We start from the raw sequence: 97,985 nt of genomic DNA on the forward strand, positions 1-97,985 counted from the left end.
CGCCGTCCTGATGCTGCCCAAGGACGTGCTCGAGCAACTCGCTCCCCCGCCGCCTGCGGGCCACGTTCCGAGCACCACCGCCTTCCCGCTCGATCGGATCCGGCCGCCCGAGGCCGAGATTCGCGCCGCAGCGGAGGCGCTCGCCAAGGCCGAACGCCCGCTGGTCATCGCGGGTGGCGGCGCCATCTCTTCCGATGCGGGCGCCGCGCTGGCCAGGCTGAGCGACCTGGCGTCACTGCCGGTCGCGACGACGCCGATGGGCAAGGGCGCGGTCCCGGAGACGAACGACCTGAGCGTCGGAGTCATCGGCAACTACATGGGCGACCACGGCGTCACGCACGGCATGCGCGAATGGATCGCCGGCGTGGACACCATCCTGCTCGCCGGGTCGCGCACCAACGAAAACGGCACCGACGGCTGGACTCTTTACCCGCAGGACGCCACCGTCATCCACCTCGACATCGATCCGACCGAGATCGGCCGCAACTACCCAGCGCTTCGCCTGGTCGGCGACGTCAGGACCGGCATCGACGACCTCGCGACCGCACTGCGCGGACTCGACCTCAGCAAGCGCAGCGCCGACCGGCCCGCGATCATCGAACAGATCGCCGGGTCCCGCGCCGCCTTCGAGACCAGCACGGCCGCCGTCCGCACCTCGACGCGACAGCCGTTGCGTCCGGAGCGGGTGGCCGACGAAATCAGCACGCTGCTGCCCGACGACGCGATCGTCGTCGCGGACGCCAGCTACTCCTCGATCTGGGTGGCCAACTACATCCGGGCCACCACCGGAAGCCAGCGTTTCCTGCTGCCGCGCGGCATGGCCGGGCTCGGGTGGGGACTCCCGCTCGCGCTCGGCGCCAAGGCGGCACGACCTGGCTCACCGGTCATCTGCGTTGTCGGAGACGGCGGATTCGCCCACTGCTGGGCCGAAATCGAGACCGCCGTCCGCGAACACCTCGCCGTCGTGGTGGTCGTGCTGAACAACTCCATCCTCGGCTTCCAGAAACACGCCGAAATCGTCCAGTTCGGCCGACCGACCTCGGCCGTCGAACTAGGGCACGTCGACCATGCGCAGATCGCTACCGCGTGCGGAGCACACGGCCGCACCATCCACAGCGACGTGGAACTGCGTGACGCACTGGTGAAGGCGATCGTCGAACCGACGACGACCGTCTTGGACGTCATCACCGACCCCGACGCCTATCCACCGGTCACGGGCTGGGACACCAACCACGCCTTGATCGATCACCTTGCCCACCAACAGCTCAACTGATTCCACCGCATCCACTCGACATCGGAGATTCCCATGGCTTTCGACTACACGGCCTTTTTCGAGAGAAAGATCGACGACATTCAGGCGTCGGGTCAGTACCGCACGTTCGTGGAGATCGAGCGGCTCGCCGGCCGCTTTCCGCAAGCGGTACACCATCATCGGGACGGACTACGCGAGATCACCGTGTGGTGCAGCAACGATCACCTAGGCATGGGACAGTTCCCCAAGGTCGTCGAGGCGATGCACCGGTCGATCAACCGCTCGGGCGTCGCGGCCGGTGGCTCGCGCAATATCTCGGGCAACAACCACACCCACATCCTGCTGGAACGCGAAGTGGCGCAACTGCATCGCAAGGAAGCAGGCCTGACATTCATCACCGGGTACGCGGTGAACGATGCCGTGCTCGGCGTGCTCGGCAAGCATCTGCCCGGCGCCATCTTCTTCTCCGACGAGCAGAACCACGCGTCGATGATCCTCGGCATGCGCGCCTCGGGTGCGGACCGAGTCATCTTCCGGCACAACGATGCCGCCCATCTCGATGAGCTGCTCGCGGCCACCGATCCCGACCGCCCCAAGATCGTGGCGTTCGAATCGATCTACTCGATGGACGGCGATATCGCGCCGATGCCCGAACTGTGTGCTGTCGCAAAGAAACACGGCGCCCTCGTCTACGTCGACGAGGCGCACTCGGTGGGCATGTACGGTCCGGAGGGATCCGGCATGGCGGCGCAGTTGGGTTGTGCCGACCAGGTCGATCTGCTGATGGGCACCTTCGCCAAGGGCTACGGCACCCTCGGCGGCTACCTGACCGGTCCCGCGCCGATCCTCGACGCTGTGCGGAGTTTCGCGCCCGCGTTCATCTTCACCCTCGCGATGCCGCCCGCGCTCGCGGCGGCCGCGCTGGCGAGCGTGCGGCATCTGCGGGAGTCCGACAACGAGCGAATCCTGTTGCACCACCGCGCCGGACTGCTGCAGGACCTGCTCACCGATGCCGAGATCCCGTTGGTGTCCACCGAAAGTCACATCGTTCCGGTCCTCGTAGGTGACCCGCACAAATGCAAACAACTCGCCGACATCCTGCTCGAGGAGTACCACCAGTACGCCCAGCCGATCAACTTCCCGTCCGTGCCGAGGGGCACCGAACGCCTACGGATCAACCCCTCTCCGGTACACAGTCCCGCGGCTGTCCACAAGTTCGCCGAGATCGTCGACACCGTCTGGTCCCGGCTGAACCTGCCCCGCCGTGCGGCGTTCCCGCTGACCACGCACGAGACGCTGGAGAAGGTCTCGGTATGAGTGTCGAGACGCGGCCCCTCGAACCACACCGGAGCCTGCATCCGGTGGTGGAGGCTGAGCCCACAACGCCGTGGGCTCAGCACATACTTCTCTACGCCGCGTTCTTCCTGATGGGCGCCGAGATGTACCTGGTCGCGCCGATGCTGCCCGGTATCGCCGATTCGCTGCACGCGTCGGTCGCGGCGTCGGCGACCATCGTCACCGCGTACGTGCTCGTCTATGCGATCGCGGGCCCGCCGTTCGGCATCATCGCCGATCGGTACCCGCGGCGCTGGTCGATTCTGTTGGGCTGCATCGTGTTCCTGCTCGGGAACCTGGCCTGTGCGGCAGCGGGCACGCTGGCACTGCTGGTCGCGGCGCGCGGGCTCACCGGGCTCGGCGCCGCGATCGCGGCGCCCGCGATCTGGGCGTATCTCGCCGAGCGCACGCCTGCGCACCAACGCGGCCGGGTGATCTCGACCGGCGCGAGCGTGTACTCGCTCGGGCAGGTGCTCGGCGTGCCGCTCGGCGCGGCCCTCGCCTCGCTCACCAGTTGGCGCTGGCCGTTCCTGGCCGTCGGCGTGCTGATGGTCGCGACATCGGCGGTGCTGTACGCACGGCTCGATCACCTGCCGGTGACCGGGACGGCACGCGGCTTCTCGGCACTGCTCGCGCCGTGGTCACAGCCGCGAATCAGCCTCGGGCTCATCGCAACACTGTTGCTGCAGGCGGCCAGGCTCGGTGCGTACACGTTCATCGGGGTGCTCTTCGCCCAGCGATTCGGCTTCAGCCTCACCACCCTCGGGCTCGTCGGGCTCCTGGTCGGCGCCGGATCGCTGATCGGATCGCTGAGCACCGGCGCCGTCCTGGATCGGCTGCACAAGCACAACGTGAGCGGCGTGTGGGTCTCGGTCGTCGCCGCGGCGGCGTTCGCCCCCTGTGCCGCAGTCGCTTTGAGCACCGGGCACCTGCTCGTTGCGCTGGCGGCGCTGTTTCTGTGGTGTGTCTTCGGCGGCTCGTTCTACTCCAGCCAGCAGGCCTACCTCTCCTGCGCCGACCCCACCCAGCGTGCGTCGGTCGTCGCATGGAACAACTCGATGATGAACGCGGGCATCGCCATCGGCACCACCCTGCTCGGCACGCTTGCCGTCGGCGGCGCCGCCTTCGCCGGGGTGACCTGCGCCCTCGGCATCGCCGCGGCGCTGGTATCGGCCGCCCTGCTCGTCCTCCTCAGAAAGGACCGTCAGCCAGCATGAATTCCGCATCGAGCACCGTGCTGCCCAATCGGACCGCGCTCCCCGTCGCCACCAGAGCCCTCGGCGCCTACATCTACGACGCGGACGGCAACGACTATCTCGACGGCTCCTCCGGCGTCCTCAACGTCAACGTCGGCCACGCGCATCCCCGCGTGGTGCAGGCCATCGAAACTCAGCTCAGGCAGCTGTCTTTCGTGCACCGCACCCAGTTCCACAACGAGCAGGCGCACGAGCTCACCGAGCGGCTGCTCGCGATCGCGCCCGACGGCACCACCGCCGTCGAGTACAGCAACTCCGGATCCGAAGCCAACGAGTGCGCGCTGCGGCTGGCCTTCGCGGCCCAGCACCGGCGCGGCAAAACCAAGCGCACCGTCATCCTGTCCGAGGAACCCAGCTATCACGGGATGACGGCGGCGGCGCTGTCGATCACCGGTAGTCCCGGCAAACGCGATCCCTCCGTCGAGCCGCTGCTCGGGCCTGCGGACGGTACCCGAATTCTGGTGCGTCCCAAGCCAGGTCGGCGGCGCGCCACGCACGAGGAATGGGCACAGGCCCTGCTCAATGTCGGCCCGTCCCGGGTCGCGGCGATCGTCATCGAGCCGCTCGGTGGTGCGTCCTCGGGTGCCTCCCCGATCGACATCGCCACCATGCACTGGCTGCGGCGGGAAACGAAGAACAACGGAATCGTGCTGATCGCCGACGAAGTCATGTCCGGGTTCGGGCGGACCGGCAAGTGGTGGGCCTGCGACCACTCGTCGATCGCACCCGACATCCTCACTTCAGGCAAAGGCGTGACCGGCGGCTACACCAGCCTCGCGGTCACGCTGGTCGGTGCGACGGTCACGTCGGCGATCGCCGAACCGCTCGGCCCGATCGCGTTGGGCCACACCATGTCCGCGAATCCGCTCGCCTGCGCCGCCGCCAATGCCGTGCTGAGCGTCATCGAGGACGAAGGGCTGGTGCAGAACGCCGCCGCGGCCGGGACGTTCCTCGCCGACGCGCTGACCGCCCTGTGCGAGCGGTATCCGGGGTTGCTCTCCGACCAGTCGGGCATCGGGTTGATGCGCGCACTGCACATCGACCCGGCGCAGCCCGCGGACACCAACAAGCGAATCATCGCTGCCGCCAAGGCGAACGGGCTCGTGCTCTGCCCGGCGGGCATCGGCGCGACCACGCATTCCGTGCTGGTGGCGCCGCCGCTGACCAGCACGCCGGACGAGGTCGACGAGCTCATCGTTCGACTCGACAAGGCGCTGGAAGCGGTAGCGGGAGTCGACAATGCGTGAGGTGGCCGAGCTGCTCGACACCGTGCCGACCGAGCTGTGGATCGGCGGGAAGCAGACGCCGCCCGCGAGCGGACTGGTGTTCCCCGTGGACAATCCGGCGACGGGCGAGGTCCTGATCGAAGTGGCCGACGCCTCGGCCATCGACGGCGCCCGCGCACTCGAGGTCGCGGCCGAGACCCAAACGGGGTGGGCCGCGACGCCGGCCCGCTGGCGCGCCGAAATCCTGCGCCGCGCTTGGGAACTGGTGCTGGCCCGGCGCGACGACTTCGCGCTGCTGATGACGCTGGAGATGGGCAAGCCGCTGCAGGAGAGCTACGGCGAGGTCATCTACGGCGCGGAATTCCTGCGCTGGTTCGCCGAAGAAGCGGTGCGCGTGCATGGCCGCTACACGCACTCACCGTCCGGCGGCGGGCGGATCCTCGTCACCAAACAGCCGGTCGGCCCGACACTGGCGATCACCCCGTGGAACTTCCCGCTCGCCATGGGCACCCGCAAGATCGCGCCCGCCCTGGCGGCGGGCTGCACGATGGTGCTCAAACCCGCCGCCGAGACACCGCTCACCATGCTGCTGCTCGGCCAGGTGTTAGCCGACGCCGGACTACCACCCGGCGTGCTGTCGATCCTGCCGACCTCGCAGGCGGCGGCACTCACCGATCCGCTGTTCGCCGACGACCGGCTGCGCAAGGTGACCTTCACCGGGTCCACCGCCGTCGGCAAACAGCTACTGGCGCAGTCGGCTTCGCGCGTGCTGCGCACCTCGATGGAACTCGGCGGCAACGCACCGTTCCTCGTGTTCGCCGACGCCGACCTCGATGCGGCGGTCGACGGCGCGATGGCGGCCAAGATGCGCAACACCGGCGAAGCCTGTACGGCCGCCAACCGTTTCCACGTCGACAACGCGGTGCGCGAGGGGTTCACCGCGGCGTTGACCGACCGGATGCGGGCACTGAAGATCGGCGCGGGCCACCTGGACGGCGTCCAGGTGGGCCCGCTGATCAGCGAGAAACAACGCGCAACGGTCGCCGAACTGGTGCACGACGCCCTAGCAAAGGGCGCCGTTCTCACCACCGGCGGCGCAAGTGTGCCCGGCGCCGGATACTTTTTCGAGCCGACGGTCCTGACCGACGTCCCCGCCGACGCCCGCATCCTGCGCGAGGAAGTATTCGGGCCGGTCGCCGCGATCACCGGCTTCGACGGCGAGGAGGCCGGTGTCGCGGCTGCCAACAACACCGAATTCGGCCTCGCCGCATACCTTTACACCACCGACCTCAACCGTGCGCTGCGCGTCGCCGACGCACTCGAATCCGGCATGGTAGGCGTGAACCGCGGCGTGATCTCCGATGTCGCAGCACCATTCGGCGGCATCAAGGAATCCGGCCTCGGCCGCGAAGCAGGCACCGAAGGTATCGAGGAATACCTCGAAACCAAGTACATCGCCCTGACCTGAGCTACTCAGCGCCCTTCCCGGTCGCGCAGCCACTTGCCGATGTCGTCCAGTGGCTGCCTGCCGATCGGGCCGATCGGGTCGTGCAGCAGATCCGTTGCCGCGCCGAGGGAATGGCCGAGGCCGGGATAGGTGATCAGTGTGTGATCCCGACTCCCGACCTCGGCCAAGGCGCGATCGACGCGCTGGGCCGCTGCCACCGACACGTTGCTGTCGTTGTCGCCGTGCACGGTGAGGACGGGAACGTGCCGGAGCGTGGGAGCTTGTGCCGCGACATCGGCGAGCGTCGACGGTGCGCCGTAGAGGCGGAAGGCACCGCCGGCCAGCTGCGTATCGGTGAATTGCACTGCCGCCGTGCGTAGTTCTGCGTCGAGATCGATACGCCCGTTCCCATCCACATCGAACGCCGGGTTGAGCACCGGCTGCACGGAGTCGAGTCCGTCCGCAAGCACGCCGACGAGTTCGTGCGGCACCACACCACCGTCACCACGCCACGCGCGCCCCAAATCGGCGATACCCACCGACCCTTCGCGCGCGAACCCGCGCAGATACGGAATCACCACCCGCTCCCACTGCGCGATCAGCCCCTCCCGCCAAGGAATCCCCACCACACCCTGCAGGATGACCCCGCGCAGGTTCGGCATGTTGTCCGCAGCCGCCGCGGCAACAGTCGTCCCCTCGCTCCACCCGTAGAGATACACCCGCTGCGCATCGATCCTCGGGTCACGAACCCCCGCCTGCACCGCAGTGCGCACATCTGCAACCAACTGCGTCATGGTGAGGTCGGTGCCGAACCGAGGATCGATGTCGCCGATCCCCGCCACGTAGTGCTTGTTGTACCGCAACGTGGCGAACCCTTGCTCGGCAAGCGACCGAGCAACATCGGCGAACAGATGACCCCGCGAGGTCCCACCCACGCTGGCATCGTCACCATTCAAATCCTCCGGCCCCGACCCACTCACCAGAACAACGAGCGGCGCAGGCCGATCACTCGCCGGATACGTCATCTCCCCGTGAGACACGAAGTCACCGAACGAAATCGACAACCCAGCCGACCTCACTGCGGCGTTCGATTCGCCGCCCCCCGTGCATGCCGTAGCCACAGCAAGAACACCCGCCACGAGTGCCACCATCCGAAGTGTGCGCATAAGCGCGACGCTAACCCCGCCGATCTCAACCGTCCTCCCCCCACAGTACGAGGTTGTGGTTAACGGTAGTAAACCTCCAGTTCGGCGATCGAGGTGAAATAGGCTGTGCCGCCTGGCTTTCCGATGATGCGGACGCCGTCGCCGGATGTGGTGGCGAAATTGAAGGTGTAGGTGGTGAAGGGCCCTGCGGCGGGGGTGTAGGGGTAGCGCGGGTCGGTTTTTGTGTTTCGGACGTCGATCCATTGGAAGTTTTGGCGTACCTGGACGCGCAGGCCTGCGGCGAACCAGCCGCCGTCGTCGAAGACTTCGCCGGTGGTGTAGACGACCTGGTTCATCAGGTAGGGCTGGGACCAGGTGAAGCCCCAGAAGTCGATGTCCTTGTTCTCCTGGTCGAAGCTGTTCTCGCTCTTGGTGAAATCACCGTCGTTGTAGTACTCGCTGTGCCCGTAGTGCGCGGACTTCTCGATCGGCGTCACGGACGTGCCGGTGTAGGCGAGATTGTCGCGTGGGTCTGGTTGGTTCGCAGGCGATTTCGCGGTGTACGGCAGCAGCGTCAGCTTGCGCAGGTTGAACGAGTAGGCGGTGTCGCCGCCCGCGCTGCCCACCCACCAGTTCGATTGCACCCACATCGAGGTGCCGTCGGGCTCGATGAACTTCGACGGGATGGTGGTGGCATAGCCGCCGTTCTTCGGGCCTGGGCAGCCAGGTCCACGACCGAACCACGGATAGCCGCCGAAGTCCTTGGTCAAGAACAGCTTCCACGGCCCCCACGGGTTCGGCGCCTCGTAGAACTCGTAGGTGTATTCGGTCCAGGACGTGTACAGGTACCGTTTCAGCGCGCTGACGTAGACGACGCCGCCCTGGGAGATCACCGACAGGTTGTGCGGGTATTCCCGGAAGTTCCGCAGCGTGGGGTATTGCCGCCTGGTGTCGCGCAGCACCGGCCGTCGTTCTTCCACGTGCTTGGTCCACCGGGGCTTGTCACCGTCGAGTCCGGCGAAGAATTCCCAGCGGTTCCGGTGCTCGACCGCGCCCTTCGGCACGCGAGCGAGGAAGAGGTCGAACGGGTCGGCGACCGTGGCGGTGAAGGATCCGCGCCAGTTGCCGTCCAAGCCGTACGCGTAGACGTAGCGCGCCGCGTCCGCACCCAATGCGGCCGCCGTGTCGCGGGAGTCACGCCCGAAGTCGAGGAAGAAGATGGTGGTGAAGACGCCCTCGGTGAACATCGGTTGCTGGGTTTTGTGCCAGGTGCGCCCGTGGTCGTCGGACCACGAAACGCTGGCGTTGGGCGCGTCGTTGAACGCGATATCGCCCGGTCCGAGGCGCAGGTCCTGGATGGCGAGGTAGAGGCGCCCGTCGGCGCAGACGATGCCGGTCGGCTTCCTGTTGTACTTGTCCGGGTCGCCCCAGATCGCGCCGACCTCGTCGGCCACCGCAAGCACTTCGCCCGTCAGACCCGACTTGGGGTCACCCGTGATCCGGTTGACGACGATATCGTGCCTCGGGCCGTCGCTGAAGCCGCTGCCGTCGCCGTTCACCGAATACAGATTGTCGTCGTCGGCCCAGCAGGTCACCCACAGGTCGCCGTCGCTTTCGCTGTCGACGGCGAGCGCGTTGCCGACGAACGCCGTGGCAAAGAACGTGCTCAGCTCTCCGGCAACGCTACCGGCGACGGCGGGTTCGACGGATCCGGTGGGTTCGTCGGCCCCGCTGTCGGGAGCCGGCTCGGGCGACCGCGACACGGCGACCCCGGCACCCGCCAAACCCGCCAGCACACCGGCTGCTCCGGAGAGGCCGAATACGAAGTGCCGCCGACCCATTGGGCTCATCGCCGTGCTCCCCGGCGGCGATCTGAGCACTCGGCACGACCCGACCTGCCCGCATTGGACCCAGGCAGGCTGGAACTGCAGTTCACACTGACCATCTTTCGAACAGAACGGTTTTCCGCTCCGACAGTAGCTGCCGCGGGCGGTTCAGGGCGGCGGAGGGCTGCCACCAAAACCATTGGCTCGGCCGCAGTCAGGTGGTGCCGGAGGAACTCGGTGTCGACTGTCCGACGGTTCCCGGCACGGCAGGCTCGGATCCTCGGTCCCCTGTCGGCACCCGTCTGAGCACGGCAGCGATGATCACCGCCGCGACCAGCAGGATGACGACGCAGATCGCGGCCACGACATTCATTCCCGCGGTGAAGGATTCCCGTGCGGCAGCGGCCAGCAGCGCGCTGAGATCCGCGGGGAGATCCGCCGCGAGCGCTGCGGCCAGGTTGTCGCGCGCGGCATCGGGCACCTCGAGTCCGGCCGGCACGGCACCGACAATCCGATCCCGGTAGACCGCGGCGCCGATACTGCCCATGACCGCGACGCCCAACGCGGCGCCTGCTTCGTTGGCCACCTGTGTCAGCGATGCTGCGGAACCGGCCTGCTCCGGTGCCGCCGAGCTGATCACCAGGTTCGTCCCCACCGCGAGCAGCGGTCCTTCGCCGAGTCCCATGATGGCGAAGCCGATGATCACCAGCATCGGACTCGACTCGGCGTCCAGCTGCGTGAACAGTGCGAAGGCGACGGCAACGCCGACGATGCCACCCGAAATGAGGTACGCGGGCCGAATTCGCCTGCCTATCAAGGGCGCAACGATTCCGCTGATCGTCGCCACCACCATGCCGGGTAGGAGACACAGTGCGGCGGCGAACGGCGTCAGGCCGAGCACGGACTGGAGATACTGGATCAGATAGAACATGCTCGATGTCCCGATCAGCGCGTACAGCACGAGGCCGACGAGCATGGTGCTGAACGATCGATTCTCGAACAACCGCAGGTCCATGAACGGCTTGTCGCGGCGGCGTTGGCGGCGGACGAAGGCGACACCGCAGCCGATTCCGCAGAGGCCGACCAGTATCGGCGTCGCCTGCGCGCCGTGGCGGGTGATCTCCTTGAGGCCGTAGCTGACCGCGACCATGGCGCCCACCGAGAGCAGCGCGCTGACGATATCGATGGCGCCACCGTCGGGGTTTCGATACTCGTCGATCGTCAGCGGGCACAGCACGAGCAGCAGCACCATCACGGGCACCGCGAGCAGAAAGGCTGAGCCCCACCAGAAATGCGCAAGCACTACCCCACCGACCACCGATCCGAGGATGGCGCCGAGCGGAAAGCTGGCGGCCCACACACCGATAGCGAGCCCACGCTGATTCGGTTCGCGGAACATATTCCTGATCAACGCCAATGTCGATGGTGCGAGCGTGGATCCGGCAATGCCGAGTAATGCCCGGCCCGCGATCAACGTGGTGGCATCGGTGGCGAACGCGGACACCAGGCAGGCCGCCGCGAAGCAGGCCGCCCCGATCATCAGCAGTTTCCGGCGACCGATCCGGTCGCCGAGCGTGCCCATCGTGATGAGTAGCCCGCCGACCATGAAGCCGTAGCTGTCGAGAATCCACAGCTGCTGCACCGCGTTCGGCCGCAGATCCGCCGTGATCAGCGGTAGCGCGAACAACAGAACGAACATCTCGAAGGTGATCACGATGGTCGCGAGCGTCAGGATCGTCAAGCCGATCCATTCTCTGCGCCCGGCCGCAGGAGCGAAGTTGTTGACAGGCACGGTGTTCCGCCTTCCGTTCGACACACACTCGGTCTGTGTGCATGCATCGAACGGGCGCTGGTCGTTTCGACATCGGCCGATTCGGTGTCGATCTCGTACATGGCCGTTCGATGCATTCAGGAGGCAAAGACCTCGCACGAGACGACCGAGGAACGAGGAGTCGAGGATGCGCGAACTGATTGTTTCGGAGTTCATCACGATCGACGGCGTGGTGGAGGCGCCGGGTGGCGAGCCGGGGCACCGGCACAGCGGCTGGGTGTTCGACTATGCCGCGCCGCCGATCGAGAACTACAAGCTGGACGAACTGAACGGGGTCGAGGCCATGTTGTTCGGACGAAGCAACTACGAGCAGTTCGCGCAAGCGTGGACGCCGCGTACCGGCACTATCGCGGATCGACTGAACACGATGCCGAAGTATGTCGTGGGTACCAAGGTGGAGCAGCCGCCCGCATGGTCGAACACCACCGCCCTCGGCGGCGAATTGGTGAGCGCCGTAACCACCTTGAAGGCGGGCGACGGCGGTCCGATCCTTGTCCACGGCAGCGCGACGCTGGTGCAGGGTCTGCTGACCGCCGACCTCGTCGACGAACTGCGGTTGCAGCTCTTCCCGGTCGTCGTCGGTGGTGGGCGGAGTATCTTTCCTACCGGATTCCAGAAGACGACTTTCGCACTCACGTCCGTGGTGCGGATTCTGCCGGAGGTGATCGCACTCCACTACCGCAGGCAGGCGATAGCCGCCGCTGGACCGCCGCAAGGCCACTGACCGACACCTGTCCAGAAGAATTTCACGCGAGGTGTCGATTCGGTGGGTGGCCGTTCGATGCAGTGGGGTGAGGGTCGGACGATCCTGACGACGACGAGCAAAGGACGCGATATGCGCTACATGATGCTGATCCACGTCGACCCGGTCACCGCGCCGGAGCCGGACGAGGCGTTGATGGAGCAGGTGGGCAAGGTGATCGAGGAGATGACCAAGGCGGGCGTGCTGCTGGACACCAACGGCCTGCACCCGGTCACCGAGGCCACCAGGATCACCCAGTCGAACGGCAAGCAGACGGTCGTCGACGGGCCGTTCACCGAGTCCAAAGAGGTGGTCGGCGGGTACTGCATCCTGCAGACCAAATCGCAGGACGAGGCGGTCGAATGGACCAAGCGTTTTCTCGGCGCACACGGGCCGGAGTGGGATATCGAGGTCGAGATCCGGCAGCTCGCCGTGCAGGCCTGACCGGGCCGCGGATGACCCCCGACGACCGGTCGCCGGAACGCGCCCGCCGCGCCGTGGAGACGGTGTGGCGGATGGAATGGCCACGGCTGGTCGCGGGGCTCACCCGCGTGGTCGGCGATATCGATGCCGCCGAGGAACTGGCACAGGACGCGTTGGTCGCGGCGTTGGAGCAGTGGCCGCGGGACGGGGTGCCGCCGAATCCGGGTGGTTGGCTGATGCTGACCGCCAAGCATCGCGCCATCGATCGGATCCGGCGCAACCAGACGTTCGCGCGCAAGCTGACCCAGCTCGGGCACGCGTTGCGTACCGAACCCGAGCCCGAGCCTGCGGTCGAGGCGGTTGAAGACGACCTGCTGCGGATGATGTTCACCGCCTGTCATCCGGCGCTGCCAGAGCAGGCGAGGGTTGCGCTGACGTTGCGGATGCTGGGCGGGTTGACCACCGAGGAGATCGCGCGCGCTTTCGTCGCGACGGAATCGGCAGTGGCGCAACGCATTGTCCGCGCCAAACGCACCATCTCCGCGAAGCAGCTGCCCTATCAGGTGCCCGCCGCGGACGAGCTTGCCGAGCGCTTGGACTCGGTGCTCTCGGTGGTCTATCTGATCTTCAACGAGGGGTATGCGGCGACGTCGGGCGACGACTGGGTGCGCGTCGAATTGTGTGAGGACGCACTGCGGTTGGCGCGCATGCTCGCCGAACTGCTGCCCGGCGAACCCGAGACGCACGGGCTGCTCGCGCTGCTGGAATTGCAGGCATCGCGGCTGCCTGCGCGCACCGGACGAACGAAAGACATTGTCCTCCTTGCCGATCAGGACAGATCCCGGTGGGATCGACTGCTCGTCCGGCGCGGGTACGCTGCGCTCGGCCGAGCCAATGCGGTGGCACGGGAGCGCGGACTCCCGCCAGGCTGTTACGCGCTGCAGGCGGCGATCGCCGCCGTGCATGCCATGGCACCCACCGCCGAAGACACCGATTGGCGCCGCATCGCCGGACTGTATGCCGTACTGGCCCAACGCTTCCCGTCACCGATCATCGAGCTGAACCGCGCGGTGGCGGTCGGCAGGGCGCACGGCCCCGCCGCAGGCCTCGAACTCGTCGATGCGCTCGTCGCGTCGGGCGCGTTGGACACCTATCACCTGCGCCACGCGGTCCGCGGCGATCTGCTCACACAGCTGGGCCGGCACGCGGAGGCCCGCACCGAGTTCACCCGCGCGGCCGAGCTGACCAGCAACCAAGCCGAACAAACACTGCTCCTCAACCGCGCCGCCGACCTCGACCGCTAGTCCCGCAGCACTCAACATCCGCACCCTTTCTCGAAATCCGCACTAGTTCCGTTGATCCACAACCGTTCTGGGCGGCCAGAACGGGTGCGGATTGCTGGAAGGGGTGCGGATTCTGCGGGACGGTCACTCCGGAGAGGTCTCCGGCGGCATGGCGGCGAGCTCGGTGAGGACGGTTTGGGCGTGGGTGAAGGCGGCGTTCGCGGCGGGGACGCCCGCGTAGGCACCGGTGTGGAGGAGGACCTCGCTGATTTCGTCGGGGGTGAGGCCGTTGGTGAGTGCGGCGCGCACGTGCATGGCCAGTTCTTCGTGCCTGCCGAGGGCGGTGAGGATCGCGAGGGTGATGCAGCTGCGGGTGCGGCGGTCCAGACCGGGGCGGGTCCAGATGGCGCCCCACACCGATTCGGTGATGTATTCCTGGAAGGGGCGGGTGAATTCGGTGGTGCTGGCGGCGGCGCGGTCGACGTGTGCGTCGCCGAGCACTTCGCGCCGGACCTGCGCCCCCTGGATGGCACGGTCGTTCACGAGTTCTCCTTCAGGTGCGTGAGGATGAGGTCGTTGACGGTGTCCGGGCGTTCGGCGGAGGCCAGATGCGCGCCGGGATGGACGATGCGCAGGCGTGCCAAGGGAATCGTCGCGGCGATACGCTCGCCGTGCGCCGGTGGAGTCGCCGGGTCGTCCGCGCCGACGATCACCACGGTCGGGGCGCTGATGCGCGCCAAACGCGCTGCGATGTCCATGGTTTCGATGGCGGCACAGCAGGAGGCGTAGCCCTCGGCAGGCGTTGCGGCGATCATCTGCTGGTAGTCGCGCGTCCGGTCCGGGTTGGCGGCGCGCCATTCCGGCGTGAACCACCGCTGCACCGCCGCTTCGGCGATCGCGCCCGTGCCTTCGGCGCGCACCGTCGCGGCGCGCTCGGACCAGGCCGTCGCCGGACCGAGCTCGGCCGATGTGCAGCACAGGGCCAGGGTTCGTAGCCTGCTCGGCGCGAATTGGGCGATCCACATGCCGACCATCCCGCCGAGCGACACCCCGACGAAATGCGCGCGACGGATTGCCAACTGGTCGAGCAACGCGATCACATCACCGCCGAGGTCGACCAACGAGTACGGTCCCACCGGCACCGGCGAGCCGCCGTGGCCGCGATGGTCGTAGCGCACCACCCGATATCCGGCAGCGGCCAGCGCGGCAACCTGCGGTTCCCACATCCGTAAGTCACTGCCGAGCGATCCGCTCAACACTATCGGTGGGCCGTCGACCGGTCCGTCGACAACGTGATTCACCGGTACCGCATTCATCGGGATCTCCAATCAACCTGCACCACAGGACAGCCGAGCAATCCGAGCGTTACCACTATCGCCCGAACCGGCTGCCTGCGCGCACTACCAGGCGGCCCGCAGACCGAGCGCGCCTCGCACAGCGCACGAGTGGCACATGGCTGCGGCGTTCGTCGAGAAGACCTCTCCACCATGTGCCACTCGCACCTCATCGGTATCCAGCCGAGCGTGATCGCCAGTCTTGCGCAGCCCGGCGGATGAATTCGGCGGTGCTGCCCAAATAGCCGGTGGGGTCGAGGAGTTCGTCGATGCGACTGCGGTCGAGGTACTTTCCGATCACCTCGTCGGCGGCCAGCAGTTCCGCCAGGTCGTCGGGACCCGCACGCAGGCAGCATGCCGCGACCAGGTCGGTCGCTTCCTGTCTGCCGACCGCGCCCTGCGCCGCCGTGACCACACCGATGGCGACCTGTTCGGCGAGCAGAAGTCCCCCGGACGCATCGAGATTCGCCCGCATACGAGCCGGGTCGACGCGAAGGCGGTCGAGGGCGATGCAGAGCCACTCGACGGCTGATCCTGTGCTGCGCAGCAATTCGGTCAGCGGCCGCCATTCCGCGTGCCAGGATCCTGCCGCCCGCTGATGTTCGTGGGCGGCTGCGCTCAACAGGGTGGCGACCAATCCCGGTGCCTGAGCCGCGGATCCGGCCGCGAGGACGGCGGCGACCGGGTTGCGTTTGTGCGGCATGGTCGAGGAGCCGCCGCTGCCAGGCGGACCGTCCTCGAATACCTCGCCGAGCTCGGTTTGCGCGAGCAGGGTGATATCGCGGGCGATCTTCGCCACCGCACCGCAGGCCTGACCGAGCGCGCCCGCGATCTCGGCGATGCGGCTGCGCTCGGTGTGCCACGGCAGCACCGGTTCGGCGAGGCCGAGCCGATAGGCGATGCCGCGCAGGACGGGAATACCGTTGTCGCCCAACGCCGCCAGCGTGCCGACCGCGCCGCCGAACTGCACCGCGAGCCGCTCGCCGCGAAGCACGTCGATGCGATCGAGCGCCGCGACCACGCCGCCGAGCCAGCCCGCCGCGGTGAGCCCGAACGTCACCGGGGGCGCCTGCTGGAGCAGGCTGCGCCCGGCCTGCACAGTGTCCGCGTGCTCCTCGGCGAGCCGGGCGAGTCGATCCGCGCAGGCGTGCAGGCCAGCGCGCAGTGCGACCAGCGCCCTGGCGGTCACCAGCATCGCGGCGGTGTCGAGCACGTCTTGGCTGGTCGCGCCCAAGTGCACGTAGGCCGCCGCCTCGGGGGTGACGCTCGCGGTCAGCTCACGCACCAGCGGCCCTGCCGGATTGCCGATCCGCACCGCGGCCGCGCCGAGCGCGCTGATGTCGTAATACTCTGCCCGGCACCTTCTTTCGATGTCGACGGCGGCGGCCTCCGGAATGACCCCTGCCGCGGCCGAGGCCCATGCCAGCGCCGCTTCGAAGTCGAGCATCGCCTGCACCCAGGCCCGGTCGCACACCGAATCGGCGACCGGGCCCGCCGCGAGCACGCCGCTGAAGAGCCCGCCGGTGTCAGACATCGAAGAACACCGTCTCATGCGCTCCTTGCAGGTGCACATCGAACTCGTAACCGTCGCCTGCCCGCGCCGCGATCAGGGTGCCGCGCCGCGCGGGCGGGACCGTCGCCAGCACCGGATCGGCCTGATGCCGGTCGGCGTGCTCCGGAAAGTAGACCCGGGTGACCACCCGATGCAGCAGCCCGCGCGCGAACACCGACATGTCGAGGTGCGGCGCCTCGTCGTCGCCCGCTCCGTCCGATACCGGCTGCGGCAGCACGGTATACAGGGCGAACTGCCCACGCCTCGTGTCGCTGCGGGCGAATCCTCTTCGGCCGCAGCAGTCCTCGGGATCGACCTGCCAGGTCTCGACCATCGCGTCGTCGATCGCCGTGCCTGCACCGTCGAACACCCGGCCGGTAATCCACACCGCGCCAGGCGTGCCCAAGGGCACCGCGAACGGACCGTCGTCCCAGGTGAGTCCGATGTGCAGGTACGGACCGACGGTCTGCGACGGCGTGCTCCGCAGGCTAGTCATCGTGGTCAGCCCCCTCGAACGGTGTCGCGTCCGGCCCGCGCAGCACGATGTCGAAGGCGAAGGCCAGTGCGCGTTCCGGCTCGCTCCGCTCGTAATCGAAACGGCTGACCAGCAATTCGCGGGCAGGCTCCGGCACCGAGTTGTAGACCGGATCCTGGAAGAACAGCGGATCGTCGGGGAAGTACATCTGCGTCACCAGCCGCTGCGCGAAAGCCGTTCCGAACAACGAGAAATGGATGTGCGCAGGACGCCAGGCGTTGTGGTGATTGCGCCACGGGTACGCACCCGGCTTGACGGTGGTGAATTCGTAGCGCCCCGCGCTGTCGGTCAGCGTGCGGCCGACGCCGTCGAAGTGGGGATCCAGCGCCGAATCCCAGCGGTCCCTGTCGTGCCGGTAGCGGCCGCCGGAGTTGGCCTGCCAGATCTCGATCAGCGAGCTCGGGATCGGCTTGCCGTCGCCGTCGAGCAGTCTGCCGTGCACGATGATGCGCTGGCCGATCGGCTGCTGCGCGTGCTGTGCGGTCAGGTCGTTGTCGGTGGGGCCGACCCGGTCGGTGCCGAGTACCGGGCCGGTGCGCTCGGTCAGCCGCTGCGGCAACAGGATCAGCGGTTCGCGCGGATGACGCAGCGTGGTCGACGCGTACTCGGGGTAGTCCAGCGGCGGGTGGATGCCATCGGGGTCGCGGCGGTAGCCGACCGGGAGCGGTCGAGTCTTCATGATGTTGCCTCCAAAACGACGGCCAGCCCTTGACCGACGCCGATGCACAGCGCCGCAAGCCCCCAGCGGCTGCCGCGACGGCGCATCTCGCGGGCGAGCTGGTTGACCAGCCTGGCCCCGGATGCGCCGAGCGGGTGGCCGAGTGCGAGCGCGCCGCCGTTGACATTCACTATCCCCGCGTCCAGCTCCGGCCACCCGGCCAGGCAGGCGAGCGACTGGGCGGCGAACGCCTCGTTGAGTTCGACTACGCCGAGGTCGTCCCACCCGATCCCGGCCCTGCGCAAGGCAATTCGCGCCGCTTGCACCGGTCCGATGCCGAATTCATCGGGGTCGACACCCGCCGCACCGCGGCCTGCGATCCGCGCCAGCGGCGCCCTGCCGATCCGGTCGGCGAGTCCTTCGTCGCCGAGCAGCAGCGCGCAAGCGCCGTCGCTCAGCGGCGAGGCGTTGCCCGCGGTGACGGTGCCCGTCTCGCGGAACGAGGGCCGCAGGCCTGCCAGCTTCGCCGGCGTGGTGTCCGGTCGCAGCGGTTCGTCACGGACCAGGTCGGTGCCTGGCACCTGGACCACGTGGTCGTCGTAAAACCCCTTGTCCCAGGCCGTCGCCGCCAGGTGGTGGCTGCGTGCCGCGAACTCGTCCTGCTCGGCGCGGTCGATGCCGAAGCGCTCGGCGAGCAACTCGGTGCTCTCGCCGAGCGACACCGTCCACGGCGCGGGCATGACCGGGTTGACCATGCGCCAGCCGAGCGTGGTCGAGTGCAGCGTCGCATCGGCAGCCGGAAAACCCTTGGGCGGCTTGGTCATCACCCACGGCGCACGGCTCATCGATTCGACGCCGCCCGCCACCACGATCTCGGCATCGCCCGTCTCGATCGTCCTGGAAGCCTGCAGCACCGCATCCAGACTCGACCCGCACAGCCGGTTCACGGTGCTGCCCGGCACCGAGGTCGGCCAGCCCGCGAGCAGCGCCGCCATCCGGCCGACGTTGCGATTGTCCTCGCCCGCCTGGTTGGCGGCGCCGAACAGCACGTCGTCGACCGTCGCCGGATCCAACTCCGCATGCTCGGCCAGCGCCTGCAGGACGTGGGCGGCCAGGTCGTCCGGGCGCACGCCTGCCAGCGCGCCGCCGTAGCGGCCGAAGGGCGTCCGCACGCCGTCGTAGAGGAACGCGCCGGTCATGCCGTCACCTCTGCCTTACTGCGTCGGCGAACCGCCATTTCCACTGTGCGCCAACTCATGACGCCGCCTGTAGTGCGCGTAGCGCCGCGAGCTCGGCATCGCTCGGCGGCTCGGTGACGGCCAGGTCGGCGGCGACCTTCAGCTCCCATCCGGTCGCGGCGCGCACCTGCTCGACGGTCACCCCCGGGTGCACGGCGGTGAGCACCAGCTCACCGCCGTCGTCGGGCTGCATGATGCCGAGATCGGTGATGATCCTGGTCGGCCCGGTCCCCCACATCCCGAGCCGCTCGCGCTCGCCGCCACCGCGCCCGTGCCCGAACGAGGTGATGAAATCGACCTGCTCGACAAAGGATTTGCGGGATTGGCGCACGACGACGAACACCTCACCGCAGGACGCGGCGATCTCCGGCGCGCCACCCGCACCGGGCAGCCGCACCGTCGGATGGTGGTAGTCCCCGATGACGGTGGTGTTGATATTGCCGAACCGATCCAGTTGCGCGGCACCGAGAAAGCCGACATCGATGCGGCCGGGCTGCAGCCAATAGTTGAACACCTCGGGCACGCTGATCACCGCGTCGGCGGTCTCGGCGAGGATGCCGTCACCGATCGAGGCGGGCAGCCTGCTCGGCTTGGACCCGAGCGTGCCCGACTCGTAGATGAGGACCAGGTCGGGCGCGTGCGTCGTCCTGGCCAGGTTCGCGGCGGTGGACGGCAGGCCGATGCCGACGAAACACCGTGTGCCGTTGGCCAATGCGCGCGCGGCCGCGATGGTCATCGTCTCGTCGGCGGTGTATCGCGTCGTGTCCACCGCGCCGACCTGACTTGTTGTCATGCCAAACTCCCTGTGGTTGAGGCAAATACGTGCTCGGCGAGCCAGTCGGTGAACCGAGCCCGGTCCCGGCTGATCGCATCCCATGCCGCGTAATAGGCGTTGTCACGCTCGGAATAGCCCTGCGCATAGGACGGATGCGCGCCCCCTGGCACCACGGCGACCGCGCTGATCGCCCACGCGGGCAACACGATCGCGCCAGGCACCGGGGTGAGCTCGTCGACGATCTCCTCGACGGTGACCAGGCTCCGGCCCGCCGCGAGCACCGCTTCCTTCTGCACCCCGAGCAACCCCCACAGCTGCACGTTCCCCGCCCGGTCCGCGCGCTGGGCGTGGATCACCGTCACATCGGGATTGAGCGCGGGCACCGCGGTCAACTGCTCACCGGTGAACGGGCAGCTGATCGGCTTGATCGTCTCGGTCACCGTCGGCAGATCGGTGCCGACATAACCGCGCAGCACCGCGAACGGCAGACCGGAAGCGCCCGCCACATAGCGGTTGGCCATGCCCGCGTGGCTGTGCTCTTCTATCGCCAGCGCCCGCGGCCACCCGTGCTCGACCGCGTCCCGAAACCGGTGCAGCGAGCCGACTCCGGGATTGCCGCCCCAGGAGAAGATCAGCTTCGTCGCGCAACCAGCGCCGATCAACTGGTCGTACACGATGTCCGGGGTCATCCGGACCAGGGTCAGCTCACCGATACCCTGCCGGATGATCTCGTGCCCGGCGGCCACCGGGATCAGGTGGGTGAAACCCTCTAGGGCGACCGTGTCGCCGTCTTGGACAAGCTCGGCCACCGCGTCGGCCAGGGTGGATATCCGCGCCACCGTCACTCCTTACTTTTCGTCGGGACTATTCACTGTTTCGGTTGCTGCCATCCGGTGTACGCCTCGGCGAAATACGTGGAGCCGTGTCGTGATCCGGTGATCAACGCCAGCTCGCCGCGTTGGCGCTGGATATCGAAGGGCGTCGCGCCGGGGACCATGTGCAGCATGGTGGTCGCCCAGTACGAGAAATGCTGTGCCCGCCATACCCGTTCGAGCGCGCGTTCGGTGTACCGATCGAGCACATCCGCATCCCCTGCAGCATAGAAATCGGCGATCACCTCGGCGAGGATCGCGACGTCGGCGAGCGCCAGGTTCAGGCCCTTGGCACCGGTCGGCGGCACAGTGTGCGCGGCGTCGCCGGCGAGCAGCAGCCGGTCGTGCCGCAGCGGGGCGGTGACAAAGGATCGGAAGGGCAGCACCATCTTCGCGGTGATCGGCCCTTCCTCCACCTCGAATCCGTTGCCGTTGACGCGGCGGCGCATCTCGGTCCAGATCCGGTCGTCGTCCCACTCCTGCGGCCGCTCGTCCGGCGCGCACTGGAAATACATCCGCTGCACCGTCGGCGTGCGCTGGCTGACCAGCGCGAAGCCGTAATCGGAACGGGTGTAGACCAATTCATCGTGCGAGGGCGCAGCCTCGGCCAGAAAGCCGAACCAGGCGAACGGATACTCGCGGAACCATTCACCACGGCCGCCGTCGGGAAAGGCATGGCGGCAGATCGATCGGGAACCGTCGGCGCCGATGAGCAGGTCCGCCTCGAGGCGCGTCACGCTGCCGTCCGGCTCGGTGTAGGTCACCGTCGGGCGGGCACCGGAAATGTCGACGGCGGTATCGGACACCCCGTAGCGCACATCACCACCGTCGGACCTGCGCCGTGCGGCCAGGTCGATGAACACGTCGGTCTGCGGGTACAGCCACACGGATTCGCCGACCAGCCCCTGGAAGTCGATCCGGTGGTTCTCCCCGTCGAACCGGAGCACCACGCCGTCGTGCCGGTGGCCTTCGGTGAGTACCCGCGTGGATGCTCCCGAATCCACCAGCAGCCGAACGGATCCCGCCTCCAGGATGCCTGCGCGGATGGTGCCTGCGATCTCGTCGTAGGTGCGGTGATCGACGGTCACCGTCTCGATGCCGCTGCGGCCGAGCAGATGTGACAGCAGCAGACCGGCCGGGCCTGCACCGACAATCGCGACCTGGGTGCGCAGCGTCTTCACGCCTGATGTCCTCCCGTCGCCGCCGGGACGACCGGCTCGACCGGTGCGAGCCCGTCGATGGTTGTCCTCGGCACCGCGGCCATGGCGAGCAGCCCGATGCCCGCGACCGCGGCGAACAGATAGAAGCCCCAGGGATTGGCGGACCCGATCACGATGAGCCAGCCGGTCACCGTCGGGCCGAAGATCGCGCCGAGGCGGCCGACGCCCGCCGCGAATCCCATTGCGGTTGACCGGATTTCGGCCGGATAGGCCTGGGCCACATAAGCGTAGATGAGGACCTGCGCGGAGAAGACGAAGATGCCGGTGATCAGCACCAGCGCATTGAGCACCAGATTGCTCGTCATCTTGATGCTCAGCAACGCCAGGAACACCGCGGCCGCACCGAACCACATCAGCACCGTCGGCTTGATGCCTCGCCGATCGGCAAGCGTACCCGCCGTCAACAGGCCGATCACCGCCCCGACGTTCAACATCAACAGCACCGTCAGCGAGGTGGACATGTTGTATCCGGCGTCCCGCATCAGCTTGGGCAGCCAGGTGTTCAAGCCGTACACGAGCAGCAGACCCATGAACGATCCGACCCAAACCCCCAGCGTCGCACGCAGATACAGCGGACGAAGCAAGACCTTGGGCGAGACCCTGGTCGGCGCCGACTTGGCGGCGAGGTAGGCCTCGGATTCGGGCAGTTTCGCCCAGATCACCGGCAGCAGAACGAGTCCGGCGATGCCGCCCCCGTAGAACAGCGGCTGCCAGTGCGGGACGACGCGCAGGGCGAGCAGCGCGGTGAGCACCGCGCCGGTGTGATAGCCGGTCATGGTGATCGTGCTGGCGAAGGCGCGGCGTTCCGGCGGCATGTGTTCGGCCATGAAGGTCAGCGCCGTCGGCAGGCCTGCGCCGAGGCCGATGCCCGCGATCAGCCGGAACGCGCCGAACACCGTAACGGACCCCGCGAACGGGACGATGGCGGTGAACAACGAGAACAGGGCGATCGAGCCGAGCAGCATCCGGCGGCGACCGTAGCGGTCGGCGATCGGCCCGGACGCCGTCGCACCGATGGCGACGCCGACCAGCGAGATGGTCGCGGCGAAAGTCGCACTGGCGGCGGTGAAGCCGAGATAGTGCTGGTCGATGAGGGTGGGGATGACGGCGCCGAGCACGACGAGGTCGTAGCCCTCCAGCAAGACGATGAGCCAGCAAAGTACGGCTGACCACGACATCAACTTCTTCATGGTGGTGTTCATTTCCTGGTGTGCAGTTGTGATGGCCCTCACGCTACGATCGGCAGCATCAGAAATCCAATAGATGTTTTTCGAGATCTATATAGAGGAGATCTATGGGTGCCGAGTTCGATCTCAACCTGATCAGGACCTTCGTCCTGCTCTACGAGACGCGCAGCGTGACGGCCGCCGCGGACGTGCTCGGCGTCACCCAACCCACGGTCAGCTACGGCCTCGGCAAGCTGCGCCGCAAGCTCGGCGACGAACTGTTCGTGCGCGGCCCCGGCGGGCTGCTCCCGAGCTCGGAGGCCGAGCGGCTCTATCCGCCGCTGCGTACCGCCATCGAGCAGCTCGACGTAACCATCGGCGCGGCAAAGGATTTCGATGCGTCCGGGCCGATCAGCTTCGCGCTCGGACTGTCCGACCTCGGCGAGGTCAACGTGCTGCCGCTGGTGATCGCCGAGCTGGAGGCGCGCGCACCGGCGGCCACCCTGCAGGTGCACGCCTTCGATGTCGACACCGCCGTCGATCAGCTGACCCGCGGCCAGGTGGATGCGATCGTGGCCAGCCCGCTGCTGGATTCGACACGGGTCAACCGGGTTCCGCTGTTCACCGAGGGCTACATCGGCATGGTCTCGAATGATCACCCGCGCCTGCGCAAAGGTACCCCGACCGACGCCGAGCTCCGGGACGAACGCCACATCGTCGTCGACGGAACCACCGGGCACACCGCCCCACGCCAAGCCTTGCGTACCCACGGCCTCGAGGGACGAATCGCGGTGCGCGTCACCCGCTTTGCCACCCTCCCCTACGTCGTGCAGGACAGCGAGCTCGTCGCCATCGTGCCGCAACGCATCGGCCGCGCCCTGTCCCGAACCCACCCGGTCCGCACCTTCGAGCTGCCGTGGCCCATCGAGCCCGCCGAGGTCGCCGCCTACACCCGCCGGACCCCGGGCCGCAGCCCTGCGCAGCATTGGTTTCTCGCCGTGATCCGCGCCGCACTCCAGGACCTGCCCTGACCTCAGCTGCAGGCCCCTTGCCGACCGAGGCCGCAGCCGATAGCATCGAGACAATCGAACGTTATTTGTCTCGACTATCTCATTGGAGGGGCCGTGCCGGCACCAGCCGATCCGAAGCAAAGGTTCATGGCCGTGATCCAACGCAATGTCGTGAACCCGGTCGCACGGCGCTTCACCAGTCATGCGCTTCTGGAGACCATCGGACGCAAGAGCGGACTGGCGCGAATCACCCCGATCGGCGGTCGGCGCACCGGCGCGCAGTTCTGGTTCGTCTCCGAATACGGCGAGCGGTCTCAGTACGTCCAAAACATCAAGGCGAACCCGGCCGTCCGCGTCCGGCTCGGCGGGCAGTGGTACCCCGGCACCGCGCACCTGATGCCCGAGGACGACGCCCGTCGCCGCCTATTGAGCCTGCCGCGCATCAACAGCGCCGGGGTATGGGCTGTCGGAAACAACCTCCTGACCATCCGCGTCGATCTGGACTGACGGCGGGACCGCCCTGTAGCGCCCAGTCGATCGCCGCGAGCAGCGCGGCAACCGCCAGCGAGGTATACGAGTCGCCCAACAGGAATTAGCAGAGCTCCCAGCGGAATTCGCCCCGACGGAGCCAGCATGGGCAAACGCGCGACCAGGCCGACCAGTCCACATATCGGCGGCTGGAAGATAGCTGCGCACAAGCGATCTGTCTGTATTTACGCGATTCGAATCGGAACGTTATCCACCGTTGATCCGATCGGCTACATGTCGTAACCATCCGAACAGAACGCATGGATATTCGAGTTTTCACTGCGGGCGGCCGGTGCCGCGGCCTACCATTAGCAGCGTCTTAAACCCCCTGTCGTGTAACAAAATTCGCTCGAGCGCACAGCGCCTGTCGACTACCCGCCGCCTACTGTCTTGTCGTCGACAAAGCCGTCGAATCTGAAAAATCACCGACTCTAATTTCCGCTTCGGCTGTCCCGGTGATCATTTCGAGGTGAGGATAAAACATGACAATCGAAATGTCTGTCAGTACCACCAATCACGTCCGCAAGAGTCTGAGTACCGAGGCCGCCCACAAGTTGGCGACCACCACCAAGTCCGAGCCACAGATGCAGGGCATCAGCTCGCGCTGGCTGACGAGAATGCTGCCGTGGACGCAGGTCAGCGGCGGTATCTACCGGGTGAACCGCCGCCTCACCCATACCGTCGGCAACGGTGAAGTCGAATACATCGTCGAGGGCTCGCAGGCCAGGGTGATCCCCCAGGAACTGCGCGAACTGCCGCAGCTGCACGACCTGGAGGACGAGGAAGTACTTGCCGCATTGGCCCAGCGGTTCGAACAGCGCGATCTGGAACCGGGCACCGTCGTCGCCGAATTCGGTAACCCGATGAATCAGGTCATGCTGATCGTGCACGGGAAATTGAACAAGATCGGCACCGGTGAATACGGTGAGCAGACGATGGTCGGAATCCTGGCGGGCGGCAACTACTTCGGCGACCAATGCCTCACCGACAACTCGGCCATTTGGCCGGTCACCGTCAAGGCGGTCACCAGGACGACCATGCTGGTGCTTCCCAGGCAGTCACTCGACGAATTCCTCGACAACACGCCTGCACTTCGCGAGCAACTCTCGCGCGTGGCGGACGCCGCTACCAAGCCGCAGAACAAACAGGGCGAGGCGGCGATCCAGATCACCTCGGGCCACGCAGGCGAGCCCGAACTGGACGGTACCTTCGTCGACTACGACGCCAGCCCAAGGGAATACGAACTCAGCCTGGCCCAGAGCGTGCTTCGGGTGCACACCCGCGTCGCTGATCTGTTCAACGATCCGATGAATCAGACCGAGCAGCAGTTGCGACTCACCATCGAAGCGCTCTACGAACGCCGCGAACACGACCTCGTCAACAACAGCGACTTCGGGCTGCTGCACAACTGCGATCTCAAGCAGCGCATCTACACGGAGTCAGGTCCGCCGACTCCGGACGATATGGACGAGCTGCTCAGCATGCGGCGCAGCACGAAACTCTTTATCGCACACCCGAAAGCGATCGCCGCATTCGGGCGCGAGTGCAGCAAACGCGGCCTGTATCCCGACCCGGTCGACGTCGACGGCCATCGCGTACCCGCATGGCGCGGCGTACCGATCTTCCCCTGCGGCAAGATCCCCGTCAGCGACACCCAAACCACCTCGATTCTGGCGATGCGCACCGGCGAAAAGGACCAGGGCGTCATCGGATTGCATCAAGTCGGGCTCCCCGATGAATACGAGCCGAGCCTCAACGTCCGGTTCAAGGGCATCGACGACCAGTCGATCATCTCCTACCTCGTGAGTTGCTATTACTCGGCCGCAGTGCTCGTGCCGGACGCACTCGGCATCCTCGACAACGTCTCGGTCGCCAGGCAGGCAGGCTGACCCGTCACGGAACAGCGGTCGCCGCGGTGCGGCGCCCGCAGCGGCTTTCCGATCCGATCACCATGGTGCGCGCCGTCGGCGGACATCCGACCGACGGCGAGATCGGCACGCCCGCAAGCGATTCCGTTCTTCCAGTGACAAGGGAAGGTATGTGCGTGGCGATGGTCGAGAGTACCTCCACGGCAGCAGCCCGGCAGGCCGCGGAGATCCTGGCACGGGTCAGGCGGATGTGTGATCCCCTACTACGCGAGGCGGTTTCGTCACTGCCCGAACCTCTCGGGCTGATGGGCCGCTATCACTTCGGCTGGTGCGATGCCGAAGGCACCCCGGTGCACGAACCCGCTGGCAAGGCGTTGCGGCCCGCGCTGACCGTCAGCGCGGCAGTGGCCTGCGGCGCAGGCCCGCGCTCCGCGCTGTCCGCGGCCGTCGCCGTGGAGCTGGTGCACAATTTCACGCTGTTGCACGACGACATCATGGACGGCGATCGGATCAGACGCGGGCGGCCCGCGGTCTGGACCGTGTGGGGTATCGCCGATGCGATGCTGCTCGGCGACGCGCTGCACGCCCTGGCGGCGCGGGTTCTGGTGACCGGGCTGCCTGGACCCACCGCCATGACCGCGGTCGCCACCCTCGAGCAGGCGATCATCGAGATGTGCCGCGGCCAGCACGAGGACTGCCGCTTCGGGTCGGGCAGGCGGGTCGATATCGACGAATACGCACGCATGGCCATGGGCAAGACCGGCGCGCTGATGGGGTGCGCCTGCGCACTCGGCGCCCTGTGTGCGAAGGCGGATCGAACGACGGTGTCGGCGATGGACACGTTCGGGCGCGAGCTCGGCATGGCCTTCCAGTTCGTCGACGACTTCATCGGCATCTGGGGTGACCCCGCCGTCACCGGCAAGCCGGCGAACGACCTTGCACGGCAGTCCATGTCGCTACCGGTGGTGGCGGCGCTCGATTCCGGAACGGCGGCGGCGACCGAGCTGGCGACCATGTACGCCGACGAGTCCGCCACCGGCGGCATGGATGTCGCCCGCGCGGCGGCCCTGGTCGAGTCGGCAGGCGGGCGGCAAGGCACCCTGCGGCACGCCGAACGCCGGGTGCGTGCGGCGATCGCCGCACTGGCCAACCCCGCCGCGGCCGCGGATCTGGTGGTGCTCGCGCACATGGTGTCCCGCCGGAACCGCTGATGCCGACCGTGAGGAGATGACATGCAGCCCTTCGAACTTCCCGATTTCTACATGCCGTATCCGGCGCGCCTCAATCCACACGTCGACATCGCCCGCGCGCACACCAGGATCTGGGCCGCCACCATGGGCTTCTTCGAACCGCAAGAGGGCCACCACATCTGGGACGCCGCCGACCTCGAGCAGCACGACTACGGCCTGCTGTGCGCCTACACCCACCCCGAATGCGACAGCACGGAGCTGGATCTCATCACCGACTGGTACGTGTGGGTGTTCTACTTCGACGACCACTTCCTCGAATTGTTCAAGCGCACCAAGGACACCGAGGGCGCCAAGAAGTACCTGGCCAGGCTGCAGGACTTCATGCCACTCGACGGCGGCCCGATGCCGGAGCCGACCAACCCGGTCGAGCGCGGCCTCGCCGATCTGTGGACGAGGACCGTGCCCGCGATGTCGATGGACTGGCGGCAGCGGTTCGCCGCGACCACCACCGCGCTGCTGGACGAATCGCTGTGGGAGCTGGCCAATATCACCGAGGGCCGGATCGCCAACCCGATCGAATATATCGAGATGCGCCGCAAGGTCGGCGGCGCGCCGTGGTCGGCCAACCTGGTCGAACACGCGGTCGGTGCGGAGGTGCCTGCCCGCCTCGCCGCGACCAGGCCGCTCGAGGTGCTGCGCGATACCTTCGCCGACGCGGTGCACCTGCGCAACGACATCTTCTCCTACGAGCGCGAGGTGCAGAAGGAGGGCGAGAACGCCAACGGAATCCTCGTGGTCGAACAGTTTTTCGGCTACGAGACCCAGCACGCAGCCGATGTCGTCAACGATCTGCTGACCTCACGGTTGCAGCAGTTCGAGCACACCACCTTCACCGAATTGCCGATGCTGTTCGCCGAACACACGGTGGGCCCGGCGGATCAGGCTGCGGTGGTGACCTATGCAAAAGGGTTGCAGGACTGGCAATCCGGTGGGCACGAGTGGCACATGCGGTCCAGCCGCTACATGAACAAGGGACGCACCGCCGACAGCAATCCGGTGCTGCTCGGCAAGCCGGTCGGCCTCGGCACCGCCGCGGCCTATGCGTTCTCCGTCGTCAGCGCCACGCTCAGCCCGACCCGAATAAAGAGTTTCGTGCGTCCCCGGTTCGAGCAAGTCGGCCCGACCGCACTGCCGGAGATCTATATGCCCTACGAGTTACGGCTGAATCCACTCCTCGACACCGCACGCGAGAACCTGCTCAGCTGGGGTGCACGGATCGGTCTGCACGAGCCGATACCCCAGCTCGGTGGCCGACCACTGTGGCGGCCAAAGGATTTGGTCGAATGCGACTTGGCTCTGTGCGCGGCGGGCATCGATCCCGACGCCACCATCGCCGAGCTCGACCTCGCGACGAATTGGCTGGCTTGGGGCACCTATGTCGACGACTACTACCCGCAGGTGTTCGGCAGCCACAAGGACATGATCGGAGCAAAACAGCAGAGCCAACGATTCGCCGCCTGCATGCCGCTCGACGCCGACCCGGCACCGCCCGCCACCAACGCCATGGAACGCGCGCTCACGGAACTCTGGAGTCGGACGACCGCGGTACTCGACGGCGCCGAGAAACAGGAATTCCGCCGTGTCGTCGAGGTTTTCCTCGCCGCCTCGGAATGGGAGGTGGCCAACGACATCACCAATCGCATTCCCGATCCGGTGGACTACGTGGAAATGCGAAGGCGCACTTTCGGTTCGGATCTCACGATGGCGTTGTCCAGGTTCTCGCACGGCCAACTCGTCCCGCCGAAGGTCTATCGCACCCAGACGATCGCCGACCTGGAGCACACCGCGAGCGACTACGCCACCCTGCTGAACGACCTGTTCTCGTATCAGAAGGAGACGCAGTACGAGGGCGACTTCCACAACGCGGTCACCGTGCTGCGGAACTTCTTGGAGTGCGGCAAGGACGAGGCGGTCGGCATGGTCAACGATCTGATGACCGCCCGCATGCACCAATTCGAACGCATCGTCACCAGCGAATTGCCCACTCTCTATGAGGAATACGACCTCACCCCGGAGGCACGCGCCGCACTGGACCGACGAGCCGAGGAACTGCAGGACTGGATGGCCGCGATCCTGAACTGGCATCGGCACAGCGGCCGTTACCCGGAGGCACAGCTCGAAGAACGCTATCGGCCCGCGGCTGCGCCGAAGCCGAGCTACGACTTCCGCCACCCCACCGGCATCGGCACCAGCGCCGTCCGGATCGACGGACTCCAGCGATCGCTCGACCGGATGCCTGCGGAGCAGGGAGTTGCACCATGACAAGGCTCGAATTCTTCCGCGCGAGAACGGTATTACTCGCCTCGCCGCGCTCCTTCTGCGCCGGGGTGGAGCGCGCCATCGACACCGTGGAACGGCTGCTCGCCGCGCCGGATCGACAAGACCCGGTCTACGTGCGCAAGCAGATCGTGCACAACACCCACGTGGTCGCCGATCTGGCCGCCCGCGGCGCGGTGTTCGTCGAGGAACTCGACGAGGTGCCGCCGGGTGCGACGGTCGTGTTCTCCGCGCACGGCGTCTCCCCCGCCGTGCGCGAACAGGCCAGACAGCGCGAACTCACCGTGGTCGACGCCACCTGTCCGCTCGTCACGAAAGTCCATGCGGAGGCACGGCGTTTCGCCGCGCGGGGCGACACCGTCGTGCTGGTCGGGCATGCGGGCCACGAGGAGGTCGAGGGCACCGCGGGCGAGGCTCCCGAGGTGACGGTCGTAATCGACACACCCGCCGAGGCCGCCGCGCTCCAGGTCCCCGACGAGCGCCGGGTCGCCATCCTGACCCAGACCACCCTGTCGATCGAGGAGACCGACCAGACGATTCGGGCACTGCGCCAACGCTTTCCCGACCTGCACGAGCCGGCCAGCTCCGACATCTGCTACGCGAGCACCAACCGCCAGCGCGCGATCGAGGCCATTGCCGACCGCAGCGATCTGGTGCTGGTGCTCGGCTCCGCCAATTCGTCCAACTCCCAGCGCATGGTCGAAGTCGCCCGACGCCACAACATCCCGGCCTATCTCATCGATGACGCAACGGAGATCGCGCCCGAGTGGCTCGCCGCCGCGACGACCATCGGCTTGTCCGCGGGCGCGTCCGCACCGGCGGCGCTGGTCGATGGCGTCATCGAAGCACTGCGCACCTGGGGGCCGGTCACCGTCCGTGAACACGTCACGGCCGTCGAAGACATCGCTTTCGCCGCACCGACGGCCGTCAGGCGCCTGCCATGAACGCTCCACTACCGACCACTCAGGCAGCGCCCGCCGTTGCTGCCGTGCGCTTGTCGGCAATCGCCAACCCCGAGCACCTGCGGGCCGTGCCGCTCGCGCTGCTGCCTGCGCTCGCCGCACAGATCCGCACGATGATCATCGAGACGGTCACCGTCGTCAGCGGTCATCTCGGCCCGAATCTCGGTGTCGTCGAACTGACCATCGCACTGCACCGCGTCTTCGAATCACCGCGCGACACACTGCTGTTCGACACCGGCCACCAGGCGTACGTGCACAAGATCCTGACCGGACGACAGCGCGCGTTCGCCGAGACGCTGCGCCAACCCGGTGGGCTGTCCGGTTATCCGCTCCGCGAAGAGTCCGTCCACGACGTGATCGAGAACAGCCACGCCTCCACCGCGCTCGGCTACGCCGACGGAATCGCCAAGGCGCGCGCCATCATCGGGGACGGCGATCGTGCCGTCGTCGCCGTCGTCGGCGACGGCGCGCTCACCGGCGGGATGGCGTACGAGGCGCTCAACAACATCGGCGCGGCCAAGGATCGGCCGGTCATCGTGGTGCTCAACGACAATGGGCATTCCTATTCGCCCACCGTCGGCGCTGTCGCCGCCCATCTCGGCGAGTTACCCGGTCGCGCGGATGCGCCGAATCTGTTCGAGCACCTCGGTTTCGCGTACCTCGGCCCGGTCGACGGTCACGATGTCGCCGCGTTGGAACCCGTGTTGCATCAGGCGCGCGGACTCGGCTGTCCGGTGGTCGTGCACGTGCGCACCGTCAAAGGCAAGGGCTACGCCCCGGCCTGCGCACATCCGGAGAAGTTGCACACCGCAGGCCCCGCCGCGAAGCCAGGCGCCAGGCCGACACCGACGTGGACGGCGGTCTTCGCCGCCGAACTCGCCGAGATCGGCGCGCGCCGCAGCGATGTCGTCGCCGTCACCGCCGCCATGCCGGGGCCGACCGGCCTCGCCACCTTCGCCGCACGCTTTCCGGAGCGCTGCTTCGACGTCGGCATCGCCGAGCAACACGCGGTGACCAGTGCGGCAGGTCTGGCCGCGGCGGGCATGCATCCGGTGGTCGCCATCTACGCGACCTTCCTGAACCGCGCCTACGACCTGCTCCTGATGGATGTCGCCCTGCATCGGCTTCCGGTCACCTTCGTCCTGGATCGCGCGGGCATCACCGGCCCGGATGGTCCGAGCCACCACGGCATGTGGGACCTCAGCCTGCTCGGCACGGTCCCAGGGCTCCGCGTCGCGGCGCCACGAGATGCCGAGCGATTGCGCGAATTGCTCAGTGAGGCAGTCGATTACCACGACGGGCCGACCGCATTGCGATTTCCCAAGGCGAGCATCGGCCATGCCGTCCCTGCAATCGAACGCATTGCGGCCCTGGACATTCTGCTGCGCGCTCCGGCCGCCGAGGTCTTGCTGGTGGCCGTCGGGCCCACCGCCACCGAGTGCGTCGCCGCCTGGCAGCTGCTCGCCGACCGCGGGATCGCCGCGACCGTCACCGATCCGCGCTGGGTGCTGCCGATCGCCGACGAACTGATCGCCCTCGCGACCGCGCATCGGGTGGTCGTCACCGTCGAGGACAACATCGGCGCGGGCGGCGTCGGCGCTGCGCTCGCGCACGCCCTCACGGCGGCGGGCGCCATGGTGCCCGTGCACCCGGTTGCGCTGCCACGCCGCTTCCTCGCGCACGGCCATCGTCGCGACATTCTCGTCGAATCCGGGCTCTGCGCAACAGGCATCGTCGACACCGTGGTCCGGGCCAGGCAGTTGCCGACACCGATCGAGAGAGGCACCCAGTGACCACCGACGATCTCATCCTGTCGACCGCACCGCCGCGCCATCACACCCGCCGATTGAATATCGGCGGAGTGCCGGTCGGCGGCGGCGCGCCGATCTCCGTGCAGACCATGACCACCACCCGCACCGCCGACATCGACGCCACGTTGCAACAGATCGCGGCGGTGACCGCGGCGGGCTGCGATATCGTCCGGATCGCGGTGCCGACCCCGGACGACGCGGCCGCGCTGCCCGCCATCGTGGCCCGCTCGCCGCTGCCCGTCATCGCCGATATCCACTTCCAGCCCCGCTATGTCTTCGCCGCGATCGATGCGGGCTGTGCCGCGGTGCGAGTGAATCCTGGCAACATCAAGGAGTTCGACGATCGCGTCGGCGATATCGCGAAAGCCGCTGGGGCAGCGGGGGTTCCCATCCGAGTCGGGGTCAATGCCGGCTCGCTCGATCGACGGGTGCTCGCCAGGCACGGCGCGGCGACCGCCGAGGCGCTGGTGGAATCCGCGCTCTGGGAGGCGACGCTGTTCGAGGAGCACGGGTTCACCGACCTCAAGATCGCGGTCAAGCATCACGACCCGCGCACCATGATCGAGGCGAATCGCCTACTCGCGCAACGCTGTGACTACCCGCTCCACCTCGGGGTGACCGAAGCAGGGCCGCTGTTCCAGGGCACCATCAAATCGGCCGTCGCCTTCGCGATCCTGCTCGGCGAGGGCATCGGCGACACCATCCGGGTGTCGATCTCCGCGCCGCCGGTGGACCAGGTGAAGGCGGGCTGTCACATCCTGCAGTCGCTCGGATTACGGCCGAGGAAGCTGGAAATCGTGTCCTGCCCAGGCTGTGGGCGGCTCCAGGTCGACATCCATCGGCTGGCCAGCCAGGTGGAGGCGGCGTTCGAGGGCTTTCCGTACCCGCTGCGCGTCGCCGTCATGGGCTGCGTCGTCAACGGACCCGGCGAGGCGCGCGAGGCGGATCTCGGTGTCTCCTCCGGCAACGGTAAGGGGCAGATCTTCGTCCGCGGCAAGGTGATTCGCACCGTCCCCGAGCACCTCATCGTGGAAACCCTGCTAGCCGAGGCCATGACGCTCACCGAGGACATCGATCAGGCACAGGAGGGGATCTCATGACCGGCGCACGTGTCGAACCGATAGCACCGGCGTCGCTCGGCATGGACGAGATCCGCACCAGGATCGATGCCACGCTCGACGATTTCCTGCGCGCCAAGGCGGGCCCCGACGCCGAACCGGCACTGCCCGACGAAGTCACCGGGACCCTGCACGGCTTTGTCACCGGAGGCGGCAAGCGGTTTCGGCCGCTGCTCTGCGTCCTCGGCTGGCATGCCGCCGGTGGCGACGGGTACGTGCCCGCGTCGGTCGTGCAGGCCGCCGCGTCCCTCGAACTGTTCCACGCCGCCGTGCTGATCCACGACGACATCATCGACAACAGCGATACCCGCCGCGACCAGCTCACCGTGCACCGGGTGTTGGCCGCGAGGCATCAGAATCGCCGTGACCCAAGGCAATTCGGTGCGCACGCCGCGATCGTGCTCGGCGACCTGGCCATGGTGTGGTCGGCCGAGTTGCTGCACACCGCCGGGCTGACCGCAGGCCAGCTCGCGGCCGCGCTCACGGTGCTCGACGGCATGCGCGCCGAGGTGATGTACGGCCAGTACCTCGACCTGCTCACCACCGCGTGCCCGTCCAGCGATCTCAGCAGTGCGATGGAGATCATCCGGTACAAGACGGTGGCCTACACCTGCGAACGCCCGCTGCAACTCGGCGCCGTGCTCGCCGGTTCCGATCCCGAAGTCCTTGCGGCACTCTCGGCCTATGCCCGACCGCTCGGCGAGGCGTTCCAGCTGCAGGACGACCTGCTCGGCGTCTACGGCGATCCGTCGATCACCGGCAAATCCAACCTCGACGACCTGCGCGACGGAAAGCACACCGCCCTGGTGGCTTTGGCGCTGGAACACGCGGATCCGGCGCAGGCCGACCAGCTGCACGCCGCACTCGGCGATCCGGAGCTGGACGAGCAGCGGGCCGCCACGTGCCGCGACGTCCTCGCCGCCGCGGGCCGCCCGCACGTCGAGGCGATGATCCGGACCCGATGGGCGCAAGCCCAGCACGCACTGAACGACGCACCGCTACCCGCAGCGGTGATCCAGGCGCTGCGCTACGTCGCCGATGTCGCCGTTGCCCGCACCGCCTAGGCAGGCACCGCTCTCCGTTCCAGCTCGTCGCTCGTCTCGAAAGGTGGTGTCGCTCCGTGGTTTTACAACTAGCCGTGCCCATCGCGGCCGCAGTCCTCGCGGTCATCGTTTTCGTAGTCGGCGACCGGCTGCGACCGCCTGCGTGGCGGCAGACCGAGGACGATTCGCCAGGCGCTCTGGTGGTGGACCTGATCAATACGCTCTTCATGGCCGTCGCCGCGTTCGTCGTGGTGATCTGCTGGCAGCAGTACGACAACGCACACAACCACACCGTCGCCGAGTCCAAGGCCCTCGTCGACGTCTACTGGGCTGCGCACGGCATGCCTGAGCCCGACCACAGCCGGATTCAGGGCCTGGTCAAGGATTACACCGAGAGCGTCGTCACCGAGGAGTGGACGACGATGGACCGCGACCACAAGCTCAGTCAGTCCACCCAGGACATCCTCGACACCCTGCGCGACACCGTGGCTGCGGTCCAATCACCGGAGTCCGACGTCACCGATCTGCGGGCGACGGCACTGGCAGGCCTGGACGCGGTGGCGCAGGCCCGCCAGGACCGTGCATTGGATACCAACCTCGGCATGCCCGGATTCCTGTACACCGCACTGTGGTTCAGCACCGTGCTGCTGCTGTTCAGCGGGGTGCTGTCCGGCGTCAAAGTCACCCTTCGCAGCGTGGTGATGACGGGGTTGCTCGGTGTCGTGGTCGGTACCGCGGTGATGGCCGTCTACAACCTCGATCGGCCCTTCTCCGGCGGAAACATCGTCTCCAAGGACGCTTTCGAACTGGCGCTGTCGCGCTATCAGCACATCACCTAGCCGAACTCTTCCGGCAGATACGACAACGGACGGGACGGCAGCAGATGGCGTCAGGCAGCCATGACAGGCGAACACGAAGGCTAGCAAGAACTTTGGCCGCGACAACGGCAGTGCCGTTGGCCGCGGTTCTGCTCGCGGGCCGGCCGCCCGTCTCGGCAGCCGACCCGCCATTTCCGGCGCTGCCACCGATCGGCGAGATCGTCAGCGGCAGTGCGTCGCCGAGCTCCAACGAGACCGGCTCTGCGAGCGGCGGTTTGGGTCTCGGACTGGCGCCGGGAACCGGTAGCGGGGACTTCGGCAGCGCCGAAGGAACCACGGCGGCGGGCGATTTGAGCCTGGGTCTGGCACCCAGAACCGGCAGCGGAGACCTCGGCAGCACCACCACGAGTGGTGCCTACACCGACCCGCAACCACTCGCATTGGCACCCGCCGCGGAAGACCCGCTCCCCACACCGGAAATCACCACCGGCAGCGTCGAGACCGCGTGCGCGGGCAGCGCCGTCGCAGGCAGCGCGATGATCATGCTCGGCATCGTGACCGGCAGTGGCCGCGGGTCGAGCGGTTCCGCGCTCGGCAGCGCGGCCGTCGGCAGCGCACTGTCCGGCAGCGCACTGCTGACCTGTCTGCTGCTCCTGCCACCGATCCAGATCCCGCCGCCGGGCCTGCCGCTCCTGCTCGAACCGCCGCAGGCGCCGGTCATCCCCGCCGTCGAGCCCCCTGACGAACCCGTCGACGCGATCGCACCGACCGCACCACGCGTCCCATCCGCCGTGCCCATTGCCCCGATCACCCGCCGCGAGGCCGCCGAACCCACCGTCGATCCCGTCGCGTGGAACATGCTGCAACTCGTGACAATCATGCTGATCGCGGTGCTGACCACGGTCCGAACGGGCGCGACGATCGTTCGGCGCCACAACCGCTCAGAATAAACCACCCAACTTCTGCGGGCATGACGAATAGCGTTTCTCCGCATAACATCCGCTCAGGCAGACTGCTCGTCAGCGACTCATACAACTGAACATTGCGATCCACTGACGAACGCTCCGCCTTCGATGGCGACCACGGGAGGAATCGTCAGTGATTGATGATCGGGTGGGGGAAACCGAACAACTGGACCACGAGGCCAGCGAGCCGGGATGACGTCGACGGCGCCGTCATTGCTGACGCGAGCGACGTCCTTCCGGCCGAACCACTGGCTGCAGGGCTCGACCGCGCTGCGCGCCGCCGCCGAATGCGTCGATCGCATGCTCGCGTTCGCGCTCGGCCTCGGCACCTGGATCTTCGGCGCAGGCAACGCCGCGGAGATCGCCAGGCAGTCGCACCACTTCGCGGCCTGGTGGACAATGCTCACCCTCGCCGGGGTTTTCGGCACCGCGCTGCTGCTGGCCACGACCGCGCTGCAGGTCACGCTGCCGACGGTGCGGAAGATCGCGACCGCGCACGCCGCGGTATTCGCGATTGCCATCGCGCTTTCCGGCTTCGCGGTCGCGCCTGGGCAGATCACCGACGACGTGGCGTGGGTCTATCGACTGGTTCCGCTCGCCGGTGTCGCGGCGACGCTGGTCTGGCGGACGCCTGCCATGTCGAGCTACCTCGTCGGCGTCGGCCTGCTCGCGGCGGCGTCCACCGGGCAGGCGACCGGCGACACCAGCTGGACCGAGTTCGCGCTCACCGCGGTGCGCATCCTCGGCACCTCCGCGGCGTTCGTCTACCTCACGGAGCTGACGCAGCGGGCGGCCCGCCTGCTCGACGCGGAACGCGCACGCGCACACCCCCAGGACGAGCTGGCCGCCGAAGCGCGCGCCAGCGAGCGAGCCCGATTCGCGGGCATGATCCATGACAAGGTGCTCGCCACGCTCCTCGACGCCGCACGCGGCGGCGACGCGACGATGCTGGCCAGGCAGGCCGAGACGGCGCTCGGTCAATTCGCCGTGCTCGGGCGGGTCAGCGAACTGTGCACCGATGTCGAGGCGATCGAGGCGATCACGCGCGAGGTGGCCGGCGCCACCGAAACCGAACTGCGCGTGCGGGTTCGGCGCGACTATCGCTCCGACGACCTGTGTATCGATTCCCTCGCGGTCGCCGCGCTCGCGCAGGCCGCGGCCGAAGCCGTCCGCAACAGCGTGCGCCATGCCGCGGTGCCCGGCCGGGTGGTCGCGCGCGAAGTGACGATCGTGGCGCGGGCTCGCGGCATCACCGTCGTCGTCCGCGACGACGGTGCAGGCTTCGACCCGGGTCGGGCGGCGGGCGACCGGCTCGGTCTCACCGTCAGCATCCGGCAGCGGATGCGCGAAGCAGGCGGCCGCGCGATCATCGACTCCCGTCCTGGCGCCGGAACCCGCGTCACCCTGGAATGGACTGTCCCGGATGACAGTTGACGGCGACCTCGGCAGGGTACTCAGCGGTCGGCGCTCCACCATGGCGACGGTCATCCTCTTCATGCTCGCCACCGACGCGGCGGTCATGATCCGCTCGGTGCGGCGCGCCGAGCTTCCGCTGTCGACGTCCATGTACCTCGCCGCCGCGCTCATCGTCGCCGCCACGCTCGTCGTCATCCTCGACACGGCGGCGCCGATCCACACGTCGTCGGCGATCTTCGTCGCCGCAGCGGGCCCGATCGCCACCCTCATCGTCCACGACCAGGTGAGCGCGCAGCTGTACGCACACACCAACGTGTGGAGCGCCTACACCGCTGGCATCGCACTCGCGATTCTGGTGGTGCGCGGCCGAAACCTGGTGGCCTGGTGCGGAACTGCGGCCACCTGGCTCGCCATCGTGCTCGCCGCGGGCGGTGGAGCGGCCGCCTACGTGCAGGCGGTCGTGCCTCTGGTCATCGTTGCCGTCGCGGCCACCTTCGCGGCGATCATGCGACCGACCCTGCGGTCGCTGCACGAACTCGAGCTCGAGGCGGCTGCCCGCGCTGCGAAGCAGGCCAGACTCGATGCCCAGAATGCCGAACGCAGACGCCAACTCGACCGCCTCGACCGCCAGGCCCGCCCCGTGCTCGAGCGTATTGCCACCGCTGTCCCGTGCACCCTCGAAGAACGCGAAGAGTGCCGGCTGCTCGAGGCCGAACTCCGCGACGAACTCCGCGCGCCACAGCTGTCCACCGCGGACCTGCTCGCCGCCGCGCGCACCGCCCGCAAGCGCGGCATCGAAGTGATACTCCTCGACGACGGCGGCCTGGCCCTCGCCGCACCCCGCATCGCCACCCTGGTCCGCGACGTCGTCATCCGCGAACTGAACGGCACCGACCGCGGCCGGGTCACCGTCCGCGTCCTCCCGCCGGGCCGCCGGAACCTGACCACCGTCCTGGTAGCCGACAACACCCGCAATCGCCGCACCGAAATCGACCACGACGGCACGGTGACCGTCACCCTCGACCGCACCGCCACAGACGAACAACCAAGCGTCCCTGTCACTCCCCGCTGAACCACGTCCGGCCTAGTTCAGAGACGCTGCCGCACAATCGCTCTCACTCATCGAGAGCTGGGACCCTAGGAAAACCGTAATATTCGAATCGCAGGAATATCAACAGCAGGATCACCACGACGAACAGCGCGACGAAGACCCAGCGCCATGCTATGAGCGCCCCTAGCGGTCCTTTCGAGTTGCCCCACAACTGGTTTGTGACCACCGCCAGCAGCGGCGTGATGATCGCCCACACCACCATGCAATACGGGCACAGCGCGTTGATTCGATAGATGCTCTGGAAGATCAGCCAGCCGATGAAGCCGACACCGGCCACGGTGCCGAGCCACAGCCCGACCCAGATCCAGCGCGGGAAGCCGACACCAGCGACACTGAGCACCGCGAGCGTCACCACCACGGAAAAGCCGACGATGCCGATGATCGGATTGGGAAACCCGAACACGGCCGCCTGTTCGGCCTCCATCACCGAGCCGCAGGACAGGATCGGGTTGATGCTGCACGACGGCACGTGCTTCGGATCGGTGAACAGAGCGAATCGCTCGATGGTCAGCACGACCGCGGCCAGCCAACCGGCTAGACCGCCGATCAGCAGCACCCAAGCGCCCCTGGCCGACGCGGTGATCACTGGGCCGCCGCGATCGACACGGTTGCCACCGTGACCCGGAGGAGGATCGTGCGGTTGTGTTCGGCGTTCTGCATCCTGAATCGGCCTCTCCTCGAAGGATTTCGGCCCGAATACCACGGACCACCCGTCTCATCGACGCCGGGCGAGCAGCCGTTCCCGCACGCACATCATTTCTCGATCATTGCGCTGCGCACCGAGCAGCCGAAACGACCGAACCGGTTCAGACCGTCAAGGGTTGACGGCCTGGCTTCGTCCGTCGCCAGGCGACCCCGAGGAAGACGATGAGGCCGATCAACGGGAGGGAGCCGATGGTCCAGCTGAGCGCAAGTGGCGGTCCTGGTTGGTCGAGGATGTGGACGCCGGACAGGGTGCCTTCGCCGTGGCCGAGGGGGCCGTCGATGGCGAAGGTGAAGCTGTAGTCGCCCGGGTCGTCGAAGGCTCGGACGTCGAGACCCCAGTTGTCACGCTTGCGTGGGTGGCGGACGAGCGGTGCGGGGCGCCTGCCCTGCCGCAGTCCTGGACCCTCGATCTTCAAGGTTCCGGATTTGTCGGCGATGCCGCCGTCCGGCACGAAGGTGAAGTCCAGGGACTTCATGGCGCGAATCGGCCAGGTGGAGAAGCCGACGGTGAGGGCATAGGGGCCCACTTGCACGCGCTCGGTGTGCACGATATCGACGGGAGCGTAGGCCGATGCGGGCGCGATCGCGACCAATGCCATTGTCACCGTGACTAATACGGTGACGGCGACCTTACGGAGGGCGGTCATCGGAGTGTCTCCATCGCAGGCGCGGGCAGCATGCGGGTGAAGCGGCCGCCGAAGAAGCCGGCAAGCAAGCCGAGCGGAATGCCGAGCAGCCCCATCGTCACCAGGATCTCGAGCGAGAGGTGCGAAGCCATGTTGGTGAGTTTCAATTGCAGCGGGAACGTCACGCCCACAACGACACCGGTGACCGCGCCCGCGGCCAGCACGATCTTGTTGGCGTCGTACCCGCGCGTGCGGGCCAGCCAGAACAGACCTTCGACGGCTATGGCCGCGACGATGAGGAACATCGGCATGAGGGCAGGAAGGGCAGGCGCGCGGTCGGTGAGACCGTCGCGCAGCGGCAAACCGATGGCCGAGGCGTAGGTTTCGGCGGCCCACGGCGAGAACCACCACAGCAGCACCTGCATGATGCCGAGCGCCACCGCGATGGCGATCGCGGCACCGGCGCGGGCCAGCACCGCCGCGCCGAGCACCAGCAGCAGCGGGCCGAACAGCACGGTCCCGAGGGTGGTCGGATCGACGGGCAGGTCGAAATTCTCCAAGCCCTGCACCGGAATCGGCGCGAAGGTGAGCAGCACCGGGATCGCGAGGACGATGCCGAATCGACCCCAGCCGTGGTCGCGATGCGCGGCGAAGACGATGATGCTGCCGATCATGGTGAGGGTGATCGACAGGAACAGCGCGACGTGCGAGGGAGTGTTGAGCACCGCGTCGAATCCGTAGATCGAATGCCACTCCAGATCGAGCAGGCCGTAGACCAGGAACAGGGCGGCGCCCGCACCGGCGATCATGTAGCCGAGTGGCGCCGTCAGGTTGCTGCCGAAAACACGGATGGCGGGGCCGCCTTGCCTGGGCACCGGCCTGCCTGCCCGTTGCGCGAAGGTCGCGATGAACACCATGGCCAGGCAGGCGAAGCCCGAGATCGCGCTGCCCGCGTACAAGAACAGATGCGGCAGGGTGAAGAAGGTGTCAGGGCCGACTTGGTTGTGCCACTGGATATCCCAGCTCAGGCCGATCAACGTCACCACGGTGCCGAGCAAGACCACCCAGGCGCCGAGGCGGGCCGCGGTGCTGTTGTCGGATTCTGCTGTGGCCGTGCGGTTTTTCGGTCCGGCGCGGTCTTCGCTCGCGTCGGACGGTGCTGAGACATTCATAGCGAGCGGTCCTCCTGTGCTTCGACGTTTCCTTCTGTTGTTCTCGTGCGCTCGAGTGTGGTCAGCCGCCGACCCAGAGCGGCACTGACACGTCATCGATGCCGTGGTGTGCGTCGATGGACAGCCGCAGCTCCCACGGTCCGGCCATCATCAGCGACAGCACGGGAGCACGGAAGCGGCCGCCACCGGTGGCAGTCATCGGAATGGGTTCTCCGGCATGCCCCATCAGCTGCTGAACGGCTTGGACCCGCACTGTCGCGTGGTCGATCGGTGCGCCGGCGCGATCGGTGACCGTGACGTCGACTGCGGTGTCGCCGATGCGCAGGCTGTCGATCGCGACGGTGACGAGGTGTTGCGGCGTACCGGTTTTCAGGACGACCGGACCGGATTTACTCGGCCACACCAACCTCCCCGCCAGTGCGAGCACGAGCACGACGGCGACCGCGATGAGTAGGCGTTTCCCGGTGAAGGTGCTCATCGGTGCGCTCCCGGCGCAGGCGCGACATCCAGCACGACAGGGACGGTGAGCACGGTGTATTGCCTTTCGGCCTGGATCCAGAGTCGATAGCGGCCTGCGATCGGGAAGGTGTAGGTGAACGGGACATCGGGGCCGTAGGCGGCCACGGTTTCGTCGGGTGCGCTCTCGCCGTTGACGGGCGGCATGAGCATGACGCCGCGTGCCGGGGCGGTGGCGCCGTGCTCGCTCATCCCTGGCATGTCGTGCCCGCTCATCCCCGGCATGCTGTGCTCGCTCATCCCTGGCTTGCTGCCCATATCGTGCCCGCTCGTGCTGCCCATGTCGTGCATCGATGTCGGCCCCATCGAATGGGCATGCCCCCAGATCGCCGAGTCCTGCACGCCCGCAGCGATATCCGCCGCATTGTCCGGTAACGGCCCCGCCATGATCAGATGACCGACCATCCCGAGCCACGGCTGCAGGTCGGCGCTGTCACCGATCTCGGCGACGAGAGTGGTGGGAGTCCCAGCGACCGCGGCGGACGTGCGGACGGTGATCGCGGTGCCGTTCACCGTGGTCGACGCCGAGGTGGCGCTGCCCCCGAGATGCAACGGGGCACCCGCAGTGCCGGTAGGAGCACCCGAATTGCTCGCAGGCGCCCCATCATTGGGCGTCGCCACGAAACCGGTTGCCGCGCGCACCATCTGGACACCGCCACCACGCCGCGCCACTTCGGCGGACAGCGCGGAACGCCCGGCCTCCGGCGCCGCGAGATGAACCTGATAGCGACCCGGTCCGGTCCGGATCGGATGCAGATGCGACAGCCCGCCGGACGGGCCGACCACCAGCAGATGCATGAGCGCGCTGTCGTGCACGACGAGATCGTCGGCAGGCAGGCCGGTGGCGGCGTCGATCAGCACCAGATTGAGATCGCCGGGCCGCCCGGCGGGCAGCGGTCCGCCCTCGACGGTGAGCAGCACGGGCGGACGGGAGAAGTCCGAAACCATCGGCTGATTCAGGGCATACGGATCGCTGACATTGTCCACGGTGGGGTCGAGCTGACCGCCGGGCTGCGGCGGCAGCGGCAACGACACCGAGAGCAGCGCGGCCGTCACCGATACCGCGACACCGGCGACCATGCCACCGGCGGGCAGCAATGCCCAGGCAGTGCGCCGTGCGCGCATCGCAACCAGAACTGAAACCGGTAGCAGCACACCGGCGACCAGGAAGCCGACATAGACCAAACGTTCCGGCGGCGAGATGACCTGTGCGGGCACCACGAACGGAATTCGCGCCACCCGGGTGCCGTCGCCGATCGCGAGTTCCCACGGGCCAGGCCGGTCCATGTCGAGGGTGGCCGAGTACATCCCTGGTGCGGCACCGAGTTCGACGAACGACTCTGCGGTGGACACGCCCGGCGCGGGCAGCGACGAGTTGCCGTCTGTCACACCGGTCGGCGTCGCTGCGACGGTGAGACGCCCTGCGGCCGTGCCGGTATGGGTCACGACATCCACCCGCAGCGGTCCAGGCACACTCGTCACCCGGCGCAACACGACGGTCAGTTCGCGATCGCCGAGCGACTGTGCGACCGAAAGATCCCCACCCGCCGCGGCGGAGTCGGCGAACGCGGGCGCCGCCCCGGCCGACAGCAGCAGGAGCCACAGCCCCGCGACGAGCAGGACGCGACGGCGAACGGCGCGGGCGACAGTCACGATCGCCATGGTAGGGACGCCGACGAACCAGATCATCACCTCCAGAGGGGATCTCGCCTCCCCCGTCGGGATGATGCCCGCTCAGGGAATGTCCCGGAGAATGCGCGCCGATCCGCGCGGCCCACCCCTCCGATCAGGACGAACTACCGCTATTACCAGGCCAATCCGTCGCCTGCCTCTTGACATCACCCCTCCAGTCGCATGCAATATATTGCATGCCGGTTCCACACGATGAAGGTCTCGTCTCCAGGTCACTGCTGCGGGACAACGCCTACTGGGCGATCCGCGACGCCATCGTCAACGGCACCCTCGCCCCCGGCGAACGCCTCAACGACGGCGATCTGGTGAAGTGGTTGGGCGTCAGCCGCACTCCGGTGCGCGAGGCACTCATGCGGCTCGAACAGGCGGGCCTGGTGCAGACCAAACCCGGCCGCTACACCATCGTCAGCCCACTCGACGTCCGCGCCATCCGAGCTGCGCAGGCAGTGACCGGCGCGATGCACGAACTCGCGATCCGCGAGGCGCTGCCCAACCTGTGCGACGGCGAACTCGCGGCCATGCGCGCGGCCAACGCCCGATTCGCCGATGCCTTGCACCGCAACGACGTCGACGCGGCGCTCGCCGCCGACGACGACTTCCACGATGTCCCCGCCACCGCCTCCGCCAATGACGCGCTGCGCGCCGTGCTCGAGCAGTACACCCCGGTCCTGCGCCGGGTGGAACGCCTACGGTTCGCCTCGCTCAGCGGCCGCGGTTCGGTGGCGCAGCACGATCGCATCATCGAGCGATGCGAAGCGGGCGATATCGAAGGTGCGGTGGCCGCGGTGCGCGTGAACTGGCAGACGCTGCTGCCGCTGCTCGAAACCCTTACTCCCTGAACGCAATCCCGTTGGCACCACCCTAGGAAGCACTATGTCTCTCGACTCCTTCCAGCGTTACCCGCTCCTGTTCGGCCCGAGCCCCATCCATCCGCTGGAACGGCTCAGCGAGCATCTCGGCGGCGCCCGCATCTGGGCCAAGCGCGAAGACTGCAACAGCGGACTCGCCTTCGGCGGCAACAAGACTCGCAAGCTCGAGTACCTGGTGCACGACGCGCTCAGCAAGGGCGCGGACACATTGGTCAGCATCGGCGGCGTGCAGTCCAACCACACCAGGCAGGTCGCCGCGGCCGCGGCCAGGACCGGATTGAAAGCCGTACTGGTGCAAGAGAGTTGGGTCGACTGGCCGGATCCGGTCAACGACAAGGTCGGCAATATCCTGCTGTCGCGCATCATGGGCGCCGATGTGCGTCTCGTCGAAGCCGGATTCGGAATCGGCTTCAAGGACAGCTGGTATCAGGCGCTCGACGACGTCAAAAACACCGGAGGGACGCCATATCCGATCCCCGCAGGCGCCTCCGACCATCCGCTCGGCGGCCTCGGCTTCGCCAATTGGGCCTACGAAGTGCAACGGCAGGAACGCGAGCTCGGCGTCTTCTTCGACACGATCATCGTGGCCGCAGGCACCGGAAGCACGCAGGCGGGCATGATCGCAGGCTTCGCGGACCAGGACCGGCCGCGCCGGGTACTCGGCATCGACATCACGGCCACCCTCGCCGAAACCCGCGCACAGGTCGAGAAGATCGCCCGCAGCACAGCCGAACTCATCGGCGTACGCCGCGACCTGCGCGACGACGAGATCACCGTGCTCGACGGCTGGGCCGGTGATCTCTACGGCATTCCCGTCGACTCCACCGTCGAAGCCATCCGGCTCAGCGGCCGCCTCGAGGGCATGGTTCTCGACCCCGTCTACGAGGGCAAGTCGATGGCCGGACTCATCGACCTGATTCGCACCGGGCTCATCCCTACCGATGCCACCGTCCTCTACGCACACCTCGGCGGCCAGCCTGCACTGAACGCCTATAGCGGCATCTTCTGATCAGCCGATCGGCGGCCCGGGAATGGGGCAGGCGTCCACCGCCTCCGCAACCACCTGGGCCGCGTCCGGCACCGGCGGCCGGGCGCCCTCGGCGTACTCGGCGCCGAGCAGCGGCGGCTTCGCAGCCAGTGTGGCGTTCTCGTCCTGGCTGAAAGCCCTTGCCCGGCTGAGGAATCGCCAACCCTCGGGTGCTTCCAGACTGAAACCGGAACCGCGGCCCGGCACCAGATCGATCACGAGCTGCGTGTGTTTCCACGCCTGGAACTGCGGGCCGGAAATCCAGACCGGCACGGCGTCGAGATCCGCGGACGGCAGCGTCGTCGGCACCTCGCCGACCGCGAGACGCAGATCGATGATGCCGACCAGCACGTCGCGATCGCCGATGATGAACTCCCCCAACGGATAACACATCGGCGACGAGCCATCGCAGCATCCGCCGGACTGGTGCATCATCAGCGCACCGTGCCTCTCACGGAGGCGGCGCAGCAAAGCCGTCGCCGCCTCCGTCGCGACCAGACGGGGCGGGGCGACACGCACCGTGGCGCCCCCTCCCGCGACGTCCATCGACATCAGAAGAATCCCATGGCTTTCGGCGCGTAGCTGACCAGCAGGTTCTTCGTCTGCTGATAGTGATCCAGCATCATCCGGTGGTTCTCCCTGCCGATGCCGGACTGCTTGTAGCCACCGAACGCCGCGTGCGCCGGATACTGGTGATAGGTGTTCGTCCACACCCGGCCCGCCTTGATATCGCGGCCTGCCCGGTACGCGGTGTCGCCCGCCCTGGACCACACGCCGGCGCCGAGACCGTACAGGGTGTCGTTGGCGATCGAGATCGCGTCGTCGTAGTCGGTGAACGAGGTCACCGACACCACCGGACCGAAGATCTCCTCCTGGAAGATCCGCATCGAGTTGCGGCCCGTGAAGATCGTCGGCTGCACGTAGTAGCCGCCGTTCAGGTCGCCGCCGAGCAGCGCGCGCTCCCCACCGGTCACCAACTGTGCGCCCTCACCCTTACCGATCTCGATGTAGGACAACACCTTTTCCAGCTGATCGTTGGAGGCCTGCGCACCGATCATCGTCTCGCTGTCGAGCGGATCGCCCTGCCGCACAGCCTTTGTCCGCAGCGCGGCCAGATCGAGGAACCGGTCGAAGATGTCGGCCTGAATCAGCGAACGCGACGGACACGTGCACACCTCGCCCTGATTCAGGGCGAACATCGTGAACCCCTCCAGCGACTTGTCCAAGAAGTCGTCATCGGCCGACATCACATCGGAGAAGAAGATATTCGGGCTCTTGCCGCCGAGCTCCAGCGTCACCGGGATCAGGTTCTGCGAGGCGTACTGCATGATCAGCCTGCCGGTGGTGGTCTCACCGGTGAACGCGATCTTGGCGATCCGGTTACTCGACGCCAGCGGCTTGCCCGCCTCGACACCGAAACCGTTGACGATATTGACCACGCCGGGCGGCAGCAGATCACCGATGATGCTCCACAGGAACAGAATCGAGGCCGGGGTCTGCTCGGCAGGCTTGAGCACGACACAGTTCCCGGCCGCCAACGCGGGCGCCAACTTCCACGTCGCCATCAGGATCGGGAAGTTCCACGGAATGATCTGCCCGACCACCCCCAACGGCTCGTGGAAGTGATAGGCCACCGTGTCCGCGTCGATCTCCGACAACGAACCCTCTTGTGCCCGAATGGCACCCGCGAAATACCGGAAGTGATCCACCGCCAACGGAATATCGGCGGCCACCGCCTCCCGGATCGGCTTCCCGTTGTCCCACGTCTCCGCCACCGCGATCGCCTCGAGGTTCTCCTCGATGCGATCCGCGATCTTGTTCAGGATCACGGCCCGCTCCGCCACCGACGTCTTCCCCCAGGCGGGTGCAGCGGCGTGCGCCGCATCGAGTGCGAGCTCGATATCCTCGGCGGTGGAACGCGCTACCTCACAAAAGGTTTCACCGGTAACCGGCGTGGAATTCTCGAAATACTGCCCCTTGACCGGTGCCACCCACTGGCCACCGATCCAATTGTCATACCTGGCTTGGAACGAAACCGGGGAATCCGGCGACCCCGGACGGGCATAAGCAGTCATCAAAGCTCCTAGCGTTCACAACGGTCACACTGTGATCCACGACACTAGTTGCCCAACGTTGCATCATCGTTGGGAACGAATGCCGGCCGCTGCCCGCGGTCGACCTGCCGGATGATCGTTACCTGCAAAGCCGCGGTCAGCGCGAAGAATGCCGTTGCGCCCCACCACAAGACCGGTTGCAGGAGCAGCAAAGCGAGCCAGGTCCAAATCCAGGTCGTGAGCCAGCTGAGCCACCAGCCCGCCACCACCATGCTGTAGCTCGCTGTGGCGGCGCCCGCGTGCGCGGGTGTGCGGCTGGCTCGATGCACGTCTCCGACGACAAGGGCGGGCAGGATGAGATTGGCCAGGGGGACAAACCAGCCGCCGATTGTCCAACCACGTTTCAGCAGGTGCCCGCCCGGTGCCAGCCGCTCTGCAATGAGCCTGGCCCGCCACAGCCAAGCCAAGAACGACACTCCGGCGAGGAACAGCGTGAAAGCCCAGACCGCGGTCCCCAAGAGCGTCAGTGGTGCCCACGCATCCACTGCCGCTTCATGCGCTGCCGAGCCGTCGGGAGCGTCGCGCACCGCCTGATATTTGGGCGAGGCGATGGCGATCAACGCAGGCCCGATGACGACGGTGCCGCTCAGCACGGCCGCGACCATGCCGAGACCGCCGTTCGGCGCAGCCTGGACCGCGGGTCGACTAGCCGGCGCCGACGGCTGTTCCATCGGCTCTGCGCCGATGCCGTCCGCTCGGTCTGCTTGCCATCGTCCGACTCGGGCCAGCAGCACGGCGAGGAGGACAACGGCGGTGGTCCATAGGACCAGGCTCGTTGACTGCACCAGCAACCCGGCACGCGCGGGGCCCGAGGAAGGTGCGAATCCGTACCGGACGCCGATAGAGAGCAGGTAAGCCACGAAAAGCGTGCAGGCTCCGAGCACAAAGGACAACCACCACGCAACGACAATCCACGTCAGCGGGGAAGGAAAGAGGCGCACAGCGTTTCGCGGTGTGGTCGGATTGCTCGCGCGCTGGATGTCGTCGACCAGGATGGGCGGAACCACCCAGTTCACCAGTGGGAGAAAACCTACGATGGCCCACACCTTGGGAAGGCGATGCTGCGCGGAGCAGAGCAATTCAGCGTTGGCCCGAGCGCGGTAGACCCAGACGACGAACAGCACGCTGGCCAGTAGTTGCACGAGCACCGAGGTCAACGCCACGCCACTGATGGATTGCGTTGCCTCCTCGAGATTCGCGAGGTACGCCGAGGCATCGACCGTGTCCCGCTCCCAATCCCCGAACCGCTCGACCAGCTCCCAGGTGAGCAACAGCTCGACCGCGCGCAGTCCCGTGGCCACTGCAGCGCCGGCGACGACGACGAACCCCAGCCCGCGGATCGAGCGAAACGACGATGCCGTAGGGGACGGAATGCTTGCTCCGCGACCGTATTCGGTGTAGTTGATGGCCATAAATCCCCCGCAATCGTGAAATCCGAAACAGGACAGTATGACACACCGTCGAAGCGGAAGGGGTATGGCAATCAGTAACGCGGGGCAAACTGGGCGTTCACCGGGCGCGACAGCTCGAAACTGTTGTCACGCTAGCTGTTCCGGCCTCGAAATCCGCGCTGAGGCGGTGCGACGAGGGGCGGTCAGACGATGCGGTAGGACAGCAGCTTGTCCAATTCAGGGGCCAAGTCTTCGATGTCGAAGTCCCCTTCATAGGTGACAACGACTTTGTCGGAAGGCAGGTCCGGGGATACCCAGTACGTGACACCGCTGTAGGTCTTGCCGAGGCGAAGCATGCGGGTTGCTTCAACATCCTTGTCCCAGCCCGGGATTCCGTCGGGGAAGCCCGCTTCCGTCGCGAAGGTGCGCATTTGACGAGGAGACAGCAACCCATAGGATTCCCAGTCCTCGGCGGTGTAGCCCGCGTGCACGTCACGCAGAAAGGTGCGGACCGGGCCGGAGACGCCGTCCCACAGCGGTGGCGTCACATCGCGTGCGGCGCTCGGGTCCCAGCCGATCCACACCACCCACGGCTCGTCCACGCCGGCGGCGGCGTAGACGAGCACGCACTCCTCGCGTAGCAGGCAGACGCGGACATCGGCGAGTTGTTCATCCAGGGCCGCAGCGAAATTCGGAACCAGTTCGACGAAATCGCTGTTCCACAGCGAGCGGGCGATCGCAGCGCGTTCGGCAGGATCACCGGATGCCGCGATCGGACGCCAGCGCACCGGCACCAGGACGTTGTCCATCGTGGTGGCGTCGATGAATTCGACCGGGCGGTCCTCTTCGAGCGCGGTAACGATGTCTTCCTGGTCGATCCGGGGCACTACGGTCCTCCTTGAAGTTCGAGGAGATCCTGGATCAAGCGCAACAGTTGAGATCGGACCTGGTCCTCCAGGGCTACCTGCGCGGCCTGCCAGTTCGGGTCGACCCCGAGTATGTCACCTGCGCTGCGTGATTGCTTGGCCCGGTTGGCCGTGAACGTCAGCCATTGCAGACCGGCCGCGGCGTTGGCGAGCATGATCATGTTTTCCGGCGTCAAGCCGAGAAAGCCCGGCATGTGGAACATTTCGGCCAGCGAAACCACGTGGTCCAGCGAAACCGCAGAACCGCCCTTGGCGTCCTTGCCTACCCGACCGCCAGGATAGGCCTGGTCCGGGTCATTGACGGCAGGCCGAAGCTGCCCCTGGAGCGGACCGGTCACTTTGCTCTTACTCGGCGGGCTGATCGATCGCACGACTTTGTAGAGTTCGCGCGCCGGTGAATCTGTCGGCACGGCATACCCCTGCTTGCCGCCAGCCGGGTAGGGCAGGGTGTAGCCCTGCGGCACTTTGTTTTTCGCGGCGGTCGTCCGTTCGATTTGACGCGGCGTCACCTGGGAGAGCAGCCCTGGGTCCACGATCCGTTGCAGCACGTCGAGGCATCTGCGCAAGTTGGCCTTCGCGGTGGCGAGCTGCTGATTCAGCGTGTTGGCTTCGGCGTTGTACGCGTTGTACGCCGCTTGCTCGCGCGGCAATTCGAACAAGTTACGTTGCGCGTTGTGCCGCACTATGCCCTGATCGGCGCGCTGCACGGCCAGTTCCTGCGCTTCGCACATCCGTTTCGGTGGCGGCGGAGGAGCCAGCGGAGACGTCGGCACCGGCGAGGGTTGCGCGTTGACGACCGGAGCGCCGACCAACGAGGCGCACACCAGTAGCGCCGCCATCATCACAGTGCCGAGGCGGATGCGTTCATCAAGCCGACGCGACATAGGACCCCTCCGTAATACCAACGGTAGCATTGCATTACGTCTATGGGCTACCGTGAAAGCCAACGCCTTCATCTCCGGGGGGAGCAAGTAGTCGTGACCGATCCGTCGCCGTCTCGCTTTCAGCTCACCCCTGCGCGAATGATCGCGCTCATCGCGGTTTTCGTGCTTGTCGGCATCGGTTGCGCTGTCGCGCTGGTGATTTATCTGACGCAACCCGAGCGAGGCGACGATGCGCGAATACGCTCGGCGATCAAGGATTTCGCAAGCGCGGTGGAGTCGGGCAGCGCTGCGCAGGTCACCGAGTTGCTGTGCGAAGAAGAAGCCGCGACCTTCACCGATCGCGCCTCCGCAGGCGAAGACCCTGACTCAGGAGGCCAATCGGACGTTGATCGGCAACGCCGGCCCGTCGATGTATCCGATGTTGTCATCCGGGGCGAGGTCGCCTCGGCTCTGGTTGCACGCCCGCCGAGCGAGCCCCGTCGGCTGTATTTCCGCAAAGAAGGTGACCGCTGGAAAGTGTGCGCGCCCGCTGCGGATCAGTTCGGTTAGCGGCCCGCGCCGCGGAGTCCATTGTCAGGGCCCATGAGTGGCTGTACGCCGACTCTGCTTCGGCCGCAAACGAGATCGTCGTTCACCAGCCCGGAATCGCTACGATTCGTGCTGTGGCTCTACTAGTGCACCTGACACCGGAGAAGAACGCGCGGCGAATCCGCCGGGCGGGCATCACCGCGGGTGGTTTCAGGCGCGGAGTCTTCTGCCTGCCGGTGTTGCCGTCCTACGTGCTGTCGCACCAATGGTTGCGCGAATTGCGGCGCGGTGGGCAGCGACTCATCGTTGCCGTGCATTTCCGCATACCCGACGACGAAACCGTCCAGGTCGGCCATTACTCGAACTCGGGCGCGGAAATGACTGCAGCCGAAGCTGTTTCCGTCATCTTGCACGCCGAGGACCCGCGCGGATACGAAATCGTCGTTCCTCGTTCGATCGCTCCCACCGAGCTCCATCGGATCCGGCACGTCCGACAGGTCGCCGGCTGGCGCTACCATCCCGACTCGCACGGTCGCCGCCCCTGCGCCTGCCCGGCCTGCCTGGGGCGCGGAGAATTCAAGGCCGCCGACCTCCGCCGCCGATACTCCGACGACCCCCCGATACCCACGAAACCTCAACTGCTCGAACAACTCCGCAATGCGGCCGACGATGACGACGTGATCGTCGCCCTCTACGATTTGGGTCGCCGCAGTCGTGGTGATGTCGTCGACGTCGCCCACCTGGTCGACCATCCCAACCCCGAGATCCGCTCCGCCCTCGCCTGGGCATTGCACCGATACCGCGGCACCGAGCCCCGCCAACTACTGACGCGATTGGCCAGCGACCCCGATCCCGAAGTGCGCAACGCCGCAACAAAGCGACGCTAGACGTTTCGGTGAACCAGTCCCTGGCCGTGGAAAATGGGGCTGCTGGGAAACGCTCACCAGCTGATAGGTCAACAGCAGTCCCGAGGACAGCTACACCCACTTCGAGGGACCTTGGTACCGCTTCTATGACGGCTTCTGACCACTCACCGCGCGCGTGACTGGTCAGGTGATCAGGCAGTGATCGATTCATGATGTCCACGGCAGGCGGATACAACGAAGCCTTGTAGCATCCGCGCGGTGAGGAACCTGATCGTCGCTACCGCGCTACTGATGTCCGGTGCAGTCGCCGCAGCGTCGTGTGCGTCCACACCGACGAATTCGACGACCGCATCGCCAACCGAACAGCCCGCATTTCCACAGTTACTGTCGGCGCAGGATCAGGAGATGATCGCTTACCGCGACACCCTCCGCCCGCTCGACCCGTGCGGCTATGTCGTCGACGACGCGGCGATGCAGCGGATCGGGACGCCGGACTACTTCGGCGCATTGGGCACATTCGACACTTGCCGGGTGTCATTCAACCCGCGTGGCGGGGACGACCCCACCTTGATCACCGCCACCATGTATCCCCTCGGTGGCCCGCAGTACGAGGGCCCGATCACGCCGCACCCTGGCGTCGAGGGCGTGTCTTGTACGGCCGACGTGCCGGTCAGCGATCGCAGGCATCTCAACTTCATCGTCTATGCCGGCGGCGATTTCATCGGAGATCACCCGAAAGGCGATGTGTGCGAGACCGTGCGGGACATCGCCACAGCGGCCGTTCCGCACCGGCTCGAACGTCCCCTGCGCGCGACATCGCAACGCGCACATATAAACTCGCGGCTGGCCACGCTCGACCCGTGCGCCGTGCTCGGCAAGGTCGGGCCGGGACACCGTCCCGCGCTCGCAGACAATGGGACCAACGGGGATCCTTGGTCATGCGCCTTCCATCTCGACCGCGGCGACGAGTCGACACTCCAGCACATCATCTACGCGTTCGACTCTGACCGTTGGTCTATGGGCAGGGAGCGAGCCCGCGGACTCATCGCGAAGGAAACCACGATCGGCGGCCTTCGCGCCGTGGAGAGTTCCGGGAGCCACGACCCCGGGTATACCGGTGCCTGTTGGATCTATCTCGCGACCGCTCCACAGCCGGCTGTCGCCACACTCCGCACCGACGAGCAGTCCACCGATCACGGAAAGTCCGAAATCATCTCAATCAGAGCCGATAACGGCTGCACTGCGGCCCGCACCACCGCGGAAGAACTCACGCGGCTCTACAACCAGCTTCCACACTGACCGACACACACAGCCTGTCGGACGCCAACTGGCGCGGTCCGCGAGACGAGATCGACTGCGACACAGATCATCTGCGCAGGCCGATGGCAACCACTGGTAACGGAGATTCGTCACGCGACGATACGACCAGCGAACCCCACTGTGATGGACGAGCTGGTCAGGTGATCAGTGGGAATTGAGGGCGGCATCGGCCGAGAGACCAGTTACCTCAGTTCCCAGTGATCAATTGTCCAGCAACGCATCTCGGACAATGTGCTCAGCCGAATGCCCCAATGAACTCGAGGATAAACGGTATCGCCGACAGCGAACCGTTGTATTGCCGGTGTCCGCCCCAAGACCGTGCGTTGTTCGCCCCGCGGCCGGTAAGACTCGCTGAGGCTCAAACCATCCCGCGACCCGCGCGTTCCGCGCGAAGGTCGAACTGTCGTGGCGCTGACCGCTCGGGAGGGAGATGTGCAGTCTTGCCGCGGGCCGACGTGGCTCGGTGCGCGGGAGGCGGGCCCGTGCTCCCACGGGTCTCAGCTCAGTGGTGGGTTCCGTGGTTGGCACGGATGTGACCCAGGCGGCCCGTGTTTAGCGTTATGAGCATGGAAATCACCGCAAACATCAGCACTGATATCAACGTTCAGCTCGAGGTGGCCGACCCTCAGGCCGCTGCGGCGATCTATGACGCCGCGTTCGGACTGGGTGACCGGCTCGGGTTCCGGGCAGCGCAGGAGCCGACCACCGGTTTCCGTGGATTCATCCTGTCGCTGGTGGTGTCGCAGCCCTCGACCGTCGACAGCCTCGTCGGCACCGCGGTCGACGCCGGGTTCACCGTCCTCAAGCCCGCGAAGAAGAGCCTGTGGGGTTACAGCGCGGTGGTGCAGGCGCCGGAGGGCACGATCTGGAAGATCGCGACCTCGAACAAGAAGGATGTCGGCCCGTTCACCCGCGAGATCGACGACCTGGTGTTGCTGATGGGTGTGTCGGATGTGAAGGCCAGCAAGCAGTTCTACGCCGATCGCGGGTTGACGGTGTCGAAGAGCTTCGGCGGCAAGTACGCCGAGTTCGCGAGCTCGGGCTCCCCGGTCACCCTGGCGTTGTACCCACGCAAGGCTGCCGCCAAGGAAGCGGGCGTCGCCCTGGAAGGCAGCGGATCACACCGCATCGTCATGAACAGCGGCATCGGCTCGTTCACCGACCCCGACGGGTTCGCGTGGGAAGCAACAGCCTGAGCGCCCAGGGAACCGACCAGCCTTACGCCGAGTAGCCACGATCCCGAGCAGGCAGAACAACAGGAGAGAGATCATGAAGTTTTGGACCCACGTCGAGCCACCCGAGCCCATGCGTGGCCTGGAAGTTCCACCCGAGGTGGTGGCAGCGCTCGGCGAGGGTGCACGGCCGCCGGTGACGATCACGATCAACGGGCACTCCTGGAAGAGCCGAGTCGCTCTCATGCGCGGCCGCCACCTGCTCGGCCTCAGCAACGCCAACCGGCAGGCCGCGGGAGTCGCGATCGGCGACAAGGTCGAAGTCGAGCTCGAACTCGACACAGAGCCACGCGTCGTCGTCGAACCCCCAGACTTCACCCAAGCCCTGGACGCCGACCCCGTCGCCCGCGCCGCCTACGACAACCTCGCCCACAGCCGCAAACGCGAGCACGTGCACTCCATCGAAAGCGCGAAGAAGCCTGACACGCGCCAACGCCGCATCGAGAAAGCCATTGCCACCCTGCGAGGCTGAAGGAATCACGCGCACAAGGAATTGAGTCGCAGCAAATTCCTTGCCGATCGTGAGGTCACCCGCACTCCCGTCAACGCCTCCGAGGCCAACGCACACGCTCCATTCCCCCCGTCTTCGCCCACTGTCGTCGGAATGCACGAAGACAGGATCCTGGTCAGGTGCTCAGGGGGCACTGTGGGCGGCATCGCCCGAGAGGCTAGTTACCTCAATGCCCCCTGATCGCCTGTCCAGCAAAGTATCTCGGGCGATGCTGGCCAATCACGCCGCGCTGCTATATGCCACGCGGCTTACCCGGCTGAGGTGTAGTGCGGTTCAGAACTCTCAGCGGAATGCGGCGATATTGCGGGCGACCCAGTCGGCGAAGGGGCGCGGGGCGCGGCCGAGGACGCGCTCCACGTCCGGGCTGATCTGTAGCTCCGCCGGGTTCGGGGAACCGATGATGTCGAGGGTGTCGTCGGCGAGCTCTGCTGGCACGAATCGGACCATTTCGGCGTTGGCTTCCTCGCGGGTGAGGTCGTGGAACCGCACCGGCGAGCCGAGCGCTGCGGCGATGGTCTCGGCCTGCCTGCGCGGCGTGATCACCTCCGGCCCGGTCAATTCGTACACGCCACCGGTGTGCTGGTTGTCCAGCAGGCAGGCCGCCGCGACCTCGGCAATGTCGGCCGGGTCGACGACCGGCACCCCGATGGTCGAGCCGACAACCCCACCCCAGGTCACCTACGGCCTCACTCAGTTCGGCCGAGACATCGGCGAACCACTCGAGGAACTGTTCGAACGGATCACTCGCAGCCGTTCTTGACGCTCTACGCTGTCAGCGTGCTCGATCGGGAGGGTCGGGCGCGCATCGAGTGAGCGGGAAATGCGTTGAATGATAAGACAACTGAAGAGACGGCTGCGGAACCAACCTCGGCAGATCGGGCGTTTCGAGTACGGCAGATCGGGTGGGTGCTTGCTGTCGTCGCGCTGTTCGCGGCAGGGGTGGGGGCGTGGTTCATCGGCGCTACGCCCCGCCGCTACTATCAGCTCCCGTTTGTTCCCACGTGGGCGTTCGTCATGGTCCTGCCTGTGTGCTGGACTGTGGGCGCGGCGGTCTACAGCCACTTCGTCTCGAGGCTGTGTCGGTGTAGACGGTGGGTGCGCACCGCAACCGGCGTTGTCCTGATGTCGTTGATGATGATTGCGTGGCCGATCTCGATTTTCTTGTCGAGCGCAGCCGGCACCGGCGGGCGCGGAACGGTCAGGGCCGTCGAGGTGAGTCCCGATGGGCGCTATGAAGCCGTCACGGAGTCGTTCTCGGACGGGTTCGAACCCTCATGCCGCGTGTGGTTGCGCGAACGCGGCGGATTGTTCAGCAGACAGGCGCTGGCATGGCAGCGGATCGAAGGGAATTGTCCAGTGCGCGTGTACTTCCCGGACGACACCACGATCAGCGTCACCGAGCGGAAGGACAGTGCGCCGATGACGACAACGTTCGATCGTGACCGGATGGAAGTGGCGCAGACCTTACCGCCGCGCGGCCGTTGACAGTCGGTCGGCTGCGAATATCGGACTGTTCATCGGTCACGACGGCGGCTCCAAGACCTGCGCTACCTCCAGCCGGTCGGGGTCGAAGTGTGCCGTGATTTCCCGGCCGCGCGCATCAATGATGCTGATCGTGTTGGTTTCCGTGAAGGACACACGCCGTGGACATCGCTGACCTTCAGCTGCCGTCCACACGCGGGTCTGCCTGCTGAAAAGGCCGTCGCGCTCCCGCAGCCTGACGCCGCAGAGGGTGTCGATCACGGCGTTCACATCGTGCGTGACGGCCTCGTAGCGACCGTCTGGACTCACCCCGACGACCACGACCTTGCCGTCACTCGAACCGAAGATCGCCAACAACATCATCAGCGGTACGAGAGGCACCATCTCCAGCGCCAGGACAGCGGCGGGCACGAACCAGGTCCACGTGCGCCACCGACCGGTCTTCGCTGCGTGGACAAGCAGCGCCACTGTCACGATCCAGCACATCAGCGGGACAAAGCCGGAGACCACCTGCATCCGATAGAACCGGTGCGCCAGGAGGATGGCGGCTGATGCCACGAGGGCCGCCGCCAACAGCACGGTGATCGTGAGCAGCCAGACGACCCGCCATCGGCGCTCCGCGCTGTCTATCGCGGACCTTCGCCCACTCGAAATCGTCTGCTTTGCCAACGGTCAACCTAACTCGCGCAACCCGTTTCGGCTCCGGCGGCCGAACGCTCCGCCAGCCTATCGGCGTCCGCCCTACCTGATCTCGTTGAATTGTCGTCTGTTTCGCGATCAGCCAACCGGCGATGGCGAGGACCGCTTCGGTGGTTTGTACCGTGCTGGTATGACTCGCAGAACGTTGATGGCAGTTCTTGCCCATCCGGACGACGAAGCGACCACTATCGGCGGAACGTTGGCCCTCTACGCCGCTCGTGGTGTTCGAACTGTGCTGGTCACCTGCACCAACGGCGAATTCGGCGACCGACCCTACGGGCGAAGGCCGGATCCCGATCACGACACCCGGGCGGCAGCGGCGGCTCGTCTGGCCGAACTTCACCGGTCTTGCGAACATCTGTCGGTCGACACCGTCGAACTACTCGGCTACCACGATTCCGGCACGGTGGAGTGGGAGCAGCCGTACCTTTCGACACTCTTTCGTGGTGTCCCGGTGGAACGCGTCGCGGGCGACATCGGTCGACTGCTGGAACAGCATCGCCCGCAGGTGGTCCTGACCCACGAGCCGGACAGCACCCGCCACCCCGATCACCGCCACGCCGCACAGGCCACAGCACTCGCGGTGGAGTCGACCAGTATTGCCGCGAAACTCTATTACAGCGCGCACGGCACGCGGTATTGGCGACGCGTCTACGAGGCATTGGCCGACAACGGATTCCACCGTCCAACACCAGATCCCGACCGAGTGAAACTAACTGATCGGATCGATCGAGCAATCACGACGACCATCGACGTCGGCTCGGTGCTGGACCGCAAACGACAGGCCGTGTACGCACATACCGACCAACTCGCCGATTCAACGGCGGCAAAGGTGCCCGAAAACCAATGGGCAACCGTCTTCGCCGAGGAGGACTACATCCGAATCCACGACACCACCGCAGCACCCACTCCAGAAACTGACCTCTTCGCAGGAATCACCGACTAGCGCAAGCCAATCGCAGCAGTTGCGGATGCTCGAAGACCCGGGTCAAGTCAGTTCGTAAAACCGGAACTTGTCGTTGTCGATCGGGTGGATCGTCACGTTCGTAAAGCCTGCCTCGTGGGCGTACGTCCGTAATGTCGCCGGGCGCATGACGGCTCCGGTCGCAGCCGAGGTCTGGTCACCCATGGCGCCTGGCAGGCAGGCGGTCAGGCTCCACCCGTATTCCTGTTGTTCTCGCACGGAACCGGGAGCCGTGAGCTCGTCTTCCGTCCACAGGTCGACGACCAGGACAGATCCCTTCTCCGCCAGTAATTTCCGCGCGGCAGCCAGTGCGGCGACCGGGTGAGTCATGTCATGCAGTGCCTCGATGATGGTGACGAGGTCGTACTTCTCGGTGCCTGCCAAGCCGGCGGCGTCCGTCGCGGCGAAGGTCACACGATCGGATACGCCTGCGGCGGTAGCGTTTTGCTGCGCGGCGGAGATGGCCATCTTGTCCAGGTCCATGGCGTCGACGGTCAGTGTCGGATACGCCAGCGCCATCGCAATGCTCGACCAGCCGAGACCGCAGGCAATGTCGCAGACCCTGGCCGGCCCGGACGAGAGTCGCTCGTGGATCTCCGGAATGGCGGGAAGCCATTGCTTGCCAAGCAGATTGACAAACAGTGGCCGGTTCGACTCGGCCCGGCCCTCGGGTTCCCACGGAATCGGCGGCGGCGCGGCACCGGTCCGATATGCCTCCACCAGATCGGCCATCCGACGGCCGACGCGGACAAGGTTGATGCTGTGCTGCGTGTCGAACAGCACGCTGTCCCGGTCGGCCAGCACCGGGATGTGCGACGGCGGCAGCGTGAACCGATGGTCGCCGTCCACCTCCAGTAACCCGGCAGTGGCGTGATGCTCGAGCCATTCGCGCGTGTAGCGTTCCGCTGTTCCGGTGGTGGCGGCCAGTTCCGCGGCGGTCATCGGGCCGCCATCGGCGAGCGCCCGGTAGTAACCGAGGCGCTCACCCAAGTAGATGGCGTACATCTCCAGCGCACCCGTGAGGTTCTGGAACAACCGCTGAGACAAGGCATCCGTGTCCATAGCGGCCAGAATGCCAGAAATCATCGGAGATGACTGCCTGCTGTTGCTCGATCATCCGAACGGTTCAGTGGGCGGTCAGTTCTTGGTCCAAGACGGCGAGTTGGGCTCGTACCTGTGCGTAGAGCGAGGAATCACGGTCCAGGGAAGCGAGATAGGCCGACCAAGCGGTGCGGTCTTCGCGACCTTCGACGGAGGCGATCCACCAGTTGAGGATGGCGGGGTCGCGGGATTTCAGGACGGCGGCGCGCAGGCGGGCGCGCAGCGATTCGCGGATGCGGCCGACGCCGGGTGCGCGTGAGGTGGGGAGCAGCGGGCCGCGGTAACACGCGATTGCGGCGGCGATGTCGCCGCGGCGCAGGCCGTTACGCAGCTCGCCGAGGTCCGAATCGAGTTCTGTCAGTAGCCGGTAGGGGCGGGAGCCGAGTGTGGTGCCGCCGAGAATCCTACGGAGGCGGGAGATTTCGGCGCGGACGGTGACCGCGTCGAGGTCTCGTTCGTCCAACAGCACGGCGATGTGTTCGGTCCCCAGACCCTCTGGATGCTCCATGAGCAGGAGCAGGATTTCGGAGTGCCTGCGCGACAGCGTGATTCGTTCGTTGCCGAACAACAGGGCGGGGGCCGCGCCGAGTAGTTCGACCCGCGGCGTCTCATGGCAGGCGATCGGGTGGGCTCGGAGTTCGGATTCGGCTACGGCGACGGTGGCTCTGATCAGCGACAGGACTTCCGGAGCCGCGACGCGGGGGCCGCCGGTGATGTCGATGGCCCCGATGATTCGGCCGGTGGCCGGGTCGTGGACCGGGCCTGCGGCGCAACTCCATGGGTGCACCAGGCGGCTGTAGTGTTCGGCGCCGAAGATCTGCACACAATGGTCGAGGGCGAGGGCTGTGCCCGGGGCGTTGGTGCCGACGGCGGCTTCGCTCCAGTCGGCGCCGTCGACGAAGTTCATGGTGGCGGCTCGGTCCTTGGCCGCCGAATCGCCTGCTACCCAGAGCAATCGGCCGCGGGCGTCACTGAGCGCCACCAGGAGCCCGGTGTCTTCGGCGTCTTCGACCAGCAGAGTCTGCACGACCGGGCGGACCGAGGACATCGGGTGGGTGCGCCGGTAGCGTTCCAATTCGGTTCCGGTGAGCGCGGTCCGGCCGATCTGCCGGTCCGGGTCGACGCCGTTGCCGCGGCTGCGGAGCCAGGACGCCTCGATGACTTCGCGGACCGGCGCGTGCGCCGCACCGCGCTCGACGAAGGAGGCGTGTGCGGCGGAGACGTCGGTGCCGACTTGGTCGGCGTCTTCGTCAGGGCGCAGCGCTACCCATGGATTCCCCCTGGTCCCCGCACCTTTGCCCACGTCCTCCATACTCCCCGGCCGATGCGTTCCGATCAATGTGTCGACGGCACAACATCGGCGCAGGCAGAGTCCGGCGATGATTTTGGTTGGTGGGCACCGTCTGTACCGATATGCGATTGAACGACAAGAACGCTGTGGTCTACGGCGCGGCAGGCAGCATCGGTGGCGCGGTGGCGCGGGCCTTCGCGCGCGAGGGCGCGCACGTGTATCTCGTTGGGCGGACCAAGAAGACGCTCGACGTGGTGGCCGACGAGATCATCGGCAGTGGTGGGCGGGCCACCGTCGCGCAGGTCGATGTGCACGATCGAGCGTCCGTGGAAGCCCACGCGGACCAGGTGGTCGAGCAATCAGGTTCCCTCGACATCTCGTTCAACGCGGTGAATGTCAATGAAGTTCAGGACATACCCCTTGTCGACATGGAGCTGACCGACTTCATGACGCCGATCATCGAGGGTGCGCGGGCACATTTCATTACCGCGACGGCGGCCGCGCGCAGAATGACCGCGCAGCGATCCGGCGCCATTGTGCTGTTGTCGAGCACCGCGGCCGGTGAATCCCGGCATCGGATGGGCGGATTCAATATCGCGTGCGCCGGAGTCGAGGCATTGACGCGCAGCCTCGCGGGCGAAGTCGGCAGGCAGGGTGTGCGAGTGGTGTGCCTGCGACCCAATTTCACTCCGGAAACCGTGCCTGGCCTGGCGGCGGACGATCCTGAGCTGCGGCCGCTGATCGCCGATACCCGCCTCGGACGGCTCCCCCGCCTGGCCGAGGTCGCCGAGGCAGCGGTGTTTGCCGCATCCGACGGTGCGGGCGCGATGACTGGCGCAATCCTCAATCTGTCCTGCGGCGCACTCGTCGACTGACCGTATTCGAGAAAGGTCAGAGGTAGGGAGCCACCTGCTCGGCGGCCTCGACCGGGTGGCCCGCCTGAATGGGTGCACCCAGCGCCCGAAATCGCCAGATCTCGTCGGTCCGCTGGACTTTCGCCACCACCATGCCGGTGTGGTTGCCGCCGACGCGGAGGTTGCCGCCGCTGAGCTCCAGGTCGGTGCCACCGTCGACCAAGCGCCAATATGCGTTGTGCACCCGTTCGAAGGTGTGGCCCGCGTACGACGTGACGACGAAGAAGACGGTCGAGGCCCGGCCAGGCAAGCGGGTGAGGTCGACGGAGATCATTTCACCATTGCCTGCACCGGTGAGGTTGTCGCCTTGATGGCGGACAGCACCGTCTTTCGAGGACAATTGACCGTAGAAAGCCGCATCGAGTAGTTCTCGCCCGGAAAAGACCAACGCCGATGCGTCGAGGTCGATATCGGCTTCGCGCAATCCGAATCGCCCCGGTTCGCGGACCGGGTCCCAGCCCAATGCCATTTTCACATGGGACAGTTCCGCGCCGCCCGGTTCGCACAGAGTTATTTCGGGGCGCGTGGCCAACTCGCTCGGGCTGAGTGGTTCCGGCAGCTCCTCGGCAGGTAGACGCTGTACCACCAACCTGGGTGCGTGGCCGACCTCGACGCCGTGCGCGGTGATCAGTGCGGCGAAGCCGTCCGCGTAACCCTGGCCGAGGGGGCGGAGTTGCCAGCCGTACTCGTTGCGGTCGAAGTCGACGGCGACCACCGTGGATTCCGCGCCGACACCGTCGATGACGTAGTCGCACAAGCGATTTCCTGCAGCGTCGTCGATTCGCAAATCCGGCGCCGCGTATTTGTCGAAGCCGTCCTGCTGATCGTCGAGGGTGACGACGACTCGGACGTGGTCGATGTCGGCGGGGACGGCGCCCAGGTCCATCACCAAGGCGCTCGGCTCGCCCGTGGTGCGGACCAGGCGCACCCCCTCGCCGAGGGGCTGGTTGTAGAAGACAAGATCGGCGTCCGTCCGGACCATGCCTTTCGCGGTGAGCAGCAAGGCGGACAAGTCCACCGCCGCACTGTGTCGCACCGAAACCATGATGTGCTCGGTTTCGAGCACATTGTCCTGCCCCCGACTCAGCAGCACCGTCACTATTTCACCCTACAAAAACAGTCACGAAATCCAGGGAACGGCACGCGCCGATTACGGCGCAATTTACCGCGAAGATAAAGACGCACTGTTTATGGCTGCGTTTACTACTATTCAGCGCGCGGCGACAGCGACGGCATAACGCGCTTCCAGGTGACACCCGAGACGCGTTTTGACATCGGGTAGCCCTTTGCCCCAGATCAGCCCCTGCTTCTCGGCCGCCGCCCACCCGACGGTGCGCCGGAAGGCATCGAAGTACAGATGCTTGCGACCCCCCTCCGCGACGGGAAGCGCGCCCCACCGATGCACCAGCGGCCAGCTCGGATGATCGAGAATCGTGAACGCCGCCAGCAGTTTTCGCGCCGAGTCGTGATAGTGCACCGCGTACACATCGGGGCGGCGCAGCAGTCGGTGCAGCCATTCGTCGGACATGCGCGGCGCCCGGCCGAGGCCGTCGTACTTCGCCTCGGTCCGGCGGAACAGCTCGATCAGCTGATCGGCGTCGAGTGCCGCGGCGGGCCCACTTCCCGCGATGAGGTCTTGATCGCGAGCCAACCACCTGGCCTCCGCCCGCAGGCTCCGGCGTCGATTCGACGACAGCGTGCGCAGCCAGCCCTGCTCGTCGGGCCACGCGACCGGCAGCACCGCAGTCGGATTCACCGTCCTGATGATCCGGACACCGCCGAACGCCTCGGCCTGGCCGAGCTCGAGTTCGCGCCACAGCGTGCCGAGCACCGCGTAGCGAAAGCGGGCGCGCAGGCCCCGCGCGAGCACCGCGAAAAGCTCTGTCTCCCTTCCTGGCTCGGCCACCCACCAGCCAGGCTGGCCGGTGCTGCCCGGTGCGGCGACATTGGCCACCCCCATCCAGCGCGCCGCCGCCATCGCGGCAATATCGCCGCCGTCGCGCACGATGGCGATGCCGAGTCGAGGGCCTGCGGCGGCGAGCACGTCCCAAGCCCAGGTCGCGCGCAGTCCGGCCGACTGCCGCCAGTCCTCCCACCACGGCGGTGCCGCCTCGCGGTGCGGGTCGAAGGTCTCGACGTGCATCAACTCCCCTGTTCCGACCGCAGGCGCGGCAGCGTCGTCGCCGCGAGCACGGCGTAGGAGGCGACCAGCACCCAGAGCGCCGCAGGCGGTCCGTGCGCGGGCACGAGCAGCGCGGCAAGCACCGCGACCGCAACGAATTGTGTTGCGGCACTTGCCGCCGCAATCGTCAGCTGCTGCCGTCCGGCATTCTCCAACAGGAACAGTGCGAGGCTGACGACCGCATGAATCGGGATCTCGAAACAGAGCAGCAGCACAATCAGCGCCGCGGCCGACAGCTGCCCGGCGACCGCACCGACGAGAGCACAGCCGAAGACACCCGCGCCGAGGCCGACGATCAGCAGTCTGCGGGCGATATCGACACCGGCCCGCGCGCCCGTACCGCGCAGCCGCAGCGACGAAACGGGTTGGTAGATCCGCAACAGGTACAGCGTCAACGAGCCGACCACGCTCGACATCAGTAGCGCCAGATACAGGGTCGTGCTCGCCTCCCGCTGGCCGCTGAGCGCGAGCACCGCATAGAGCACCCCGACGGCCGCGCTCCCCAACGGTTCGTACAGGCCGAGCAGCAGTTCGGCACGCACAATCGCGGTGGTGGCGCCGCGCCGCGGGCGCGCAAGCAGCGCACCAATCGGCACCGCACCTCGCGCCGACCACAGCGCGACACCCAGCGTGACCGCGGCCAGCAGCGCCAACTGCCCGCCAGGTGAAAGCCCGCCGCTCACACCGGCAAGCACTGCCACCGGAAGCAGCACGGCGAGCAGGAGAAACCCCCGACTGTCGTGCATCGGCCGACCCGACGCGCGATGCACCGCGACCAGCACCGTGAGCAACCCGAGCGCCGCGCTCCACGCCGCCGCGAGCGGATAGACCACCACCACCGAACCTGCGGTCGCGAGCACCAGCACCAGCACCAGCGCGACAGCCAGCGGCAGGGCCGAGGTGAGCACTGCGGTACGAGCGACCACCCCGCCGGTTCTCGGCAACCGAGGGACGAGCTTCAGCACCGCCTTCTCCGGCCCGGAACTCAGCAGCGCGAGCCACGCCGTCGCACCGACCGCGCTCGCGTAGATCGCGAAAACCTCTGCGCCCCACCATGCCAACAGGACAAGCCCGATCCCGTGGTAGGCAATGCGAAATCCGCCGCGCCCGAGCACCAGCGACACCACCGTGCGCACCGCGGGCAGCGTCGACCGCGCGGCAGGAGTCGATACCATCAGCGGGTGCGCGCGTCCGCTCGCTGCCTGGCGCTACTGCCCCGCTGACTGTTCGCTCCGCGCCGCAAACCCGCAGTGCGACGGCGGAACCCGCCACCGAGGCGATGCCAGAACCGGTCGGGCAGGAAGAGCACCAGTCCCGCAAGCAGCAGGTGCACGACGATGAACGCCAGCGCCTCGTTGCGGCTCGCGACATGGCCGAGCCGCACCGTCATGTGGTCGGCCCAATCCCATTGCGCAGCCAGCGGTTTGCCGCGCAGCAGTTGGAACGCGAGATCCTCGATCCCCGACAGCATGACGAGGATGCCCGCGTAGCTGACCCGGCGGGCGACGGCCGGTGCCGCACCACCCAACCGGAGCATGAGGGCAAGGCACAGGATCAGCAGCGGGACCAGGATCCGCATCCACGAGTACAGCTTGTCGAAATCGTTGTCGATCGCGGCGGCGAAGATCTTCGGGACGAGGAAGCAGAACACGACGAGAAACGCACCGAGAGCACAGAGTTCGATGAGCCGCCCGCGCTGAAACCAGTGCGGCCGCAGGCTCGCGATCGTCTCGGCCGCCAGCACGAAGGGGATCAGCGAGGCCAGCAGGGTCCAGAGATTCTGGATGCTCTGCTCGCGCCCCGACGCCAACCACACCAAGCCCGCGGCGACGATCGCCAGTGCCGCGAGCACCGCGCTGCGCACCGCCGGTTTCATGCGGCACCACTCAGTTCGAAGCGAAGCATGGCGCGCACGGTCGCGGCAGCGGCCGCCGCCCCGTCCGGGCTGTCGGCGACAACGACGAAGTGCCCCAGCTTGTTTGCCGCATTATGGTACGGAAGTACCGCTTGTCCCTGACGTGCGAACAGAATCAACTCAACCAGCTCCGGTACGGTCGCGGCGGCGTCGGCGCCGACCACGTCGGCAACCACCCCCGCCTCGTCGGTATAGAGGACTTCCGAGACCGCCGCCCGCGACCGCGTCGGAACCACGTCGGCCGCACCGCCGGTCGCGGCGGCGATCGAGGCGGCAACGGTGTCGACGCCGTAGGCATGCCGGACCAGCTCGCCGAGGCCGTTGCCGCCGACGCGGGCGCCCATTTCGATCAGGTGCAGCCGACCCGCGGGATCGATCAGCAGATCGATGGTCAATGGTCCACGCAGATAACCCAACTCGGCCACCAGCTCGTCGAGCAGCCCGATCAACGCGTGTTGCTGTGCGGCAGCGAGATCGGCGGGCACGCGATGTGCCGTCGTCACGAAGTACGGTGCGGGGGTCAGCGTACGTGCACTGACCCCGACGAACGCGATCCGTCCCCCATCGACGAATGCTTCTGCACTGTAGTGACTTCCGACAAGCTGTTCTTCCACGATCACCTCCCCTGCGCTGGCGTAGCGCGCCGCCACCCGCGCCGCGGCCGCGACCTCGGACACGTCGGCGCACACCTGGATGCCTCGGCTGCTCTGTGCATCAAGGGGTTTGACCAACACCGGGAACCGGAGGGCGGCGGCCCGCAGCACGAGTTCACCGTCGGCGGGACCCGCGACATAGCCGTAGCCGGGGAACCCCAGCCGATCGCACACCGCACGAAAGTACGACTTGTCCTGCGACGCAAGCACCGCCGTCGCGGCGACCGGATCGGGCAACCGCCACTGCTGCGCCAGCCACCGCTGAGCAGGCAACCCGGTGTCGCTGGCCGGGGACAACACGCCGGCGATGTCGGTGCGCCCGTCGAGTTCGGCCGCGATCAGCTCCGGATCGCGGATGCTGGCCTGCACGAACTCGTCGGCGAGTGGCCGGGCGACCGCGTCACCGCGGCGATCGACACAGATGGTGCGGTACCCGAGTTCGCGGGCACGGCGGAAGGTGGACGTGGCACCGTCGGCGCCACCGAGGATCACCAAGGTAGGAGTCATCGCACGCCACCACCGATCGTGACACGCTCCAGGTGCAGCCGGTCGGAATCATCGATGGCCAGGTCGGAGGCTCGCACGTAGTACAGCGCCCGATCGGTGCGCCGAGCCACCATGACCGAGTAGTGCAGCGTCAGCGCGATCGTCGGCAAGGCCGCCACCTGGGTGAACAGCACCGCCGACAGTGCCGCGGCGATCCCGATGACCCCGGCGCCGAGCAGCACCAGTGCCACCGCCCCGACGACGGTAGCCGCGGCCACCAGCAGCGTCGCACCGGAGGCAAGTGCGGTGGAATGCCCGACATACAGGTCGAGCGCGTGCCTGGCCAGCCGAACGACGGTGAACTTGGACGAACCTGCTCGCCGCGCCTGGTGCGCCGTCCGCACAGTCACATACCGATTCGTCACCGCGGGCAGCGACGCCATGAAATACGGTGCAGGACGCCGCAACTCGACAATGCGGCGCGCGACGCCCGTGCGCACCAGCCGAAACGTGGTTGCCCCCTGCGGCATTTCGATGCCGAGCACGCGGCGCGCGATCACGTCCGACAGCGTCGATCCCCAACGCCGCAGCCGCGGATCCTTGCGCTGGTCCCGCACGCCGAAGACCGCGTCCACCCGATCCGTGGCCGCCGCGATCAGCTGATGCGCCTGGCTCGGATGACTCTGCAGGTCGGCGTCGACGTGCAGAATCCACGCCTTCGCCGCGTACTTGTAGCCCGCCGCGAAGGCGGCTTCGAAGCCGAAGTTGCGGGCGAACGAAATGTAGTGCACCCGTTCGTCCTCGGCGGCCAGCCCGATGATCAACGGCAGGGTCTCGTCGACGCTGCCGTCGTCGACGAACAACACCTCCACGTCGTGCGCGCCGAGTTCGTCGACGATCGCCCGATGCGCCGCAACCACATTGTCTTGCTCGTCGCGGCACGGCACCACCACGGTGACGCTCACCATCACGTCACGCCGTTGCTGTCTCGCACGGCTCCGGCGCCGTCCAGTGCGTGCCACGGGTTTCGATGAACCACTCGATCGTGCGGCGCATGCCGTCCGCCAGCGGCAGCAGCGATGCCGGGTCGACGCCGATGGCGGGCAACGTCATCGGGTCCGCGCGCACCGTCGCGCCGACCTCCTCACCGGGTCGCATCGGCAGATCGACGATCGGCACCCTCGGGTGTCCGAGCGCGACGCACTGATCGATGATCAGCTCGGCCACCGAGCGAATCGACTGCGAATGCGCGGGCCCCACTTCCATCACCGCGTCGGGCACCACGCCGTTTCCCGCCGCCTCGAGCGCCGAAACCAGCACTCGCGCAACGTCACCCACCCACACCATGTCGGAGAGCTGAACGCCGCCGCCGTACAGTTCCACCGGCCATCCCGACAGCGCACGGCAGATCACCGCGGGGGTGAACTTGCGTACTTTGCCCGCGCCGAACGGCGCCGCAGCGGTCTGCCTCGGCCCGTAGGCATTGACGACCCTGACGTTGGTGACGCGGGTGCCCCGATAGGCATTGAACATGTGCACGAACCGCTCGACGGCGGTCTTGGAGATCGAGTAGCTGTTGTTCATCCAGTGATTGCCGACGCAGATGTAAACGCCGGGCAGGTCGTACTGCGTCACTGCTTCCAGGAAGTTCAGTCCACCAACAAGATTCGTCTCCGCAGCGGGGCGCGGTTGCTTGATCGTCTCCTGCGTACCGAGCACGGCGGCGAGGTGGATGATGCCTTCGCAGTGTGCGGCGAGCTCGGTCATCGCGGTTCCGTCGCGGATGTCGCCGAGCATGACCTCGTACGGCTGCTTCCCCGCATGGCGTCGGTGGTCGAAGATCACGGGTTCGTGACCGCGGTGCACCAGTTCCTCACAGACATACGAGCCGATGAATCCCGACCCACCCGTGACGCCAACCTTCATTCCGTTGTCCCACCTAGCACTATATTTCCGGCCAACCGCCGCTGATATCGACGGAATTGCCGTATGTGTCCACACATTTCGGATTTTGTCCGGATCTGCAGGACTCACTCGGAGTCGTGCGGATTGTGTGCGGGCAAGCCTATGTAGCGCCGAAAATCGCCGAAAGCCAACAGTTTTCGGGGCAATACAAGCGGCAGGCGAACGGACATTTTCCGTCGAGCAGCCGAGAATCGGCAGGAATGCTAAGCCGAATCCGACATTTCGCCACCGACGCCGAGGGTGTGCGACACCGAATCCATAGTGTGCCGCCAGATCTCGGCGCTCGGGTCGATCACCGCGAAGTGGTCGCCCGGCAGCTCGATGAAGCCGACCGGGTCGTGCGCCGCCGTCGCGCGATCCACGTAATGCCTGCTGATCTCCAACAGATCCGGGTCGTCGTCGAGCCCGACGACCACCAGCTGCGGGATCCCGATCGGCAGTCGTTCGATCGGCGAGCTGTGCCGGTGGACCTCCGCGCTGTAGCGGCGACCGAGGGCCATCGAGACCGCGTTGTCGCCCAGCGAGCGCTCGCACGCCGGGTGCAGGTCGAGGACACCGGCCAGGCTCACGGCCAGCGCGGGCCGCGGCGTCGGCGCATCCGCAGCCAGGCGCAGCGCAAGCTGCCCACCCGCCGAGTGCCCGACGACGACGATCCGATCCAGGTCGAGCCGGTTCGCCTCCGGAAGGTCGGCGAGCGCGGCATATGCGGCGGCAACGTCGTCCGCCGTTGTCTGCCAATCGGATTCGATCGGGCGGCGGTACTCGATGTTCCAGGTGGCATACCCGCGGGCGGTGAGGTCGACAGCAAGGGCGTCCATGATGTCGGCGTCCCACCACGGCTTCCAATATCCCCCGTGGATCAGCACCGCCACGGGAAACGGGCCAGGCCCCGGCGGCGTGCGCAGGTCAGCCCATTGCTGCGGATGCGTGCCGTAGGTGTGCACGGCCGGTGCATGGAATCGGCGGAAGTACCAACTCGAGACGGCGTAGCGGAGGCCGACGAGGCCGCGCCCACGGATGTGCGCTCGGACTCCGGGTGCAGTGTCCAGCGGACACCGTCCGAAATCCACCCGGATCACCTGTCGATCGGCGACGTCGGGCAATGCGGCCGAACCGGGGACCACGATGAATTCCGCATCGTCGGCTACGGCCCGGACGGCGGCCGCGAACTCGGCCGGATCACTCGTCGGCACCAGCTCGCCGGTCACCTCGTGCGCGGCGAAGGCCTCGGCGAGCAGTTCGGCGGCTGTGCGCCAGTCCTTGACCGCGTCGGGCCCGAAGACGACGTACATATGCGCCACCTTACCCTTCTATGACACATACCTGGCGTGCGTCACGATAATGTCATACGGTGGGAGGTAGGTAGCACCGAACGAGTGGGGTTTTCGCATGACCGTAGAGCGCAATACCCGCGCACTGGAACACGACATCGTCACCGATTTCAGCGCCAAGATGAACTACGGCGACTATCTCGACCTGAATGTTCTGCTCAGCGCCCAGCATCCGCGGACGCGACCGGAGCATCACGATGAGCTGCTGTTCATCATCCAGCACCAGACCACCGAGCTGTGGCTCAAACTCGTGCTGCACGAGATCCGCGCGGCGCGTGCGGGTTTCGAGGCCGACGACCCCGGCGTTGCCCTCAAATGCATTGCCAGGGTGAAGCAGATCCAGAAGTCCATGACCGAGCAGTGGTCGGTCCTCGCGACGCTGACGCCGACGGAGTACGCGCAGTTCCGGCACGTGCTCGGCAGCGCATCCGGCTTCCAGTCGCATCAGTACCGTGCCCTCGAGTTCATTCTCGGCAACAAGAACGCCGCGTTGCTCAAGGTCTTCGCCTCGGACCCGGTGGCGCACGACGACCTGCAGACCTTGTTGACAGAGCCGAGCCTCTACGACGCGTTCTGGCATCATGTTTCACGCAGCGGATTCGAGGTACCGCAGTCGACGCTCGATCGGGACGTGACGAAGGCCTACGTCCTCGACCCCGACCTGATTCCGCTGGTGAAGTCCATTTACCTAGCGCCGGAGAAGCATTGGTCGATCTACGAGACGTTCGAGGAGCTCGTCGACCTCGAGGAGAATTTCCAGCTGTGGCGGTTCCGGCACATGCGCACGGTGCTGCGCACCATCGGCACCAGGAAAGGCACCGGCGGATCCAGCGGGGTCGGCTTCCTGCAGCGCGCACTGGATCTCACCTTCTTCCCCGAGTTGTTCGCGGTACGCACCGAGATCGGAGTCTGACCACGTGACCACCACCCCTGTCGACTTCGCCACGCACGCACAGGCTCTCGACGAGGCAGACCCGCTGCGGGACTTTCCCGGCCGGTTCCTCGGCAGCGACGATCCGGAGATCGTCGCCTACCTCGACGGCAACTCGCTCGGTAGACCCGTCAAGGCCAGCGCCGACCGGCTCGCGAATTTCGTCACCGAGATGTGGGGTGGGCGGCTCATCCGCGGCTGGGACGAGCAGTGGTTCGACCTGCCGGTCACGATCGGCGAGCGGATCGGCACCGCGGTGCTCGGCGCCGCCCCCGGGCAGACCACCATCGGCGACTCGACCACCGTGCTGCTGTACAAGATCGCGCGCGGCGCGCTCGCGCTGCGGCAGGGGCGCACCGAAATCGTGCTCGACCGCGACAACTTCCCCACCGATCGATACCTGCTGGAGGCGATCGCGGGCGAGCTCGGTCTGACCCTGCGGTGGATCGAGCCGGAGTTCACCGGCGGTGTCACCGCGCAGGACGTGGCCGCTGTCGTTTCGGAACGCACCGCACTCGTGGTGCTCAGCCATGTCGCCTACCGGTCCGGCTACCTGCTCGATGCGCAGGCGATCTGTGCCGTCACGCACGACGCAGGTGCCTTACTGCTGCTCGACCTGTGCCATTCGGCAGGTGCGGTGGAGATCGAACTCGATTCCTGGGCAGTCGATTTCGCGGTCGGCTGCACCTACAAATACCTGAACGGCGGGCCTGGCGCACCGGCGTTCGCCTATGTCAGGGCCGAGCATCTCGCCGATTTCACACAGCCGATCTGGGGCTGGATGGGGCGCGAGAGCCCGTTCGAGATGGCGCAGGGATACGTGCCCGCCGAAGGGATCCGCCGGGTCATCAGCGGGACGCCCGCGATCATCGGCATGCTGCCGATCCAAGACATGCTCGACCTGATCGAGGAGGCAGGCATGCCCGCGGTGCGGGAAAAGTCGGTCGCCCTCACCGAATTCGCGCTCGAGCTGGTGCAGGAATGGCTGGTGCCGCTCGGCGTCACAGTGTCCTCACCAACGGACTCGGCCCGCCGCGGTGGCCACGTGACGATCGACCATCCCGAATTCCGCGACGTCACGGCACGCCTATGGCAGCGCGGCATCATCCCGGATTTCCGGCGACCGCACGGCATCCGGATCGGATTGAGCCCGCTGAGCACGACCTACGCCGAGGTGCTCGCTGGAGTGGCGGCGATCCGCGATGAGCTCGGCAAGCACTGACCCCAAGGGTGCCGTCCTCGACGACATCGATTCGCGGCCGGGCAGCGTCACCTCTCTGGCCAGGACAGTGCTCGGCGCGTACGTCCGCGACCTCGGCGGCTGGATCGCCATCGCCGATTTCAGCGCATTGCTTGCGCGACTGGGGATTCCGGAGCAGAGCACCAGAACCGCGGTCGCCCGGCTGAAGAGCAAGGGCGTGCTCGACGCCGAGAGCAGGGGCGGGCAAAGCGGCTACCGGATCACCGACGCCGCCGAAGCGATGTATTTGCGCGGCGAACCGCGCATTTTCGGCTTCCGGCAAATGGCCGAAGACGATGCCTGGCATCTGATTTCGTTCGGCATCCCGGAGTCGGAGCGCGCCGCGCGCCACCAGCTCCGGCGCCGACTGTCCGCGATCGGGTGCGGCACGGTCTCCCCCGGCCTCTGGATCTGCCCCGAATACCTGGCGCCCGAGGCCGGGGCGATCATCTCCGCGCTCCAGCTCGACGACTACATCACGACATTCCGCGCGACCAACCTGAGCACGCCGAACTCACTGCGCGCTGCGGCGGCGCAATGGTGGAACCTGCCTGCCCTTGCTCGGCGCCACCGCACCTTCCTCGACCATCACCGCGGTCTGCTCGCCCTCGAAAACCTCAGCGACCAACAATCATTCGAGCACTTCGTGCCCCTGCTCGACGAGTGGCGCAGCATCCCCTACCTGGACCCGGGTCTCCCCCAGCCGATGCTCCCACTGGACTGGCCAGGCCCCGAAAGCGTCGACCTGTTCGCCCGCGCCCAGCGCCGCTGCCTGGAACCGAGCCGGCGCTGGGTCCGTTCGACCCAGCCATGAACTCAGCAGGTGGTCGGTCCGGGGTCGGCGCCTGCGAGGACTGCGGTGAGCCAGAGCAGGGAAGGCTCGTAGCCGATCAGTTCGGCCGAAATATGTTCACTGGCAGGGACTCTGAAGAAGCGCAGGTTGACGCCCGCGGCACAGTACGCTTTGACCACCGGCTCGATGGCGGCGATGGGGATGAGCGGGTCGGTGGTGGAATGCCACATGGTGACGGGGATGTCGGGCGTATCGGCGTAGCCGAGACTGTCGCGATGCAGGACGTTTTGGATGTCGGGGTCGAGGAAGGCGTTCTGATCCTTCAGGTAGTTCTTCAGCGGACGCCAAGCCCCGGTGGCCGCCGCGGTGTAGAGACAGCGATGTTCGATGTCGTGCGCAACGGTCATGCCATCGGTGGTGAGGAACTTGTCGAGGGGCAGCAGGTCGGGGAATTCGCGAGAGAGGCCGATCAGCCAGATCCAGCCGATGAAGTCGGCTTGGCCCGCGATACCGGCCCCCGCATCCATCGCGTGCGCTGTCATCGCGTGCTTGTTGCCTGGCACGCCACCCTGGGCACTGCCCTTGATCGGCAGTTCGGGCGCGTAGCTCCGGTGCAGTTCGGCGGCCCACGCGGTGGCACTGCCGCCGCCTGAGTAGCCCCACAGCCCGACCGCCGAGTTGTCCATGCCGATGCCTGCCCGCCGGACCGCGCGGACGCCGTCGAGCACCATCCGGCCCTCGCTCGGCGCGAGCGTCGTGTTCGTCTTGCCGTTGAAGTCGGGCACCGACACCGCCATGCCCTCGCCGAGGAACTGCAGCAGCAGTTGGGTTTCCTTCATGGTGCCCGCGCGCAGGGTGTGCGAGGGGTTGCATGCGGGATCGAGACTGTCGATCGCCTCCTGATAGGAGATGACCGGCCGGGTGCCGGGGCCGAGCCACGGGATCCCGGGAATCAGCACGGTCGTCGCGGTGGCGATCGGGTGGTCGCGACTGTCGGTGCTGCGGTACAGGATCTGTTCGGTGTGCACCGGCGGCCACGGCACCGCGAGCAGATAGGTGGTCACCACCCGTTTGCGGATGACGTCACCGTTGGCGAGGTTGTCCAGATCGGCCGGGTCGGCATACCACGGATCGTCCGTCGGCAGCGGGACCGGAATGAACGGGTAGATGTCGGTTTCGCTGGGGAGGCGGGGGAATTGGTTCTCCCCCGGCCGGGTCGGCCATGCGGGTTGCGACCCGTCCTGGCCCGAGCCCGACGGTGCGGGATCGGCGAGCGCCGTCCCCGTGATCACCTGGGCAGCAGCGAGCGTGACACCTACAGCAAAGAGGGCAGAGCGAAGACCAAGCACGTTCCAGGTACCTCTCGAGCGAAGACGACATCAGAGCCAGTGGCCGCCCACTGCAGCGACCGCCAGCCGGACACCATCCGAGCGCCCGACGGACCAAGCGAGTCCTCATTGCACACGACAGTTGTCTGTTACGTCACTACACATCTACCCAGAGTTAGGGCTGGGCCACTGTGCACTACGCACTGTGACTGCCGTCACTCTTTCATGAACGGCAGGTGAACCCCGCCGCCACGCCTACCCGGCAGGCCGAAATCGAAGCTGCTGTCCCGGTCTCGCCTGCGCGAGCAGATCGACATCCTCGGTGACGACAGTCGCGATCACCGGATACCCGCCGGTGATCGGATGGTCGGCGAGAAACACCACCGGCTCACCGCTCGGCTGCACCTGGATCGCGCCGAGCGGCACCCCCTCGGTCGGCAGTTCCTTGTCATTGATCCGGGTCAGCGGCGGGTCATCGCCGACGCGGGCCAGCCGCACACCGACCCGATCGGCGCGATCGGTCACCTGCCAGGCTCCGGCGAACAACGCGTGCGGATCGGTGAACCAATCATCACGAGGTCCCGGCACGACCCTGGCCGTGACGACCCCCGAATCCACCGGGGCCACCGGGGCGACCTCGACATTCGGCCACGGATAGCTCCCCGACTCGTGCGCACCGAGTTCCATTCCCGCGCTCAAGGGTTCCGGCCCGAGCCCGGCGAGGGTGTCCCTGCTGCGCGAGCCAAGTACCGGATCGATGGCGATCCCACCACGCACCCCGACGTACACCCGCAATCCGGCCGCGGCCATCCCGATCCGCAACCGCTGTCCGGATCGCACGGCGAGCACCGACGCCCGCGCCTGCGCGACCCCGTCCACGGTGATCGGCGCGTCGGCGCCGGTCACCGCGAGCAGCACCGGTGCCAGCGCGACGAGTTCCAGTCCGCCGAGCAGGGTTTCGATGCCCGCCGCGTCTTCGGGATTGCCGACCAGCCGATTCGCCAGCTTCAGCGACCCACGATCGGCCGCACCCGATACCCCGACACCGATCGAGAACCAGCCAGGCCTGCCGAGATCCTGGATGGTGCTCGACGGGCCGGTGGCGACAACCCGCAGAACAGCGGTGCGGCAGGCCGGACTCATTTACTACGCCTCCTCGACGAAACGGACTCGGGTACCGGGACGCAACAGGGACGGCTCGTCCCTGTCGAGATCCCACAGCCGCAGGTCGGTGGTGCCGATCAGTTGCCAACCACCGGGCGAGCGGCGCGGATAGACGGCGCTGTAGCCGTCGGCAAGCGCCACCGAACCCGCGGGCACCGACGTCCGCGCCTCCGCGCGGCGCGGCACCGCGAGGTCGGGCTCGGCGCTGTCGAGATACCCGAACCCCGGCGCGAATCCGAGGAAGGCACAGCGCCACAGCGTGCGGGTGTGCGCGGCGATCACCGCACGCACGGAGATTCCGAGCAGCGCCGCAACATCGGCGAGGTCCGGCCCGTCATACCGGACCGGGATGGTGCGGACCACCTCCGGCGGCGGCGCGGCGAGCCCGATGCCGCCGGGTTCGCGCAGCGCACGAAACAGCTCCCGCAACCGTTCCTCGACGGCACGGCTGTCCGCCGACTCTGTCAAGGTGAGCAGGATCGTCTGCGCTGCGGGCAAGACATCGTGCACGCCGGTGGGCACCTCCCGTCGCAGCAGGTCGACGAAGGCGACCAGGTCGGCGCGCTCGTCGGGGGCGACGAGCAACGATCGGTCGCCCGCGGGCAGTATCCGCAGGGACGCCGTTGGTGCGGTGAGCACGGACATGCACGCTCCTTCAGGCTAGTTCGCGGCCACGGGTTTCCGGCAGCCCGAACAGCGCGATCGCCGCAAGCAGGTAGCCGAAGGCGCCGAACATCATGGCGCCCGCGAGACCCAACGTGGTGGACGCCAAGAACCCGACGACCGTGGGGAACACCGCGCCGACGCCGCGGCCGAAGTTATAGGTGAAGCCCTGCCCCGTGCCGCGCGACGCGGTCGGGTACAGCTCGGACAGGAACGAGCCGAAGCTGGAGAAGATGGCCGCGGTGCAGAACCCGAGCGGGAACCCGAGCAGCAGCACCATCGTGTTCGCGCCCTCCGGCACCTGGATGTAGGCCACCAGGAAGACGACCGACAACACCGCGAACAGCTGGATGGTGCGCTTGCGGCCGAGCCGGTCGGCGAGGATGCCGCCGGTGACGTATCCCAGGAAAGCGCCGCCGATCAGGAAGAACAGATAGCCGCCGGTGCCAACCACATTCAGGTGCCTGCTCTTCTTCAGGTAACTCGGCAACCAGGTGGCCAGGGTGTAGTAGCCGCCCTGCACGCCGGTGGCCAGCACCGATGCGAAGAAAGTTGTCCTGACTAGCTCGCCGCGGAAGATCGCAACGAACGAGCCTGCCCGCTTGCCCGCGGATTCGCGCCGCTGGGTGACGGTTTCGGAGTCGGTCAGGTTGCGGCGCACCCAGATGATCAGCAGCGCGGGCAGCGCACCGGTCCAGAACAGCACGCGCCAGGCCAGGTCCTCACTGACGAACTGGAACACCAACGTGTAGACCAGCACCGCGAGACCCCAGCCGACCGCCCACGCACTCTGGACATACGCGACCGCTCTGCCTCGATACTTGGTGTGCGCGTACTCGGCGACCAGGATCGCGCCCGCCGCCCACTCGCCGCCGAAGCCGAGACCCTGGAAGGCCCGGAAGACAAGCAGGGTCTCGAAGTTGGGCGCGAAGCCGCACAACACGGTGAACAGCGTGTAGGTGGCGACGGTGAGCTGCAGGGTGCGGACCCGGCCGATCTTGTCGGCGAGCACGCCTGCCAGCGCACCGCCGAGCGCGGACACCACCAGCGTCACCGTGGTCAGCAGGCCTGCCTGGCCGGAGCTGATCAGGAAGTACGACGAGATGGCGCCGAGCGCCAGCGGCAGCACCTGAAAGTCGTAGGCATCCAAGCCGTATCCGCCGAACGCGCCGATGAAGGCGCGTTTGCCTTTGGCGCTCAACGTGCGGAACCAGTCGAAGGGGACGGCCCGCTCGGCGGGCTCGGCCGGCAGGTCTGTGGAAAGGCTCATGTCTGAATGCCTCGCAATGCTAGAGCTCCGAGGGAGCGACGTACGTCACAGCAGACTACGGATCGTTGAACGATTCTGCAATCCTTAGATGGGATCGTCGGCTGGCACTTCGATCGGTGAGTTATGCTCGAGAAGCTAAAGCCACTGGTCCACGGAGGGTTTGGATGACGACACCGGTAGATCGGCCCGACCCCGTCTACACGGCACTGTCCCAACACAAGGATCTGCTCACCCGATCCAGCCGCAGCTCGCAGACCGCCGACATCGTGCGGGCGAGCATCCTCGACGGCGCGCTGCGGCCTGGCACCCGGCTGTCCGAGCCCGATATCTGTGCGGCGCTCGGGGTTTCCCGCAACACCCTGCGCGAGGCGTTCCGGTCGCTGATCGAAGAGCGCCTGGTGAATCACGAACTCAACCGCGGCGCCTTCGTCCGCATCCCGACCTCGGCGGACGTCGCGGAGCTCTACCAGTGCAGGCGGGTCGTCGAGGGTGCGGCCGTGCACGGATTCGATCCCGCCGTGACCGCGCCGACCGAGCTCGCCGCCGCGCTGGCCAGGGCGGACGCCTGTGCGGCGGAGCAGGATTGGACCGGCGTCGGCACCGCCGACATCGACTTCCACAAAGCGATCGCCGCGCTGAATCGCAGCAAACGCCTGGACGAGATGATGGCGAGCGTGTGGAACGAGCTGCGCCTCGTCTTCCACGTGATGGCCGACCCGCTCACTTTCCACGAGCCCTACCTGGTCCGCAATCATGAGATCTACCAGGCCATGGTCGAGGGGCGCGGCACGGAAGCCGAGCAGATGCTCGCCGACTACCTGACCGATGCCGAAACCCACATCCGGACGGCGTATACCCGCATCGTCGCCTGACCGCGCCGGTTCGGCGCAGCGTGCGCGAAATCGTGGTGACCGGATGGTGCGCCGAGAACAGTGAGTGACTTGCCCGGCGTCTCAGGTCAGGAGAGCTCGTCATGTCCGATAGCAGTGCCCGGTTCCGGCCGCTCGAATCGCTTCTCGAACAGACCGCCGCCGCGCTCGGCGTGCAATCGGTGCTGGTGATGCGTTCGACGCCGACGCATATGGCGGTCGAGGCGACCGCCGGTGCGGCACAGGGGCATTACCCGGTGGGCGGTGAAGGAAAGAAGGGCGCCGCGTTCACCGAAGCGCAGGAACTGTACTGCGAGCGGGTGGTCGACACCGATGCCGAACTGTTCGTGCGTGATTCACGCACCGACCCCGACTTCAGCGGTAACGAAGACGAGGTGGAGTTCGGCCTGGTCAACTATCTGGGCTTGGCGGTGCACAATCCGGACGGCAGCGTCTTCGGCACTGTCTGCGTCCTCGACGCTCGAGCGCGTGACTACACGCCCGAGCAGCGGGCTCAGCTCGCCGAGCTCCGCACAGCGGCTGAACACGCGCTCGCCGTTGAGCGCGTGTCGCCGACCTGACACCGCACGCGGCGTGCAGGAGCTCGGTAGTTCGGTCAGGATGCGGACAGTGATCGGCTTGCCTGCGACGGGCTTTCCAAAAGCCCCGCAGCACCGAACTTGCGCACCAGATCCGAGCCCGTGATCACTTCCAGGAACTTCTCCACATGCAGCGACATATCTCGCGCATGCACAATCAGTTCTCGTCGAATCGGATTAGGCAGACGAACCGGAGAAATCAGGCGCGATGAGCCGTGCAGTGACATCTTCGGCACCAGGGCGACGCCGAGGCCGTATTCGACCAGGCTGAGCGCCGCGGTGACATCAGGAGCAGTGACCGCATAGCGGATCCGCACCTGCGCCCTGTCCGATTCGCGAGAAATAATCGTGGTGAGATCGGAGTCGGAGCCGTATCGGATCCACGGCGCCTCCGCCAATCGCTCCCACGAGCCGTCGAATCTATTGCCTTGGCTGTGGTGGCACACCGCGACGAGTTCTTCCTCGCCGACCGGGTAGACGAACTTAGCGGCAGACCGGCCGAGTGGGCCGACAGCCAGGTCGATGTCGCCACGATCCAGCGATTCGTACAGGTCGCGGATATTTGTGAACGAACGGACCTCTATATTGTCGATGTTCTGCTCGGACCGCATCCGGTAGATGAGTGGTGGCAGCAGCTTGTTGGCGATCGTCGGTGTTGTTCCGACGGCCATCACGCCTTCACTGAACGTTTGCGCCATGGCCAGCGCTTTGTCCACCGAATCCAAGACGTTGGATGCCTTGAGGAAGAACTCTCGGCCGAACTTGGTCAGACTCGACCTTCGTGACTGTGGATCGAATAGCTTCCTGCCTAGCAACCCTTCCAATACATCCAGCTGCTGCGACATCGCGGAGGTGGTGACCCCCAGCTTTCTCGCAGCGGCGGAGAGTGAACCCAGCTGGACTGTGTTCACAAAATAGTCGAACTGTCGGAGCGTGATGGAGTTCGAAGTGGACATCGAATATTCGGACATCGGCAACTTTCAGGTCGAGCCGCCGGCTCATCTGCTACGTCTGGGTGCCGTTACTGAAAAATACAGTGGGACCTAGCCGAGTAGTGGCTTACGTCGATCGGCGCAGACGGGTGCAATCTCTTGATTTCCATTGATTTACTTTGCGTTCATCCGCGAATTGAATCGGCGAGCCAATAACGTTTGCAATAAGTACGCTGATTCGGTGTACCGATGGTATCGGTACGGTCACAGATGCGTCAATCTGGAAGTATGTCGACCCTACGTGATCTGGGTCACGTTCGCTGACTTGAACGTATGACTCGATCCGTCCAGCCGTTTGGCTGGGACTATGCAGCCAGTTGGGGTCCTATAGAAGGAATCGCTGGCGACCCATGCCGGAAACCTGCACGAAATGGGCATACTGCACAACAAAACCGGTACGTTTTGTTTTCAATTGCACCTTAACTCATCTTAAGTTCGAATTAGCCTCTACCATATCCGGCCGGATTTTGGTGAGCTACGTCGGCCCGCGAAACCCGCGGATCCACTCGCCACAGTGACTACCCCGAGATCTGCGCGTTATGCGACCGTTAACTGCATCCGAAGATGTTTTAAGAATGGTGCAAGCGGCTCGCCTCCCGCTGCGCGGAGTCATACGGTCAAAAACGGCAGCAGCCATCCGGCGATGCCCACGACCGAGGTCAGGACCAGCGTTGATCGGCCTCATGCAGCAGTTCTGAACGTGACCGCACCACTCGTGCCGGTTCGGCACGCGAGGCGATCATTCCGAAGGAAGGCACTCCATGGGCAAACACAGCGCACCGCGAAATCATGTCGTACCAGCGCGATTGGCCATGCTCACGACCGCAACGCTGATCACGATGGTCGTCTCGGCCAACCACGGAGTGGGCAACGCGTCCGCCGACGCCAACACCGATGCCACGGCGAGCACGAACGACGATGCCACCGCCGCGACGCCGAAGCCGTTGGCCGCCAAGGTAACTCGCTCCGTGGTCAGCCAGGTCGCGGCGCAGCGTATCCGCGAAGGCGCCTCCCCGGGCACATCCATTCGGACGCGCGCGATCGCCACGACCCCCCAGGACGCGATCGGCAACTCCGCCAAGAACGACGCGGGCCCCGGAAGCCTGACCAACGGCATCGCGCCACTGGCACAGGCACTCGGCCCCGCAGGCGCTGAATTGACCAACCGCGTCGCACCACTGGCACAAGCACTCGGACCCGCCGGCGCTGAACTGGCCAACCGCGTCGCACCGATTGCGCAGGCACTCGGACCGGCCGGCGCTGAACTGGCCAACCGCGTCGCACCGATTGCACAGGCACTCGGCACCGGAGGCGCTGGACTTACCAACGGCGGCGCACCGATTCAACAGGCACTCGGCAGTGGCAGTGCCGCAATCGGTAACGCCACCAAGGGAATACCGGAGGTCCGCCCGGTCGGCGAGGCCATCGGTGCGATCGCCGCGGCGTTCGGCACCGGAGCCAACGGCGTAGCAAACGGTAACGCCCCAGCCGCGCCGATCGGCGATGCGCTGGCCAAGGCGATCGCTCAGCTGCTCCCGCCACCGCCCGCACCGCCCGCCCCTGCGCCGAAGGCCAAGCCGAAGCCGAAGCACCGCGCGGCCGAAGCCGCCAACACGCCTAAGCAGAAAAAGTCCGGGCACGCTGCTACCGACGCCGCTGCCAAACCTCGCCACCGGGCGGTCGATCGCGCCGAAGCCGCCCCCGTTGTCGAAGCGCCCGACACCGACGACGCCACCTGGGCCCCGCTATCGCTCGGCCCGAAAGTTTAAGAACCGACCGCAACCATCGACCGACCAGTGCTGATGACCGGTCAGCACTACTGCAACACCTCAGTACCGCTCTACCGCTTTACCCGCTCCAACTCACGGAAAGACTAAATGCGCTTCTCGCAAGGAACAATCCGTACATTGTCCGCTGGCGTAGGCTTCTCCGCCCTCGCCGCCGCCGCCATCGCAGGCGCACCGCAGGCTTCGGCCGAGGGATCCCCCGCCGACGAGGTGCTCACCCTCACCAACGCCGAGCGCACGAAGGCCGGGTGCAAGCCGCTGAAGTCCGAGGCGCGGCTCACCAAGGCCGCGCAGAGCTACACCGAAGAAATGGCCTCGAGGAACTTCCTGGATCACGGCGACGTCGGCGGTCGCATCAGGGCGTCCGGCTATAAGGCGACGACCTGGGCCGAGAACATCGCGGCGGGGCAGCGCAGCGCCCAGGAAGTCGTCCGATCCTGGATGAACAGCTCCGGCCACCGCCAGAACATTCTCAACTGTGGGCTGAAGGACCTCGGCGTCGGCTACGCCAAGGCCCGCAACGGAACCCCCTACTGGACACAGGATTTCGGGACTACCAACGAGAAGCCCGACGCAGGCAAGCCGGGTGGCGAGCAGCCAGGTAAGCCCGGCGGCGAGCAGCCAGGCAAGCCGGGTGGTGAGCAGCCAGGCAAGCCGGGCAACCCCGGCGGCGAGCAGCCAGGCAAGCCAGGTAAGCCAGGCGGCGAACAGCCCGGCAAACCAGGCAAGCCAGGCGGCGAACAGCCCGGCAAACCAGGCAAGCCCGGCAAGCCGACCAACCCCGGCAACCCCTGGGGCGACTGGGGTAACTGGGGAGACTGGGGCAACTGGTTCAATCCGGGCAAGCCCGGCGGCGGCTGGGGCGACTGGGGCAACTGGCCCGGTCTCGGCGGTGGCAACCTGCCGTGGGGCAGCCAGGATGAGAACTGGCAGGACGACGCAGGCATGGGCGATGAGCAGCCCGGCTGGGACGAATCCGGCGAGAGCGATGATTCGTGGCAGCCGTGGAGTGCCGAGGAGCCGTCCGAAGAGAACCAGGACATGAGGGCCGAAGAGCCTGCGCCCGAGGAGAACGCCGAAGAGCCCTCCGACGAGAACGCGGACTGGGACGCCTGGAGCGAGCCTGCACCCGAGGAGCCCGCAGCCGAAGAGCCTGCGCCCGAAGAGCCCGTGGCCGAAGAGCCTGCGGCCGAGGACGACAGCTCGGACTGGGACAACGCGGCCAAGCGCCTGAACGCGCCTCCGGTGCGCGAGCTGGTCAGCGCCGGTTTCAACTGGTTCGGTAACTGAGCCGAAGCACTGGCACGCGCTCGGCGGTCGAGGAGATCCTCGCCGCCGGGCGCGTGTCGTCGTTTTCAGGTTCCCATTGGGCCGAAGAGCACTGCCGCACTGGCTATTCCGTGATGTTCGGACCAGACTGGGAGCATGGAAGATCTTGGGGAGGATCTGTCGCGACGGGTACGGCTCGACCGGTTCCTCACCGAACGCGGCGCCGAATCCATCGCGCATCCCGGCGGTACGTTGCTCGCTCACCTGCGGCGCGTCACCGACAAGCTGGCCGCCTGGGGTGCCGACGCGGACGTGCAGGCCGCCGGGCTCTGTCACGCGGCCTACGGTACGGACGGCTTTCGCCAGGCACTGGTCGATCCGATGGACCGAACGACGCTCGCCGCACTCGCCGGGAAACGCGCCGAAGCCCTCGTCTATCTCTACGGATCCTGTGATCGGGCAACGGTGTACCCGCGGCTCGGCAGCCGGCCGGTCGTCTTCCGGGACCGATTCACCGGGCTCGAGCACGCGCCGACCGAGGCCGACCTGCGGGCGTTCCTGGAGATCACCGTCGCGAACGAGCTCGACGTGCTGGCGCACAACGCCGAGTTGGCCGCCGAGCACGGCGCCGCGCTCCACCGCTTGTTCGCCCGGTGTCGCAGCCTGTTGTCCGCCCCGGCATGGCAGGCCTGCGAAGCACAGCTCGGTCCGGCCACTTCCTGATCGGCGGCGAAAACCGGTGGCGGTGTCCGCATCCGTTCGTCCATCCTCGACTGCACGCCGACGGAGGGAAGGAACGTATGCTCAGCGACGCCCAGATCGATTCGTTCGTAACAGACGGTTTTGTCAAGGTGGCCGAGGCGTTTTCGCCGGAGACCGCCGCCGAGGGGCGCGAAATCCTGTGGCGGGCAACCGGATGTGATCCGGACGATCGTTCGACGTGGACCACGCCGGTGGTCCGGCTGGGCGACTTCGCGGACGCGCCCTTCGCGCGAGCAGTGACTTCGCCTGCGCTGATCGAAGCGTTCGATCAGCTCATCGGCGCGGGGCGTTGGCTGCCGCGGAACAGCCTCGGCACCTTTCCGATTCGCTTCCCCGTCCGTGCCGAAACCGGTGACGACGGCTGGCATCTCGACGTCAGTTTTCCCGGCGCCGATCCGGCGGACTACTTCACCTGGCGGGTGAATCTCTGGTCGAAGGGCCGTGCCCTGTTGATGCTGTTCCTGTTCTCCGATATCGGCGAGGAGGATGCGCCGACGCGCATTCGGGTCGGCTCGCACCGGCGGATACCGGCGTTGCTCGCGCCGTTCGGGGCGGACGGCGCCGAGCTGGGGCAGTTCGGGTACGGGCAGGCGACCGCCGATCTGCCCGAGGCATCGGCCACCGGCCGGGCCGGGGATGTCTACCTGTGCCACCCGTTCTTGGTGCACGCCGCGCAGCGGCACCGAGGGACGGAACCTCGGTTCCTGGCGCAGCCGCCGTTGCTGCTGCGCGCACCCTGCGTGCTTGATCGGGCGGACGGTGCGTATTCGCCGGTCGAGCGCGCGATCCGCCTCGGACTGGAGCCGTAGCCGCGCAACGGCGTGTTACGTTCGCTGGGGCCGGAGGTGCGGACACGACCAGGCGGGGAGGTTTCAGGATGACGCAGTTCCCGAGCGTTTTGTGGCACGACACGGAATCTGCTGCCCGCCAATGCCTTCCGGACATGCTGACCGATCTCAACCTGCACCGGATCATCGCGGCGGTGCTGCCCGATGGGGACCAGGAACCGTTGCGGGAGCATTTGCGGACACCGCTGCGCGACGTGGCGAGCATCGACTATCGGCACGAGATCTTCCGCGATCTCGAACACAATTCGGTCCGGGAACCGTTCATCACGTTCGTGCGAGCGCTGTGGGCGGTGCGGCGCGCCATCACCGAGTCGCGCACCGTTTATCACCCATACCAGCAACGCCGATTCCACCTCGACGCCGCGCTCGCCTACTGCCGGGCCGTCGTCGCATTGGACGAGTCGGTCGACCGTTCGACGATCGCCTCTCGCGGACTGCGGGAGTGGCTCGACGCGTTGAGCCGGTACCTCGCCGGCGCCGAATTCCAGCGGCTCGTCGCGGAATCGACTGCGCGACAACAACAACTCAGCGAGATCAGATATCGCGTCGCGATCAAAGACCTGAACGTCTACGTCGACACCGACGACGGCGGTCCCGACTACACCGCACGTGTCGCCAAAGCCTTTGCCCCACTCCAGAACACCGAGCGCCCCGGCATCGAGCCGATGACGGCGAACTGGCCGGACATGAACCACGTCGAGGAGCAGATACTCGATCGCGTGGTTGCGCAGCACCCGGATCAGTTCCGCGCGCTGGACGACTACTACGCACGGTTTCCTGATTTTCTCGACACCGCGATCGATACGTTCGCGGACGAAATCCTGTTCTACCTCCTGTATTCGGTGTTCGTGGACCGGTTGACCGCACGCGGGTTGCCCTTCTGCTACCCCGAGGTCACCGCCTCGTTCGACGGCGTGCACGCCGAGGGCGCCTACGATCTGGCGCTGGGGTTGAAGCTGCTGGCGGCCGAGGCGACACCCGTGCAGAACGACTTTCAGCTGTCGGGCACCGAGCGCGTCTTCGTGGTGACCGGACCGAATCAAGGCGGCAAGAGCACCTTCGCGCGCATGTTCGGTCAGCTCGCCCATCTGGCCGCGGTCGGCTGTCCGGTGCCGGCCCGGCGTGCTCGAATACTGTTGACAGACAACCTGTCCACCCATTTCGAGCGACTCGAGCAGGCGGCGGATCCGGCCGGAAGGTTGCAGGCCGAACTCGTCCGCATGCAGGACGAACTGCAGCAGGCCACCGACCGAAGCATCGTGATCATGAACGAGAGTTTCAGTTCGACCACCGCCGCGGACGCGCGCGTGATCGGCGCTGATGTGCTGCGCCGGATCATCGAGCGGGGCGCGGTCGCGGTCTACGTGACGTTCCTCGACGAACTCGCCGATCTCGATCCGGCGGTGGTCAGCATGGTCGCCGGGGTCGGCGCCGACCCGACCGAGCGGACGTTCCGCATCGAACGCAGGCGGGCCGACGGCAACGCGCACGCGGCGGCCTTGGCCACCCGGTTCGGGCTGACCTACGACGCCATCGCCGAGCGGATCGCGCGATGAAGGCCGAATTGCTGATCCCCGACGACGATCAGCAGCACTACGCCGCTCCCAACGGCAGCGCGCTCGTCGAAGATCTGGCATTGGCACCGCTTTTCGAGGCGATGGCCGGCGGCGATCCGTTCCTCCGCGAGGTCGTCGAGACCGTGCTGCCGCGCAGTCTCGGCACCGGCGACGCCATCCGCTACCGGCAGCAGATCCTCGCGGACTGCGTGGCCAATCCGGCGGCGGTGCGACACCTCTACGAGATGGCCACGGCCGCAGCACAAGTCCGACGATGGACCGGTCGCGATGCCCGCAGCAAGTTGAGCCTTTCGCTGGAGCCGCTGACCGAGCTCGCGGAACATGTGCGACGGCTGCGGGCTTCGTATGCGGACTACGCGCCGCAGTTCCGGTCCGACGGCCTCACCCGATTGGGCGCAAGGCTGACCGAACAGCTCGGCGACGACTACCTCGACAGCGTCGAAAAGCACATCGACGAACTGGGTTTCGAGCACGGCATGCAGATCAGCGCAGGCCTCGGCCCCGGCAACAAGGCCGTCGATGTGGTCATGCACGAGCCGCTGCGTCGGCGACGCCTGCTCGGCGCGGATCGTCCTGCCGGACAACACTTTCGGGTCGCCAACGACGACGAGCTCGGCACCGACTACCTGAACGCGCTGATCAATACCGGCCTGCAGACGCTTGCCGACCACGTTTCCGCCGCCACGGATGCGGTCCAGGACTTCTTCCGCAGCCTGCGCGCCGAGCTGGGGTTCTATCTCGGTTGCTTGAATCTGAGGGATCGACTCACGGCGGCAGGCTACCCCTTGTGCACCCCAATCCCCGTGGCACACAACACCTTGCGTTGCACCGGATTACGCGATCCCGTGCTGTGTTTGACTACGGGTGGGGTCGCGGGCAACGCGATCGACGGGCACGCGTCGCTCGTCGTGGTGACCGGAGCCAACAGCGGCGGCAAGTCGACCTTCCTGCGCAGCGCCGGTGTGGCCCAGGTGATGGCGCAGGCGGGCATGTTCGTCGTCGCGGAGGCCTTCGAAGCGGACGTGCGCGCCGGGATCTTCACCCATTTCCGGGCCGAGGAAGACGCCACCATGACGCACGGCAAGTTCGTCGAGGAGCTCGCCAGGATGCGCGACCTCACCGACCGGATCGCCCCCACCTCATTGGTCCTGCTCAACGAGCCGTTCTCGTCGACCGACGAGCGCGAGGCGGCCGAGATCGCCGGGCCCATCCTGCGGGCCATGCTCGACGCGGGCATCAAGATCGTTCTGGTCACCCACCTGTTCGACCTCGCCGACGGGCTCTATACCGACCGACGACCCGACGACCTATTCCTGCGCGCCGAGCGCCGCACCGACGGCACCCGCACGTTCCAGCTGATCGCGCAGAAACCGCTGCCGACCAGCCACGGCGGCGACACGTACCGCCGCATTTTCGGCGACGACCACGCAGACACTGCCATTCCGCCGCGATCGGTCGTATGATCTAGATTGTTAGCTTGGCTAACACTGCGAACGCTCTAACCCCATCGACAGCAGCGTAATTACCACGTCGACAAGACGATTCGTGCTGCCCGGGCGAGATCGACCGCCGGGTCCTGCGGTGCCGGACGGCTTGTCGAAGGTCTTTTCCACACTTCGAGGAGAGCATTATGCGTACCGAAGGCGACACCTGGGACATCGTGAGCAGCGTCGGGATGACCGCGCTCCAGGTCGCGGCCGCGCGGGCGGTCGAGGCACAGCGGCCCGACGCACTGGTCCATGACGAATACGCCGCCCTGTTCGTGGCGGCCGCGGGCGACGCGGATACGGCGAGGGCGATCGCCGACCCAGCGCACTGGGCGGGCACCCCGCTCGCGAACGGCTTCATGGGACTGCGCAGCAAGTTCTTCGACGACCTGTTCATCGACGCGGGGTCGGCCGGGGTGCGGCAGGCGGTAATCCTGGCCGCCGGGCTCGACGCGCGCGCATATCGGCTGGACTGGCCCACGGGCACGACGGTGTTCGAGGTCGACCAGCCGAAGGTGCTGGAGTTCAAACGGCAGGTCCTCACCGATGCCGGCGCGGTGCCCAAGGCCGACCGCAGGGAGGTGGCCGTCGACCTGCGCGACGACTGGCCCGCCGCCCTCATCGACGCGGGCTTCGACCCAGCCGAGCCCACCGCATGGTCGGCCGAAGGTCTGCTCCCCTACCTCCCTGGAGCCGCCCAGGACGCCCTCTTCACTCGGATCGATCTGCTGTCGGCGCCAGGCAGCCGACTGGCCACCGACACCACCGCGGACACCATCGACTTCCAGCAGCTCGCCGACTACCAAGCAGAACACGCGAGCGACTCGCCCTTCGGCAAGCTCGACGTCGGCTCGCTCTTCTACACCGACGAGCGCGCCGACCCCGCCGTCTGGTTGGCCGGGCAAGGATGGACAACCGCCGCGTTCGCCGCCGGAGAACTCGCCACGCGCTACGACCGCTCGATTCCTGAAGTGCCTGGGCCTTTCGCGCAGCTGTTCAAGGGCATTCGCTATCTGCAGGCCGTCAAACCTTCCTGAACAGCGTGTCGGCGCCGGGACCGGAGAGCTGCGTCGCAGCCGCGGCCCGGCCGGTCGCCAGCAACAGCAACGCACCTGCGGTGCCATGCACCAGCGGGCCGTCGCCGACCGACCACTCGATATCGGTGGCCGCGAGGCGATAGCCCGCCAGCCGCTCCTCGATACCGAACCGGGAGGCGGTCGCCCACACCCGGTCGAGCGCCGAACGTGAAGCACCCGTAGGCATTTCGCGGTCGATGCCGAGCGGTATCGCGATGTCTTGCCCGTGCACGAGCACATCGAGGAGCCGATCGGCGGGCACGGTGGCGATCGGCGTGAACCGGGACGGGACGCTGGCCCGCAATTCGTCGAGCAGCTGCCGGGTGCCGACCCGGTCGGCATGGCGAATGGCGGCATCGCGCAACGCACGGTCGACGCTGCCGCGCGCCCGGATCAGGTTCGCCACAATCCAGCCGAGATGAGCGTGGGTGCACTGCGTCGTGTGCGCGACGACATCGCGGATCCGCCATTCGGCGCAGAGAGATTGGCGATCCCAGTCGGACTCGGACAGCTCGGCGAGCAGATCGGCCAGGCTGGATCGTTCGGCGGCGGTGGCGCGCCAGACCTCCTCGGCTGTCATGGATTCGGTGCGGTTCATCGGTCGACCTCTCTCGTTCGTGGTTCCACTACGCTAAGAACTCCACCCAAGTGGAGGTGCAAGCCGAAGTGACCGAGGACACACACGCTCAGGTGCGCGAGCGTCCGCGAGGCGAAACCGTCAGCATCGGAGAGCTGTCCCGCCGAACCGGCGTTCCCGTTCGCACCATCCGGTTCTATTGCGACAGTGGGGTTTTGCGGTATCAGCGCTCCAGCGCGGGCCATCGCATCTTCGACTCCCCCGCCGCGATCGACCGATTGCTGCTGGTGCGCAGGCTCCGTGCGCTCGGGTTGTCGCTCACCGCGATAGTTCCGGTCCTCGAGGGATCCGCATCGCTCGGCGACGCGGTCGCCGCCGAACGCGCCGCCCTCGATACCGAGCTCGACACCCTCCGCTGGCGGCGCGCCGCTTTGCTCGCGGTCGAGAGCGCGCCCGTCGCGCAACGTCCGCAGCGCCTGGAACTGCTTGCCGCCGTGCACGACCGCGGTGCCGTCCTCGACACCGTCGTGGACTTCTGGCGGCCGATACTCGCGCCGTTGCCTCGGGAACAGTTCGACGGGTTCATCGAGATGACGCTGCCGCCGCTGCCGAGCGAACCCGATCCGCGTCAGGTGGTCGCCTACGCCGAGCTCACCACGCTCGCGACCGATACTCAGGTCCAAACAGCTATGGCGCAACAGATTTGGCGATCCGACCACGCTGGGATCCGTGACCGGCATCATCTGCTGACGGCGCTTCCCGCCGCATACGAAGTCGTGGCCCCGCTGGTGACCGCCAACGAAACCCCACGCCCCGGAGCCGAACTCGACCAGTTCGTGCACGCCCACGCCACAGCCCGCCGCGAACGCGACACTCCCCAGTTCCGCCGCAGGCTCCTCGACGGAGCAACCGACGACGACCCCCGTCTGCGCCGCTACTGGCGCAGCACCGCCGAAATCACCGGCCCAGAACCAACACTGGGCGCAATCTACTACTGGCTCATCGACGCCCTACGCGTCACGGCCTAGAGACTTCGACACAGGCCCCTGGTCGGCGCTACCGAACCAGTTGGTGACTGAGCGAGTGGGACATGGCGGAGGCGTTTACGGCGTGGCGCCTCCACCATGTCCCACTCGTGCGAGCCCATCCCGCCGAGCGGGATACGGCCTAGGGCAGCTCGCCTGAGACCACTCGTTGCCCGGACGGCGGTCGATCAGCGGTCGCGGCTTGCGGCCGGGGTCGAGGCTTTGCGGCTGGTGCGGGCGCGGCGACGGGCGGCCTGGAGTTCGGCGAGTTCCTGTTCGAGGATTTCGGCGATCCGGAATTGGCCGGTGTCGTGGATTTCGGGGGTGGGGATGGCCGGGGCTTCTTTCCCGGTCTTGGGGTCCGGTGTGGTGGACGGCTTTTCGGCCACGGCAGGCTTGCCCTTGATGGCAGCCGTGGTGGCGGTGGCCGACTGGGCCGTTGTCGACGCGACGGTGAGCTTGTCGGTGCGTGCCGGCGTCGCGGGGGTGCTCGGCTTCGCCGCCGCAGGCTGAGCCGCGATCTTCGTTGGCGCAGCCGGCTTTTGCGGTGCGGCCGGGGTGACCGGCGTTGCGGCCTGCTTCGCCACCACCGGCGCCGACTTCGCGGGCGCGGGAGCCGGCTTCACGGGCGCGACCGGCTTGATGTCGAGATCGGCGGGTACGCTCCGCTTTTCCGCGATCGGCTGCTCTACGGGAGACAGGTCGGCGGTAGCCGGCTTGCTCTTCGCCACCGGCGACACCACCGGCTCAGCCGCTTTGACGGTCGCCGCAGGCTTGCGCTCGGCGGCAGTCTTCTCGACGGTCTTGGTCTCCACCGTGGTGCTCGCGCTGCCGTTCCTGGCACTGGTGGTCCTGCGCTCGGAATCGGTGGAGACGCGACCGTTCTCGGACTTGGCCGGGGTGATCCGTTCGGTGACCCGGAACGGGTTGGTGACCTCGGTTTCCTGCACGGTGGTCGACGTGACCTCGATGTCGGGGTCGACGATGTTCGAGCCCGCGTCCAGTTCCGCCAGCGGATCCGGCTCGGCCTCGACGGTCAGCTCGGCAACATGGCTCGACGCCATCACCTCTGGCGTCGGGCGGCGCAGGCGGTAGCTGGCGATCGCGGGCAGCGTGCGGCGAATCTGCTCGGCCGGGTCGGGCAGATCGCGCACCTGGTCGGTCGCCCGGTGGATGGCGAGGCCGTAGCGCGCGCTCGCGGCGTCGTGGATGAGCAGCGCCACGCCGATCATCACCGGCGCGACAGCGTGCACGGCGGCGTCGTACCAGTGCTCGGCTCGCACGTAGGGGTAGGTGTTCAGGGTGACTGTCAGTGACAGCAGCGCGATTTCGGCAGCGACGACCTGGCGCCGGTTATCGACGACCCCCCATTCGGCCACCTTGTTGGTGCCGATCATGATGATGATCAAGCAGACACTGATCATGCCTTCGAGCAGATAGCTGAACCAGAACAACGGGTCGTTCGGCCCGCCAGGAGCGATGTTCTGCTGCACGTTGACTGCGGACCACAACATGCCTGCACCGACGACACCGGCCAGCGCGCGCAGCGACCAGGACCGGTGCCGATATAGCGAGGCCAGTTTGGCGTGCGGACTCGACTCGCGGCGCTGCGCGGCAATTGCCTTGCGGGCCAGCAACAGATCTCGCATGTCGGCCTTCTCGATCGCTTCGGTGGTCTGCCTGGCGCGGTCGGCCGCCGACGCGGCGGCTTGAGCCTCTTTCCAGCGCTGCCCACGGTCCTGGCCGCGAATCCGTTCGGCTAGCTCGCGTTCGGCGTGCAGCTCGTCCTCGGAGAGCGCTTCGGTCAACGCGGGATCGAATTGATATGCCAGCCGGCCACGGGCCTTCTCGACCCGCCTCGCCAGCTGCGTGACCTCGTCCTCGATGGGATGCTGGATGGTCATTTCGGCTCCAAGAGGAGATTCGATGGCAGACAAGTGATCACGCGTGGGAAGGCTACATCGCATTTCCGGCCGACGCACCGTTGCGCCCGAAAACGGCCGATTTGCCGGGAGAATGCGGCGCGCCGCGACACGCGTTTCGGGACAGCATAGAACAGGCTCCGTGGTCTGTCTCGGCGACGTCGCGGCAACACAGAATCAGGAATGATTCGCCTTCACTTATGCGGGCGTGTCGCGCCCTCGACGACGAAACTCGCTGCGGTGGTGGCGCTCCCGCCGATGTTGAGGGTGCCGAATCGGTGCGCGCCGGGCACTTGGTACGCTCCTGCCTGTCCGGTGACCTGTTTGAAGGCGTCGAGCACCATCCGCACGCCGGTAGCACCCACCGGATGACCACCCCCGATCAAACCGCCACCCGGGTTGACAGGGAGGCGACCATCGCGCGCGATGTCGCCTGATGCCACGGCTTTCCAGCTCTCACCAGGGCCGGTGATGCCGAGATGATCTATGGCCATGTACTCCGACATGGAGAAACAGTCATGCACCTCCAGGCCGTCCACTGCCTCGATATCGGGCAGACCGGCACGGCCGAGCGCGTCGAGCATCGTCTGACGCACATGCGGGAACACATACTTATCGTCGGCGGCGACGCGGAGCTTCTGCGCCAGCGGCAGACCAGCGGTGCGATGACCCCACCCGGTGATCAGCGCGCGGCGGTCGGCCCGTAAGTCGCTGCGCCGCTCCAGGAATCGGTCGGACGCCAGCACGACGGCGACGGCGCCGTCCGTCATCTGGCTGCAATCCTGCCTGCGCAACCGACCCGCCACCGGCGGGTTGGCGACGTCGTCCGCGTCGAAGCCGGTTGCCGTGAATGTCCAATTCCGGGTCTGGGCAAGCGGGTTGGCGCGGGCATTGGTGATATTGAGCTCACTGATCATGCGCAAGTACGTGTCGTCGAGACCATAGCGCCGGTCGTACTCGTCGGCGAGCTCGGCGAACATGGTCGGCCACACGAACTTTGTCTCCTTCGCCTCGTGGCCGACCCAGGCGGCGGCGCCGAGATAGCCTGCGGCCGTCTCGCCCGACACCGTCTTCTCCAGTTCGGCGCCGAGCACCAGCGCGCAGTCGTAGCGGCCCGACTCCAGGTCTGCCATCGCGGCGAGCAACGCCATGCTGCCGGACGCGCAGGCCGCCTCGTGCCTGCTCGCCGGAACACCCCACAGTTCGGGCAGCACGGTGGCAGGCATGCCGCCGAGCTGGCCCTGACCGGTGAACAACTGCCCGAACGCATTACCGACGTGGATCACGCCGACCTCGCCGGGATCGATCTCCGTCGCCAGGAACGTCTGCTCGACGATCGCGCCGACGAGCGCGTCGAACCCGAGGCCTGCACGGTGCCAGTTGACGGCGAAATCGGTTTGGCTGCCGCCGAGTAGATGGATAGGCATGAATGCTCCTGAAGGTCGATGGGGACCGCGGATCAGCGATCCCCGGTGTCGCGCAGGGTGTCTCGCAGGTGGCGGCGCAGCAGCTTGCCCACCGGGTTGCGTGGCAGTGTCTCGACGATCTCCAGCCGCTCCGGCAGCTTGAACGACGCCACCTCGTGCGCCCGAAGATGCGCGACCACCCCGTCCAGGGTCACCGTCGCCCCAGGCGTGGGAACCACGAAGGCACAACACTTTTCGCCGAGCACAGGATCGGGGTAGCCGACGACCGCCACCTCGGCGATGCCGGGATGATCGGCGAGCAGCCCCTCGATCTCGGCGGGGGCGATGTTCATACCGCCGCGGATGATGATCTCTTTGATCCGATCGACGAAACGCAGATACCGGCCGTCCATGCCGCACAGTTCGAACACGTCACCACTGCACAGGAATCCGTCCTCGTCGAACGCGTCGACGGTCGCCGTGCCGGGCAGGTAGCCGCCGAATACCGCGGGCCCGGCGAGCCGTAGTTCACCGGAGCGGCCGACCTCGGTCACCGGCGCGCCGGTGCTGACATCGACGAGTTTGACCGCCGTGCTGTCGGCCAGACGGGTGGCCCAGCGGACACCCGGTGCGCCGTAGCGGGGCAGGTATTGCGCGCGGGCCTCCGGATCGGGGAAGTCGATCGGCGAACCGAGCAGGCAGACACCCTCATTGGAGCCGAAGAAGTTGACCACATCGATGCCGAGGACTTCCTGCCAGCCGCGCACCACACTCGGCGACAGCGGTCCGCCGCCGGAACCGACGCGCTGCAGCGACGACAGGTCCGCCGAGGCGCGCAGCGGCTCGTTGTGCAGCAGCAGCGTCAGCAGCGCGGGCGGCATGCTCGTGTGCGTCACCCGATACCGGGCGATCTGACCGAGGAACACCGGCAGATCAAGCGGCTGGTGTTGCACCAGGTGCCCGCCCGCGAGCAGCCACGGCAGCAGCGCCGCGGCAAAGCCCGCCATATTCACCATCGGAAAAGGATTGAGCAGCACCGACTCCGGCGTGATGTGCAAGGCATCCTGCACGCCCCACCCCATGGCGAGCCAGTCGCCGTGGCAGCGCGGAATGCCCTTGGGCGCGGCCTCGGTGCCGCTGGTCCAGCAGACGGTGACCCGGTCGTTCACCGAGATCGTCAGGCCGCGGACATAGAATCGTGTCCGCTCCCGGTCGGCGGCGTCGGCGGGCTCGTCCAGCGCTACGGCGCCGTCGGGTACCCCTGGCCCGAAGACGAACACAGTGCGGGTGTCCGCCACTTCCAGTGCCTCGCCGGCGAGTTCGCGTCCAGCGAAGTTAGCCGCGGTGACGATGGCGGTCGCGTCCGCGGCGGTGACGATGCCGGACAGCTCGTGCCTGCGGAAGGAGACGGGCATCGGTGTCGCGACCGCGCCGAGCCGCCACAACGCGAAATAGGTGGCCACCAACGCGATCGAGTTCGGCAGCAGCACCGCGACGGCATCGCCCTGCCGAATACCGTTGCGGTACAGCACCGCCGCCAGATCGGCGGCGCGCTCGCCGAGTTCACGCCACGACAGCGTCTCGGGCGTCGCGCCGGTCAGTGCGGCGAGGTTGTCCGGATCGGAGATCGCAGCGGCCTCCGGTGCGGCCTCGACCCGCTGACTCATCAGGTCCGACAGCGTATCTGGCTGCCACCAGCCGCGTTCGAGATACTCGCGGACCTTCGCCTCGGGATGGCAGGTCGGCACGCCGACCCGGCTGACCGTCGAAGACTCGGACATGAAATGTTCCTTCAGTTCAGGCGCCGCAACACCATGGCGGAGCCGAGCCCCATGGCCGCGGGAATGGTGACCAGCGCGTGTTCGCCGCCCGTGCGCGTGAGTGCGTCGAGCGCTTGGACGATGAGGTTGCCGCCCGTCGCCCCGAGCGGATGCCCGACCGCGAGTGCGCCACCGGACGGGTTGACCAGCTCCGGTGGCACACCCAGCTCTCTGGTGAGCAGAAGCGGTGTAACGGCGAAGGATTCGTTGACCTCGAGCACGTCGAGGTCGGCCGCGGTGATCCCGGCGCGGCGCAAGGCCAACCGTGCCGCGGTGACCGGCGCGGTGAGCAGCGGCGACCGCACTGCGGTCTGTGCGATACCGGCGATCTGGGCGATCGGCTTGCGCCCCAACATTTCTTCCGCGTGCGGGCTACCGACGACCACGGCGGAAGCACCATCGGCGAGCTGCGGCGCCGTGGCGATCGTATGCAGCCCGTCCGCCGGGTGCGGCGCTCCCGGCAGTCGGCGGGCCACCCGCGCCCAGGCGGGGTCGTCGCCGAACAGCGCGGGCAATGCGGCGAACGCGGCCTCGCTGGCGTCTGCTCGCGCGCCCTCATCAGCGGCGAGCAGCACCGCCGAACCCTTACGCACCGGCACCACGGACTCCGAAACCGCTGCCGCCGTTGCCTTCCGGTGCGACTGGACGGCATAAGCATCGAGCTCGGCGCGGGTGATGCCGTGGATCGCGGCCGTGAGATCGGCCGAAACGCCGATCGTCACGAAGCCCGTCTGTTCCCCGAGATCAGCATCCGTGGCGATCGCAGGCCGATCCGACAACATCGGCACCCGCGACATCGACTCGACGCCACCAGCAACAATGACGTCGGCACATCCCGCTGCGACCCTAGCCGCAGCACTCTCCACCGCGTCCAGTCCGGAGCAGCACAACCGCGACACCACACCGCCAGGCACCGAATCCGGCCAGCCCGCCCACAACGCCGCCGCCCGCGCAAGATTCCCGCCCTGCTCCCCCACCGGCGTGCTGATCCCAACAAGGACGTCCGCAACAGAATCCGCACTCACCGAACGTCTTTCGAGAGCAGCAAGCAACTGCCCGAACAGCTCATAGGGCGGCACCTCGGCAAGAGTGCCACCCCCTTTACGCACCCGCCCACGCGGCAGACGAACAGCGTCGTATACGTACGCTCCAGGCAACAGGGCGCTCATGATCGACCCCCGCAACGAGCGCTGGAGTGCCGGCGAGTCAGCGCCGCGGCCGAAACGAAGGGCAAAAGATCACTCATGGTCGATCCTTGCAACGGGGCCGGTCGGCAAAAGACGGGCGAAGGTCAGCCATGTTCGATCCTTGCGATGGTGGCCAGTGTGTGGTGGCCTGCTGGGTCTTCGGCTGAGGTGGCTGGGACTACGACGATCTCGTCGGCTCCTGCGCGTCGATATTCTTCGAGGCGGCCTGCCAGGACTGCTTCGTTGCCGAACATGCCTACTGCGGCGGGTAGTTCGTCGGGTACGGCTGACAAGATCTCGCGCGGAGGCGCGCCGGAGTGGGCGAGGCGCACCACCTCACCGAAGCCTGCCTCGGTGAACATGGCGTCGTAGCCTGGGGCGCGCAGGTAGCCGACGACGCCGCGGCGGACGGAGGCGAGCAGGTCCTTGGTCGGGTCGGCGGCACCGGTTACCCACACCGAGAGCGCCCGGGTCGGGCGTTCCGTCTCGTCGGCCGCCGCCCGGACGAGTGCCGCACAGCGCGAAACCTGTTCCGGGGTGACCAAATTCAGCACTACTCGGTCCGCGGTGCGAGCGGCCGCTGCCAGGGCGTGTGGACCGAAGGCGGCGACGGTGATCGTCGAACGCGGCGGCGCGAGGCGCAGCCGATAGCCCTTCGTGCGTTCGACCGCGCCCGTGAAATCGACCTTCTCCCCCGCGAGCAGTCCACGCAGAATGCGCGCCGATTCTTCTAGATGC

Annotated in this window: 90 protein-coding genes (1 of these 90 only partly in view); 44 read left to right on the forward strand and 46 right to left on the reverse strand. The window is 66.9% G+C overall.

Annotation, left to right across the window (positions count from 1 at the left end):
• The 5 genes in view from NA11_RS14685 to NA11_RS14705 are tightly spaced (at most 33 nt apart) and all read left to right on the forward strand, a layout consistent with a single transcriptional unit that may run on beyond the window.
• On the forward strand, positions 1 to 1,273 hold the 3' portion of the coding sequence (locus NA11_RS14685; RefSeq protein ID WP_069162435.1) for an acetolactate synthase catalytic subunit. 455 nt of this gene lie to the left of the window's left edge; the window shows 1,273 of its 1,728 coding nt (coding positions 456–1,728); its start codon lies off the left edge, out of view; the stop codon is at positions 1,271 to 1,273.
• Positions 1,274 to 1,306: 33 nt separating this feature from the next.
• Positions 1,307 to 2,569, forward strand: a complete 1,263-nt coding sequence (gene hemA / locus NA11_RS14690) for a 5-aminolevulinate synthase (RefSeq protein ID WP_069162436.1) — start codon at positions 1,307 to 1,309, stop codon at positions 2,567 to 2,569.
• On the forward strand, positions 2,566 to 3,804 hold the full coding sequence (locus NA11_RS14695) for an MFS transporter (RefSeq protein WP_069162437.1): 1,239 nt from the start codon (positions 2,566 to 2,568) through the stop codon (positions 3,802 to 3,804). Before hemA ends, NA11_RS14695 begins: the two co-directional genes overlap by 4 nt.
• On the forward strand, positions 3,801 to 5,090 hold the full coding sequence (locus tag NA11_RS14700; RefSeq protein WP_069162438.1) for an aminotransferase family protein: 1,290 nt from the start codon (positions 3,801 to 3,803) through the stop codon (positions 5,088 to 5,090). The genes NA11_RS14695 and NA11_RS14700 overlap by 4 nt, the downstream gene beginning before the upstream one ends.
• Positions 5,083 to 6,537 carry an NAD-dependent succinate-semialdehyde dehydrogenase gene (locus NA11_RS14705; protein ID WP_069162439.1) on the forward strand — a complete coding sequence of 485 codons (1,455 nt, stop codon included), beginning with the start codon at positions 5,083 to 5,085 and terminating at the stop codon, positions 6,535 to 6,537. The genes NA11_RS14700 and NA11_RS14705 overlap by 8 nt, the downstream gene beginning before the upstream one ends.
• Before the next feature lie 5 nt (positions 6,538 to 6,542).
• On the opposite strand, the gene NA11_RS14710 is transcribed toward NA11_RS14705, so the two are convergent.
• From NA11_RS14710 to NA11_RS14720, 3 genes are all read right to left on the reverse strand, one after another.
• Positions 6,543 to 7,451: an alpha/beta hydrolase family protein gene (locus NA11_RS14710; protein WP_167837643.1), complete on the reverse strand. Its 909-nt coding sequence runs from the start codon at positions 7,449 to 7,451 to the stop codon at positions 6,543 to 6,545.
• Between the two features lie 290 nt (positions 7,452 to 7,741).
• Positions 7,742 to 9,511, reverse strand: coding sequence for a glycoside hydrolase family 183 protein (locus NA11_RS45625; RefSeq protein WP_167837644.1), 1,770 nt, complete (start codon positions 9,509 to 9,511; stop codon positions 7,742 to 7,744).
• 190 nt (positions 9,512 to 9,701) lie between these two features.
• Positions 9,702 to 11,279 carry an MFS transporter gene (locus tag NA11_RS14720; protein WP_069162512.1) on the reverse strand — a complete coding sequence of 526 codons (1,578 nt, stop codon included), beginning with the start codon at positions 11,277 to 11,279 and terminating at the stop codon, positions 9,702 to 9,704.
• Positions 11,280 to 11,445: 166 nt separating this feature from the next.
• On the opposite strand from NA11_RS14720, the gene NA11_RS14725 reads away from it, so the two are divergent.
• The 3 genes from NA11_RS14725 to NA11_RS14735 are packed head-to-tail and all read left to right on the forward strand — an operon-like array spanning position 11,446 to position 13,787.
• Positions 11,446 to 12,042: a dihydrofolate reductase family protein gene (locus NA11_RS14725; protein WP_069162442.1), complete on the forward strand. Its 597-nt coding sequence runs from the start codon at positions 11,446 to 11,448 to the stop codon at positions 12,040 to 12,042.
• Positions 12,043 to 12,084: 42 nt separating this feature from the next.
• Positions 12,085 to 12,504, forward strand: a complete 420-nt coding sequence (locus NA11_RS14730) for a YciI family protein (RefSeq protein ID WP_245745882.1) — start codon at positions 12,085 to 12,087, stop codon at positions 12,502 to 12,504.
• Positions 12,505 to 12,515: 11 nt separating this feature from the next.
• Positions 12,516 to 13,787: an RNA polymerase sigma factor gene (locus tag NA11_RS14735; RefSeq protein WP_069162443.1), complete on the forward strand. Its 1,272-nt coding sequence runs from the start codon at positions 12,516 to 12,518 to the stop codon at positions 13,785 to 13,787.
• 123 nt (positions 13,788 to 13,910) lie between these two features.
• Here the strand turns inward: NA11_RS14735 and pcaC are convergent, their stop codons facing one another.
• From pcaC to NA11_RS14785, 10 genes are all read right to left on the reverse strand, one after another.
• Positions 13,911 to 14,309 carry a 4-carboxymuconolactone decarboxylase gene (pcaC, locus tag NA11_RS46300; RefSeq protein ID WP_069162444.1) on the reverse strand — a complete coding sequence of 133 codons (399 nt, stop codon included), beginning with the start codon at positions 14,307 to 14,309 and terminating at the stop codon, positions 13,911 to 13,913.
• Positions 14,306 to 15,082: a 3-oxoadipate enol-lactonase gene (pcaD, locus tag NA11_RS46305; protein ID WP_069162445.1), complete on the reverse strand. Its 777-nt coding sequence runs from the start codon at positions 15,080 to 15,082 to the stop codon at positions 14,306 to 14,308. The genes pcaC and pcaD overlap by 4 nt, the downstream gene beginning before the upstream one ends.
• A gap of 187 nt (positions 15,083 to 15,269) precedes the next feature.
• On the reverse strand, positions 15,270 to 16,634 hold the full coding sequence (pcaB, locus tag NA11_RS14750) for a 3-carboxy-cis,cis-muconate cycloisomerase (RefSeq protein ID WP_069162446.1): 1,365 nt from the start codon (positions 16,632 to 16,634) through the stop codon (positions 15,270 to 15,272).
• Positions 16,627 to 17,148, reverse strand: coding sequence for a protocatechuate 3,4-dioxygenase subunit alpha (gene pcaG, locus NA11_RS14755; protein ID WP_069162447.1), 522 nt, complete (start codon positions 17,146 to 17,148; stop codon positions 16,627 to 16,629). Before pcaG ends, pcaB begins: the two co-directional genes overlap by 8 nt.
• Positions 17,141 to 17,866, reverse strand: a complete 726-nt coding sequence (gene pcaH / locus NA11_RS14760) for a protocatechuate 3,4-dioxygenase subunit beta (RefSeq protein ID WP_069162448.1) — start codon at positions 17,864 to 17,866, stop codon at positions 17,141 to 17,143. Before pcaH ends, pcaG begins: the two co-directional genes overlap by 8 nt.
• Positions 17,863 to 19,044 carry a thiolase family protein gene (locus NA11_RS14765; RefSeq protein ID WP_069162449.1) on the reverse strand — a complete coding sequence of 394 codons (1,182 nt, stop codon included), beginning with the start codon at positions 19,042 to 19,044 and terminating at the stop codon, positions 17,863 to 17,865. The genes pcaH and NA11_RS14765 overlap by 4 nt, the downstream gene beginning before the upstream one ends.
• Positions 19,045 to 19,099: 55 nt before the next feature.
• The gene (locus NA11_RS14770) at positions 19,100 to 19,876 is read right to left on the reverse strand and encodes a CoA-transferase subunit beta (protein ID WP_069162450.1); all 777 of its coding nucleotides are present in this window, start codon (positions 19,874 to 19,876) and stop codon (positions 19,100 to 19,102) included.
• Positions 19,873 to 20,697 carry a CoA transferase subunit A gene (locus tag NA11_RS14775; protein WP_069162514.1) on the reverse strand — a complete coding sequence of 275 codons (825 nt, stop codon included), beginning with the start codon at positions 20,695 to 20,697 and terminating at the stop codon, positions 19,873 to 19,875. Before NA11_RS14775 ends, NA11_RS14770 begins: the two co-directional genes overlap by 4 nt.
• Before the next feature lie 29 nt (positions 20,698 to 20,726).
• Complete coding sequence (locus tag NA11_RS14780; RefSeq protein ID WP_069162451.1) at positions 20,727 to 21,911, reverse strand: 4-hydroxybenzoate 3-monooxygenase; 1,185 nt, start codon at positions 21,909 to 21,911, stop codon at positions 20,727 to 20,729.
• Positions 21,908 to 23,152, reverse strand: coding sequence for an MFS transporter (locus NA11_RS14785; RefSeq protein WP_245745883.1), 1,245 nt, complete (start codon positions 23,150 to 23,152; stop codon positions 21,908 to 21,910). The genes NA11_RS14780 and NA11_RS14785 overlap by 4 nt, the downstream gene beginning before the upstream one ends.
• Positions 23,153 to 23,244: 92 nt before the next feature.
• On the opposite strand from NA11_RS14785, the gene NA11_RS14790 reads away from it, so the two are divergent.
• The 13 genes from NA11_RS14790 (at position 23,245) to NA11_RS14850 (ending at position 39,254) form a co-directional block, all read left to right on the forward strand.
• On the forward strand, positions 23,245 to 24,147 hold the full coding sequence (locus tag NA11_RS14790) for a LysR family transcriptional regulator (protein ID WP_069162452.1): 903 nt from the start codon (positions 23,245 to 23,247) through the stop codon (positions 24,145 to 24,147).
• A gap of 93 nt (positions 24,148 to 24,240) precedes the next feature.
• Positions 24,241 to 24,633: a nitroreductase/quinone reductase family protein gene (locus tag NA11_RS14795; RefSeq protein WP_245745884.1), complete on the forward strand. Its 393-nt coding sequence runs from the start codon at positions 24,241 to 24,243 to the stop codon at positions 24,631 to 24,633.
• A gap of 503 nt (positions 24,634 to 25,136) precedes the next feature.
• Positions 25,137 to 26,543, forward strand: coding sequence for a family 2B encapsulin nanocompartment shell protein (locus NA11_RS14800; RefSeq protein ID WP_069162453.1), 1,407 nt, complete (start codon positions 25,137 to 25,139; stop codon positions 26,541 to 26,543).
• Positions 26,544 to 26,704: 161 nt separating this feature from the next.
• Positions 26,705 to 27,733: a polyprenyl synthetase family protein gene (locus NA11_RS14805; RefSeq protein ID WP_245745885.1), complete on the forward strand. Its 1,029-nt coding sequence runs from the start codon at positions 26,705 to 26,707 to the stop codon at positions 27,731 to 27,733.
• 21 nt (positions 27,734 to 27,754) lie between these two features.
• Positions 27,755 to 30,034 (forward strand): terpene synthase family protein, encoded by a 2,280-nt coding sequence (locus NA11_RS14810; protein ID WP_069162454.1) that lies wholly within the window; start codon positions 27,755 to 27,757, stop codon positions 30,032 to 30,034.
• Entirely contained in the window at positions 30,031 to 30,993 is a 963-nt protein-coding gene (ispH, locus tag NA11_RS14815; protein WP_069162455.1) for a 4-hydroxy-3-methylbut-2-enyl diphosphate reductase, read from the forward strand. Before NA11_RS14810 ends, ispH begins: the two co-directional genes overlap by 4 nt.
• Positions 30,990 to 32,804 (forward strand): 1-deoxy-D-xylulose-5-phosphate synthase, encoded by a 1,815-nt coding sequence (locus NA11_RS14820; RefSeq protein WP_069162456.1) that lies wholly within the window; start codon positions 30,990 to 30,992, stop codon positions 32,802 to 32,804. The genes ispH and NA11_RS14820 overlap by 4 nt, the downstream gene beginning before the upstream one ends.
• The gene (ispG, locus tag NA11_RS14825; RefSeq protein WP_069162457.1) at positions 32,801 to 33,922 is read left to right on the forward strand and encodes a flavodoxin-dependent (E)-4-hydroxy-3-methylbut-2-enyl-diphosphate synthase; all 1,122 of its coding nucleotides are present in this window, start codon (positions 32,801 to 32,803) and stop codon (positions 33,920 to 33,922) included. The genes NA11_RS14820 and ispG overlap by 4 nt, the downstream gene beginning before the upstream one ends.
• Complete coding sequence (locus NA11_RS14830; RefSeq protein WP_084654627.1) at positions 33,919 to 35,004, forward strand: polyprenyl synthetase family protein; 1,086 nt, start codon at positions 33,919 to 33,921, stop codon at positions 35,002 to 35,004. Before ispG ends, NA11_RS14830 begins: the two co-directional genes overlap by 4 nt.
• Positions 35,005 to 35,060: 56 nt before the next feature.
• A complete protein-coding gene (locus NA11_RS14835) occupies positions 35,061 to 35,822 on the forward strand; it encodes a bestrophin-like domain (protein ID WP_069162458.1) in 762 nt (253 codons plus the stop codon).
• Positions 35,823 to 35,914: 92 nt separating this feature from the next.
• Positions 35,915 to 36,751: a hypothetical protein gene (locus NA11_RS14840; protein WP_141717587.1), complete on the forward strand. Its 837-nt coding sequence runs from the start codon at positions 35,915 to 35,917 to the stop codon at positions 36,749 to 36,751.
• 207 nt (positions 36,752 to 36,958) lie between these two features.
• A complete protein-coding gene (locus NA11_RS14845) occupies positions 36,959 to 38,200 on the forward strand; it encodes an ATP-binding protein (RefSeq protein WP_069162460.1) in 1,242 nt (413 codons plus the stop codon).
• Positions 38,190 to 39,254, forward strand: a complete 1,065-nt coding sequence (locus NA11_RS14850) for a DUF8320 family protein (protein WP_069162461.1) — start codon at positions 38,190 to 38,192, stop codon at positions 39,252 to 39,254. Before NA11_RS14845 ends, NA11_RS14850 begins: the two co-directional genes overlap by 11 nt.
• Positions 39,255 to 39,297: 43 nt before the next feature.
• Here NA11_RS14850 and NA11_RS14855 read toward each other — a convergent pair whose 3' ends face one another.
• From NA11_RS14855 to NA11_RS14875, 5 genes are all read right to left on the reverse strand, one after another.
• Positions 39,298 to 39,879: a vitamin K epoxide reductase family protein gene (locus NA11_RS14855; RefSeq protein ID WP_069162519.1), complete on the reverse strand. Its 582-nt coding sequence runs from the start codon at positions 39,877 to 39,879 to the stop codon at positions 39,298 to 39,300.
• Positions 39,880 to 40,099: 220 nt separating this feature from the next.
• Complete coding sequence (locus tag NA11_RS14860) at positions 40,100 to 40,645, reverse strand: hypothetical protein (RefSeq protein WP_141717588.1); 546 nt, start codon at positions 40,643 to 40,645, stop codon at positions 40,100 to 40,102.
• Entirely contained in the window at positions 40,642 to 41,796 is a 1,155-nt protein-coding gene (locus NA11_RS14865; RefSeq protein WP_069162463.1) for a hypothetical protein, read from the reverse strand. Before NA11_RS14865 ends, NA11_RS14860 begins: the two co-directional genes overlap by 4 nt.
• A gap of 61 nt (positions 41,797 to 41,857) precedes the next feature.
• The gene (locus NA11_RS14870; protein WP_069162464.1) at positions 41,858 to 42,274 is read right to left on the reverse strand and encodes a FixH family protein; all 417 of its coding nucleotides are present in this window, start codon (positions 42,272 to 42,274) and stop codon (positions 41,858 to 41,860) included.
• Positions 42,271 to 43,965: a DUF8832 domain-containing protein gene (locus NA11_RS14875; RefSeq protein ID WP_245745886.1), complete on the reverse strand. Its 1,695-nt coding sequence runs from the start codon at positions 43,963 to 43,965 to the stop codon at positions 42,271 to 42,273. The genes NA11_RS14870 and NA11_RS14875 overlap by 4 nt, the downstream gene beginning before the upstream one ends.
• Before the next feature lie 215 nt (positions 43,966 to 44,180).
• Here NA11_RS14875 and NA11_RS14880 point away from each other — a divergent pair, with 215 nt between their 5' ends.
• Positions 44,181 to 44,843: a GntR family transcriptional regulator gene (locus NA11_RS14880; protein ID WP_069162465.1), complete on the forward strand. Its 663-nt coding sequence runs from the start codon at positions 44,181 to 44,183 to the stop codon at positions 44,841 to 44,843.
• Between the two features lie 34 nt (positions 44,844 to 44,877).
• Positions 44,878 to 45,882: a 1-aminocyclopropane-1-carboxylate deaminase gene (locus NA11_RS14885; protein WP_069162466.1), complete on the forward strand. Its 1,005-nt coding sequence runs from the start codon at positions 44,878 to 44,880 to the stop codon at positions 45,880 to 45,882.
• Here NA11_RS14885 and NA11_RS14890 read toward each other — a convergent pair whose 3' ends face one another.
• From NA11_RS14890 to NA11_RS14910, 5 genes are all read right to left on the reverse strand, one after another.
• Entirely contained in the window at positions 45,883 to 46,452 is a 570-nt protein-coding gene (locus NA11_RS14890; RefSeq protein ID WP_245745887.1) for a DUF779 domain-containing protein, read from the reverse strand. It abuts the gene before it with no gap.
• On the reverse strand, positions 46,452 to 47,975 hold the full coding sequence (gene adh / locus NA11_RS14895; protein ID WP_069162467.1) for an aldehyde dehydrogenase: 1,524 nt from the start codon (positions 47,973 to 47,975) through the stop codon (positions 46,452 to 46,454). Before adh ends, NA11_RS14890 begins: the two co-directional genes overlap by 1 nt.
• A gap of 44 nt (positions 47,976 to 48,019) precedes the next feature.
• Positions 48,020 to 49,426, reverse strand: coding sequence for a DUF4328 domain-containing protein (locus tag NA11_RS14900; RefSeq protein WP_069162468.1), 1,407 nt, complete (start codon positions 49,424 to 49,426; stop codon positions 48,020 to 48,022).
• A gap of 182 nt (positions 49,427 to 49,608) precedes the next feature.
• Positions 49,609 to 50,292 carry a hypothetical protein gene (locus NA11_RS14905; RefSeq protein WP_069162469.1) on the reverse strand — a complete coding sequence of 228 codons (684 nt, stop codon included), beginning with the start codon at positions 50,290 to 50,292 and terminating at the stop codon, positions 49,609 to 49,611.
• A complete protein-coding gene (locus tag NA11_RS14910; RefSeq protein WP_141717589.1) occupies positions 50,292 to 51,038 on the reverse strand; it encodes a hypothetical protein in 747 nt (248 codons plus the stop codon). Before NA11_RS14910 ends, NA11_RS14905 begins: the two co-directional genes overlap by 1 nt.
• Positions 51,039 to 51,308: 270 nt before the next feature.
• Here NA11_RS14910 and NA11_RS14915 point away from each other — a divergent pair, with 270 nt between their 5' ends.
• From NA11_RS14915 to NA11_RS14935, 5 genes are all read left to right on the forward strand, one after another.
• Complete coding sequence (locus NA11_RS14915) at positions 51,309 to 51,764, forward strand: Rv0361 family membrane protein (RefSeq protein WP_141717590.1); 456 nt, start codon at positions 51,309 to 51,311, stop codon at positions 51,762 to 51,764.
• Positions 51,765 to 51,877: 113 nt separating this feature from the next.
• On the forward strand, positions 51,878 to 52,630 hold the full coding sequence (locus NA11_RS14920) for a HEAT repeat domain-containing protein (RefSeq protein ID WP_069162472.1): 753 nt from the start codon (positions 51,878 to 51,880) through the stop codon (positions 52,628 to 52,630).
• A gap of 384 nt (positions 52,631 to 53,014) precedes the next feature.
• Positions 53,015 to 53,908 (forward strand): DUF3558 domain-containing protein, encoded by an 894-nt coding sequence (locus tag NA11_RS14925; protein WP_141717591.1) that lies wholly within the window; start codon positions 53,015 to 53,017, stop codon positions 53,906 to 53,908.
• A 587-nt stretch (positions 53,909 to 54,495) separates the two neighbouring features.
• Positions 54,496 to 55,125 carry a VOC family protein gene (locus tag NA11_RS14930; RefSeq protein ID WP_174567691.1) on the forward strand — a complete coding sequence of 210 codons (630 nt, stop codon included), beginning with the start codon at positions 54,496 to 54,498 and terminating at the stop codon, positions 55,123 to 55,125.
• 73 nt (positions 55,126 to 55,198) lie between these two features.
• Entirely contained in the window at positions 55,199 to 55,633 is a 435-nt protein-coding gene (locus tag NA11_RS14935) for a YdeI/OmpD-associated family protein (protein WP_069162474.1), read from the forward strand.
• Between the two features lie 321 nt (positions 55,634 to 55,954).
• On the opposite strand, the gene NA11_RS14940 is transcribed toward NA11_RS14935, so the two are convergent.
• A complete protein-coding gene (locus NA11_RS14940; protein WP_218023302.1) occupies positions 55,955 to 56,350 on the reverse strand; it encodes a Rossmann-fold NAD(P)-binding domain-containing protein in 396 nt (131 codons plus the stop codon).
• Positions 56,351 to 56,578: 228 nt separating this feature from the next.
• Here NA11_RS14940 and NA11_RS14950 point away from each other — a divergent pair, with 228 nt between their 5' ends.
• Positions 56,579 to 57,157: a hypothetical protein gene (locus NA11_RS14950; RefSeq protein ID WP_069162475.1), complete on the forward strand. Its 579-nt coding sequence runs from the start codon at positions 56,579 to 56,581 to the stop codon at positions 57,155 to 57,157.
• Between the two features lie 36 nt (positions 57,158 to 57,193).
• Here NA11_RS14950 and NA11_RS14955 read toward each other — a convergent pair whose 3' ends face one another.
• A complete protein-coding gene (locus NA11_RS14955; RefSeq protein ID WP_069162476.1) occupies positions 57,194 to 57,823 on the reverse strand; it encodes a hypothetical protein in 630 nt (209 codons plus the stop codon).
• A 160-nt stretch (positions 57,824 to 57,983) separates the two neighbouring features.
• On the opposite strand from NA11_RS14955, the gene NA11_RS14960 reads away from it, so the two are divergent.
• Positions 57,984 to 58,799 (forward strand): PIG-L deacetylase family protein, encoded by an 816-nt coding sequence (locus NA11_RS14960; protein WP_069162477.1) that lies wholly within the window; start codon positions 57,984 to 57,986, stop codon positions 58,797 to 58,799.
• A gap of 42 nt (positions 58,800 to 58,841) precedes the next feature.
• Here NA11_RS14960 and NA11_RS14965 read toward each other — a convergent pair whose 3' ends face one another.
• Together NA11_RS14965 and NA11_RS14970 are read right to left on the reverse strand one after the other, a co-directional pair.
• The gene (locus NA11_RS14965) at positions 58,842 to 59,879 is read right to left on the reverse strand and encodes an SAM-dependent methyltransferase (protein ID WP_218023303.1); all 1,038 of its coding nucleotides are present in this window, start codon (positions 59,877 to 59,879) and stop codon (positions 58,842 to 58,844) included.
• Positions 59,880 to 59,943: 64 nt separating this feature from the next.
• A complete protein-coding gene (locus NA11_RS14970) occupies positions 59,944 to 61,230 on the reverse strand; it encodes a sigma-54-dependent transcriptional regulator family protein (RefSeq protein WP_069162479.1) in 1,287 nt (428 codons plus the stop codon).
• 101 nt (positions 61,231 to 61,331) lie between these two features.
• Between NA11_RS14970 and NA11_RS14975 the strand changes: the two genes are divergently transcribed.
• Positions 61,332 to 62,084: an SDR family NAD(P)-dependent oxidoreductase gene (locus NA11_RS14975; protein WP_069162480.1), complete on the forward strand. Its 753-nt coding sequence runs from the start codon at positions 61,332 to 61,334 to the stop codon at positions 62,082 to 62,084.
• Positions 62,085 to 62,100: 16 nt separating this feature from the next.
• Here the strand turns inward: NA11_RS14975 and NA11_RS14980 are convergent, their stop codons facing one another.
• The 8 genes from NA11_RS14980 to NA11_RS15015 form a co-directional block, all read right to left on the reverse strand.
• Entirely contained in the window at positions 62,101 to 63,222 is a 1,122-nt protein-coding gene (locus NA11_RS14980) for a TerD family protein (RefSeq protein ID WP_069162481.1), read from the reverse strand.
• A 111-nt stretch (positions 63,223 to 63,333) separates the two neighbouring features.
• Positions 63,334 to 64,266, reverse strand: coding sequence for a GNAT family N-acetyltransferase (locus NA11_RS14985; RefSeq protein WP_069162482.1), 933 nt, complete (start codon positions 64,264 to 64,266; stop codon positions 63,334 to 63,336).
• Entirely contained in the window at positions 64,266 to 65,480 is a 1,215-nt protein-coding gene (locus tag NA11_RS14990) for a hypothetical protein (RefSeq protein WP_141717593.1), read from the reverse strand. The genes NA11_RS14985 and NA11_RS14990 overlap by 1 nt, the downstream gene beginning before the upstream one ends.
• Complete coding sequence (locus NA11_RS14995) at positions 65,480 to 66,181, reverse strand: hypothetical protein (RefSeq protein WP_069162484.1); 702 nt, start codon at positions 66,179 to 66,181, stop codon at positions 65,480 to 65,482. Before NA11_RS14995 ends, NA11_RS14990 begins: the two co-directional genes overlap by 1 nt.
• Positions 66,178 to 67,380 (reverse strand): ATP-grasp domain-containing protein, encoded by a 1,203-nt coding sequence (locus NA11_RS15000; RefSeq protein WP_069162485.1) that lies wholly within the window; start codon positions 67,378 to 67,380, stop codon positions 66,178 to 66,180. Before NA11_RS15000 ends, NA11_RS14995 begins: the two co-directional genes overlap by 4 nt.
• Positions 67,377 to 68,327, reverse strand: coding sequence for a glycosyltransferase (locus NA11_RS15005; RefSeq protein WP_069162523.1), 951 nt, complete (start codon positions 68,325 to 68,327; stop codon positions 67,377 to 67,379). Before NA11_RS15005 ends, NA11_RS15000 begins: the two co-directional genes overlap by 4 nt.
• Before the next feature lie 4 nt (positions 68,328 to 68,331).
• A complete protein-coding gene (locus NA11_RS15010; RefSeq protein ID WP_069162486.1) occupies positions 68,332 to 69,285 on the reverse strand; it encodes an NAD-dependent epimerase/dehydratase family protein in 954 nt (317 codons plus the stop codon).
• A gap of 242 nt (positions 69,286 to 69,527) precedes the next feature.
• Complete coding sequence (locus NA11_RS15015; RefSeq protein ID WP_141717594.1) at positions 69,528 to 70,616, reverse strand: alpha/beta hydrolase family protein; 1,089 nt, start codon at positions 70,614 to 70,616, stop codon at positions 69,528 to 69,530.
• Positions 70,617 to 70,713: 97 nt separating this feature from the next.
• Here NA11_RS15015 and NA11_RS15020 point away from each other — a divergent pair, with 97 nt between their 5' ends.
• Genes NA11_RS15020 through NA11_RS15030 form a run of 3 tightly spaced genes read left to right on the forward strand, consistent with a single transcriptional unit; the run spans position 70,714 to position 73,640 of the window.
• On the forward strand, positions 70,714 to 71,568 hold the full coding sequence (locus NA11_RS15020) for a tryptophan 2,3-dioxygenase (RefSeq protein ID WP_069162488.1): 855 nt from the start codon (positions 70,714 to 70,716) through the stop codon (positions 71,566 to 71,568).
• Between the two features lie 4 nt (positions 71,569 to 71,572).
• Positions 71,573 to 72,808, forward strand: coding sequence for a kynureninase (locus NA11_RS15025; RefSeq protein WP_069162489.1), 1,236 nt, complete (start codon positions 71,573 to 71,575; stop codon positions 72,806 to 72,808).
• Positions 72,789 to 73,640 carry a PaaX family transcriptional regulator gene (locus NA11_RS15030; protein WP_069162490.1) on the forward strand — a complete coding sequence of 284 codons (852 nt, stop codon included), beginning with the start codon at positions 72,789 to 72,791 and terminating at the stop codon, positions 73,638 to 73,640. Before NA11_RS15025 ends, NA11_RS15030 begins: the two co-directional genes overlap by 20 nt.
• Positions 73,641 to 73,642: 2 nt before the next feature.
• On the opposite strand, the gene NA11_RS15035 is transcribed toward NA11_RS15030, so the two are convergent.
• From NA11_RS15035 to NA11_RS15050, 4 genes are all read right to left on the reverse strand, one after another.
• Positions 73,643 to 74,911, reverse strand: a complete 1,269-nt coding sequence (locus NA11_RS15035; RefSeq protein ID WP_069162491.1) for a lipase family protein — start codon at positions 74,909 to 74,911, stop codon at positions 73,643 to 73,645.
• A gap of 291 nt (positions 74,912 to 75,202) precedes the next feature.
• Positions 75,203 to 76,090 (reverse strand): 5-oxoprolinase subunit C family protein, encoded by an 888-nt coding sequence (locus tag NA11_RS15040; protein WP_069162492.1) that lies wholly within the window; start codon positions 76,088 to 76,090, stop codon positions 75,203 to 75,205.
• A gap of 3 nt (positions 76,091 to 76,093) precedes the next feature.
• The gene (locus NA11_RS15045) at positions 76,094 to 76,756 is read right to left on the reverse strand and encodes a 5-oxoprolinase subunit B family protein (protein WP_069162493.1); all 663 of its coding nucleotides are present in this window, start codon (positions 76,754 to 76,756) and stop codon (positions 76,094 to 76,096) included.
• Between the two features lie 10 nt (positions 76,757 to 76,766).
• On the reverse strand, positions 76,767 to 78,044 hold the full coding sequence (locus NA11_RS15050; RefSeq protein ID WP_069162494.1) for an MFS transporter: 1,278 nt from the start codon (positions 78,042 to 78,044) through the stop codon (positions 76,767 to 76,769).
• Between the two features lie 164 nt (positions 78,045 to 78,208).
• Between NA11_RS15050 and NA11_RS15055 the strand changes: the two genes are divergently transcribed.
• Positions 78,209 to 78,916: a GntR family transcriptional regulator gene (locus NA11_RS15055; protein WP_069162495.1), complete on the forward strand. Its 708-nt coding sequence runs from the start codon at positions 78,209 to 78,211 to the stop codon at positions 78,914 to 78,916.
• Positions 78,917 to 79,017: 101 nt separating this feature from the next.
• On the forward strand, positions 79,018 to 79,494 hold the full coding sequence (locus tag NA11_RS15060) for a GAF domain-containing protein (protein WP_069162496.1): 477 nt from the start codon (positions 79,018 to 79,020) through the stop codon (positions 79,492 to 79,494).
• Between the two features lie 35 nt (positions 79,495 to 79,529).
• Here NA11_RS15060 and NA11_RS15065 read toward each other — a convergent pair whose 3' ends face one another.
• Positions 79,530 to 80,483 (reverse strand): LysR family transcriptional regulator, encoded by a 954-nt coding sequence (locus NA11_RS15065; RefSeq protein WP_069162497.1) that lies wholly within the window; start codon positions 80,481 to 80,483, stop codon positions 79,530 to 79,532.
• Positions 80,484 to 81,265: 782 nt separating this feature from the next.
• Between NA11_RS15065 and NA11_RS15070 the strand changes: the two genes are divergently transcribed.
• The 7 genes from NA11_RS15070 (at position 81,266) to NA11_RS15100 (ending at position 89,271) form a co-directional block, all read left to right on the forward strand.
• Positions 81,266 to 82,273, forward strand: coding sequence for a hypothetical protein (locus NA11_RS15070; protein ID WP_141717595.1), 1,008 nt, complete (start codon positions 81,266 to 81,268; stop codon positions 82,271 to 82,273).
• A 138-nt stretch (positions 82,274 to 82,411) separates the two neighbouring features.
• Positions 82,412 to 83,581, forward strand: a complete 1,170-nt coding sequence (locus tag NA11_RS47045; protein WP_069162499.1) for a CAP domain-containing protein — start codon at positions 82,412 to 82,414, stop codon at positions 83,579 to 83,581.
• A 135-nt stretch (positions 83,582 to 83,716) separates the two neighbouring features.
• Positions 83,717 to 84,283 carry a DUF6817 domain-containing protein gene (locus tag NA11_RS15080; RefSeq protein ID WP_069162500.1) on the forward strand — a complete coding sequence of 189 codons (567 nt, stop codon included), beginning with the start codon at positions 83,717 to 83,719 and terminating at the stop codon, positions 84,281 to 84,283.
• Positions 84,284 to 84,360: 77 nt separating this feature from the next.
• Positions 84,361 to 85,131, forward strand: coding sequence for a phytanoyl-CoA dioxygenase family protein (locus tag NA11_RS15085; protein ID WP_069162501.1), 771 nt, complete (start codon positions 84,361 to 84,363; stop codon positions 85,129 to 85,131).
• A gap of 68 nt (positions 85,132 to 85,199) precedes the next feature.
• Positions 85,200 to 86,726: a MutS-related protein gene (locus tag NA11_RS15090; RefSeq protein ID WP_069162502.1), complete on the forward strand. Its 1,527-nt coding sequence runs from the start codon at positions 85,200 to 85,202 to the stop codon at positions 86,724 to 86,726.
• Positions 86,723 to 88,210, forward strand: a complete 1,488-nt coding sequence (locus NA11_RS15095) for a MutS-related protein (protein ID WP_069162503.1) — start codon at positions 86,723 to 86,725, stop codon at positions 88,208 to 88,210. The genes NA11_RS15090 and NA11_RS15095 overlap by 4 nt, the downstream gene beginning before the upstream one ends.
• A 167-nt stretch (positions 88,211 to 88,377) precedes the next feature.
• Positions 88,378 to 89,271, forward strand: a complete 894-nt coding sequence (locus NA11_RS15100; protein ID WP_069162504.1) for an SAM-dependent methyltransferase — start codon at positions 88,378 to 88,380, stop codon at positions 89,269 to 89,271.
• On the opposite strand, the gene NA11_RS15105 is transcribed toward NA11_RS15100, so the two are convergent.
• Complete coding sequence (locus tag NA11_RS15105; RefSeq protein WP_245745888.1) at positions 89,258 to 89,908, reverse strand: maleylpyruvate isomerase family mycothiol-dependent enzyme; 651 nt, start codon at positions 89,906 to 89,908, stop codon at positions 89,258 to 89,260. The genes NA11_RS15100 and NA11_RS15105 overlap by 14 nt on opposite strands.
• 68 nt (positions 89,909 to 89,976) lie before the next feature.
• On the opposite strand from NA11_RS15105, the gene NA11_RS15110 reads away from it, so the two are divergent.
• Entirely contained in the window at positions 89,977 to 90,915 is a 939-nt protein-coding gene (locus NA11_RS15110; protein WP_218023304.1) for a MerR family transcriptional regulator, read from the forward strand.
• Positions 90,916 to 91,100: 185 nt separating this feature from the next.
• Here NA11_RS15110 and NA11_RS15115 read toward each other — a convergent pair whose 3' ends face one another.
• The 5 genes from NA11_RS15115 to NA11_RS15135 all read right to left on the reverse strand — a co-directional run.
• On the reverse strand, positions 91,101 to 92,816 hold the full coding sequence (locus NA11_RS15115) for a hypothetical protein (protein ID WP_069162505.1): 1,716 nt from the start codon (positions 92,814 to 92,816) through the stop codon (positions 91,101 to 91,103).
• 212 nt (positions 92,817 to 93,028) lie between these two features.
• Entirely contained in the window at positions 93,029 to 94,261 is a 1,233-nt protein-coding gene (locus NA11_RS15120) for an acetyl-CoA acetyltransferase (RefSeq protein ID WP_069162506.1), read from the reverse strand.
• A 32-nt stretch (positions 94,262 to 94,293) separates the two neighbouring features.
• A complete protein-coding gene (locus tag NA11_RS15125; RefSeq protein WP_069162507.1) occupies positions 94,294 to 96,021 on the reverse strand; it encodes a class I adenylate-forming enzyme family protein in 1,728 nt (575 codons plus the stop codon).
• Positions 96,022 to 96,032: 11 nt separating this feature from the next.
• Positions 96,033 to 97,229: a thiolase family protein gene (locus NA11_RS15130; RefSeq protein WP_069162508.1), complete on the reverse strand. Its 1,197-nt coding sequence runs from the start codon at positions 97,227 to 97,229 to the stop codon at positions 96,033 to 96,035.
• A 122-nt stretch (positions 97,230 to 97,351) separates the two neighbouring features.
• A partial coding sequence (locus NA11_RS15135) for an LLM class flavin-dependent oxidoreductase (protein ID WP_141717597.1) occupies positions 97,352 to 97,985 on the reverse strand: 634 nt, incomplete at its 5' end.

The organism is Nocardia altamirensis NBRC 108246 (assembly GCF_001612685.1).
GTDB classification, from domain to species: Bacteria; Actinomycetota; Actinomycetes; order Mycobacteriales; family Mycobacteriaceae; genus Nocardia; species Nocardia altamirensis.

Coding starts and splice junctions, on each gene's coding strand:
- NA11_RS15050 (WP_069162494.1), bottom strand. CDS start 78,044: ATGAGCCTTTCCACAGACCTGCCGGCCGAGCCCGCCGAGCGGGCCGTC.
- NA11_RS15045 (WP_069162493.1), bottom strand. CDS start 76,756: ATGTCCGTGCTCACCGCACCAACGGCGTCCCTGCGGATACTGCCCGCG.
- NA11_RS15065 (WP_069162497.1), bottom strand. CDS start 80,483: ATGTCCGAATATTCGATGTCCACTTCGAACTCCATCACGCTCCGACAG.
- NA11_RS14965 (WP_218023303.1), bottom strand. CDS start 59,879: ATGGACACGGATGCCTTGTCTCAGCGGTTGTTCCAGAACCTCACGGGT.
- NA11_RS14765 (WP_069162449.1), bottom strand. CDS start 19,044: ATGACCGGCGCGTTCCTCTACGACGGCGTGCGGACGCCCTTCGGCCGC.
- NA11_RS15100 (WP_069162504.1), top strand. CDS start 88,378: ATGCGTACCGAAGGCGACACCTGGGACATCGTGAGCAGCGTCGGGATG.
- NA11_RS14880 (WP_069162465.1), top strand. CDS start 44,181: ATGCCGGTTCCACACGATGAAGGTCTCGTCTCCAGGTCACTGCTGCGG.
- NA11_RS14975 (WP_069162480.1), top strand. CDS start 61,332: ATGCGATTGAACGACAAGAACGCTGTGGTCTACGGCGCGGCAGGCAGC.
- NA11_RS15080 (WP_069162500.1), top strand. CDS start 83,717: ATGGAAGATCTTGGGGAGGATCTGTCGCGACGGGTACGGCTCGACCGG.
- NA11_RS14820 (WP_069162456.1), top strand. CDS start 30,990: ATGAACGCTCCACTACCGACCACTCAGGCAGCGCCCGCCGTTGCTGCC.
- NA11_RS14930 (WP_174567691.1), top strand. CDS start 54,496: ATGGAAATCACCGCAAACATCAGCACTGATATCAACGTTCAGCTCGAG.
- NA11_RS14700 (WP_069162438.1), top strand. CDS start 3,801: ATGAATTCCGCATCGAGCACCGTGCTGCCCAATCGGACCGCGCTCCCC.
- NA11_RS14985 (WP_069162482.1), bottom strand. CDS start 64,266: ATGCACGTCGAGACCTTCGACCCGCACCGCGAGGCGGCACCGCCGTGG.
- NA11_RS14805 (WP_245745885.1), top strand. CDS start 26,705: ATGGTCGAGAGTACCTCCACGGCAGCAGCCCGGCAGGCCGCGGAGATC.
- ispH (WP_069162455.1), top strand. CDS start 30,031: ATGACAAGGCTCGAATTCTTCCGCGCGAGAACGGTATTACTCGCCTCG.
- NA11_RS14860 (WP_141717588.1), bottom strand. CDS start 40,645: ATGACCGCCCTCCGTAAGGTCGCCGTCACCGTATTAGTCACGGTGACA.
- NA11_RS14885 (WP_069162466.1), top strand. CDS start 44,878: ATGTCTCTCGACTCCTTCCAGCGTTACCCGCTCCTGTTCGGCCCGAGC.
- NA11_RS14705 (WP_069162439.1), top strand. CDS start 5,083: ATGCGTGAGGTGGCCGAGCTGCTCGACACCGTGCCGACCGAGCTGTGG.
- NA11_RS15085 (WP_069162501.1), top strand. CDS start 84,361: ATGCTCAGCGACGCCCAGATCGATTCGTTCGTAACAGACGGTTTTGTC.
- NA11_RS15040 (WP_069162492.1), bottom strand. CDS start 76,090: ATGAGTCCGGCCTGCCGCACCGCTGTTCTGCGGGTTGTCGCCACCGGC.
- NA11_RS14900 (WP_069162468.1), bottom strand. CDS start 49,426: ATGGCCATCAACTACACCGAATACGGTCGCGGAGCAAGCATTCCGTCC.
- NA11_RS14990 (WP_141717593.1), bottom strand. CDS start 65,480: ATGGTATCGACTCCTGCCGCGCGGTCGACGCTGCCCGCGGTGCGCACG.
- NA11_RS14870 (WP_069162464.1), bottom strand. CDS start 42,274: ATGAGCACCTTCACCGGGAAACGCCTACTCATCGCGGTCGCCGTCGTG.
- NA11_RS14890 (WP_245745887.1), bottom strand. CDS start 46,452: ATGTCGATGGACGTCGCGGGAGGGGGCGCCACGGTGCGTGTCGCCCCG.
- NA11_RS14845 (WP_069162460.1), top strand. CDS start 36,959: ATGACGTCGACGGCGCCGTCATTGCTGACGCGAGCGACGTCCTTCCGG.
- NA11_RS14785 (WP_245745883.1), bottom strand. CDS start 23,152: ATGAACACCACCATGAAGAAGTTGATGTCGTGGTCAGCCGTACTTTGC.
- NA11_RS14770 (WP_069162450.1), bottom strand. CDS start 19,876: ATGACAACAAGTCAGGTCGGCGCGGTGGACACGACGCGATACACCGCC.
- adh (WP_069162467.1), bottom strand. CDS start 47,975: ATGACTGCTTATGCCCGTCCGGGGTCGCCGGATTCCCCGGTTTCGTTC.
- NA11_RS14995 (WP_069162484.1), bottom strand. CDS start 66,181: ATGAAACCGGCGGTGCGCAGCGCGGTGCTCGCGGCACTGGCGATCGTC.
- NA11_RS15005 (WP_069162523.1), bottom strand. CDS start 68,327: ATGGTGAGCGTCACCGTGGTGGTGCCGTGCCGCGACGAGCAAGACAAT.
- NA11_RS14960 (WP_069162477.1), top strand. CDS start 57,984: ATGACTCGCAGAACGTTGATGGCAGTTCTTGCCCATCCGGACGACGAA.
- NA11_RS15115 (WP_069162505.1), bottom strand. CDS start 92,816: ATGACCATCCAGCATCCCATCGAGGACGAGGTCACGCAGCTGGCGAGG.
- NA11_RS45625 (WP_167837644.1), bottom strand. CDS start 9,511: ATGAGCCCAATGGGTCGGCGGCACTTCGTATTCGGCCTCTCCGGAGCA.
- NA11_RS15070 (WP_141717595.1), top strand. CDS start 81,266: ATGGGCAAACACAGCGCACCGCGAAATCATGTCGTACCAGCGCGATTG.
- NA11_RS15095 (WP_069162503.1), top strand. CDS start 86,723: ATGAAGGCCGAATTGCTGATCCCCGACGACGATCAGCAGCACTACGCC.
- pcaD (WP_069162445.1), bottom strand. CDS start 15,082: ATGAATGCGGTACCGGTGAATCACGTTGTCGACGGACCGGTCGACGGC.
- NA11_RS15030 (WP_069162490.1), top strand. CDS start 72,789: ATGAGCTCGGCAAGCACTGACCCCAAGGGTGCCGTCCTCGACGACATC.
- NA11_RS14970 (WP_069162479.1), bottom strand. CDS start 61,230: ATGGAGGACGTGGGCAAAGGTGCGGGGACCAGGGGGAATCCATGGGTA.
- pcaB (WP_069162446.1), bottom strand. CDS start 16,634: ATGTCTGACACCGGCGGGCTCTTCAGCGGCGTGCTCGCGGCGGGCCCG.
- NA11_RS15130 (WP_069162508.1), bottom strand. CDS start 97,229: ATGAGCGCCCTGTTGCCTGGAGCGTACGTATACGACGCTGTTCGTCTG.
- NA11_RS14735 (WP_069162443.1), top strand. CDS start 12,516: ATGACCCCCGACGACCGGTCGCCGGAACGCGCCCGCCGCGCCGTGGAG.
- NA11_RS15120 (WP_069162506.1), bottom strand. CDS start 94,261: ATGCCTATCCATCTACTCGGCGGCAGCCAAACCGATTTCGCCGTCAAC.
- NA11_RS14810 (WP_069162454.1), top strand. CDS start 27,755: ATGCAGCCCTTCGAACTTCCCGATTTCTACATGCCGTATCCGGCGCGC.
- NA11_RS15000 (WP_069162485.1), bottom strand. CDS start 67,380: ATGACTCCTACCTTGGTGATCCTCGGTGGCGCCGACGGTGCCACGTCC.
- NA11_RS15125 (WP_069162507.1), bottom strand. CDS start 96,021: ATGTCCGAGTCTTCGACGGTCAGCCGGGTCGGCGTGCCGACCTGCCAT.
- hemA (WP_069162436.1), top strand. CDS start 1,307: ATGGCTTTCGACTACACGGCCTTTTTCGAGAGAAAGATCGACGACATT.
- NA11_RS15015 (WP_141717594.1), bottom strand. CDS start 70,616: ATGTACGTCGTCTTCGGGCCCGACGCGGTCAAGGACTGGCGCACAGCC.
- pcaH (WP_069162448.1), bottom strand. CDS start 17,866: ATGAAGACTCGACCGCTCCCGGTCGGCTACCGCCGCGACCCCGATGGC.
- NA11_RS15090 (WP_069162502.1), top strand. CDS start 85,200: ATGACGCAGTTCCCGAGCGTTTTGTGGCACGACACGGAATCTGCTGCC.
- NA11_RS15105 (WP_245745888.1), bottom strand. CDS start 89,908: ATGAACCGCACCGAATCCATGACAGCCGAGGAGGTCTGGCGCGCCACC.
- NA11_RS15010 (WP_069162486.1), bottom strand. CDS start 69,285: ATGAAGGTTGGCGTCACGGGTGGGTCGGGATTCATCGGCTCGTATGTC.
- NA11_RS14925 (WP_141717591.1), top strand. CDS start 53,015: ATGATCGCTTACCGCGACACCCTCCGCCCGCTCGACCCGTGCGGCTAT.
- NA11_RS14935 (WP_069162474.1), top strand. CDS start 55,199: ATGAAGTTTTGGACCCACGTCGAGCCACCCGAGCCCATGCGTGGCCTG.
- NA11_RS14695 (WP_069162437.1), top strand. CDS start 2,566: ATGAGTGTCGAGACGCGGCCCCTCGAACCACACCGGAGCCTGCATCCG.
- NA11_RS15060 (WP_069162496.1), top strand. CDS start 79,018: ATGTCCGATAGCAGTGCCCGGTTCCGGCCGCTCGAATCGCTTCTCGAA.
- NA11_RS14800 (WP_069162453.1), top strand. CDS start 25,137: ATGACAATCGAAATGTCTGTCAGTACCACCAATCACGTCCGCAAGAGT.
- NA11_RS15020 (WP_069162488.1), top strand. CDS start 70,714: ATGACCGTAGAGCGCAATACCCGCGCACTGGAACACGACATCGTCACC.
- NA11_RS15055 (WP_069162495.1), top strand. CDS start 78,209: ATGACGACACCGGTAGATCGGCCCGACCCCGTCTACACGGCACTGTCC.
- pcaG (WP_069162447.1), bottom strand. CDS start 17,148: ATGACTAGCCTGCGGAGCACGCCGTCGCAGACCGTCGGTCCGTACCTG.
- NA11_RS14850 (WP_069162461.1), top strand. CDS start 38,190: ATGACAGTTGACGGCGACCTCGGCAGGGTACTCAGCGGTCGGCGCTCC.
- NA11_RS14790 (WP_069162452.1), top strand. CDS start 23,245: ATGGGTGCCGAGTTCGATCTCAACCTGATCAGGACCTTCGTCCTGCTC.
- NA11_RS14725 (WP_069162442.1), top strand. CDS start 11,446: ATGCGCGAACTGATTGTTTCGGAGTTCATCACGATCGACGGCGTGGTG.
- NA11_RS14865 (WP_069162463.1), bottom strand. CDS start 41,796: ATGAATGTCTCAGCACCGTCCGACGCGAGCGAAGACCGCGCCGGACCG.
- NA11_RS14830 (WP_084654627.1), top strand. CDS start 33,919: ATGACCGGCGCACGTGTCGAACCGATAGCACCGGCGTCGCTCGGCATG.